Raw genomic sequence first — 113,165 nt, forward strand, 5'->3', positions numbered from 1 at the left:
TTGGCAGCAGGTGAAGCGGCTCCGGTTGCACTCTCTGCTCCTGCAATCAACGGTTAGTCTCTAGCGGTTTGAGCAAGATGAAGCCCTCCGAGATTCGGAGGGCTTTTTCACGCCTAAATGGATTTCTATTGGGGCAGGTCAATCGAGGAACTTTGGCTTATCCTGGAAATCAGTGATCTGCAAAATGTATTAAGAATGTCTATTTCGTGGCAGCGATCGTTAGTTTTCGGCGGAATTGGCGCGGCCCTCTCGCTCTGGATTCTAGAAAATTTGACGCATACTCTGGGAGACTGGCTTCCTGCGATCGTGATTGGAAGCGGAGTGGCTTGGGCAGCGCTGAAATTTCAGAAAGACGATACTCCAAAAATTCGAGTTGAGCCAGTCTCTCTGAATCGAGTGCAGAATGAATTAGCTCAGGCAAAGGGCTTATTGGACTTGCTGGCGATCGAGACTCAGGATTTAACGATCGATGGCAGCGCTCAGCAACTCTCAGATCTGCGATCGCAGATCCATCAGATCACTTCAGATTTAAATCGTGAAGAAATTCGCTTTGCGGTTATGGGCGGAAAATCCGTCGGTAAAACGATGCTTGTTAATCTGCTAGAGCATCGTTGGACGAGTGAAGTTTCACAAAAGCTGGTAATTCAAGACACGCCAGAATTATTTGCGGCTACCGATAGTGGGATTATTGCGGAAAGAGATGCTTGGAAGCTTGCACGCTCGGCGGATGTCGTCTTATTCGTGACTAACGGCGATTTAACCTCAACTGAATTTCAAGCCATTCAACAAATTACTGCTGTCGGCAAACGATTAATTCTTTTATTTAATAAGCAAGATCAGTATCTGCCCGAAACGCAGCAAGTGATTCTGAATCATCTGCGCGATCGCATGTCTGGGATGCTTGCACCTCAAGATGTGATTGCGATCGCGACGAATCCAAAATCTCTAAAAATTCGGCAGCATCAATCAGATGGCACCTTCAAAGAATGGCTAGAAAAGCCAGAGCCACAAATTTTGCCACTGCTCGATCGCTTGAATCAGATTCTCTCGCAGGAAGGGCAGCAGCTTGTTCTAACAAGCTCACTCAGCAACGTTACTGCAGTTCAGGCTGAGGCGAAATCGGCCCTGAATCGGGTGCGACGCGATCGAGCCATGCCCCGGATTGATCAAGCTCAGTGGGTTGTGGCAGGAACAACGTTTGCCAATCCTTTTCCAGCATTAGATCTACTTGCAACTGCGGCAATTAATGGGCAGATGGTGATGGATTTGAGCAATTTGTATCAGCGTAAATTTACGCTAGAGCAGGCGAAAACGGTTGCGACCACGATGGCGAGCGTGATGGTGAAGTTAGGATTGGTTGAAGTTTCCACGCAAGCGATCGCCAGCATTCTTAAAACAAACGCCATTACCTTTGTTGCGGGTGGACTCATTCAAGGAGTAAGTGCGGCTTACTTAACTCGAATGGCTGGATTAACCCTAATTGAGTATTTTGAGAACGAGCCGGCTGGAGAAATTAAGCAGGATGTGCTGCAACGGATCATGCAAAAGGTGTTTGAGCAAAATCGCCGCCTACCGTTTCTACAAATGTTTGTGAAGCAGGCAGTCGATCAGCTAGTGAAACCGACTATTGCATCTTCTCCCCAAATGCCGAAACCTCTTGATGGATTACCGGCTCCTCAAGAAGCACCATTAGAAATTGGGGCAAAGCTAGAAGAGGATACAAAGCTTAAACCGCTTCAGCCTTTATCCATTCCTGAACCCGTAGCGGTTCTGAATCAGGAAGCTTAGCTTGAGGGCAAAACGCTATAGCTGCCAAAAACTTTCAGCGTTTCTGTGCAAGTTGTCAATTCATCGAGTGCAGCTTGAATGGCATCTTGGCGAGTATCAGCTTCTAAATCAACGAAGAACACATAATCTCCTAGCGATCGCTTCGTCGGACGCGATTCAATTCGGCTCAAATTAATTCCTCGCTCTGCAAAAATCTGGAGCGGTTTCATTAATACGCCAGGTTTGTTTGCACTTACACTAAAGGCGAGAGAAGTCCGGCTTCCACCGGGAGATTGATCAAGACTTAGAACCAAAAATCGGGTGCAATTTTCTGGATGATCATTAATTGGAGAGGCAAGAATCGGCAGGCTATAAAGCTGAGCAGCTCTTTGCGAGGAAATTGCGGCGATCGTCTGGTCTTCGCCTAAATGCTGTAATGCTTCGGTGGTTGAGTTCGCGGCAATGAGTTGAACATTGGGAAGATTGCGATCGAGCCAATTCTGACATTGGGCTAGAGCTTGGGGATGAGAGTAGACAGTTTGAATCTCATCTAGGCGCTCTGCGATCGAGAGGAGAGCATGATTGATGGGCAGCACGATCGCGTGTTGAATCTTGAGCGTATCGAGTCGCCAAAGGGCATCGAGCGTCATTGTCACGCTTCCTTCGATCGAATTTTCAACTGGAACGACTGCGAAATGCGCTTGCTCTTTTGCCACCGCTTCTAACGCCTGTGTAATGCTGGGATAGGGACAAAGAAACGCAGTTTCATTGCTTGTTTGAGTTAACCAGGTTAAATATTTCAGTGCAGCGGCTTCCGTATAGGTTCCGTGCGGCCCTAGATGCGCGATCGTCTGTGTCATCGCCTGTTTCCCAAATTCAAATTCATTTCTATATTCTGCTGAGTTTTGTAAAACCGTAATCTTTCGGCTAACTAAATAGGTTTATATTTCAAAAGATGAACATGGATTTCTGAAAAGGCTCTTAAAATTAGTTCATAATTAGAAAACTCCTTTGGATAATCATTCCCTGATGGATACTCGGTTCTCTGCTTCGCTCGGTGTCGAAATTGTTGTTCCAGACCAGCCTATTCATATTACAAATTATCTCCGGCAGCCTCAGCGAGTGGTGAATGCCTTGGCGGCATCGAGTCAGATTGAGCCACTGAATGAAGAAATCTATCGGCTGAAAATGCGTTCATTAAATTTTATGACGCTATCGATTCAACCTGTTGTTGATCTGCAAATTTGGGCAACTGAAACTGCGGCGATTAATTTACGATCAATTGCCTGCGAACTGCGCGGAATTGAGTACGACCAGTTTTTACTCAGCTTGCACGGGCAGCTTTCTCCTTATCAACAGCATGGCTTGACCTATTTAAAGGGACAAGCAGACTTAGCCGTTGAGGTTGAACTTCCACCGCCGTTTACCTTTATGCCTCGCCCCCTGCTGGAAACGGCTGGAAATAGTTTGCTGCTGAGCGTTTTGTCCACCATTAAGCAGCGCTTGCTCTACCAGTTGCTAGAAGACTACCGAAATTGGGTGGCGCTGCAAATGGAGACGAACACTCCAACTCATCCGATCGCAGCTAATCCTCTAAATTAAGCGCTAACTGCTGAATAGTTCGCTGAACTGGGGCATAAGTTCGACGATGATGCGGTGTGACTCCAAACTGGTCGAGCGCTTCTAAATGCTGCTTTGTTCCATAGCCTGCGTTGCGTTCCCAGCCGTATTGAGGAAACCGTTTTGCCAATTGCTGCATGAATCGATCGCGCCGCACTTTTGCAATGATCGAGGCGCAAGCAATCGCGTAACAGATAGCATCGCCATCGACGATCGCAGTGTGTGAACCAAGGTCAGCTTGCTTAATCGGACGACCATCAATTAACGCATGGTCGTAAGGTGCAATCCGAGAGAGCGCCCGTTGCATTGCAAGATAAGATGCCCGTAAAACATTGATTTGCTCAATTTCGTGAACCGTTGCGATTCCCACTCCAACGCCGACTGCGCTTGCTTTAATCTGATCAAATAAGCGCGATCGGGCGGATGCAGAGAGCAGTTTAGAATCTCGAACTCCCTCCAGCATTTTGCACTGAGGCGGGACGAGAACGGCAGCCGCAACGATCGGCCCTGCCAGACAGCCTAACCCCGCTTCGTCTACACCTGCAACACGAAGCAGTCCTTGCTTCCACAAAGACTGCTCCGTTTCTAAGGTCGGATTCTGCGGCACGTTATTCTGTCACTGTTGCCGACGATCGCCGCCGTCTGCGTCTGATGGGGGCATCCTCTTCGGGTTCGGGTGCTGCTTCCGGTTCGGGCGCTTCAACTTCTGCCGCTTCAATCTCTACTGCCTCTACTGCAATCTCAGATGCGTCTTCTTGAATCGGTGCTTCTACAAGCTGATCCACAGATTCCTTATCCTCTGGAATTTCCGTTGTAACGGCTTCCTCAGTTTGAACTGGGGCTTGAACCGCTTCAGGAGGAGGCGCTTCTCCGGGAAGTAGAACCGAAACGATCGCAGATTTCGGATTTTTGACCTCTTGACTTGACAGAATCAGGGGTGAAATTCCCATCCAGGCATAGACTTCCTGCTCGTCGGGAGTCATTTCGACATAGACGACTTCGGGCGGTTCAGCCGGGGTTTTGTTAAACCGATCGCGTCTCGAAGAACGATTGTTTCGCCGATCTTCGTAGCGATTTTCACGCGGCGCTTCTTCAGCAGGCGCATCAGCCACAGGTTCCGGCGTGTATTCGGTCGCTCGTGGAACTAGCGTCGGAGCAGGTGGCGAAAACCCATTCGGGCGTGTACCAGATTCTTCCCAACGGCTCGGCTTGGGTGGGGCTTCGCGCACTGGAGTCTCATTGCGTGTAAACTCGCGCGGAGAGTCTTCACCAATTCGAGGACGACGGCGACGACTTCTTGCCGATCGACCCCGTTCTTGATAGCTCGGATGATGTAGAAGCTCTAGATCCGGCTCACCCCCATCATTATCGAGATCGTCGCCTTCCCAAAAAGCCTCAGTTGCAGGCGGTGCAAGTTCTCGTCGGGGTTCAGTCCGTCCTGCAGGAGCGTATCGAGCAGCAGGGCGCTGTTCTAGGCTTTCACCTTCTTCAACCGCATCGACTTCTCCAGGAAGGTGAACGACGTGCCCTAAACCGCCACAAGTGGGACAAGGACGACCAAACAATTCATAGATGTTCTTTCCTTGCCGTTTCCGTGTCAGTTCGACGAGACCGAGTTCTGAGAGCTGAGAAATCTGCGGTTTCGCTTTGTCCGATCGTAGCGCTTTATTGAAGTGTTCTAAAACCTGCAATTGGTCACGTCGCGACTCCATATCGATGAAGTCTACGATGATCACGCCTGCGATATTTCTTAAGCGTAACTGCCGGGCAATTTCGGTTGCCGCTTCGCAGTTTGTCCAGAGTACGGTTTCTCTGGCGGTTGCCGATCGCGTAAACGAACCAGAGTTGACATCAATTACGGTCAGGGCTTCAGTCCGCTCAATGATGATATATCCGCCAGAGGGCAGATCCACTCTCGGCTTCAGCGCTTCTCGAATTGCGGCATTGACGCGGAAATAGTCGAGGATGGAAATGCGATCGCGATGATGATCGATCAGAATGCCTTGAGGCGCTTTCCCGCCCCCCCAGTTTAATAACTGCTGTTTAACGCGCTTTAATCCAGTGTGAGAATCGACAACGATCCGGTTGACATCAGAGCTATAGACATCCCGCAGAACTTTTTGAATAAAATCATCATCTCGGTTCAATAGGGCAGGCGCACGAGTGGAGCCTGCTTCTTGCAAAATGGCTTCCCACTGCCGCTGGAGCGTTTCCAAATCCTCCATAATGGCTTCTTCGGGCATTCCTTCGGCTTCGGTGCGAATGACGATTCCCATGCCGGCGGGCTTAATCAGAATCGCCAAGGCTCTGAGACGGTTACGTTCGTTCTCATTGCGAATCCGGCGGGACAAATTCACGCCACGACCATAAGGCATCAGAACCAGATAGCGACCGGGCATCGAGATGTTTCCGGTCAGGCGTGGGCCTTTATTTCCGGTCGGCTCTTTCATTACCTGGACGAGAACCTTTTGCTGCGGAGCAAGCAGTTCGGTGATTGATCCAGCCGATCGCTTAAGTCGCAACGGCCCTAGATCCGAAACGTGAATAAATCCGTTTCGTTCAGAGTCACCGATATTTACAAATGCAGCATCAATTCCAGGTAAAACGTTCTCGACAATTCCTAGGTAAATGTCGCTCACCTGATGGCTTCCGGTGGCAACGATTAATTCTTGAATTTGATCTTCTGAAAATACAGCAGCGATTCGATGCTGCTCAGCAATTACAATTTGCTTTGGCATTCAATTTCCTCAAATCTGGGGGGCGATCGAAGCTTTGAAGTTTCGCTTCTTTCGCAACGAAAAAACAGGAGTGTGACCTCTCAAATCGCGTATCTAAAACACGATCAGTCCGAGCAGTGTTCAGCGTGAGTGGTTCTGAAAAACCGACGACCTCAAACCGATCCTCACTCTGACGATAGACAGTCAACGAGTGAACTTCGATCAAACAGGCAGCGACCGTAATTGTCCGCCGCATCTGGATGAAGAATAGCGAAAATCTGGCAAACAGGCTGAGTAAGACTCTAAGACCAACACCCGACAGCATCTACGGGGATTCTTAGCTCACTACAGCCTGTGATGCAAAGCATTATAACGTGCGGATCTGCATCTGTACCAATTTTGACGATTTGAATTTGAGGAGTGAAGTAAAAGAAAGTTTGATTACGCCAAAAAGAGCTGGGAGCGGTGGATGGTTAAAAGAGATAATTCTTGTCCAGCTACTTGTTCAAGAATCTTAATCATCTGCTCCGGCTTCAATAGCGTTCCATCATTCTGGCAACTGCCGATGTATTGCAACGTAGCTTTTTCCGCAGCCGATTCAAGCAATTGCAGGTTAAATAAGCGATCGCGCACGTCTAACGGGTAGGTTTTTCCCGATTTTGTTGTTTGCTCTAGCCAAATCTCAGACTTTGTTAAGACCTGATCGATCCAGGCTTGCCAGTCTGCTTCCGTTTCGGCTGCCACTTCGAGCCGATATTCGGCTTTTTGCAGTAATACGGCTGCTGCGGGTTGCTGTGGATCGACTTCTTCAATCTCATAAATCGGAAGGTCTGCTGGAAGTTGTTCCGCAAGTTGATTGCGGAACTCTTCTACGTCCATCGATCGCGCTAATTCAAAATCGACGATTTCACCAGAGCTACTCACTCCGAGCGGTAGGGCACTGGCGGGGACAATTCGGGGCGAGGGGTGAAATCCGCCTGTAAATGTAACCGGGATCGAAGCGCGACGGACTACACGATCGAACAATCGCATCATGTCCAGATGGCTCAGTAACGCCATTTCGCCTTGTTTGCCCATCCGAACCCGTAATCGTTGCGCTCGTGTTTGATTGGGCTGGAAGTGTCCTGAAAATTCAGGAACCTCAAGGGGCGGAATCACAATATTGTGTCCAAAATCGACTCCACAAACGCCGCAATGAGAACAGCCCTCAAACGAGCAATCGGGAACGATCGCAGCTTCCAGCGCTCTTTGTAGATCCTCTTTCAGCCACTTCTTATCAATTCCCGTATCTAGGTGATCCCAGGGCAGAGGGGCATCGAGCGAAATCGCCTCATTCGCTTCAAAAATATTCCATTCACCACTTTCGACTTGGCGATATTTCCAGCTTACGCCTGCTTCGTCGATCGCTTGTGTCCACGCGCCAAACGCTTTTTCCAGGCTCTCCCACCAAGAGTCCATGCCTGCACCCAGTTCCCAAGCGCGTTGTACCACTGGCGCGAGTCGGCGATCGCCTCTACCGACAAAATCTTCCATTGCCGAAATCCGGGTGTCGGTGAAATTGATTTTTACGCCTTTGATCGATCGAAAGGCATCTTTTAATAAGGCTTGTTTGCGCTTAAATTCAGCCGTTGAAACCGAATGCCATTGAAATGGAGTATGCGGCTTTGGCGTGAAGTTAGAAATGGTGACGTTGAAATCTAACCGTCTGCGTCCTTGCTTGGTGCATTCTCGCCGCAGCCACCGAATCGTGTCCGCAATGCCTAAAACGTCTGCATCCGTTTCGCCGGGAAGCCCAATCATAAAGTACAGCTTGACTTTGTCCCAGCCTTGCTCAAAAGCCGTTTTCACGCCGCGCAGTAGCTCTTCATTGGTCAGCCCTTTGTTGATAATGTCGCGCATTCGTTGAGTTCCGGCTTCTGGCGCGAAGGTAATTCCCATTTGACGAGTGCCGCCGATGATGTTTGCAATGTTTTCATCGAAGCGATCGACCCGTTGACTCGGCAACGACAGCGAGATGTTTTCTCCTTTTAATCGATTCTTGATTTCGACTCCGACTGCGGGCAGCGCTAAATAATCGGAGCAACTGAGCGACAGCAGCGAGAATTCGTTATATCCGGTCGCTCTCATCCCCGTCTCGATCGCGTCTACCACCTGCTCAGGTTCGACATCCCGCGCTGGACGAGTCAGCATTCCCGGCTGGCAGAATCGGCAACCTCTGGTACAACCGCGCCGAATTTCGATCGTTAAACGATCGTGGACGGTTTGCACATAGGGAACCAGCCCGATCGAATAGGCTGGAATCGGTGTGGCGACCCGTCGCAGAATTCGTTTCGGGACATCTGGACGATTCGGATGCACGGAACCATCTGGAGCCATTTCGTAAAATCGCGGCACGTAAACCCCAGGAATTTGAGCCAAATCCAGCAGCAGTGCCTCGCGGCTTAATCCTGCGGCTTTGCCTTCTTCGACCACTAACCCGATTTCCGGTAAAAGTTCTTCCCCATCGCCCAGCGCCACAAAATCGAAGAAATCAGCGTAAGGTTCAGGGTTTGAAGTCGCCGTTTGTCCGCCTGCAAAAATTAGGGGATCAGTCTCCGATCGTGCCTTCCAAGTCAGGGGAATTCCTGCAAGGTCGAGCATTTCAAGAATGTTTGTCGCGCCGAGTTCGTAACTGAGGCTAAATCCAAGAATGTCGAAATTTGTTAATGGACGGCGCGATTCCACCGCAAACAAAGGCGTTTCCGTTTCGCGTAGTTTAGCGGCGAGGTCGGGAGCAGGAAGATAGGCTCGATCGCACAACTGACGCGGCTGAGTGTTTAGAATGCTGTAAAGAATAATATGACCGAGATTCGATGCCCCAACTTCATAAATCTCTGGGTAAGTCAGCACCCATCGCACCGTCGCCTCATTCCAGGGCTTGTGAACGGCTCCTAGCTCATTGCCAAGATATCGAGCCGGACGCAGAATATCTGTTGTCAAAAGAGCTTCTACTGCAACTGCCACAATTCACCTTGCCTTTGTTGAACGTCGGGTCGATTCCTTAGTATATCGACGATCGTTCGATGCCTGTCCAAAAGCAAGGCAATCAAGCCTATCTAAGCGGTTGCCTCAAATGCAGCAACGTTCTCGAAGATCTCGAAGACGCGATCGAGCTGGGTGAGTTCAAACACAATTCGGACTGGCACGCTGACAGCGCAGAGGCTGAACCGCTTCCGACTCTCTTGCGCCAAATTTAGCGCCGAAACCAATGCCATCAATCCAGCACTGTCGAGCGACTCTATCTGACTCATATCGATCAACAGAGCATTATTTTTCTCAGACAACACGGCTGTCTGGAGTTGCTGTCGCAATTCTGCGGCATTTGCAGCGTTAAGGGAGCCGCAAGGACGAATGATGGCAGCTTGGGAATGGACGAGCAAACTCTGCATAACTCTAATTACCCTTCGATCTCAAACACGATTTTCCTGTGAACGCTCTGACGATAACTGGACTCTCTTTACAACCGCCAGAAAAGCTTTGAAAATTTGCAGAAACTTTATTCGATCGCAATGATTGTTTAAGTTTCCCGGTAGAGGGTTATGTTAGTAAAGTGTAGAAATTTATACCTTTTCTAAGTTAGATTGATCCTTTCACTACTCTAGAGAATAGCAATTTGTAGAAGCTAAAAAATTAGGATTCTTTCCCAAATAGCTCTGGGCGCGCCTGCCAGATGTCGTGAATAAATTGATGCAGATAACGATGAGAGAGCGGATTTTTACCTTTAACCTCTGCGCCAAGCCGAGCCAGTAAGGGCAATACTTCGACATCTAATGCTTCTTGAAATAAAGTGGCAGGACACATTAAATCAGAGCCATCCTGAAGGTTTTGCACGGTTAAGTGATCGTACTCTGTCCAACTAACGAACTCCGGAGCCGTGACTAGCGCGATCGGTCGTACCCAGCACAAATGTCTCGTCTTTACATACTGCACCACCTCAGCATACAGGCGCGAGTGGGCATGTTCGAGAAAAACGATTTGGTAAGGTTGAAAATTGAATTGCTGCAAACCATCAACCATAAGAGAAGATCTGATCGAGCTAGCTTCAATTCTAAAATTTTGATTCAATAATCCGCTACTCCAGTTCTGATCGATCGATTCGGGGTGATATGGCTAGAATAAAAGCGATGCACATCGTGAAGAATCGCTAAGCTAGAGACGATCGTGCACATTACTTTTCTACCCGAATGGCGTGTTGAACTGTTGTCTCAGTTCGCCCTTGAAATCATGACGCTCAGCTGGGTGGGAATCTTCTGTCCATTAACTTGACCCCTAATCGCTAACGGAGAGGATAGAACTGTGTCTGTTGAGACCATTGAAAAGCGTTCAACAACTCGAAAACTTGCGCCGCGCTACCGTGTTTTATTACATAACGACGATTACAACACGATGGAATATGTAGTACAGGCGTTGATGGAAACGGTTCCAAGCCTGACTCAGCCGCAAGCCGTCAATATCATGATGGAAACTCATAACAGCGGTGTGGGCTTGGTGATTACTTGCGCTCAGGAACACGCAGAGTTTTACAGCGAGACGCTGAAAATGAAAGGGTTGGATAGTACGATCGAGCCTGACGAATAACCCCAACGCTGCTTGAAAATTAATTTTGCTGTTATTTCTCACCGCCCAACTCCGATTCGGATTGGGCTATTTTTGTTGATGCTGTTGGTGCTGTGGCTACCGCTGAAATCTCTGATCGAATGGTCGATCAGCGTGTTTTATGGCACAACCGATGCGGCTCGAAATCTCGCTTCAATTTTGACGCTTGTTGTTCTGTATCTAGAATTTATTGTTTTAGTCAAATTTTGGGGGCGGTTTGTCTATCGTGAGCCTTTGTTTATAACTTACGGATTGAGACAGCCGCGCCAGAATTTCAGAAATCTTTTGCAGGGATTAGCAATCGGCTTTGGCAGCCTGTTTCTCCTGTTTGTGCTTACAGGAATCTTGGGTTGGGTGCAGTGGCAAACTCCTTCGAGTACCTTCCTGCGAATCGCTCTGGAAGGTGGCGTGATGGCGATCGCGATCGGGTTTGCCGAAGAATTACTATTTCGGGGTTGGTTATTGAATGAACTCGAACGGGGATATTCTGCTAACGTCTCACTTTGCACGAGTAGCATCCTCTTTGCGCTGGTACATGGAATTCGCCCTCAATTTCCGGCGCTGCTGATTCTGGGACTGATTTTGGTGTGGGGGAAGCGAGCCACACAGGGACGGTTAGGATGGTCGATCGGGTTTCATGCAGGTTTAGTTTGGGGCTATTACCTGGTGAACGTGGGACAGTTGATTACCGTCTCGCATCGGGTTCCAGCCTGGGTAACGGGGATCGATCGCAATCCGTTAGCCGGAATCATGGGAATTTTGGCATTGGGTGCGATCGCGATTGGAGTGCGATCGGCAGCGTTGAAAGCAAGATTTTGATGAAGAATAAAAGAGGCAAGTTAGGTAAAAAGAATGGGACAGTACGATCGCTTGATCCTGATGGCAGAAGATGAACTGACGCAATACAGCACCGATGCCCGCAAAATCGAAAAGCTACGCCAAAAAATTGGTTTATCCGTGTCGGCAGCAGAGCAAAAACAGGTTAAAGAGCAACTTCTAGCGGACATACCAACCGATCCAATCAACAAACTGATTGAGGAGCAGCGTCAGACCGTTGCCCTTCCGTTCTGGGGAATTGCGGGATTGGGCTTGCTGCTCGGAATTTCGATGTCACAACCGCTCGATTTTATTGCCACGATCGCGGGAGGTGCGATCGCGTTTCAAGTTCAGAAAATCGGCTGGAGACTGCAAGCAAAACGCCTTGTTCTAAAGACGCTGGAAGATATCGAAGAACGAGTTCGGAAGCCCGATTCGGTCTAATTTTCGCTGAGAACTTCAAATCGATTGGAGTTCTCAGATTTAAAGACTAGACAATTTCTCAGCAGTTTGATATTGTATTTAATCACGGGCGATTAACTCAGTGGTAGAGTGCATCCTTGACAGGGATGAAGCCACAAGTTCGAATCTTGTATCGCCCATTTTGCGTTTTACAGGCCCTCGAGCCAAGTCACGAGTGCGAACACGAAGAACAGAATTCCACCGACGAGCGTTACGGTGCGCTCTGAAATGTGCGAAGCGATCAAACGACCTCCAAAAACCGCGATCGCACAGCAAATTGCGTGACCCAAAATTGATCCAATCGTAACGCCGATCGCATTATTCGACGCGGCAAGCACCATTGTGTTGATCTGAGTCCGATCACCCCATTCTGCAATAAATGTCAAGGTAAACGCCTCTAGCGTGATAGCAAACGGCGTTTTTTTGCGAAGATTGGCTTCAGCTTGCGAAACCGCTTCTAGGGCTTCTCGCTCAGCCTCAGAAGCACAGTCTACGCTGGCAACTAACGACTTCTCACGGCACTCAACACGCATTTTGCTGGCATCGTAGAGCATCTTAAAGCCGAACCCGACAAACAGAACGATCGTGCCCCAATAAATGAATTGCTTGGGTAGAAGTGCGGCGAAATTACCCAAGAGCACCGAGAGCAGCGTCATTGCCGCCAACGCTAGAACTGCTCCGGCAAACACATATCGGCGGGAATGACGCATCGCTAAACACATCGCGATGAAAAACGTCTTATCACCCAGTTCCGAAACGGTAATGAGCAACAAACCTGCTGTAAATGCCGTTAACATAAGCTCCTCTCAGATCGTGCGTAGTGATGAACTGAGTGAGCTTGATGCGAGGAAAAAACGACTCCACCAAGCTCACAGCAGTCTGTGAACTTCGTGAAAGTCTCGCTTACAAAGGTACTGAGGATTCAGTGTCGCTTTGTCGCTTGAACCAGGCTCGTCGCCAGTATGTTGATTCAAGCGGGCTGAATAAATCAGCAGCTACTCCCCTTCAAACTTCAATGATTGTACCTGAGAAAGAAGTAGATTTTACATTTGTTTTACGATCGCTCCTGAGCAAGTTTTGCTTTCGCCTGTTGCCAAAACCGCTCTAGCTCTTCAAGCGAATACTCGGAAAGGGGTCGATCGACCACGTTTTCCATCTGAACTAAGCGCTGGATGAAGCGATCGTTTGTGCCCTGAAGCGCTTCATCCGGATCAAGGTCTGCCCATCTTGCCAGATTGATGATCGTAAATAGTAAATCCCCAAGTTCTGCTTGCTGGTTCGCTTTACTTTCGTGCTGAAGCGCGTGCTGGAATTCGGCTAATTCTTCGTGAAACTTGTCCCAAACGCCGTCGATCGAGTCCCATTCAAATCCAGCTTTCGCAGCTTTTTGGGAAATTTTCATTCCTGCCATCAAAGGAGGCAGCGATCGGGCGTATTTTCTCAGCTTGTCGCTTAATGTTGGCTCTTCGTGGCTTTCTGTGGCTTTGATCTTTTCCCAATTCTGATGCACTTCGTCGATGCTTTGAACTTCGAGGTTATCAAAGACGTGGGGATGACGACGAATCAGTTTTGCGGTGATGTTTTTGGTGACGGTTGTGAGATCAAATTGCTGCTGATCTTTTGCCACCTGCGCTTGAAGAACCACTTGCAGCAACAGATCACCAAGTTCGTCTGCGATCGCAGCTTCGTCCGCGCTCCGGAGCGCATCCACTACTTCATAAGCTTCTTCAATCACGTAGGGAATTAAGCTCTGTGGAGTTTGCGCCAAATCCCAAGGACAGCCTTTTACTGGATCTCGCAGTTGGGCAACGACTTCGATTAACTGTTGCAGCGCTTCTAGCGTTTCAGACATTGAAGAATTCATAAGACATCCCGGATTTTCACTCAATACTTTAGCGCTTTCGTCGCTTGTTCCATCGTTTGATCGTAGACCCAATCCAATCGCTCAAACTGTGACTCATGGCACCGAGTTCTAAGCCGATCGTCAAGGCTAGACACTCGATCGATGCCCGCTGGATGAACTGAATCGCTTGTCCGAAAGTGGCTATCACTGACGATTGTGCAGTTGTTTGCCAATCAACGGTGTTGCCGAGAAGCTGTTGAGCGATCGCGCCGCTGACGATTGCTACGATCGCAAATAAAGCAATCCAAATGCCGAGGTAAAAAATTCGTCCGATCGTGCCGATGATTGCGCCGTGGGAGAAAATCGATCGGTGCTTTAAATTCCGACGATAAGGAAGCCAAATCCACCGCAAAACGCCCCAGCGCTTGTACTGCTGCGAGTAGATATCTAAATCGGGTCCAAACATTAATCCAGCAAATAAAAAACCACCTGAAACGAGCAGGGTGAGATTGCCACTCTGAGTCAGTCCGAACGTTGTCGCGGCGACGATCGGTAAAGTCCAGAGGGTGATGCTGTCATGGGTACGACCAGAGGGCATTAGGTAGAGTTAAAAAAGAAATCTAGATCAAATCGTAATCAATTCTGAATTATCTGGTATATTAATTAAACGGTCATCGGGCGATTAGCTCAGTTGGTAGAGCGCCTCCCTTACAAGGAGGATGTCGGGGGTTCGAGCCCCTCATCGCCCATATAAAATCAATTCAAATCAACCAACGGCATCAAGCATCATCTGGCAGTACTTGTGCAATTGCCTCTACTAATTGCTCTGGCTCAACCGGCTTGACTAGATGGAGCTGAAATCCGGCAGCTAACACTTGTTGCTGATTGATCTCACCCGCGTAAGCAGTTAATGCAATTGCTGGAATTTGTTTACCTTCGGGGAGCTGTGATCGGATCTGGCTAATCAAGGTATAGCCATCCATTTGCGGCATACCGATATCTGAAACCAAGACATCCGGCTGCGCTTGCTCAAACTGTTGAAGCGCATTAGCGGCAGAGACCGCAGGAATGACGATCGCGCCTGCTGTCTCCAGTATGAATTGACTAAGTTCTAGAGTATCAGCCTCATCATCGACAACCAACACCCGAAGTCCTGCTAAAGCCGGAGCAGCTTGCGGGGCTGTCTTTGTCTCAGTTAGGGGAGACGCTTCAGGCAGCAGAGGAAGCTGAACAGTAAAGGTTGCGCCTTGATCTTCTCCCAGGCTTTCTGCTTTGACACTTCCTCCATGCAGTTCAACAATATGTCGGACGATCGCAAGCCCTAACCCCAACCCCCCGAAGGTTCTCGTAGTACTGCTATCTGCTTGGCGAAATGTGTCAAAAACATAGGGTAAGAACTCAGGTTTGATGCCTTTACCTGTATCCCTGACTTGAATTTGAGCCTGTGAACCAATCTTGGTTAATTGGATTTCGACTTGCCCTCCTGTTGGCGTAAACTTGAGTGCATTCGATAGTAAGTTCCAGACCACTTGCTGTAAGCGACCTGCATCTCCTAACACGGAACCCATATTCGCTTCAAATTCGGCTTGGATCTGAATGTTCTTTGATTCAGCAGCTAGACGAACAGTTTCGATCGCAGCCTCAATAGTTGATGCCAAGTTCACAGGGTAGGGGTTCAAGCTAAACTTACCCTGCAAAATGCGAGCGATATCTAGTAAATCTTCAATCAGTTGGACTTGTAGCTGGGCATTTCGTTCGATCGTGGCAAGCGCAGTTGCAGTTCTTTCTGCATCGAGTGTTCCTTTCTGCAACAATCTTGCCCAACCTAGGATTGGGTTCATTGGAGTGCGAAGTTCGTGTGAGAGAACGGCTAGGAATTCATCTTTCATTCGGTTCGCTGCTTCAGCTTGGAGTTGCGCCTGCTGAGCTTCTAGATATAAGTAGGCATTGTCTAGAGCAAGCGCTGCGCGTCGAGCCAATTCCTCAGCAAGCGACAAGTCAGCCAGACTGTAAGAATGACCAGATTCTGCCGAGATAAACGAAATTACTCCTAAAGTTCTTCCACGAACAATCAACGGCACTATCATGACGGATTTTAACCCTAGTGCCCGTAGAATCTGTAAATGTTCAGCATCACGTGCCCCAGCAATAAGCTGCTCCTCGGAAATCTCTGGATAGTACTCCGGTTGTCCAGTACGAAGCACCTGTGCTATCCCATGAGGAGCATTTAGATCGGTGGATAGCGACGATGAAGCTCTATGCCCCACTCTACCTTAGCTGAATCAATGTGAGCAGTTGCAAGCCGCTCTAGGGAACCTCCGGCATTGAGAATATCAACGGCACACCAATCTGCCAGTGTTGGAACAACTAACTGAGCGACGCTGCTTAGCGTAGACTGATACTCTAACGAAGAGTTCAGCACTGTCCCTGCTTCTGCTATAAACTGTGCACGGCGTTCGGCACTCTCAGCCGCTAAACGAGCAGACTGCTCACAGCGCAATAAGTATTCGCGTTCAGCTTCAACTTGTTTGCGCTCAGAAATATCTCGAATGATACTCAAAATCACAGCTTCAGTTTCAGTGACTGTACTTTGAGCACTGACCTCAACCGGAAAGGAGCTACCATCCTGACGACGGTGGACTGTTTCAAACAAAATCCCACGTTGGTATGCTTGGCTAAACTGGGCGTTGAGCGACGAGTAAGTTTCGGGCGATCGTAGATCAGAGATAGTTCGGGATAATAGTTCTGCACGGCTATAGCCGTAGGCATTGACTGCGGCTTGGTTGGCTTCTAGAATTTGCCCATCTCTCCGGATATATAGCACAATGTCACGGCTATGTTCAGAGAGTAACTGATACCGTTTTAATGCTTTCTCTGTCTGTTTGCGCTCAGTAATATCCAAAAGCGAAACAATCACTCGTTCATAGGATTCTGAAGGAGGCGGAAAAGTGATACTAAACCAGACCTGCAACTGTTGACCCTGTAAGGTTTGCAATACGGTTTCTGTAGCAAATTGGGTTCTCCCTGTAGCAATCGCCAATAGTTCCTCAATAAACGCTTCACGGGTTTCGGGGGTGAAGATTTGGGGCAATGAGTGCAATAACTCTGCTTTTGTTTGAGCACCAAATAGAAGTAGAGATGCTTGATTGACATCGCGCAGGCGCACCATCTCAACTGCTCGTTGCACAAATTCAGGATGCTCAGTGAAGTACTGTCGAAAATCTTGAACTCCTGATGTTTTGAGTTGGTCGATCGCGGCTTTTACCTCCGAGAAATCTTCTTCCCAAATTGAAACGCCCACTGCTTCAAAAATATAGCGATAACGCTGTTCTTGAGCAATCAGTGCCGTTTCCATCTGTTTACGATCCGTGATGTCAAGCGCAGTGCCGAAGAAATTAACCGTGCGTCGAGACCCACCTTCTCCCTCAAACTGGGCTTGTCCGTTTGCTAACACCCACCGTTCGGTGCCGTCCTTCCAAACAAGCCGATACTCAATCTCGTAGGTTCCTGACGATTGAGGATCAATCGCAGCATTCACCGCAGCCGCGACTCGTTCTCGATCGTCGGGGTGTATGCGCTCTAATACTTTTGGTAATGGGATTAAGACGGTATCTTCTGGTTCACCCCAGATTTCCCGCATTCGCTGATCTATCTCGACGCAATTGGTATCCAGACAGAGTCGCCAGCCGCCAAGCCGACCGACCTGAATCGCAAGCCGTGCCCACTCTTCCCTTTCTCGCAACGCTTGTTCTTGCTGCCTGTACTGTTTCTCGCGTTGTTCCAATTCTTGAAACCGTTGGCGTAACTGGGCCAACTCATCAAGCAATTCTTCTTTTGTTGTTTCCCGATCTACCATGTGAATGAGCCTGAAAAATAGGAACTGGATAGGAACGACGGAGTTCAGGTGCGAACTAATCCTAAAACTGCCTGTAATAATGCTTCTGGCTCAACAGGTTTAGGCAAATGACATTGAAATCCTGCTGCTCGTGCTTGCTGCTGATCGGCTTCACTCGCATAGGCAGTTAAAGCAATGGCTGAAGTTGGACGATCGCCCTGTTCTGCCTCTAAGGCTCGGATATACCGCAACAACAGATACCCATCCATTTCGGGCATTCCAATATCAGCAAGGAGAACATCCGGTTTTGTTTGACGGAAACACTCAAGCGCTGCTTGAGCGGAAGATACAGCAACAACAGAAGCCCCTGCCTCCTCTAGAATGAAGGTTGCTAGCTCCAAGTTATCAATCTCATCATCCACGACAAGAACCTGAATTTCCTGTAAAGCTAGTTCATTGTTTGCTAAAGTCTTCTCCTGTTCAGGAAGCGCTGGTATAGATAGAAGCGGTAGTCTGACCGTGAAGGTGGAGCCTTGTCCCTCTCCAGAACTTTCTGCCTGAATTGTCCCGCCGTGTAATTCAACAATTTGACGTGCGATCGCCAATCCCAATCCCAATCCCCCAAACGTTCTAGTACTACTGCTATCAGCTTGACGAAAATATTCAAACACGTAAGGGAGGAAGTCAGGCTGAATGCCTTTACCTGTATCTTGCACTTGAATCTGAGCTTGGGCATGGACAATGGTTAATCGAACTTCGATTTGACCTTGCTCTGGCGTAAATTTTACCGCGTTGGAAAGCAAATTCCACAGGACTTGCTGTAAACGACCTGCATCGCCTAGAACGTTAGCAACTTCTGTACCGATATTCGTTTGAATTTGAATATCTTTTGCTTCAGCAGCTAAACGAACGGTTTGAAGTGCAGCATCGATCGTTGCAGCAAGGTTCACTGGACAGGGGTTAACACTGAGCTTGCCTTGCAGAATGCGGGAAATATCGAGCAAATCTTCAATCAGTTGAACCTGAAGCTTTGCGTTGCGCTCGATCGTGGCTAAGGCAGTTGCGGCTCGCTGGGGGTCTAGCTTGCCTTGTCGGAGAATTCTCGCCCAACCCAAAATCGGATTCATGGGAGTTCGCAATTCATGAGACAGCACCGCCAGAAATTCGTCTTTGGTTCGGTTTGCGGCTTCTGCTTGGGATCTCGCTCGTTGTTCTGCTTCATAAAGCTGGGCACGAGCGATCGCTTGAGCACACTGTTGCACGAGCGAAAGCATGAACGCTCGATCCTCTAGTCGAAGCTGAGGTTGGTGCGTAAAAGTGATAGCAATGCCTCCGATAGATCGCCCTTCAACGATGAGCGGCAGAGAAATCCAGACCGGATAACTTGCTTGAGCATATTGTTCTGCTAAATGCGGATAGCGAGCGATGCGTTCTTCCAGTGGTTCTTCCCACATGGGTTGCCCGGTGCGGACAGCATCGGTTAAAGGTGTCCTTAGTGCCAGCGAAAAGCGTCTCCATTCGGAAGGAATCTCTGCTTTCTCGCCCAATGAGTGAATAATCTCCAACTCATTACCCTGCGGCGTGATCAGCGCGACTAAAACTGAGGCGGCGTTGACCACTCCAACGGTTTGTTGAGCAATGACTTCTGCCACTTGAACTGGAGTTAGTGATTCTGAGAGAGCAGCCGTCACGGATTGAAGCCGAGCGGTGCGATCGGCATTTCGTTCCGCTCGCTGACGGGCTTGTTCTGCCTGTTGATACAGCCTTGCATTGGCGATCGCCATCGCTGCTCGATCTGCCAAATCCTGAAACAGACTTAAATCATCTTGTGTGTGAGGATCAGCAGGAGAATGACGGGTGAGGCTCAACACCCCGATAGTTCCTCCTTGTACCTTTAAAGGCACCAGCAAAACACTGCAAACCTGAAAGCGCTCTAGGTAAAGGCGATACTCTGGTTGAATCGCAGCACTCAATTCTTCTTGCGAAGTCACAGCCATTAACAAAGGTTCTCCTGTTCGCGCCACGCGTCCCCCAATTCCTTCGGTGATGCGGCGCGGATATTGCTCTAGTAATTCTCCAACAAACGATCGAACCTCCAAATCAGGATGATAAAACGAGGCGTGTTCAAGGAATTGCCCATCATCGGCAAGCAGATTTAGAACGCAGACATCCTGAGTGAATTCACTGACCAGCCGAGTCACCGTGTCCAAAACAGCTTGCAAGTCCAAATTTGCTTCTGCAAAGGTTTGGGAAGCTTGAGCAAGAAACCGTTGGGTTTGCTCTATTCGCTTCCAATTATCAATATCGGTGCAAGAGCCAAACCATTTCACAATTTCACCGGTTTCATCCAACATCGGATATGCCCGTGATAGATGCCAGCGATAGATGCCATCCGCTCGTTTGATTCGCTGCTCGGCTTGAAAAATCTCCTTGTTGGTCACGGCTTTGATCCAGGCTTGGATAAAGCGATCGTGATCATCCGGATGACGAAAGCTGCCATTCGCATTTTGGCTTTCTTCTAAGGTCAAGCCTGTGTACTCAAACCACCGCTGATTGTAGTATTCGGTAAAACCATTCGCTTGAGCAACCCAAACCATCTGCGGAATTGCTTCTGCCATAAACCGGAGACGGCTCTCGCTCGCTTCTGCGCTGGCTCGCGCTTCTTGTTCTGCTTGATAAAGCTGCGATCGCCGAATCGCTTGAGCACATTGGCGAGCTAATGCGAGCATAAATGCCCGATCCTCTTCGCAAATGGGATGTGCCTCCGTAAATCCAATTCCCAGCACACCGAGCACCTGATCCTCAGCGATGAGTGGAATTGCCGCGATCGCGCCTGATGAAATCTTGTTCTGCAAAGCCGCAACTTGAGGATATGTGGTAGTTGCTTCAGCGATAGATTGCAGGAAAACAGGAGTTCGAGTGTGAATCACATGAGCAAGCGGTACAGCTGCCGTGACAGGAAATCGTCGCCATTCTGACAAAGCATCAGGAGAATATCCAATCGATCGAATTAGTTCCAGTTCTTTTTGATCGGTGCTGAGCAGCATGACCAAGCCGCGACAAGCTCCCAGCGCAGCTAATGCTTGTTTAACAATCACAGTTGCCACATCACAGGGAGTCAATGCTTCAGAAAGAGCGGCGGTAATACTTTGCAGACGAGCTGTGCGATCGGCAGATCGAGCCGCTGCGATTTCAGCTTGCTTGCGTTCATTCTCAACCCGAATGCGTTCTGCTTCGCGGTGCTTCGCATCGTTAATATCCGTCGTGACCCCGACCATTCGGATTGCTTGACCCGCGTGGTCGAAATAAACTCGTCCCTGGCTGCTCAACCAGCGAACGGTTTGATCGGGACTCAGCACTCGGTATTCATGAAAGTAGTCTTCTTTTCCAGCGATCGCTTGCGCTAATGCTTGAATTAAACTGTCCTGATCGTCTGGGTGAACATTGCGGAAAAAGTCTTCTGCCGTCCCTGCTTGCACTCCCCAAACTTCAAGGGCGTTTGGAGAGCAAACCACCTGATGGGTTTGCAAATCCATATCCCAAGCAACAACCCCTGCAGAAGTCAGAGCAAGCTGAAGGCTTTCCTCGGCTTGTTTCAGCTTCAATTCAGCTTGTTTGCTATCTGTAATATCGTGCGAGATTCCTAGAACTTGATGCGGTGCGCCAGCTTGAGTGCGAGAAAAGACCTGATCACGGCTCCACAACCAGCGCCATTCTCCATTTGCATGACGCATTCGGTATTCTCGTTCTATTACATCTCCATCTTGTGCCTGATTGAAGCGTTCCAGATGAGCAGGCAACGTTGCAAGATCATCGGGGTGCATCAGCAATGGAAACAATTGATTGCCCATTGCCTGAACCTGCTCGATCGTGTATCCCAAAATTTCACCGACTTGGCGATTGGCATAGACATTGCGCTGCTCAATCAAGTCGTAGATATAGAGAACTCCGGGTATCGCGTCGGCAACTTGCTGAATAAAACGCTGGCTTTCTTTGAGTTGTGCCTCGATCTGCTTCCGTTCGCGAATATCCTGAAAGACAACCACACTTGTTGGGGGTCGATCGTACATCGCAGGCAATGTATCTGCGTAGACTAGGAGCGGAAAAACGCCAACGGGAGTGTGCCAGTTGATTTCAGTTCCAGCGATTTTCTCGCCCCGCGCAGCTCGAATAGCTGGTATCTGCTCAGGCGGGAGAAACCTCCCTAACTCATCGGTGCAATGATAGTCTGCGTTGTAGACTGCTCCGACCTCCTCGGCAATATTCACGCCTGCGATTGCATTTGCTGCCTGATTCGAGAAAGTGACTCGCATTTGTTGTGGATCAACCATCATCAGCGGAGTCGGCAGCAAATTGAGCGCTGCTTCTAGCCACTTCCGTTCATTGATTTGAGCATCTGCCTGTTGCTGTTGCGATCGAAGTTTCTCGACGGTTTGCTGAAGTTTAACAATCTGTTCTTGTAACCGTATATTTCTTTCTTGTAGTGCAAATATACGTCCTATGAGCAACTGATCAGAACCTGGATCAACGCTTTGCATTGCTACAGTGGGTAGGCGACTTGCCTCATTGTTGCAATCATCTACTGTATTACTTCCGGCAAAACAATAGTGCGAGTGACGTGCATAATGCTCTACCAATTCAGAACGAGAAATGCCTAATTCTCCTGCCTGCTGCTGCAATCGTTGCCAAGCAGTTCTCGTCAGAGATAGCTTGACTGCGTGTTTTTGTTCTCCATCCCAAGCTTGAATAAATTTGCCTGTCTTATCACGCTTCATTGAGATGCTGCCGTATGCCCATATGGATGTTTTATTAAATCTGATTGACTCTAACCCTGCCTATCCCTCTCAGGGTAGATACAGCGGTAAGCATAGCTCATAGTAAAGACCCGACCATCGTACTTGTGAAATCACAACGGCTGACCTATTGGCACAATCTGATGGCACAACTTAACTTATTTAAAAGGCTCTAGAACCCAGTTCTAGAGCTTGAAATTCTTGAAGGCGGCACCCAGATTCGAACTGGGGGTGGAGGTTTTGCAGACCTCTGCCTTACCACTTGGCGATGCCCTGGTGGGTTGCTCTAAAGCCTCGCAACCAAGGAATTTCTAGAGGCTCTAACTACACCAAAATATAGGAATTTATGCCAGTCAATTTCGAGTTTCTTGCTCATATCATGCTCACGGGGGGCAAAGGTCGGTTGGGATTGCGAAGAACGCGATCGTGTTCCCGTTGATGAACGTCATCGCCTATCCAGTGATGGTACGTTTGGCAATGCTCACGTTCGCTATGACCCATTTGCTCGGCTGCAAGCGTTGTTGACACTCCATACTCAACAGTCCTTACCGCCCAGCAATGCCGCAAATTGTAAGGCTTACGGAATCCATAGCGCGCAAAGGCATTGATTACGCGATTCCCTAATGCCGCATTGGTTTTTCCCGTGACTTGTGGAACAAGCGAGATATTCCATAAATGCCACTGGTCGTACCATTCTGGATGATATGGGTACACCTTACGCCTACCCGTCTTCCCGCCCCCGTGAAGGTTGTCTGTGAGTATGAGGATGGGTGACTCTCTGAGCGATTCAAGATCGACATGGAAGATCTCGTGATCTCTTAGTCCGTAGGTTGCCATAAGTCCGAAAGCCCATTGCCAACGCTCGTTATTAATGAGATCTCGCCACTCACTGATCTCTTTGTCCGTTGGCAAGTCTCGTGGAGTAAGTCGTTTTGGGGAGTAATCCCCTCGCAATGCCCTAGTGTCCAAATCAACCCCTGCGAACTTTGCTAACCGTCGTAACGCATCAGTTCGGCGCTTCCGATTGCGAGTGTCTGGTTCCGTATCAAGGATTGACTGACGCAAAACCTCAGCCGTTAGCGGCTCATCTGGGGGAAGCTGTCCAAAAGGTTGCTTGTAGTCAGTTTTCCATGTGGTTTCGCTTTTAGGAGTGCGCGATCGACGGTTGAAATACTCGATTTCATACCGCTCGATCCATGCTGCAATCGTCTCTGGCTGATCTTGCTCAGGCTCCACCCAATCCGACCATTGGAACTCTCTTAAGCCGATCTGAACAGATAGCTTTTTGGCTTCTAATTCCGCCCGTTTTAAGCCTGCGGGGTTGTTTTGTAGTCCTAATGAGATGTACTGCCATTTAGGGCTTCCATCACCGTTCTTAGGCGGAACTTTCGCACGTAGGGACAGCAGAGACCCCTTTCCCCTAGCATGAATCGTCACGCCAAGATTAGCCGCCTTCAGACGGTCGTTTACCTTCTCTAATGTCATTTGCTTATCAGGTATGATTTGCGGCGTTCAGGAGGTGTACAAAGCTGCTCCTGGCAGCGATCTATGTGAAATTGCAGCGTTGCTCTCCTGGAACCATTCGGAGCCACATCGCGGACGTGGTAGCCCATTTTGAACATTCCCGATCGGTATAACTCTCTCAGTTTTTCGGCAGGCAAATCAAGAGAGATCGCGGCATCACTCGTAAATAACCAAGTCTTCATTTGTGGGGAATTCTGTAGGGGTCTGAGGGAGAGCGGTAGCAACTGCCTCCGCTCTCAATGAAGGGTGCTTAGACTGTTAGGGATGGCTGATTCCCGCGATCGCCTTGCTTGTGATCATCTGCAACCGTGACGGCTGCGACATTGATAGTTACTGCGATCTGTGAGGAGATCTCGCGCTCCGGTTGATCGACCGATACAGCATGAGACTCAATCACCGGAATCTCGCAAGGAACCTTCGCCTGAAGCCGCGCCCTAGCTGCCTCTAATGCTTTTTCTCGGTATGCCCAAGCAATGTCCTGATCCTCTCGTTTGATGCGGTCTAAGCAGGTTTCATAGACGCGCGTTTGATTCCCGCGTGCACCAACCTTTCGGTCAACAACCATCGATAGACCGATCTTCTTAAGCAACTTCCCGACAATCTCAGAGGGAGTATGGCGCTTGCGACCTCTAGAATCCTCGTATTCCTTGGCAATGCTCAACCCGAAGTAGTATCGAAGATCTTTCGCAAAACGTACCGCCCAAGCCTGAATCTTGAGGCAAATTTCATCGGAGTTTTGGAACTGGCTCTCACGGGCAGATAAAGCAAGGATTCCGCTTTGCTGCAATAACAACGCTTTCATGTACCGCTTAGGCAATCTATGGGTCAGTCCCAATTCATCGCCACAAACCTGAGAAACCAAGTCTAAGTCGAGTTCTTTGGATGCCTCTAGATTCTCGATCGCTGCCTGCATTTCAGCACCCCGTCCTAATTTGCCTTTGGATTTCGTTAAAAGCCAGAAGCAATCTTGAGTGTCGTCAAAAGCGATGCCAGGGTAAGCTTCCCGATAAATCGTTTTACGTGCCCGAAACTCGTCTTCAAGGCTGCATTCCGAAGCGAGAATCTTTTGGGCATCTTCGATCGACTCGCAAGCCTCAACATTGGCGATCTTCACTGCATCCTCAAGATCGATCTGTTCTTGGATTTGGGATAGGTTAGACGCTTCGTTTTTGTCTGTTCCCCACTCAACAGGTAAGACCGTGTGACCAGCTTCACGAAGCACAGAAGTTAGATACTCTTGAGAGATTGCCTTTTGCGCCCCCCGTAAGGCGACCATTTCGGAGTAATAATCTTGCGCTGCCAAACGTACCGCCATCTTGCGATCGTCGGTTTCGTCTAGTGCCTCGATCGCGAAATGTTGCGAGATAAACGCCCGTTCCTTGTCGAGCCGTTCCTTGACATTTGCAGGACGCAATAACGACTCATCGCCACGGGTTAGCACAAACTTGGGAACACAAACGAAGCGCTCGACGGTGGGACGGTAGCGACCTAGCATCTGCATCCACCCGTCCGGATCAATGGCTCCCACAAAGAAACCATAAACCCCGTCAAACGCCCCCTCTAGGGTGATCGAGACTCCAGTTTTCACGCTTGGAGAGCAGATCAAAACGTCCGGTTGATTTGCCTTCAACCACTCATCAGGACTATCGAAAAAGTCAGCAAACGCACCGCCCCGGTTGGTCTCGGAGTCGATTCTGGCGATCTTCTTTCCTGGAAACTGAAGTGCGATTCTGCGCTCGATTTTTTTACTAGCAGCTTGCGAGTCGGTAAGGATTAACTGTTTCTTGAATTCCGCATCGCACAGAAGTTTGAGCATGAAGCCGTCTAAGCGCCCGACCCCAAGATCGACATTCCACGCTGCATTATGGCGATGATGCTTGAAGTATCGGATATTGTCAGATCCAGAGAACTGCTTGAGTAGTTCTACAGAACGCGGGTGAATCTCAGCCTCAGCCGCAACGATCGCGCCACCAAAACCCGCAATAAAGCAGATTTCCGAGAACCGATCAAGAATTTCCGGCTGCTTGCTTCCGAGTGTGTTGCCTTGGATCAGGTAATCAAGCCCCTGGTTTAGTTCATCCAGAACAATCATCAGTGGTCGATCCGTGAGAAACCATTGAGGAATTCTCAGTAGCGAGTTAAAACAGATTGCCGCTCCGTGGCGTGCTGAAATGTCTCGGCAGAACATCGCGTAGCCCTCAGCACTAGTCAAGTCGTAATCAGAGCTATGGGGAATGTTCGAGAGCTTCGCGCCTTGTGCCCCAAGCGACAGTAACGGATCGAGCCGTAGGACGTTCCCACCGTTGGCGATCCATTGTCGAGTAAGCGGATTAATACCTGTATGGGACTTACCCGCCCCCATGTTCGCCTCGATCAGTGTGATTGAGCCGATGGGAATTTCGGAGGGTAGCTCCGGTAAGTAATTGCCTTCAGTGTCTCGATCTGGTGTGATTGAGAGCGTCTTTAATCTAATGATGATATTTCGGTATTGCTGAGAGATGCCCGTTACTTTCCACTCGGTAGGCGTTAGGGCAATTCTCATGGTTTGATCGAGCCAATCAAGCCCCATCTTCACCGCCGCATCATCGATCCCCTTGCCGCATGATTCATGCCACACAGCAATACGGACTTTGCAGCTAAGCGCTCCTAGTGCTACTGAGAGTTTGCGAATCTCGCGAGAAACATTCTTCACCGTCTTAGGTTTGGAGTCCTGGTCAAAGACGATCGTGATCTTCCGTCCCTCTGTAGCGAATTCCTTGAGTAACGGGAAAAGCTCGGTAGTGCCTTTGTAATGCCACATCGATACGCCACGAAGCGCAATCGCGGGATAACCTTCCTGAGTGAGCTTGACTGCTTTTTTCCAGCCCTCAGTGATGACAATAGGAATGTTGCAACGTCTCACACAAAACCAGAAAGTCTCACCTTCCAAGGGACGGGAGCCGTATTTCTCGTAGGTCTTCTCTGCAACTTCATCAGTAACGGAGGGTAAGAGTGGGTGTCCTTCCGCGCCCTTGGGTGTTTCGTACTTGACTGGCTTTTTCTGCTCAAAGTCAAGCCTTGGGAACTGCGGCTTGAAGTAGGCAATATCACCCGAATCGCCGTCCAATGTGCAGCCAAAGGTGATCCAACCGCCTAACTTTGCGAAGTCGTAAACCTTGAGCAAATATCGCGCGGTGGCATCAACGCGACTCACTACGTTATGTCGCTTTGTTTGGGCGTGTTCGATCAACGGCTCGATCGCTTCATCCCCTTGGGTAGTCCTAAAGTTGAGCGCTGTCATCTCATCAGAGATGCCAGAAGACTTGATATCAGAGATCGCCCATTCTTGCGTTGTTTGAACCTTGCCACCGATGTCGGGTTGGGTATAGCGTGAAGCGTTGCGCCCAAAACCCCGAAACACGGTAGAATTGTTCGGGTTAGAACAGTCTGAAAGATTGACAGCTTGATTAGCGCCGTATAACATCGAAGAAGCGAGCCATGAACTCGCGTTACGTTTGCCGGAATCGACATCGGTAGCCTGGTAAGCTTTGAACCGAGTGTCGAGAAGAAATTGAACCGCCTTGAAGGATTGCACTCCTCTAAGGCGGTTTTCAATTATAGGTATGAGAATTGTTCGCTATTGGGTGGTTGTGAGAGGATTTCCATCTCCTCCGCCAGTGCTGCGTTAGTCGCTTCGGTTAGCGAGATCCCCTTGTACAGCAAAGGCACGATGATGTTTTTGCCTCGGTTGTAAGGGAACATATCCAGCATTTGCTTGACGATCGGGGACTTCATCCGCTCATCCATGAATCTTTGAAAGTCGATACGTGCTTCTTGGTTTTCCTCGGTCAGCACTTCTGAAACTAGCAGCCAATACATTGAGTCCATAAGTTAAAATCTCCGTAACAACATTTTTTGAACGTCCTTCGATTGCCTAATGGCTTTCGGGGGCTTTTGCTTGGGTTAGTCCTGTCGAGCGACGCTCTAAGAATTCTTGAAGCGCCAGTCCGATCAGTCTGTTGCGTGGAATGCCCGCTTCCTGTGCGTATACCGTCGCTTGCTCCAACAGAGGGCGTTGGAATCTGACGGCGGTTGGCGGGTACTTATGTCTAAATCGATCCATCTGGGTTCCTCGCTTGCGGTCATACCGCTACGTTGTTTTCTCTGCAAAATCGGTCTTTTTCTCGGTCTTTTGGTATCGATGGATACCGTTCTAGAGAAAACCTTGGAAAAGATACGCCAAATTGCTTAAAAGTTCAGCCAAATGGCGTAGGCGGTGCTTAAGGTTTCGTTACGATTAGTGGATGTAATACCCTCGATCTCGCAACGGTGAGATTGTGATTTTGTGTAAGTTCCAAAGTCTCCGCTTCACAGTTCGCATGAGATGACGCTTCTCTCGGACATCGAAGCCAACGTACTCTTGCATCAATTGATAGTCGATCAGCGTACTGCTGTTGCTGTTGATGAAAAGATCTTCTAGTACCAAAGTCTCTGGGTTTGCCTGCTGTGCCATTGTTCACCCTCAGTAAATGGTTGTCTGTTGAACCCATAACAATAGAACACTATTTCTCGGATTCCGACCAGTATGTACTTAAGAACAGTCTTGTGTTTCGGTTCGGAGGCGATAGTTATACGCACCCTAAATCTAGGGTCACGACACGAAAAAGAAGCCCTCTAGAGCGATCTAGGGGGCTGCAGCTTTGGTTAGTCCGTCCACTCCTCCTCGTCGTCGCCACTATCATCTGGTACTGATTCAGGCGTGACAGTAGCTTCCTGCACTGGCTTGATGGTTGTTCCTGTTAGAAGCTCACTCGCTTTGAGTGTCAGCACAAAAGCAATAGTCTCGATCGCGTTGTCCCTGAGATTCGGGTAAGCGTTCCAAACAATGTCTAAGTCGCGCTCAATCTGTCCCGTAACCGTAATGGTGATCCGTCGCTTAGCGGTGGGCATTTGTCTAGCGTCCTCCAACTGACACGGGAGATTTTACATCCCACAATTCGCCCAGCGTCTGAACAGAAGCAAAGTCTGAACTATCGGCAAGGATGCACCCGCGCTCAAAAGCCCAATCTCCCGCCCTGTCGCCTAACGCCAGCTTGAGAAGCTCGGAGCCGCCGCCAATTAATAGAACATTGCCCGATAGTCCCTCTTCTCTAGCAATCCGTCGCAACTTAGGCAGAAGCGCGATCGCGTTCTCATCAAACCAAGATGGGACTACATCAGCCAGCAGCGGGAGCAGATCAACGCCTCTGAGTGATGTCTCTCCCTTAGCTAAGCAAAGCGCTAGTAGTTCAACTACGGGCATTGATTTGCCTCCTTGAGCGTCGATACCTGCTGCAAACTTGGGATGATTCAGAACTTTGGTTAGCAACTGTTCAGCGCCATTCTCAAGCAAAGATGAGTACCCATCAACGCCACGGACAGAACCAAGCACAGTACCGTAGCCAATATCGAGAACGATATCCGCATCGCTTTTCTTAAGTACGATCGATGCTTCTGGGAATACCTCAACGTTTTTAACCCTGAGTTTCAACTGCTTGCCCTTGATGACAATCTTGCGACCTTTCACCGCCGCTTCATAAGTTGCCTTAAGGCTTGGGCTGCACACGGGGGAGACAATCGAAAGGTTTTCAATCTCGATATCATTTCCGATACTTACTCTAGCCATTAGCTCCGACAGAATACCCGCCAAAACTACGGGGAAGTGATCTACCTTGCCTTGTGCCCCTGCTTCGCTTGGTCGGATAGCAACGCCTAAACCAACCTTGGCAACCGCAGCGCCATAAAGCCACTCAACGCCATCCACCACAACCGGATCAGCTTTGCCGCGATTCTGCACAATCATCGAAGCAAACTTGCCGAGATAGTTGCGCCCGTCCTCTAAGTGAGCCATCCATTTAACGCTGCCGTTTCCCCGGTCGATCGCTAGAGATAGTTTCATTTTTGATTGTCTCCTGATTTTTCTTGATTTCTGTGAGTGCATTAAGTGTCGTTAGGTGCTGCACTTGTCTACACTTATTGTAACCTTGTCACGATTCTGTACAAGCACGTACTTGCGAACACAATCCCTCGTTATACCCGCTCACCTGTGACATTTCCTAACGCTATCCACTGGAAAATAAGCGGTATAACTTAACATTAATTAAGGATGTTTGTAGAGAGATAAATCTGCATCGGATAAATCGGATGATTTCATCGGATAACCCCATCGGATACGTAGGATGCCTATCCGATGGTTAATTATTGCCACCCATCCGACATCCGACGCATCCGATCATGCGGGTTAAATGTTCCCTGAAAGCTCTAACATCCGGCTAAACATTTGCATTTCATTCTCGTAGCTCTCGACATATTCGCAAATTACAAATGGCGTATCCTTGCGCCCTCTGCTACGGTATCGGGCTGGAAATTGCACGACTTCCCCTTTTACCCGCCAGATGTGCCCCTCGTAAGGGAAATGCTCACCTTTGACGGGCTTGGCATTAAATCCAACCAGGAATTGCCCTCGCACTTTTACAAGATCGATCGCGCTCATCTGCTCCGCTAGGCGATCCGGTAGATAGAACGCGCACAAAATCCAAAGGCGAGGTTGTTTTACTGTGATGTGATTTTCGATCCGTGTTGCCGCGATCGCTTCTGAGAATTCCATTTGCAAAAGTCCTTAAGGGTTAGAAGTCGTAATCGTCCGTGTCGGGCTGTGCGATTGCAGCCGAGTATTTACCCTCGGATTCTTGGAGAAATCCTTGAGTCACCAATAGATCGAGCAAGCTCTTAAGCCTGTCCGATGGGATGCTTGGATCGTTCTTCAATCTGTGGATATTGCTTCTGATGTCTGAGGGTCGGTAAGACTCATCGGACTTCTTCTTGAGCCAATCAATTACGAGCGCTGCAACCTCTAGTGACTTCGCTTTCCAACTTGGGAATGCAGCCTTAAGCTCTCCCTGAGATGATGCAATCTCGATCGCGCTTTCCTCAACCTCGTGTTCTGCGCTAGGAGCGTTATAAAGTCGCTCTAAGTCCTGCGCTGTCGCTGTGGGCTTATGTTCAACAATCTCGACGGGCGTTGCTTCTGATGCTAGAGAAACCAGTTGCGAGATGTCTGCAACCTTGCCGTCAATCAAACAGGGACGATCGTATTTGGAGATATCAAGCTTCAATTCTTTTGCTTGCGCCTCAGCAAAGCCCTTGAGATAGACATAACTCAAGTTATCTCTTAGGGAGCCTTCGCCCTCAATCCCTAACGTCTTCACCTCTTGCCCTTGAGCAAGCAGAATCAGCCTAACTTTGCTTGTCCGTCCTGCTCGGATGATGAATTTCAAATCTTTGACGACATCCAAACCCAAATCCTTGCAGCCAGCAACGAAAGTCGGCACTTCATCCAAAATCACGTTGATCGGTAGAAAGTTATCGTCGCCCGTTGTGTTCATCTGGGCTTCGCGTTGTTTAACAAGTTCGCTCAGTCCTGCGATGTTTGCGGCGATCGTGGGGAAGTCATAAGGCAGTCCGATCACCTGCATTCCTTGAAAGTCTTTTGGTTTCCGCTTGGGAGTAATAACCAATGTAGAGCCGTTCAAGAACCGCCCCAACTTCTCAGCTAGATAGGTTTTTCCGCTGCCCGTCTTTCCCAGAATAAGCAAATGGGGAAAATCATCATAGGCAGAGTTTAGTAAGCTCCAATCGAACAGCTTTGATTCTGCGGTCGCGATCGGGAGAGTGAAGCTTTGGTTCTCCTGGGGTGCATTCGTCCGACTCTCGACAGGCGCGATCGCTTTAGCAGGTTGCTCGATAGGTTGGTTCTGAGTCCGCGGGTCATTCTCAACCGTGAAGCACAACCCATCTAGAATCCGTAGGTACTCACGCGCCATCAAATTTGCATCAGCACTTCCCGCGTCTGCATAGGAATCTAAAAAGATATCCCAAGCGGCGATCAGGTTCTTTGCTTCGATGCCCTTGAGATGACATCCAAACATCAGATCCAACATCGTCGGGCATTGCTTCAGCGCTCTTAATTCTATTTCTCGTCGGGGGATGCACTGATTCGCTTCCTTATATGCAAAGAACGCGAGTGCAGCCGCACCGATTGGCAAAGCTCCCACAAGTCCCAGAGTCCCGCCGCCAATCAACCCAATCACGCCGCCTGCAGCCGCTAGCCATTTTGATGAACTGGCGACGGATACCGTTTGTGAGTAAGTCTGTTTTGCGATCGGTGCGAGGTTTTCTAAAGCTTCCTTGACTGTCCAGCCCTGCTCCTCTACGAGATGACCAAACAAAGATTCATCGGGGGCGGCGGCGTGTCGGTCGGTTGTACTTTGGTTGTACCGCGTTAGATTAGACATGGTTGATTACTCCTGAAACTTGATCAACTGAGAAAACCCTAGAGACAGCCATCTCTAGGGTTCTGATTTACTTCTGTAGGTCTTGCGCTGCGGTTGCTTTCAACCTGCGCTGATGCTCGCGATAGTGCCGAGACTGGCGCGCCGTGAGTCGTAACTGCTTCATCCAGGACGAGAACTTGAGGCAAATTTCAAAACCTACGATCGCGATGATTGCTCCAATGATGCCGGGGACATTCAGAACGCCACCCGTAAAGATTTGGAACGCCCACAACGCGCCGATCGTTTCAATGCCGTAGGCAATAGCGCTTGCCCCTTGCATATCCTGGAACAGCTTTTCAGATGAACGCTTTGCCATATCAACCGCTTGGGGGAGCAGGCTAGGACTGTTCTGATCTGCTTTGGGTTGTGCGACTGGGGAGAGTTTCAGCTTCACCGCTAACTTTTCAGCCATACCGGGGAAGTAGGAATCCAATCTGGGGAAGATTTCGAGCAGTTGTAAGCCAGTTCCTAAGACGATCGATAGAGTCATGCCAGCGAAGTAATCAAGGGGAATCGGTAGGCTCCCCGCTAGTGCTGGAACTAGCAAACGACTGTAGGCGTGGATTCCGATAGTTAGGCAGATCCCCGCGCCGACATAACCCGCAGTCATCAGCACTGAGGGGCTGAGCAAACGAGTAACAATATCCTCGATCGCGTCTCCTAGATGTGCGCCTGCATCGATGCCGACTCCCTTCTCTGGCTTGTGCTTCGTTGTCTTAGGGTTGAAGCGCTGCGCGTCGAAATCGCTGTTTCCGCTATGGGATTGAGGTGTAGATTTGCCAGTCGTTTTCATCGAATTAATCCTCGTTGTTGTAGTGCTTGGTTTAACTGCTCGATCGGTGCTTGTTTGATGCCCTTAACCGTCCCCAAATAATCAACTTCAGCCGTATAGCCTGATCGACTGCATAGGGTTGTGCCCTTGGGTAAACGCCGTTTACTGATTCGCCCAGTTGGGTCATAGTAAGCGTTTGCGCCTTCCACCAATGGGTAGCGCTCGTTAATCAGGATGCAGCGCTTAGCTCGGTCTAACGCGATTCTGATATCCTCCGATTGCTTTGATTGCTGCTGTTCTTGGCTGGTCTTCTGCTGTAGCTCTGATTCCGATTGGCGGTAGAGCGTGATTGCACTAGGCGCGATCGTGAGTACGAGAATAAAACCCAGTGCTGGAACTTGCCATCGGAGCGGTAGGTTTAGGCTCATTGGCGCGCCTCCTGAAACTCATGCCAGAACTGCTCTGAAGCCTTAACCGTTGCATAGCCAATTAAGGGGACTCTTGGAGCCATCCAGAGAAGCGCTAGAGCGATTAATACCCACCCGATGAAGTTTGATCGTTGCTCTGGGTTCATCTCGCGTACACTCCATCTCGCAACTGCTCAGTGAGTGCAGCAATTAAACTCAAGGCATCACCTGGATCGATTTCCTCAACAATTGATGCTGCCCTAGCGAGGTTGGGGGACATTGGGATCTCATTCCAGTGGGCTGTATCAGGGATCGTCAGGTTATTACTGTCATCTGCTAGCCAGAGCGAGAGGGTTGTAATCAGCGCCAATTTATCGTTAGCGGCGAGCCTTTCGAGTGAGTCTCCAAAAGCGTGGATCAGGTGGTGGGATTCTGTGCAATTCGTGTAGTAACCAACGGCTTTAGGCATAATTGAAAAATCCTCAAATGATTTGCGTTGTTTGTTGGGTGAGCCGTCCTGGTAGTGGGTAGCTGTAGGACGGCTTCAGACTGTTCTATCGTTTAGCGTTGAAATCTTTGATCATCGGGCGATTCTTGACTTCCCGATAGACCCTGCTTCCCGGTGCGACTTGGGTAAAGACTGTCCCAGGCGCGATCGTGGGTTTTGCGTTTTGGGAGCAGGCAGATAATGTCGCGGTGATTGCGAAGCCTGTTAGCAGTGAAATTGAGAGTCGAGTAAGTAAGCGTTCCATCTTAGAAATAATCCTCATTTGGTAGTGGGTGATTGCCTACCGGAGTCGTGAAAGGTTTCCGGTAGGCATTAGAATTTCGCCTGTGTATTACGCCTCAGTGCTTCCGGTAGCTTTCGTTTTTTCGTTGCTCGATCTCGGTAGGTTCTACCAGTGACATCTCAGTCATCAAATGGAAACTTGCGAACCATCGGAGCCGCGCTTTGTCGCCTTGGATTTCCTGGATCTGACCTCGAGCAAATGCCGATAAATGCCCTGGGCACTCGCGCCAGCAGACAAAATCGCCAACCTTAAACATTGGTCATCCCCTCCACTTGAGCTAGAGATCTCTGCATCCGGTCTAGTACCTCAATCTCCGACGGGGGCGCATCCTTCAGCTTTGTCTCTAGGAGTGAGGCAAGCCTCCCCAGACAAACGATCGTGTCTAGTCGCGAGACTTGGGGGATCTGCTTGCGTCTGGAGACAAACCCATCGAAGCTTCTAACCTCGATCGACGCTCCCGAAACAATGGACTGCGAAACGCTCGAAGCAAGGAAGCAAACATCGGTGAAGCTTGCCTTGAGAAAAGAATCGCCGCCGTAGAAATTGGCGATCTGGGTAAACAGTTCAGACATTGATTAGCCCCTCCGATTGGGTGAATAGTGCTGATTCCGTTTGTCGTCTCCAGCCCGATACCGCCGCAGAGATCAACAGTCTCCGAGCATTGGCATCGCCTGATTGAGCCGCCTTAAGTAGTTCATTAGGTCGTGCCCCGCTTGCGCTTGCGTAAAGGTTGAGCGAGTCTTGAAACAGCTTGCGGTTAACTCCCCGCTTGCGTGGGACTGACTTCTCCCCAAGGACGATCGCGAGGTAGTTTGAGAAAATCTGATCCATTCCGGTTGCGTTGATCTCTGTAGTGGTCATTGCTCTTAGTTCTTAGTGATTGAGTATGTAGTGAGTCAATCTGAGTATCGAGGGAGCCTTAATACAGTTCCGTGTTGATAACGGAACTGTATTAGCCCGTCTTTAGAACGGCAAAATCGATGCAAAGTGGCAAGCCTTACGCTTTGGGTGAGTCTTGGCATCGTCGCCAAAATCAGCCCTAGCCTTGAGCAAACAAAGATTTGAACTAGAGCAATACTCTCTGCACTGGGCGCAGGTTGGAACCGTTGCCATTTGTACTATCATTGTGAAAACCTCTGTCATACATGGGGTTAAGCCGTCCCAAATGTTTATCAGGCAGCAGGGGCGGCTTTTACATTTCTGGAAGAATCCAGAGGATCGCCATCTACAGGTGATGGACAATCTCTGAAATCTTTTGAACTTTGCCCCTGGACTTATCGGAGTGATCCGCCTCATCTCGCTTAACGGGGTCATTGGGTTTACTTGGTTCTGTGTTCCCTTATGGGTTCCGGTGTCTCTGGCAGGCTCATCGCCGCCCCCTGTTTCCGGGGTGTCTTGGGGTTGGCTCTCCCCTCGCTTAATTCAATAGTACATCAAGTGACATCACTTATGCATCACTTAGACATCATTTGATTTTATTGATGAATGGTAGATCTATAGGATCAAGTGATGTCACTTATTAACACTTAGACATCTTTACGCTGTAAAGTAGTGAGGATGATCAATAATTGATGAGGAAAAGACAATGACTGCCTGTAGAGAAGGGTCGCCAACGCTAGAGATGCCAAAGGGACAGAGGTTTACATTTACGATCGAGCCTGACTTATACGAACCGTTACGGGCGCAGGCAAAGAAGGAGCGGAGATCTATTGGATCTCTGCTTAACTTTCTGGCGGCTAAGTATTTAGAAGATCAGCAAGGTTTAGAGATTGAACCAACGCTTCAGCATGGAGGAGATCGCAAGTCCACCCAGAACCAAGAGGACACCGAAGCATGAGCGAGATCAACGAAGTTAGCTATTTGCACGAATTAGCTTCTCACATTGGAGAGGATGCACTATCGCTTGCGAGATATGTGCTTGACCTCAACAATGGAGACCCACGAAAGAGTTCTGAAGTAATCAAAGCTCAGTTAAAGCTTTTGACGAATGCTTATGAAGCAAGATCTGAACTGCTCACCTACCTCAACTACGGAATCAAAAATCAGGTTCCTCCTTTCAACTCGGATACGCCTGATATAGCGGCTTATACTGCGGAAATGCTTTCAAAGTATGGCAATGATCTTCTCGCAGTTCTTGAAGCAGTCAGAAGTGAGATGGAAATGCTTGACCATCAGATAAGCAAGCTTATAAAAGCTAAGGGGTGGATCGAAAGGTCTTTAGTTCCCTTAGACCGGGAAGATGATCCAGAGGAGTGGGAAGAGATCTGTACTGAGGATACCGAAGCATGAGCAAGACCCTAAGCACCGCCCAAAGTTTTATCGTTGATCTCGCGATCGCTTCCCAAGCTTTTCTGAAGGAATGCGCCCAAGCCAACCGATGCGCGATCGATGAGTTGGATGAAGAGATGATCCGAGAGTACGCAGCAACGCAGGTGAAAAGAAAAAAGTAGGGTTTTTACCGCTACGGGTAAAAAGCAAATCCCCCGACAGGCAAAAGTACGTATCGGGGGATTAATTTGTGGAACAGATAGGAGGCTTGTAAGTTATTCTTTGCAGAATAAACCGACCCAGGGCAGGGCTTCCCTCCCTCTCAAGGTGGTGTGTCTGCGAGCACGACCTCGGTACAAATAAAGGCTCTAGATAATTAGGAGAGCAGCTTATGAAGAAATACACTTGTACAGTCTGTGGCTACACTTACGACCCCACTGTAGGAGATCCAGATAGTGGGATTGCGCCAGGTACAGCTTTTGAGGATATTGCTGAGGATTGGGTCTGCCCGGTTTGTGGTGCGGCAAAAGAGGATTTTGAGTTGGAGGAGGGCTAGATAGATCTTGCGGTCGGGCAGCAGTTCCGGCTGAAGTCCAAACCTAACAGTGGCAGAAGAACGAATGATCGCGTTATCCTTGGGTCGCACTGATGGAGCGGTGACAAATGGAAAGCGGCGATCCTAAAGCTGAATCAGCAAGACAACTTTCAAATCTAGAGGAAGGCGATATCGTTGTACTAACGCTTGATCCTGGGTTCCATACAGAGCAGCCAAAGCTTGGGTCACTCAACAGACCTGCTGTAGAAAGAACTGCAAGGATCACTCTCAAACTTGCCAACTCATTCACGGTCGAGAACAGACGCTTCTCGACTTCAAGCGGGAAAGAGATGATGAACGTTGGGAACGGTTGGCGCATTGATGCTGACAGTAAAGCTTTTATTTCAGTGCCGACTCCAGAACAACTTGAAAGACTCCCAGATCCCGATGGCAACTACACGGAAGCTCAGATACGTCGAAGAAACGAGAAGACAGTAGCAGAGATTCTAGAGGAGATTAAGCAGTATTTAGATGTAGATTCAAACGAGTTGAGAGAGAGAGTAAGAAACATTAAATATTTTCTTAAAGATGATACTCAGAAAGAAATCACCAGAGAAATCAGCAGTGATGTGATTATCGATCTTGCTGATGAAAATCGAGATTTGAAAAAGAGACTTGCTCAACTCGTACCGTTAATAGAGGATGCCTTAAAGGTGGCGGTATATCACGGTGTAAAAACTGGAGCAATCAAATAACCGCGCTTGCGGAAACTAAAGAACCTTCTCAGCACAACATTTTGATTTGATGAAGCGAGCGATCGTTCTCCCTGAGAATTCCGCTTTAGGCTGCATCATGAGTGCGTTGCGTTGGGAAAACACATGAGCGGCAGAACATTGTTTATCGTAGCCGTACTGATTGGCTCAACTTGGGCGGGTAGCCTTGTGGGTCGTCAGATTGGTAATAAATTCTTAGGGACGGTCTTTGGGTTCTCCGTTGGGTGTTATGCCCTCGGAGCCACTAAGAAGCAGACTTTTCTCTAGGTCTTCCATTATCAAAATGAGAATCCCCTATAGGAGATCGTTCTCGAAGGGCGAAATTATAGGGTGATTCTGATTCAGGAGTCTAAACCTAGTAGAATCATCGGTAGCAGACGGTGATTGCTAAAATCGCTTTTTCATCTCAAAAAAGTTTACTAGGACGTGGAGGTCTTTGAAAAGCGGGTGCAACAGGTGCAACAGTTGGAGGACTCAAGAGTAGATTTACTAAACTCTGAACGATTTCGTCAACTTTCTCATCCTTAAGTGTGCCGTATTTCTTCTGTATGGTTGAAGTAGCGGCAGTATAAATAATATCAGGTCTGACATAAGAAGGATTGAAACTATCGATGTACCCCTCTTTGAAATCTTTCACCTGAATCTTAATTAGGTTCTGCCGATGTGATTTAGATGTGATATAGGCACAAACGAACCCACCTGAATCAGAAGGGGCAAGAAGCAAAACAGGTCTTAATTTTTCTTGCTCAAAATCTTGTTGATACGGAAAGGGAGCGCATACAACATCGCCCTTCTTGTAGAAAATAGCTGGATCAGACAAGGCGATAGCTCCTCAGCCGCAAATCAATCCTCAAAGAAGGCAGGATGATTGGCTACAGAAATCGCCTGTATGATCTCCTGATCCTCTGCTTCTGACTCCTCTCTCAAAGACTCGATCAATCTTGTAAGAAAACCAGCAGCGCTCCGGATTCTAACCCTAAAACTCTCTTTTCGGTTCTCGATTGTCTTAACTGTGCCTGATTTTTTACGTGCCTGTTTTATGACATCGTAAAGCAGGGGTAACAGTGCCTCCAAAGTCTCAAAATCGAAAAAGGGAATATTGTCTTCAAGAGCATCACCGAAGCGCTCTAGACCTTCTGCCCACTCACCTAACTGATTTGTTTGGGTGAAGTCATCATACTGGCTAATTTCTTCTAGGGTTTTAACGCCTTCACGTAGTCCAGCTAAACTTCTTTTATGTACTGAAAGGAACAAGCGAAGAGAGTCATAAACTTCATCAGGCAGAAAAAATCTTCTCCTATGGTGAAGATCATGAAACTTTCTAATCTCGATTAATGCAACTTCAGTGACTTGATTAAGTTGATAGAACAAATGATTTTCAGTGAACTGCTTCGCTCTATCTACTAATACTTGTATACTAGCAGCATCATCAGCCGCCAAAGCCTCATCGGATTCTATGTCATAACACTGCTCTAGAGAAGCTACAGACGAGGAAAGACTTTGAAGCTGGCTTTCGATCCCGTTAACCTTCTCTATGAATTCACAGATTTGCACTACTGTCTCAGTTTTCACAAATTTGCCTCAAGGAGAAAAAACTAACGCTATAGAAAGCTTCACGATTCCATGATAGACACATCGAGCGCAAGAGTCACGAAAGTTTAAGAAAGCACTACATTCGATAAAGCTGATGACCTCCTATTACTCAGGCTTATGAATCGGCTTAAGGCAAATCCCAAGTAAGACGGTTAGACCTTATTTAGTGAACACCCCTCGACGGCTGCAATCGAGTAGTCCTAAGTCTCCTGGCTGAAGATTACGCGCTCCCTTAAACAGATCGACGTGCAGGTGTGGACCCGTCCCGATTCCCGTCTCTCCACTCTTCCCGATCTCTACCCCTCGCTGGACTTGTTGCCCTACCCTAACCGCCATTGAATCTAAATGTGCATAGCGACTTACGACATCTCCCTGATGCTTGATGTCGATCCGGTTCCCATAGCCGCCTGCGTAAGCTGCATGAGACACAACCCCGTTTGCCATTGCGTAGATAGGTGTCCCAATGGGTGTAGCGAAATCTGTGCCTGAGTGCTTCCCGTAAGGTCTAGGATCGCCCACAACAGATGAAACCTCGAAACCTGCGCCTAATGGCATTTGCCAGCCGTTGAGACTTGGGACATTCCCCACGGGCATCCCAGTAGAAAGGCTCATCGACTCATCCTTGACTGATACCGCCGTGTAAAGTTGCAGGGTTGTCGTTGCAGCGCTATAGGAATGATCAACCTTATCGACTACCCAAACACGATTAAGGAAGGGCGTAAATCCCCTAGTTCTTACTGCCTGCATCGGTTGGATACTTAAAGACTCGTTGCTTAAGGGAATCACGACGACCGTAGGTAATCCCCTTACCCGCTTCCATTTAGCTTGTGCCTTGTCGATCGCTTGCTCCGTTCCCGCCTGTAGTTTTCCCGTGGGTTGTTTGGCGGCCGCTCCGGTAACGTCCTTAGATTTAGTTGGATCGATGTCGGGCTTGCTCTGTACCATCTTCCCGGTGATTGCGTCGATATCAACCTTAGATCCAACCGTTTGCGCCGTCCACGTCCCAAAATCCTGGGAGGTACTATCGACGGCTTGATCCTTTGTCACTAGCGAGATTACATTCTGTCGATACTCAAGAACGAGCGTTGTATCTTGCAGGTTCTGGAGTGACTTCACTACGAGAGTCGTAGAGGTTTCCGATAGGACTAGCCCCGCTCTTTCCGCTTCCCGCTTGAGGAGTTGATAGTCGCTGATGCCATCTTGGGAGACAAACTCGTAATAAACATCATAGGTCGCCTGATAGTCCAGCTTAAGCCCTTGATTCTTGGCGACTTGCTCGGCTATCTGGCGAAAGGTTTTGCCCTGAAATGTTTTATTACGGGGTCTACGGTTCAGAATCCATCTGATGCCTACGCCTGACAGCGTTGTCCTGCCTGCGTTGAAATCGTAGTCCGTAGATTGGTGGAAGAACTCGAACATTGAGTCCCCCCACTGGATGATCAATCGATTGCCCTTAACTGGCTCGGTTTCGTTGCTTCCGGTCGTTGGTGTCGATGGAGCTTGTTTAAGGTCTGACTTTTGAGTAGGGGTAATGCTTCCCCCTTGGTAAAGCTTGAGACGATCGTTATAGTACGCCACGCATTCCGCCGTTGTCTTCGTACCTTGCCCCGGATAGCGATAAGGGGGGAGCGATGCCCACTCGTAGGAGACTTTATCTAACGCCGCCTCAACCCTTCCAGCGTCAACATCTCCTAGAGCGTTCCTTTGCTGGAGGAGATAGACCGCAGCTTTATCTTGATTGATCGGGGAGAAATCAGAAAGGCTTAACGCCCGTTTACAGTTCTCCCAAGTGGGGGGATCGATCGCCATAAACTGATAGCGACCGGACGCATTACTCACGCCGCCATACTTTAGCTCTCCTGTTAGATCGGGGTGATCCTTGTAACTGTTGAACAATCCCCCACCAAAGGTTGTCCGGTATCCGTTCTCTCCGGCTGTTCCTTCTGCCCAAGCAATCATATCCAGGAACGCCGCACGATTAGGCGGGAGGCTAGTATCTGCAACTCGTGATCCACCCGTCGCGCTACTTCCAACCGATGAGCCTTGAGAAGTTGCGATGGGCTGCGACTGGCTTGGATCTCTTAAGATCGGAATCCCGCCGTTTACTAAAGAATGGGTGATTAGCTTGTCCGAGATCGCGCCTTCTGGATCTGCAATTGAAACCGCGCAAGTTGAGCTTAGGTTTTGCTGCCCGATCGTGATCGACACATCCAACAGGCTTGTAGACTTGTCGAAAAACTGCATAATCCCTTCGATACGGGCACTTAGCGGCATCTCATCAAATTCCATTAGTATCCTCCCCAAATTCAATCGATACGCCTTCCTGGTACTCATAGGGCTTGATCGAGATAGTGCCGCGGGGGACTAGATAGAACTTCCCGCCCCAATAGATAAAGGCTTTTTGCTCGCTTAAGTTGATCTCGGAGCCATCGGGCAAAGGGAATCGCGTGGGGTCAATGTTCAAAAGCATTACTTTTCTCCAGATAAGTTAGGAACGCCCCGCTAGGAGCGCTCTAGGTGGTTATTGCATCAACGCCCGGATAATCTCGCGATCTCGCCGTTCTTGTTTGGTCTTCTGCTTGCGTTGCTCGGCTTTGGCAAGCTCCCCCAATGAGCGCGTTATGGACTCGGCAAGTGAGGCTTGGAAATCGTCAAGTGAGGCTTGGAAATCAGAAACTTGAAGGTCGGACATATGCTTGAGATTCCTCGATTGTTGCGTCTTCAACGGGTTCGGGCTGGCGAATCGTGTCTAGCTGTGGATCGCTGTAGTGGGCGGCGATTTCCTCCGGCGTTCTCGGAGCCGAGATCATGCAATCAGCGATCGCGTAATATCTGCCTTCAAGCCGTACAAAAGCGGTTGCTTTGGTCAAGTCCATCCATTGCCCACCGGGGAGCAGGTATCGTTTCGGGTCGGGTAATTTGGCTTTAGCCATTGGGATTTTCTCCTAGTTTTCGATTGGGTATGAGATGCCACGTTGATGGGCTGAGACTGCGATCCGGTTCAGCATTGCCTTCTCACGAATCAGCAGCATCAAGCCACGACGAGTCAGGCTCGACATATCGGTAGACTCTTGACGAGCGATCGACTTCAGCAATGCCGCATCTTTTTTGGTGAGCCGGATCGTGAGTCGTTCCGGGTATTTGGGGTCATCCATTGGAGAAATCAAGGGGTACACTCTTCTAGGGTGTCAGCCACAGTCGGACAAGATTAGGGACTCCCCACGGTCTCCTAGTGGGAGAGGCACAAAGGAACTGAAATATGTCTAGTAATAAAATTAAGACTGACAAAAAAGCGGATGCTGACAAAAAAGCGGATGCTGACAAAAACGTCAAAACTATTAAGACAAAAGTATTGCTGACTCCAGAGCAGCTTAGGATCTTCGATCGCTTGTGTGCTGAAGCAGATTGGATCTGGAATGAGGGATTAAAAGTCGCCTTTCAACTGCATAACCGTAGATACTACGACTGGCTTGACAAGCAGCTAGAGAAGCAGGGAATTGACACTGAAGGCATTATCAAAACTCCCATCTACTTGTCAGAATCTAATGCGTTCTCTGGGGCTTCATGCCGTATTGCAACCTGTGATCGTACCTGGGCTAGAGATCCTGATAATCCCATTACATACGTAAACAAAGCAGGTAAGACGTGCAAGAAGAACGGATACAAATTACTGAACGGCGGTAACAACTGGCAACGCATTCCCCCAGAGCCGTTTGAACCTGTAATCATCGCAGGCAAGGAACTCACGAAGCTACAGAACCTAGACAACGTAGGGCTACTCAATACTTTGAGAGAAGCTCAAGAACTGCCAAAATTAACGCCTAAATCTTCTGATTGGATCGGGGGAATAGTGGGAGTACAAGGGAAGCTGACAAAGGCATGGAAAGCTTATCTAGACGTGAAACAGAAAAAATTCTCTAAACCCAAATGGAGGGGACGGGATATTAAAACGGATTCCCTCATGCAGTCGCAAAAGCTGAAGTACGACCCAGAAATAAATGCGATCGGGGTTCAAACATTTGGAAAAATCCAGATTGCTGAAAAAGATTTTGTGAAGCGTCTCAAAGGTGAGGTAGGAAACTCCATCACGCTCATCAAGGAGCCGAGCGGATTTTACGCCTGTATCGCCATTAGCGAGAGCGTAGCAGAGAAGGCTAAGAAACCTACTGGCAGAATTGCGGGGATCGACCCTGGAGTTAAGAATATTGTCGTTTCTAGTAATGATTTGTTTGTAAAACCTGAACAGACGAGGGAGCGGCTAGAGCGGCATATTCTGAAGCATCAAAAGGAACTCTCAAGACTATACGAGAAGCGCCGTCAACGGTTGGAACTGCCTTCAACAAAGGGGTTTAAGCCTGAGTCACTGAAGGAAAAGTATCACGCGAAGCGTATTGCTCGACTACAAGAGCAAATGAGAAACTCTATCTCAGCTTTCAACCATAAGCTATCGACTCGTTTGACCAGAACGCACGACGAGTTGGCATGGGAGGATACAAACCTCCAGAATATGCTTCAGCAGCTTAAAGATGCTCCGATCGACGATCGTGGAAATTATGCGAAGAATGGACGATCCGCCAAGCGGGGTCTAAACAAGTCCCTAAAGCGTAGAAGCATTGGACAGCTTCGGGAGTTAACTAAACAGAAGATGGAGGCATCAGGGAAGCGCTTTGAACTATCTCCGGCTCCCTCATCTTCACAGCTCTGTCATTGTTGTGGACAGAAGGGCGATCGTAGGACGCAATCAGCATTCTATTGCTTGAACGAGGGATGTCAGTTGTTCTCTGTGGAGCAACACGCCGATCTGAACGCAGCGAAAAATCACCAGTCGTATTTGTGAGATCGATGAGGTAAACGGGTTAACATAGGTGTACCGTAGTTTGGACGGGATTCAGATATTTTTTCTGAAAAAGCATTCTTCGGAGTGCGATGGCTCGAAGCATGGCTAGAGCAAGGTGAGACCGTGAGGTTGAAAAGAATCTTGAAGGCTAAGATTCAAGATTTCCGCAGATATCCCGCAACATGGGAACAGCTCAGACTTAGCGCCCCAGAAAAAGCCGAACCATCGAAAATCTGACAAACCGAAGCGAGGATTCTCCGAAAGCCTTGATTTTTCGTTGGCAATTTTGCTCAAAAAACGACCTTTGCCAAAGTACGCTCTAGAAACCTTGCTACTCAAGGTTTTGCGAGGACGGAGTTGCAGTCGGCGCAATCTGGGCGGTAGGGCTGAAACAAGTGGAGTATCCCAAATTGTGACGGGCAGCCAGGGGGTTGCAGTCGGCGCAATCTGGGCGGTAGGGCTGAAACTTCAGGGTGAGAAAGGCGACAAGGGAGATAAGGGAGACCAGGTTGCAGTCGGCGCAATCTGGGCGGTAGGGCTGAAACACTATAGTGCTGCTATAGTTCCTCAGTCTCAATCATTGGTTGCAGTCGGCGCAATCTGGGCGGTAGGGCTGAAACTCCTGAGAATAGGTGTCTAACCCTGAGACCACAATGGTTGCAGTCGGCGCAATCTGGGCGGTAGGGCTGAAACATCAAAATGGTATTTGCTTTTTTAGACGATGAAGAAGTTGCAGTCGGCGCAATCTGGGCGGTAGGGCTGAAACGACTGTCTGATCTAGAAGAAGAGGAGGCAGATTTAGTTGCAGTCGGCGCAATCTGGGCGGTAGGGCTGAAACTAGATTCGACTCGATTTGTTTGCCGATCCCTTGAGCGTTGCAGTCGGCGCAATCTGGGCGGTAGGGCTGAAACTTCCGAAAAGACTGAAGAGATAAGCTATCTGGATGCGTTGCAGTCGGCGCAATCTGGGCGGTAGGGCTGAAACATTCAATTGGAGAAGATAGCGATCGCGCTCAAGTTGCAGTCGGCGCAATCTGGGCGGTAGGGCTGAAACACGGGATCGCAACGTTGTCAGGGAATTGAAAGCTATAGTTGCAGTCGGCGCAATCTCGGCGGTAGGGCTGAAACTATGGCAAACAGAGGGCAACGGACTTTCCCAGATCCGGGATTAGCGAGGGCACTGATATTGAGCGGCAGACCCCATGAAGACTGAGGCAATTTTACTGATTTCATCCTCGCTTCTCGATACCGACACGCCTTGCTCAGCAATTCCCATTTCAAGCTGTTTCTGGTAAAGATAGGGTGCGCTGTGGGGATTCTGTCCACCATCCGAGTACCCACAGAAAGATTTGAACGAGTTCTCGACAAAGCTTAAGTCTTTTCCTAGTGAGCGGATCAGTACGTGGGTGTCCGTGTTGATTCCGCCTAACCATCCAGGAGCGCCCGCTAACTTTGCTGCATTGTCCAAAACGTCCTTGCTCATCGCCTCCGGTGAAAAGACGGGCTTGGGGGACGGGGTTGGGGTTGGAGATGCTTGTTCAACAGAAGCAGTCTTAGGTGCTGTCGGTTTTACTGCATTCTGGACGATAGCGATCGGGGAATAATACAGACTCAGCACTAGCCACCATCGAAACAGCTTGCCTTTACCCGTCTTGGCTCCAAGTGCCCAAATTGCGGGAAGTGCCAACACAGCCAAAACGGTCTTGATCTTGCCTTGCATCAATATTTCTCCATTTGCCTTGCTTCTATCTGCGCTTTAGGTCTCCGCAGAAAGAGATGTGAGCATAATCCTGGATATTGAGGATGCCCCCGCACATGGAGAGTGATCTTTGGGCTTTCTTGTCTCAGTGCGACCTTCCGGACACTAAAGCTTTATGCCATAGCCCATGAGAAATTGATAGCAGGCTTGGAGCCGTAGAGAATTGCTCTTGTGCCATCTGGGGAAAATCGAGCGCGCCAGACCCCATCGGACATCCAGACGCGGATCGGGTGATAAGCAAGACAGCCCGCCACGATTAACGCAGCCGATACCGGAATCGAGAGCAGCAAGACTTTAGGGCGGATCGTCCAAGGGGATAAGCTCATGAAAATCAGTAACGATAGGACTTCTCAAGCATAAAAAAACCGTCAAGCTCGACAGATGTAACGAGACAAAATTAACCAGGCTTAATATACCCAAACGAGAGATCGACCGCCGTCTATAACCCTTCCGCCATCCCGATGAGATAGCGTTACGAATTCCGATCAAGGAGCGAGATCTCGCTTTCCACCGTCCATATTGGGGTTTTACCCACGGAGATACTCGATGAGAAGACTCAATTTAATCGCGCTTACGCTCAGTTTTATTACCGCTGCAACCCCTGCCCTGGCCAAAACCTGCCCTCTTAGTCAAAGTGTTTACCGCGACGCAAATGGCAAAGGGTTCGAGTTGATGTTTGGCAAACCTGTTTCAGGCAGTTCCTTTTTTCATATCAGTGCCGTGATTAAGCGGGTTAAACAGGGCGAGTTATATCGGTTTGGGATGGGACAAGGGAATGGATATGGCTCGATTTTTCTGTCAGACCTCAAACAGAAGGAAGCTGGACAGGATAAAAGTTTTATCGTCAACTTCTTCAACAGCGATTTCACGTCTGCTTCCAGAAGCATCGGACGGGAGGTGCCCGCGCCCAAGTACGCTTTCATCAATGACTTAGGCAGTTACGACTACTACAGTCGAAGAGCTTCACTGTCTCAGAACAACCCGCCGTTAGGCGATACGATGTGGGTGTTCAATCGTTGTCAGAAGTGAACAGCGGGAAAGCGATTGACGATCTGATGAAGGGTGAGACCGTCAATCGCGCCGCTCCGACAGAATCCCCAAGTCGCTAGCCCAAGCATCAGCAGTAGGATAAGCCAAGCCTCGATCGTTCTGGGAGAGATCTAGAAAACATGAAAATTTGGCATTCTGTATCATAGCTCTATACCGTAGTCACGGCTTTCTTAAGGGATCTGAAACCCCATTGAAAAGCTGTGACTACCGTATTGTAGGATACAAAACGCCAGCCTGCCTCTTTATTCAGTTTTCGGTTCCTTGCTCACATCCTGCTCACAGCTTCAATGAGAGTGTTGGAACCCAAGGCGGCACCCAGATTCGAACTGGGGGTGGAGGTTTTGCAGACCTCTGCCTTACCACTTGGCGATGCCGCCAGATTGCATCTCTATTATTATATCACTTTGTACCGAATAAACGATCGCCCGCATCTCCTAATCCCGGAATAATATACCCGTGCTCATCTAATCCCTGATCGATCGCGGCTGCAAAGATCGGCACGTCTGGATGCTGCTCTTGAAAATGAGTAATGCCTTCAGGAGCCGCCAGAATACAGAGGAACTTAATTGATCGCGGATTCGTTTGCTTGAGACGATCGACTGCCGCGATCGCAGAATTACCCGTTGCCATCATCGGATCAACGACGAGCATATCGCGCTCTTCAGTATCGTCCGGGACTTTGAAATAGTATTCGATCGGCACTAGCGAATTGGGTTCCCGGTAAATACCCACGTGACCAACTCTAGCAGAGGGAATCAACTGCAAGATTCCATCAAGGATGCCTTGCCCGGCACGCATAATTGATACAACAACGAGCTTTTTGTCTGGGGCTAAAACTGGAGCCTCCATTTCTGCCATCGGAGTTTGAATGGTTTCGTAGCGCAAGGGTAGATCCCGCGTGACTTCATAGGCGAGTAACAGACTCAGTTCGGTCATCAGCGATCGGAACTTTGCTGTACTGGTCGATTCTCGCCGCATCAAACTGAGTTTGTGCTGAATCAAAGGATGCTCGATGAGGGTGAGGTTTGCAGCCATAGTTAAAAAACGGTTCCGTCGCTAGAAATTTGAATCGGGGGAGTTCCGCCGGGGCGGAGCGATGCGGCGATTTTGCGTCCGGCTGTCCAGGTTCCGCCTTGAAGAACTTTGACGAGAGGAAGCGCATCAGAGGTGAGATCAAGCTTCGTGCGAATGGTGTCGGCGATGCGATCGAGCAAACAAACGGTCAGCGCCCGCCATTCCACGATCAATTCTGAGTCTGGAGAATGCGGAATTTCTGCAAGCTGTAGATTTTTCAGTTGCAGCAGTCCGAGATCAACGCACAAACCACCATTGCGATATTCGGGGAGTCCGGTCATTTGGTCAAGATCAGTAATTGTGATTCCTAGATCTTGCAAGGGTTCAAGCAGGGAGTAGGTGAGCCACTGCGAGAGCTTGTGAAACGGGATTAGTTGGTCTGTGTCTTCACCGGGTAAAGCGGAATGATGCCAGACATCGCCTAAATTTGTGCCGTCGATCGACAATCTCCCTGACCAGATGTCACCGAAACCGAGCAGAACCGCATTTAATACCGTCACAGCCGAAAGCTCGCCTTGATGCGTCTGATGCCTCAAATAATCCACTAGATTGCCAGGGCGAGGAGAATCACCAAAGAGATCCGGGAATTGCTTGATCGTATGTCCCAGTTTTCGCAGCAGGTGCGATCGTCCTTCGAGTCCCACTAAAGGATTTTCAGGAGTCACCTGGAAAAAAGCGGCAATCTTTTCCGGGGTAATCTGCTTGAGTCCCTCGGCATCGGTTCGATAGGGTTGGGTCGAGAACGCACCTTGGCAAAAGGCATCGAATGACGCGATCGCTAATCCCTCGGATCTTGTCCAAGTTTGTTCCGTAGAAGATTCAAGGTATTGCCAGCGATCGCCCGCCCCGGCATCCAGCAAGACACTCGGAACGACTAGATCGAATTTGGCTTTCGCTTGATCGACTGGAGATAAGTTCTTTAACGCCTGTTCAAGCTGCTGCACACGCGGAAAATTGCCGACTTCAAAGTGTCGCCAGCGACTGTGAAATGGAACCTGCAAATCGGGGTATTGCTGACGCATCACAGCGATCACATAGTCTGCAACTGCATCAAGCTGCGTCAGATCTAGCCGAAAGTAGGCGAGTTTATCCGCCTGTGCAAGCTCAAACAACTGAGAAGCACGATCGCGGATAGCTTTGGGCGATCGCAAATAGTCCACGAGATTAGTCACTCAGTCCTCGTCCTTTAATCTCAGCTAAGGCTTCTTCGGTGAGAATTTCGCTTTCGGTGTAATATCCGGCGGCTTTTTTCGCCTCGATTTCGACCATTGCATCAGCCGGAATCAGTTCTTCGGGAATCGGAACTCGCGTGACGATCTCGATTCCCGATCGCGTCACCGCATCGTGTTTCATGTCGCTCATAGAAATAAAGCGATCGATGCGAGTAATTCCCAACCAGTGCAGCACATCGGGCATGAGTTCCTGGAAACGCATATCCTGGACACCCGCTACACATTCGGTTCGGGCGAAGTAGGCATCGGCACGATCGCCGCCCTCTTGACGTTTACGCGCGTTGTAAACGAGAAATTTTGTCACTTCACCCAGGGCGCGTCCTTCTTTGCGGAGATAGACGATTACGCCCGCACCGCCTTGCTGAGCGGTTTGTACACACTCTTCAATCCCGTGAACCAGGTAGGGACGACAGGTGCAAATGTCAGAACCAAAGACATCTGAACCGTTGCACTCGTCGTGAACGCGCACCGTTAAGGCACGATTTGGATCAGCGATCGCCTCAGGATCACCGACGATATAAACGGTAATGCCACCGATCGGAGGCAGAAACACTTTGACATCTGGGCGAGTGACGAGTTCGGGGAACATGCCGCCAGTTTGCTCGAATAACGTGCGGCGGAGAAGACCTTCTTCAACGTTAAGCCGTTTTGCTATTCCGGGCAGATACCACACCGGCTCGATCGCGGCTTTCGTCACGACTAAATCGCCGCCTTTTTTCATAATTTCGCCATCTTCGCGCAACCGACCCTTGGCGATCGCGTCTTGCAGTTCTGGCATATTGATGTGGGCTTTGGTAATCGCGATCGTCGGTTTGATGTCATACCCCTGATCGTACAAATCGCGATACACCTCGCCAACGATCGCACCAAAAGGGTCGATCGACACGATCTTATCTGGATCAGACCAAGCGGGATGAGGATGGAGCAGCGCGGCAGGAGCAGTATTGGTTAGATCAGCGCGATGGTTGGCATCGAGTTTGCCACTGGCAACCGCAAGCGCACGATAAACCGCATAAGAACCGGAATGCGTCCCGATCACGTTCCGATGAGCCGGGGTGGTAAGCGTTCCGATGATGGCACCGCGTTTAATCGGATCAGCTTCGCCCCAGTGAATCGCGATCGACTTCGAGAACTTAGCAGGATGGGAGGTGAGAACGATCGGCTGTGAACGTTTAATCGGTTGTGAACGGTTGGGCTGACTCACCATAGACACTCTCTCGCACCGAATCAGGATTTGAAACCCCGATCGTAGCAAGAGTGTTGATGGATGCATAGTGTCTTAGGTGGCAAACCTCGAAAATTTCTTGTAGATAAATCTTTTAGAAACGACTGAGAAACTTCTGTTGTATAAATTTCAGGTCTTGGTGGGTTAACCACAAGCCGGGTGGCGGCATTTTCAGCACAACAGGGTAGCAAATCCAAACGGAGACGAGCCGAATCATTGTTGAACCCAGCAGCGCTAAACCCATTCCTAACAATCCAAACATCGGAGTGAGGATCAAAATCAAGGGAGCGCCCAACATCAAGCCAATGCCTTGAATCAGGGTGACGATTCCCGGCCGATCGGTTGCCATGAATGCTTGTGAAAGAATGATTGCGGTGCCACCGAGAACCGTTTCGATCGCTAACACCCGAAAGATGGGAATCGCTGCCAGATAAGCCTCTCCGTACAGTAAGTGCAGCACACCTGGAGCCAAAGCCATCATCGAAATTGCCATCAAAATCGCCAACATTCCGCTAATTCTGGCGGCTCTACTTGTCAGTTCAACCACTTCTGAAACGGGACGGGCTGCCGCTTTGGGAAATAGCACCGTTACAAAAGAACTTTGCACCACATACAGCAATTGACACAGACTAAACGCGATCGCATACAGCCCCATTGCGGCAGGAGCCAGGACACTAATCGCTAGCACTTGCTGAATTTGTCCTGCCAACGCGCTGATCAAATCAATCCCATACGCCCGAAAACCATAGTGCACTAATCGCTGAATCGAGTGCTGAATCTGCGTAAAGCGAATCGTAAAAAATCGCTTCGCACAGGCAATCATCCAAACCAGCATTGGGATTCCGGGGAGCCAGTAGGACAGAACAGCGGTGAAGGGCGTGAGTTGTTTTGTCACCGCCAAAACAATCAGCAGTGCCAAGGTACTCAGCGGGGGAAGATAGCGAATTTGATTGGCGATCACAAATTCATCGCTAGCTTCCATTGCCGATCGCAGCACTTCCGTAAATACTACCAGCGGCACCGCTACCATAAGTCCTTGGGACAAGTGAATCGCTTCGGATGGATATTTTTGCATCAAAAACGGAATCGTGATGACTCCAATGACACCGCTAAAAACGCTAATAAACATGCCCAAGAAAACCGCAGCAGAAAAGGTTTGCGATCGCTCTTGAGGATATCGCTTCAAGGTATATAACAATGCACTGGGTAATCCAAGCGACAATGAATAAGCAAAGAACTGGGGCCAAATCGCCATTGCCGCTTGCTCTCCCCGTCCCGCAGGGCCTAAGATGCGGGCAGTAATGGTTCCTGTTGCAATATTCACGACAATGATCAATGCACGAGCCGCCAGCGTTTGAACGATCGCGGCTGTACCATCCCGTCCGCGCAGAGACCTAGTTCCACGCTGTACCCAAGTCGAAATTAAGTTTCTCATGCACTCGCTTTTTGTCGGGACGCACCGATCATCTTAGCGTTGTTCCAACAAGGCGAAAAAGCCATCGTCTAATTCATATCCGAGCGTTTTGGTCATCGACTTGAGGCGCGATCGCGATTCAATCTGCTGCTGTTCGAGCCAGTTCATCAGCACAAAAGTTTTGCTCATGACGAAGATTTCCAGCGCTTCGGGGTTGTACTCGATGCCATCGGGCCGCATTTCGTGGGGAACTAACATTGCCGCATATCGCCCTAGCTCTTTCTGCGACCAGTCGAGCAGAAACGGCAACCATGGATACATGGCATCCAGTCCAATGAACCACAGTCGCACTTCTGGCACCTCGGATAATTCGCGAGGATCTCCGGGTTCAAGGGGGTAATCAATTTTGAATTGCAGTTTTTGTTCGTATTGCCGGATGTCGGATTTGAGCGGTTCGATCGCCGCGATCGCGGGTGTGAGATCGACCGCGTTGATCTGGTCTGCATGGAGATGAATCACAATTGACATAAAAATTTCTGCCGCTACACGCCTTTTATCTTCTAATGATTTGCGATCGTTTGTGCTAAATGATGATCGATCAATTGTACTGATTGCGCTTCAAGGCATTGAAGCGAGGCACAGAAGTTGCGCTGTGAGAATTACGATCGCGCTTGTAAAACGTTTTATCCATTGTGTTTAATTCAACTGGGTACATGGAATCTCAATCACAAACTCTGTACCTCGACCAAGCTGAGAATTGCAGAAAAGCGATCCTTGATGCCGTTCAGTGATCACCTGATAACTAATTGCAAGTCCCATTCCTGTTCCAACTCCGACAGGCTTAGTTGTAAAAAAGGGATCGAAAATGCGCTTCGAGGTTTCTTGAGACATCCCCGCTCCGGTGTCTGCCACGCGAATTCTGACCGAGTGAGCCTCTATAGCTTCTGTTGTAACGGTTAAAGTGATCGGATTGGTGCTATCTTGCTGAAAAGCTTCCTCGATCGCGTCGATCGCATTCGTAAACAAATTCATAAACACCTGATTGAGCTGACCTGCATAGCATTCCACCAGAGGCAAGACGCCGTATTGCTTCACAACATTAATCGCAGGGCGGCGATTATCTGCTCTTAACCGATGCTGCAAAATCATCAATGTACTTTCGATGCCAAAATGCAGATCGACCTGTTTGAACTCCGCTTCATCCAGCCGCGAGAAGGTGCGGAGTGATAAAACAATCCCTCGAATCCGCTCTGCTCCGTTTTCCATCGAGGTTAGGAGCTTCGGTAAATCGGTGGTGAGAAAGTCTAAATCGATCGCCTCGATCTCAGCTTGAATTACAGAGGGTGGTTGGGGATAGCATTGTTGATACAGTTCAATCAGGTGTAGTAAATCGTGGATGTACTCTTGGGCAGGTTTAAGATTGCTATAGATAAAGCTGACTGGATTGTTAATTTCATGCGCCACACCTGCGACCAGTTGACCTAGCGATGACATCTTTTCACTCTGAATTAACTGGGTCTGCGCCCGTTGTAGATCATGTAACGCACGTTCAAGAGACTCTGTTTTGTAGCGAAGCTGTTCTTCGGCTTGCTTACGCTCTGTAATGTCTTCATAGGTTCCCAAAATCCCGATGACTTCACCTGCATCATTTCGCAATGGGATTTTACTGGTGTCTGTCCAAAATGATTCCCCATCAATTTGAGGATGTGCTTCGATCAGGTGCAATTGTGGCATTCCACTACTGAGCACTTCAGCATCACAAGCTCGAAATAGCTCAATCTGCTCCAGTGCCCAGGGCAAATCATAGTCCGTTTTGCCAACAATCTCGCTAGGGTCATGGAGTCCGGCGACGATCGCAAACGATTTATTACACCCCAAGTAAACTGAGTTTAAGTCTTTCCAAAAGATTAACTGTGGCGTATTGTTAATCACAGTTTGTAGGAGTTGTGTCGCTTCTTGATGTTTCTGCTCTAAGCGCTGTCGCTCCGTCTCTAGATAGATGCGCTCAGTAATATCATTCTGTATGCCAATGAATTGTATTACCTGTCCTTCTGCATCAAAGATTGGAGAAATTGTGAGTTCGTTACAGAACAGTGTGCCGTCTTTGCGGTAATTCCGTAGGATGACTGTGCAGCTTGTACAGTTGCGTAAAGCTTGCTTAATCTCGTTCAGTGCAGGTTGTTTACGATCGTGTCCCTGCAAAAAACGACAATTTCGTCCAATAGCCTCAGCAGCAGTGTATCCAGTCATGCGTTCAAACGCTGCATTGACAAAAATTGTAGGATAATCAGGCTGGTGTGCATCTACAATTACAATGCCGACCGGAGTTGCTGCGATTGCTTGCTGCCAGTTGATAGAGGCTAGAGACGCAAAAGACTGAGAAGCGATCGGAAGATCCATAACAAGAGATGCAGATGGGGTCTAAAATATTTTGCCCTTCGCCTGGAAGTAAAGATACAAAGCTTTTTCACCATAAGGAAAAAATTAGGGCTTAGATTTAGTCTATCCGGCGCGAGAGTCAACTTTAAGTCAGAGATTTAGTCTTCATTAGATCGTTACAATGGAATCTGTCTTCTTTTTTAAACGATCGAGATTTTGAGCGCTACTCATTCCCCCAAAATTGTTCTTGTAGACGGTCATTCGCTGGCATTTCGCGCCTACTTTGCTTTTGCCAAAGGTCGCGATGGTGGTTTACGCACCTCGACTGGAATTCCAACCAGCGTTTCTTACGGTTTTCTCAAAGCGCTGCTTGAAACTGTAGAAGCTGAGAAACCAGATTATCTGGCGATCGCGTTTGATCTCGGTGGTGCAACTTACCGCCACGAAGCCGATGAAACCTACAAAGCAGGTCGCCCTGAAACGCCAGAAGATTTCATGCCTGACTTGAATAATCTTCAGGAGCTTCTCAAGGCGATGAATTTGCCGATTGTGGTCGCTCAGGGTTATGAAGCGGATGATGTGATTGGGACGCTGGCGCGAAAAGCTAGTCAAGAAGGCTTTGCGGTACGAATTTTGAGCGGCGATCGTGATTTATTTCAATTAGTAGATGCAGACGGGAAGATTAAAGTGCTGTACATGAGTACAACCTACGGCAGAGGTGCGCCACCGCCTAAAGAATTTGGTGTAGAGCAGGTTAAAGAAAAGCTAGGAGTGCTGCCGTCTCAAGTGGTTGATTTCAAAGCGCTGTGCGGCGACCCATCTGATAATATTCCAGGCGTGAAAGGGATTGGTGAGAAAACAGCAGTTCAGTTATTAAGCGCGTATGGATCGCTAGAAAAGGTCTATGAATCGATCGACGAGATCAAAGGTGCAGTTAAAAAGAAACTAGAAACAGGAATCGAAGATGCACGCCATTCACAATGGATGGCACAAATTCATTTAGACGTTCCATTAGCGGTCGATCTACAGTCTTGTAAACTCCAAGGATTCGACGAAGATACGCTGAAACCCATGATCGAGCGATTAGAGTTTAAATCGTTCTACAACAAAATCCAGAAGTGGAAAGACCAACTGAGCGGTGAGACAGAACTAACAGAAACCGAAGGCTCAAAACAAGCCGCGCTCGAATCAGGAACACCGATCGTTCCTCAATATGCAGATGATGACCTATGGTTCTTCAGCGCCGAAGAAACCGAAAGTGCGGAAAAATTCGAGGTCGTGTCGATCGCACCACAAATTATTGATACCCAAGCTAAGCTCGATGCACTGGTCAAACGCCTCAAAACTCATACGAGTGAGAAGTTTCCGGTCGCGTGGGACACTGAAACTAGCGACCTTGATCCGATCAAAGCTGATTTAGTGGGAATTGGTTGTTGTTGGGGTTCGGAATCTGATGCAATGGCTTACATTCCGATCGGTCATACTTCGGGAACGAATCTCGATCGTGCGATCGCGCTTGAAACCCTGCGCCCGATTCTCGAAGATGTTAAATATCCAAAAGCGTTTCAGAATGCGAAGTTCGATCGCTTAGTCTTCCGCTTCCAAGGCGTTGAGTTAGCAGGCGTTGTGTTCGATACAATGCTGGCAAGCTATGTTCTCAACCCTGAGGCCAGTCATAAACTCAGCGATATGAGCTATCGCTACTTAGGCATTCAGGCTCAAGAGTATGGAGATCTAGTTCCCAGAGGAAAGCATATTGGTGAAGTTGACATCTCTGCAGTTGCTCATTACTGCGGAATGGATGTTTATGGAACATACAATTTAGTTCCAAAACTACGATCGGAACTTCATGAACTCCCGAAACTTCATGATCTGCTGATTGAGATCGAACAACCGCTTGAACCTGTGTTAGCTGAGATGGAAGCAACCGGGGTGAGAATCGATCGCAACTATCTCGAAGCATTCTCGAAAACGCTGAAAGAAGACTTAGACCGCATCGAACTAGAAGCTTACGAAGCAGCAGGCGAAAAGTTTAGTCTGGGTTCTCCTAAACAATTGAGTGAACTATTGTTTGAGAAATTGGGACTCGATAAGAAGAAATCCCGCAAGATTAAAACTGGATATTCAACAGATGCAGCTACTTTAGAGAAACTGCAAGGCGACCATCCGGTGGTTGATGTGATCGTGGAACATCGAACCTTGACGAAGTTGAAATCAACCTATGTTGATGCGCTACCAACTCTAATCAATCCGAAGACCGATCGTGTGCATACCGACTTTAACCAAGCAGTTACTTCTACAGGTCGGCTCTCTTCGTCTAACCCCAACCTCCAAAACATTCCAATTCGGACTGCCTTTAGCCGCCAAATCCGTAAAGCCTTTATTCCCGAAGAAGGGTGGCTCATGGTTGCGGCTGACTATTCGCAAATTGAACTGCGAATCTTAGCACACTTGAGTCAAGAACCTGTTCTACTCGAAACCTACCGTAACAACGAGGATGTTCACTCGCTCACGGCTCGATTGTTGTTGGAAAAAGATGACATCTCCTCTGAAGAACGACGACTGGGAAAAATCATTAACTTCGGTGTGATTTATGGCATGGGCGCACAGCGATTTGCGCGAGAATCGGGAGTTACTTCGGCTCAGGCACGCACCTTTATCGATCGCTTTAACAGTCGATATGCTCGCGTTTTCGAGTACCTCCAGCAAATGCAGCGAGAAGCAATCGCCAATGGTTATGTCGAAACCATCAAAGGACGACGACGCTACTTCAATTTCTCATCCGATTCGGTGCGAAAACTTCGAGGCAAATCACCCGATGACATTCAACTCGATAAACTGAAGCTGCGCGACCAGTTCGAGGCGCAAGCTCTTCGAGCCGCAGCTAACGCGCCGATTCAGGGTTCTAGTGCAGACATCATCAAGATTGCAATGTCTCAGTTGCACGAAGTTCTGAAAGCTTATCCTGCAAATCTGTTGCTGCAAGTGCATGATGAATTGGTGTTTGAAGTTGAGCCTGATGCTTGGGAAGAGTTGCAGCCCAAGATTAAGCGAGTTATGGAGAACGCCGTTTCTCTGAGTGTGCCGCTAGTTGTAGATATTCGTGCTGGCAACAATTGGATGGATACAAAATAATTCAGACGTTGAGGGATCAGTCCTTACCGCTATGCAAACTCAAACTACCGCAAGCACCGCTCAAAGTCGTATCATCTCAATTCCCGATCGTACTTGGAATCAATTCAAACTGCTGCAACAAGCATTTGAAGTTTCTCACGCTAAACTGACTTACTTTGCAAATACGATCGAAATTTTCATGCCTTCTGAACCTCATGATTTATTCAGCCGCATCATTCTTTTCTTAATGGGTCATTACTGTTTAGAGCGGCGCGTTCAATTCATTCCTACAGGCTCAGCCGATCGAGAGCGAGAAGGCATCGTGTCGCTTCAACCGGATGAGAGCTTTTACGTGGGTCGCAAAGCAATTCCAGATTTAGCGATTGAGGTCGTTTTTACCTCTGGAAATGAATCCAAGCTGCCTCGATATCAAGTCTTAGAAATTCCTGAAGTTTGGTTTTGGGAAGATGGCGTTTTCGCACTTTATCGATTGTTTGAAGGCAACTATAGAAAGATTCAGCGCAGTGAGATTCCAGGCTTACAAGACCTCAATATTCAGCTTTTGAGCCGCTGTATCCTAACTGCTGAAACGGATATGCTTGGTGCGATCGATGAACTCAGGAAAGCAATTTAGTGTAAAGTTCATCGCTTGGATGTAATGGGCGGAGAGAGAATCGAACTCTCATACCTTTCGGTGCCACATTTTGAGTGTGGTGCGTCTACCAGTTTCGCCATCCGCCCTGGATGTCTCCTTACTATACAGGATCGATCGCATTTCAATCAAGAATTATTTTAATCTGGCAAATCATGGGACGATCGATCTGCGAGTTGCCGATCTCCCATGTTGCCTAAGTATTCTTTGGTTATTCCGGTGTACAACGAAGAAGCCACGATTCCCGCCCTGTACGATCGCGTGAGTGCCGTGATGAATCAGCTTGATGATGTAGTGGAATTAATTTTGATTAACGACGGCAGCAAGGATCGATCGCTTCACCTCATTCGAGAACTGCACAATCAGGATTCGCGGGTGTGTTATCTCAGTTTGGCGCGGAATTTCGGGCATCAAATCGCTGTGACTGCCGGATTAAATTATGCACGAGGTCGCGTCGTGGTGATATTAGATGCAGATTTGCAAGATCCACCCGAACTGATTCCAGAACTGATCAATCAGTGGCGACAGGGATATCAGGTCGTTTATGCTCAGCGAACCCAACGCCACAAAGAAAGCTGGTTTAAGCGATTCACGGCATATCTGTTTTATCGATTGCTCAAACAGCTTGCAGATGTAGAGATTCCAATCGATACCGGAGACTTTTGTTTAATCGATCGTCAGGTCGTAGATTTGTTAAATGCAATGCCAGAGCGCAATCGCTATATTCGGGGATTACGATCGTGGGTCGGATTTCGTCAAACTGCGGTGAAATTTGAGCGCGATCCAAGATTTGCCGGTGAAGTGAAGTATTCCTTTCATAAATCACTAGGATTAGCGATTAACGGTTTAGTTTCATTCTCAAAAGTTCCGCTTCGCATTTCTACTTATGTAGGTTTATTCGCTGCATTTGTTGCAATTGTGATGATGATTTTAGTGTTTTACTGGAGGATCGCTTATCCTGCCTCACCGCTAACCGGATTAACCACGATCGTCGTCGCCATCTTTTTTCTCGGTGCAGTGCAACTTCTCAGTATTGGCATCTTAGGCGAGTATATTGGACGAATTTACGAAGAAGTGAAAAACCGTCCGCTCTATACGCTATCTGAGGTTGCGGGGTTTGAGCGAGGCAGTTCTCAACATCAGGAAGCGGATTACTCTAGCTGAAAAATGATACGATCGAGATCATCAAGTACAGGAGCATCGGGCGTAAACTTACGTGCAAAATGAGCGGAAGAAGCTTGTAATTTTGGCAAATCAGATTGATCGAGCGTTTTCGGGTGTGGTCCACCCATAGACCAATCCTTGTAGCGCCAATCGTTCGTATTGATTTTGAGATCAAGCGCATTGGCAACAATCGTTTGGAAATATGTTTCTTCGGAAAACATCACCCAGCGCAAATGATTGGCAAGCTGTGGACGAGTATAGTGAAAGTTCACAATGTAGTCGATCGCACGTTGGTTCGCTGCAAACCACTGTGAACCTGCATAACATTGTAACTTCGAGTTATACGGCACAAAGGGGCGCATTAAAATCTCTGGCTTCAACCGCAAGCGTTGCCAATTGAGCTTCAGCGCATCTGCGATCGATTTCGGCATGGGTATCCAGCGCGTATAGTAGCGGTTGTGCATTTCTCGATGCCAAACACTTTTCAGGTTCGACGGCTGAATTAGTTCAGCACTCATGTGAGCATCTGCCTCAGTCGCATTCAGATCCGCCAGAATTTGATCGGCAGATTTGATCGGGTAGTCTGAACCACTGAGCAAGATTGTCCATTGGGGCCGATCGACCCGGTGCTGCATTTGTACCATTGCTCGAACGGTGGCTTCGACGGCTGAAAATTCAGCCCAGCGCGTTCGCATTGGTGGATCAACAAACGAGACATTGCTGGAGAAAGACTTGATCGACAACGGACACTGAAGAAAATCGTGATGACAGACGATCGGCGGCTGATCAAACAGGCGATTTAAGCGATCGACCAATCGCCGGATCTGATTTGGATGAGCATGAGTCAGCAAAATAAATCCAACGACTGGAGTCATAGCCTTCTAGAGATTAAAGATTGGCACAGGCTCGATTTTATCCGCAGGCTCGAACCCAAACACCCGTGAATAGAAATAGAATTCTCCATCTAAAGCACGTTTGATGTTTTCTGCTTTACGGAATCCATGTTGTTCGCCTTCAAACAACACATATGCTACAGGTAATCCTTTTTGTTTCAAAGCATCAACCATCATTTCGGCTTGATTCGGCGGTACGATTTTATCCTCGTCACCCTGAAAGAAGATCACCGGACAAGATAAGCGATCGACCGCACTAATCGGAGAGCGCTCCTCGTACAAATCGGCTCTTTCTGGATAAGCACCAATCAAACCATCAAGATAGCGTGATTCAAACTTATGAGTATCTTCTGCCAACGCTTTGAGGTCGCTCACGCCATAGTAACTTGCGCCTGCTTTGAATGTATTTCTAAATGTGAGAGCGCAGAGCGTTGTATATCCGCCTGCACTTCCGCCTGCAATCACTAAGCGATCTCCATCCACCTTGCCTTGCTCGGCGAGATATTTTGCTCCATTTGCACAGTCATCGACATCGACAATGCCCCAAGTTCCTTTCAAACGTTCGCGATAAGCGCGTCCATATCCGGTACTGCCGCCATAATTCACGTCGAGAACTGCAAAGCCGCGACTTGTCCAATACTGAATGCCTAAGTTAAATGCAGCAGAAGTCGAAGCGGTCGGGCCTCCGTGACTCTTGACTAGCATCGGTGGACGTTCGCCTTCAGAAGCGGTGTAATCTTTATTTTTGGGCGCATAGTACAAAGCAAAAGCCGTGAGATTATTCTCAGTCGGGAACTCGATCGCTTCTGGCACTGAAAGATAACCGGGATCAATCCGCAGTTCGCTGGCGCGTCTCAGCACTTCAAATTGTTGAGTCTGTAAATCGTATTTGACGATCGCGCTCGGCTCCGTTGATGATCCGCCCAGAAATACCGCATGATCTGCACAAGCTTGGAGCCCTGCAATGCTGGTGTAAGGCGTTGCGATTGGAGTGAGTTCGCGAGTGTCTAAATCTAAACTGGCAAAGCGGCTCAATCCATTTTCGGTATAGCTACAAATGATTTGATTTCCAGCAAAGCCATAGGTAGACATTCCAAACACCCAGAGCGGTAAACCAAATTCTGCGGCTTTCTCACAGAGGGATTCAGTTTTTCCGGTTGTAGGATTCCAGCGGTAGAAATTCCACCAGCCCGTACGATCGCCAATAAAAATCAAACTGCCATCCGGCGACCATTCCGGCTGAAAAATCGATTCCTCTAATCCACCTGCAATCTTTTCCGGTGTGTCTAGCGTTCCGTCTGCTCTAATGTTTGCTGTCCAGAGTTCGGTTCCATCCCAAGGCATATTCGGATGATTCCAACAAATCCAACTGAGGCGAGAACCATCAGGACTCAGACGCGGAAACGCATAGGAATCTGAACCTGAAACCAGAACGGTTTGACTTTGATCCGTGAGCGAAATTGCCGCGATCGTATTCTCAACGCTTTGATCTTGATGTTCTTCGCGTACACAAACGAGGCGATTTCGAGCACTATCGAATAGGGCATCGGCATATCGTAACGATGCTTCAGGAGTCAGCGCGATCGGCTCAGCTCCATCGGTCTGCTGATAAAGTCGCTGATCGGCAAAATTCGAGAAATAAACGGTTCCATTCGCAATCATAAATGCCCCTCCCCCGTATTCATGCACCCGTGTACGGGCGTTGAATGGGGCAGGTGTCAGATCGATCGTCTCGCCATTCGCTGAACGTTGCACAATCACATTCCGTCCTGCCTCAGTCGGACGTGACTCGCTCCAGTAAATTGTTTTGCCGTCCAGCTTAATTTGTCCGAGTCCGATCGTCCCTGCCACAATCAGATCCGAGCTAATCGGCGACTTCCAAGTGCCATAAGATGCCACAGCCATAAGATCCTCCAAATCACCGTTTCCCAGACTCTAAACTATCGCGATCGTTCAAACATTGCGATATATCTCAAATTGTTGAAATCTGTCCGCTCTAGAGATTCGTGTTACAGTAAATGAGAAGAGGTATTGATTCGGTTGAATCGTTTGTTTTTTCTGACAGTGACTCGTTCGTTTTCATTGAAACTAGCAAGTTTGTTTGGGCTAAAGCAGGCACACTCCGATACGACTGCCTCGGTTATTTCTGGTTCTGGAGATCTTTTTCAATGTCGATTTATGTAGGTAACCTATCTTACGAGGTTACGCGGGAAGATTTGACCGAAATCTTCGCAGAATACGGATCTGTTAAGCGCGTTCAGCTTCCGGTTGATCGTGAAACTGGACGGATGCGTGGGTTCGGATTTGTGGAAATGGAAACGGATGCCGAAGAAGATAAAGCGATCGAAGCCCTAGACGGTGCGGAATGGATGGGTCGCGATATGCGTGTCAACAAGGCAAAGCCCCGTGAAGAATCGGGCGGTGGCCGCAGTGGCGGTGGCGGTGGTCGCAATGGTGGCGATCGTCGAGGCGGATTCTCGCGCGGCGGCTATTAATTTAATTCGCTAGAATTGAATCCCCTGTAGCGTATGGCTATGGGGGATTTCTTTTAGGTTGGAAAAATGAGAGCGAGAATCGAAAGCGATATTCTGTATCTGCATCACGAAGATGTGCCGCCGTTTAAAAAAGGGGGGTCTGTGGTGCGAAATAGTTATTTTTGGGCGCTGAAGTCGATTTCTGGTCGGGCAAGTCGGGGGCGCGATTGGGAATATGAACCGGAAGTGTGGTTTGCGCTGCAACGGATGTTGTTATCATTTGCAGAATCGGGATATCTGGGACTGTCAGAAACGATTCTGGAGTTTTCGGATGCGGACGTAATTCCAGATGAGCTGCGATCAATTTCGACACGAATTTAATGTAGGTTCGATCGACGTTCTACAAGTCCTGTTCGGCGTTGCGTTAGTGCTACTCGGCTGAACATTTAGAACCTGAGCAGCAGTCGAAAATAAAGCTGAGCTAAAAAGAGCACGATCGCTTAACTCGGTACGAATTGCAAGTGCCTTTAATATCTATCTTGGACTCGACGAACGCTTTGATCCGGCACAATATGGAATTGGCAACTGGAATATTTGGTACTATCCAACAGGCGATTTGAATGCTGAATATCAGAAGCAGCTTGCTGGAGATCTGAGCCATTCTTGAATCTTCAATATCATAAAAATGAGTTGAGGTTGTAATCCTCAACTCATCTCCTGATTCACAATTCAAGCTAGAAATGTTTTTCCTTAGCGGGTTCTCCTTCAAAGGGTTGAACTCCGGTTGCTGGATAGTTATCATCGTTGAGTCCAAAGATGCGACTGATTGCTCCAGCGATAAATTGTCCAACTTCGTTTGGAATTGCCTTCACAGTTTCCCAACTCGATCGCATTCGAGTAAACATATTTTCTCCTCAAACAGTACGTAGGTTGCTTTTACTGGTTGGCTCGCAGATGAGCAGATTCTTGCCGCTGCTCGTTTTGGTGTCGCTCTTGGGTTAGCGTTTCCCGTGTCGCTTGATCAAGATCACCCATTTGCATCGTTTCTAAAGCATCTTCAGCCCGGCGGTGGACGGTTTGTTCCTGGTGTTCTTTGGCTTGCCGGTGTTGAGTCGTTGCCTCGCGCAATTTTTCTTCCAGGTTCACCTTCACTACAGGCTTACGTGCCGATTCAATTTTAGGCAAGGTTAGTGTCAGAATGCCGTTCTTGAAGTCTGCTTTCACTTGGTCGTATTGCACCGCCGTTGGGAGCGGAATCAAGCGTTGAAACTGTCCATACCGCAGCTCAGAGCGAAATACGCCTTTTTCTTCGGTTCGTGTTTCCTCTTGGTGATGACCAGAGATCGATATCGTATGTTCAGAAACTTGCACATCCAGATCTTTTGCTTCTATCCCCGGAACTTCTGCTTTGAGAACGACATCGGTATCGGTTTCGTGAAGTTCGATCGCAGGTGTCCAAGCCATACCGTCGATTGGTGACAGCGATCGGGCTTCTGGATCTGGGTGCAGCCACGCATCGAAAACCTGATTCATCTGATGCCGTAATGCTTCCAATTCTTTAAGAGGTTGCCAGTGAATCAGCGACATAACATTCCTCCTGGTCTTCTTTGAACATAGAGCGAGAACTAAATCGCTCTATGTTCAAGATACGCAAAGACTGTGAGGAACTTGTGAGGACGTTGATAGACTCGCACAACTCGCTTCGCGGAATTTTAAGCTCAGAGCGCGATCGCAGGCGAGACCTGCTAACTATCGCCTTAACTTAGCTGTTAATGCTTTAACTGCAAAAATATTCCTAGTTTCACTACAGTTTAGGGGCAGTAGTAGACTGCGGCGGCATGGCAACTTTGTGCGCTAATCCAACGGCTTTCAGCAGCCAAATTGCCCACCCTTTGAAGGCTAGCTTTGCCTCTACAGTCGGGAGCTGCTCAAACTCATAGAATTCTGTGCCCTGAACGGTTTGTAGTTTTAATGCCGATCGCACAATACGTTTCAATGCTTGACCACCTGACAAATTGCCCAAGTAGCGTGTATAAGCATGAGCAATCAACAAAACCGGGCTTGTGTTATACCAGATTGATTTGTGGATGCGACAGATTCTCGCCCCCTAAATCCCCCATTCTGGGGGACTTTGAGTATGATCTGTCGCATTCTATGTTTAATTCGGTATTAGAAATCTCGCGCAGTCGATCAACATAGATTTGACCCGTGGGCAGGGGTGCGATTTCTTCTCGCCAGTTGTCACCGTAGAAGAAGGCTAAGTCGTGCTCTAAATTCGCAGCGCGGTGAAGTTCGGGAAATACAATCGCTTCAACGATCGGATGACTTGCGTGGCTTGGAGAGTGCTTGAAGCAGACAGTAAGTTTTACCTGTATCGCGACAGAGACAATGGCTCAAACAGTTTGCGATACAGCGCCGTTCCAGCGATCAAACAGAATTGATTTTTCAAAGTTTATGTTCTGTAAGCCTGCTAGAACACGGAGGTTTTGCTGCGTAAAGCCTTTAAACTTGCTGCTTGTTGTTCCGCTCGTTCAGCCACGCGATCGCAAGCTAACTCACAGAACTCAAAAATCATTGGGTCGGCAATTTCGTAGTAGGCGCTCGTTCCCTTTGCTTCACGCGAGAGTATGCCAGCTTGGTATAAAACCTTTAGGTGCTTAGACAAATTTGCTTGTCCTAATCCCGTTGCCTCTGAAATTTCCATGACGTTCTTTGCCCCCGATTTCAGGCAAGTCAGAATCTGGAGCCGACTCACTTCTGACAGCACCTTGAAATAGTCAGCGACTGCCGCAAGAATCGCTGGATCAACCTTTGAGGGTTTCACTTTGGGCATAGGGAAACTTGGCAATCAGAGTGAGTTCGATTATATAACTAATTAAGATTATAGCTACACGTTAAGCATTCAGGAAATTACGATCAAGCAGGGAGCCTATCGTCTCACAATTCCAGAGAATCTAGCGCTTTTGGGAGTTTGATTCACTCGCTTTTCCGCGCCAGTTTAAGCTGTTTTGATTGAGTTGCTGTAAGTATGAGTCAGGCTGAGCGATGATGCTGTTTGCTAGTGCGATCGCGCTTTCTAACTGGGCTTCGGTTAATTGCTGATAGGCAGGAATGCGCTTACGTTCTAAGACTTCATACCAGCAGCGATCGAATAGATTATCTAGAATAATGCGCTGAAAGCAATGATTGTAGCGAACGGGGAAATGGCGCGATCGGGCTAAGTCTGGCAAAACGTGATTTGTTAGGTCAAGGTACTGATTGCGGAGTTGCGTCAGGCGATCCATGAGGTGCAGGGGTAGAAGGAAGGGGATATTCGGTCTGTCGATGTTCGGTTCTCCACTGTTCTGCTTCGGCGCGAATTAGCTGAAGTTCCTCGGCTGAGATGCGCTCTAAGTTGCGATAGATCTGTGTCATGCGTGGATTGTGCTTAAGCTTGTCGTAATGTCGGGCAAGAAAGTCCCAGTACATGAAGTTAAACGGGCAAGCCGTTTCTCCAGTGCGACTGCGGGGATTGTATGTACAGTGTTTGCAATAGTCACTCATGGTATTGATGTAATTTGCTGAAGCGGCATAAGGCTTTGATGCCATCATGCCACCATCTGCATACTGTCCCATGCCAATCACATTCGCTTGCATCACCCAGTCATACCCATCAATAAAGGCAGTATGAAACCAGTCCTGCAATTCTTGCGGAGAGATCCCTGCAATCAATGCAAAGTTGTTCAGAACCATCAATCGCTGAATGTGGTGGGCGTATCCCGTCGCTTTGACTTGAGTCAGAACATGGTGCAAACAGTTCATCTTTGTTTCGCCTGTCCAGTAAAAGTCTGGAAGCGGTTGCGTGTGATTAAACCAGTTGCGATCGGGATAGTCTTCGCCCATGTACACATAGATACCGTGCATATACTCACGCCAGCCGATGATTTGTCTGACAAAGCCTTCAACGCTATTGAGTTCCCAGGTATCCCGATTAGCGTAATAAGCCTGCTCTGCGGCTTGTACCACTTCTAAAGGGTGCAATAGTCCAATGTTCAGATAAGGCGATAACATTGCGTGCCATAGGGTCTGTTCACCCGTGACCATTGCATCCTGATAAGGGCCAAAGTTAGACAGTCGAGTTTTAATAAAAAAGTCTAGTACCTGTAATGCTTGTGTGCGGGTGACTCCCCATTGAAAGGGTTCAATTTGCCAATAGGCTTGACTATCTTTAAGATTTGGGGACTGCTTTACCCAGTCAATCACGTCTTGGGTGATCTGGTCTGGCTCAAACCAAAGTGCTTCGGGCAGAGTCAATTTACCTTTGGGGGGCTTGCGATTGTCCCGATCGAAGTTCCAGCGCCCTCCAAGCGGATGCTTCCCATCCATCAAAACATTAAATCGCTGCCGTCCTTCACGATAAAAGTCTTCCATCAATAGGCGTTTGCGCGATCGTGCCCAATCGACAAACTCTTGATCCTGCCAAATGAAGCGATTGTTCGGAGTAAAAGTTACAGAGCAAGGAAGATTGAGTGACTGAATCAGCCTCATAAACGGACGATCGGCCGGAGCCATCACCCGCAGTTCCGTAATTCCGTATTGCTCAATCCACTTGATCAGCGGCGTTTGAAAGTCAATCGATTGTGTATAGCTAACAATCCAGCCTTCTTGCTTCAGTTCTTCAGCAAAGTGGCGCATTGCTGACCAAACTAGCACCAACTTTTGCAGATGATACGGCAACTGTTGAGCATGGTGTAGCGACTCAATAAAAAAGACGTGCGTTTGCTTAGGGTTATCTTTGCAGCTTTGCAATGCAGTTTGCCCTGTCCAAAGCTGATCGCCCAGTACCCATACTCCGATGCTCATGCTCTAATCTCAATGATTCCACGCAACTCGATTACAGCAAATTCTAGACGAGCGATCGTCCGTCTTTGGTTGCAAACAATCTGAATTTTACTGCGAGGCTGTCACGATTGGAACTGCGGGGGCCACTTCAAAGTTAGGCAACATTCCTAACTTGCGAATTGAAACATTCACATCCATTCCCAAATAGTCATCCGTCTCACCAAACCAAGACCCAGAAAGCGGAATCACCTGTCCAGGATGACGAGCGATCGCGACTCGAATCAGATCAAATCCGGCTGTAATTCGATTGGTCGGATCATAAGCTCTCCAGCCTGCACCCGGTAAATAAACCTGCGCCCAAGCATGAGTTGCACCGGAACCTGTCATGCCAACCTCACCGCCATCTAAGGCTGAATCGTAAATATAGCCGCTGACAAAGCGACAAGCCAGCCCTAAGCGTCGAAGTGCTTCAATCATTAACCAAGCATAGTCTCGACAAGTCCCCGACTGTAACCGGAGTGTCTCAGCCGGATTCTGAGTCCCTTCTGCATCTCGTGACTGATAGCTCAATGTGGTGTTAATACTATCCATCATGCGTTGCAAGACATCTAAGGTACTATCTTGGTCGCCTGCCACAAATTGTTTTGTCCAAGCTGCAAGCCGACCTTCGGAATCTTCGGTATGTGGACGAATGAACACAGAGAGATCATTCCATTCATCCGGAGTGTACTGTACGGGAATTTCTTCAGCACGGGCATCCAGCGGAAAATCAGCGATCGTCGGAATGCCAAAATGCTCAGCTCTCACTCGATAGGTCACACTCAGTTCTTTTGCAGGTTCACTGAAGCTCAGGAGTGCAACATTATTCGAGAGCGTATCCATCATCCAGCGAGTTTTGCAGGGAACGTTGCTGTCGATCGCATAGCTCAAGATGCGCCCACTATAGCCAATACTGGGTAAGAAAATCGCTCGGTGTTCTCCGAAAGTAACAGGATTGCGATAGCGATAGCTTGTAGTGTGTTCTAAATCGTAAATAATACTCATAGTACGCATGAACAAGTTGCAGATGCGGAATCACTTCAAGCATATCGTTATCTTATGTGGATAGAGTTTGAGGCATTTATCAGCTATTTCCTCAAAAGAAGATAGAATGAGCCACTGACAATGTAAGTGCATAACCTCGTTACGCTGAGAATCTGATGGGACGTATCTTTATTTCTGCCGGACATGGCAATCGCGTTAACGGTGTCACCGATCCGGGGGCAGTCGTCGCAGGCACAACCGAAGCAAGAGAAATGATTCTGACTCGCGATCTAGTCGTGACAGAATTGCGATCGCGGGGTGTCGAAGTCCTGTCTGTGCCCGATGCGCTGAGTGCGGCTCAAGCGATCGACTGGATCAACGCTCGCGATCGTCCGGATGATGTGGCGCTTGAAATCCGCGCCGATGCGTTTAGTAATCCAGCCGTGCGAGGGGCAACCGTTTACTACATTGCCAATAATGATCAGCGTCGCCGTAATGCCGAACAGCTATTGCTAGCGCTGATTCGCCGCGTTCCTCAACTGCCGAGCCGAGGAGCCAGACCCGATACCGACACAGGACTCGGTAGCCTGCCGTTTACTCGTCAGATCACCTGCGGATCGCTTTTGATGACGGTTGGATTTCTCACCAATCCAGACGATCGCTTCATTATTCAAAATCAGCGTCGCGATTTGGCAAGTGGGATTGCAGATGGTTTGGTAGCTTGGGCGCGGGGCACGGCTCTACCACCCGATTCCACGACCTATCCTGAAATTCGCATTAGCATTAACGGGCAGATTTACGGCGAGAAGGGAATTCTGGTCAATGGCAATGCCTACATTCCGATCGATTTAACCGATCGTCTGGGAATCGATTTAACTCAAGATCCGAACATTCGTCGCTTGAATTATCGTCAAGTCGTTTTTGTCAAAGCGGTAGACCTGCGAAACTATACGATCTCCGTGGGTTGGGATGCTCAAGCGCGAACCGTGCTGTTGCGATCGATTCTAAAAATCTGTCCGGGAACGCTCGATCGCATCATGAGCAACGGTAACACCACTTCGGCACAGTTAATTGCATTTCTCCGCAGCAACAACGATGCCGCACCCGTACAGTATCCTCAGCTTGCAGACCTCTACCGCAGTGAAGCTGCGATCGAAGGAGTCAATTACGATATTGCCTTCAGTCAAATGCTGCTCGAAACAAACTACTTGCGCTTCGGAGGTGAGATTAAACCCTCGCAAAACAACTTTGCCGGACTGGGAGATGTGGGCGGCGGCCCTGAAGGCGCAAGTTTTCCGAATGCTCAAACTGGCGTGAGAGCACATATTCAGCTACTCAAAGCTTATGCCAGTACAGAGCCGCTAGTGCAAGAAGTGGTTGCGCCTCGGTTTCGGTTTGTCACCCGTGGGATTGCGCCCCTAGTGGATCAACTGAGTGGGCGATGGTCAGCCGATCCGCAATACGGTGCAAAGATTACGGCAATTCTGAGGCGGCTGTATGAAGCGGCGCAGCTTTTGTAAGGTAGCCTGAGGTCGATCGAGGGTGTTCGTGAGGATTGCGATCGATTAAATGCCTCTTGGGATTGTTTCAGACTGTGATTTTTCCTTGCTACAGTTAATGTGTCGTCGGCATCACACCAAATTTCTGAATGCTCTCTAAAGACCTTTGTAGAGACGTGAGGCATCGCGTCTTCGCAGAGGGACTGGTGTGGCGCAGGATTTTTGGGAACTGGTAGCGCTCTTTAATAATCCCGAAGTCATGCAACCTATTAGAGTTTTAATCGTAGATGATGCAGTGATGGTACGGAGCCGTCTGAGCAAAATTCTCGCAGCAGAGCCCCAGATTGAAGTTGTGGGAGTCGCTTCTTCAGGAAGAATTGCACTCGCAAGACTGTCTCAACTGAATCCGGATGTGATCATTCTCGATATCGAAATGCCTGACTTAGACGGGCTGCAAACGTTGGCGCAGATTCGTCAACTCAATCCACGACTGCCCGTGATTATGTTTAGTGCGATGACCACGATCGGAGCAATTGCAACGCTGGATGCTCTTTCTTTAGGAGCTTCGGACTATGCGACAAAACCGAGTCAGATGGACAACGTAGATCATTTAACCGACTATCTTCGAGCGACGCTGATTCCTAAGATTAAAGCACTGAGCCAGAAAATTACACAGAACCGATCGGCACCAATCTCCGACATTAGCCCAAAAGCCACCCCCACAACCGCTGCTTTCTCAAGTTCTCAACTCCATCGATCGTCTGCTGAGATCGTTGCGATCGGTGTTTCCACCGGAGGGCCAAATGCCCTCGCCGCGTTGCTCTCAGAATTACCCGCCGATTTTCCTGTCCCGATCGTCATTGTGCAGCATATGCCGCCCATGTTCACCAAGCTGCTCGCAGAACGTTTATCGACAAAATGCGCCTTGCCCGTTTGGGAAGCAACGCTAGGAGCAAAACTTCGCCCCGGTACGGTTTGGATTGCGCCAGGCGATTATCATTTGAGAGTGAAAGACACGGACTCAACTGTGCAACTTGTGATCGACCAGTCTCCAGCCCGAAATTTTTGTCGTCCTTCAGCGGATGTCTTGCTTGAATCTGTTGCCGAAGTGTACGGGGATCGCGCTCTGGGGGTGATTCTGACCGGGATGGGGCAAGATGGACTCCGGGGCTGTCAGAAGATTCACGATCGCAATGGGCAAATTCTGGCGCAAGATGAGGCGAGTAGCGTGGTTTGGGGAATGCCGGGATTTGTGGTGAATGCAGGATTAGCCGATGCCGTTTTGCCGCTCGATCAAATCATGCCAGAGATTCTGCGTCGGGTGAATCGATCGTCTACGCTGGCGCGGAGGATGGACTGATGGCGATTCCTGCTTTTGATTTTGAGTATCTCCGTCAGTTAGTGCGGCAGCAGTCTGGAGTAGTGTTAGAGCCACACAAAGACTATCTCGCAGCGCTGCATCTGGATCAGATAGCTGCGAATGCTGGGTTTGCTTCAATTGCAGAATTAGTCGAACACCTAAAACACACTCCCTTAAGCGAACTGCATCTTCAAGCCCTTGAAGCTTTAGTGATTAAGGAAACGTCTTTTTTTCGTGATCGCTCTCCCTTCGAAGCGCTAAAAGCTTCGGTGTTACCCGCGTTGATTCAGTCCCGTTCTAGTCAGCGAACCATCAATATCTGGTGTGCCGCTTGCTCAACCGGTCAAGAACCTTACAGCATTGCGATGCTGATCCGGGAAGCCTTTCCAGAACTGTCCGCTTGGACAATTCGCTTAATCGCGACTGACTTTTCTAAGCAGGTGCTCGATCGCGCTCAGCAAGGACAGTATACAGACTTGGAAATCAGCCGGGGTCTGGCCCCTGAACTGCGCGATCGGTATTTCCGCAAAGCTGGGGATGCTTGGCAGATCGTTGATGAAATTCGTCAGAGGGTTGAGTTTCGGCAGTTGAACCTAATTCACTCTTGGAGCGCTCTACCAAAGATGGACATTATTTTTCTGAGAAATGTTCTAATTTACTTTGATATCGACACCAAGCGATCGATTCTGAACAAGGTACAGCACTACTTGCAAGCAGATGGCTGTTTATTCCTTGGCAGTGGTGAGACAACGTTTCACCTTGATCCTAGATTTGAAGCGATTCAAAGCAAGACGAGCTTTTATCACCGTCTACGAAGTGCGTAAACAAACGTAAGTTTGACAGGGAGAATTCCCGTTAAACCAGCGTCAGTTTGATGCTTGCTGCTCTGAAGTTCGATCGCGCCACAGCGTAATCGAACTGTTAAATGGTTGCAGTTGCGTATCGGGGAAGTAGAAGCGAAGAATACGATCGCTTGTCCAGCCCAATCTGCCAAGGTTATAAGACCCAAATTGGCTCATTCCGACCCCATGACCAAATCCACCCCCGACAAACACGAAGCCTTTCAGCACTTTATTTTCCATTATTGGATCGAGGTAAAATAGCGTGCTCGCTGGCGCATCAAATACAGTTTGGATATCATCCTTTTCAAGCTTAATCGTGCCTGCGTCGGTGACGATTGCCGATTTCAAAATGCGTCCCCCTTCCGATCGCTGCTGGATTTGAATGTTCCGAATCGTTTTGAAGTTCGCGAACGGATGCCGGACTGCTTTCAGATAGTCGCGCAATTCCTGATTTAGCTGCGCTAAGGGCACAGGGTAGCGCCATCGGAACATATTGGTTCCATCTTCGTTAAAGCCTTTCTTTTGATTGATAAAGGCGCGGAAATTGCCCTCATCGGATAAACTGCGCGATCGCAAATCCCACACTGGATTCGCTGAGTCGATCACTGCTCTAAGATAAGGGCGCTCCCAACCGTGCCAGATATCATCAAAGCTTGCAGTCACGCCTCCGCTCGTTGAAGAATAGAGCGCATCTACCAGTTCATTTTGGTGGGTCAGGACTAAGCCACGAGTTGCCGCGATCGCGCGATCGGTTGAAGGTGCTGCGCCGTCTAGACCGCGATAAACCTGGCATTGTGTCGTCGCGCAGAGTTGATAGTTATCGATCACAAATCGACGCAAATTCCGCAGAGCATAGGTGCGGGCGAGAACGGCTTGAGCCTCTAACACCGGTTGGGGTGCCCAAGTTCCAATCTCATGCGGCACAACGCCTCTGAGATATGTTTCAATCCCAACGAAGTTGACGAGCGTATAGTTACCGTAAGCATTCGGTTGAATTCGTAATGCCCCACCAAAAGGACGGTTTGGATGATCATCAGTGGCACGATCGACCTGAACGACTCCTGAACCCGATGAAATATCAATCACATCTCGCGTATACCGGAATCCATCCAGTACCCACGTCGGACGCGGTACTTCTCGAACGACTTTAGTTTCAATCCGTGCGGTTTGAATGCCCTTTGCCTGCAAGCTTCTCAGCAACAAACGCCGTAAGAGTGGCGTGTTGTAGACATCGCGCTTTGCCCAAACTTGCCAGCGCTCTGGCTGAGCGATTTCGACCTCGATCCCTTGTGATTTCCAGTCTTGAGCCTGATCCTCTGCGGTTTCAAAACTGCGGTGTGTACTGAAAACAACGCGCTCCTCGACCACGGGCTGCGGAAGTTTCTGCATCGCCGTTTCGAGCTTGAGTTCTTGAGCGGTTAGGGTTTGGAGCTTGTTGTTTGTGTTGAAGCGCACGGTTAAGCGATCGCCCGGATTGGCTTTCAGAGTGAGCGTATCGGCAGAACGATCACCAAATCGCTGTACGATGCCCACTTGAATCCCGATATCTTGTGGAGGGTTGGCAGTGGCGGGGGCAGCTAGTGCAGTGAAGCAACTGAAGCCAAGCGCGATCGGGGTGAGAAGATTGAGTTTCATCAATGTTGAAGCCAAGGGAGTCGAGCCTCTTTCTATTCAGAAGGGGACGTGCGGCGGGTAAAAACCTGTGTTCGATTGTAATGGGAATTTTATGAATCGGAGTGCGTGGAGCAATTAGATTTTTCAGCTTGGATTTATTGATTCCGGATCGATCCTGAATCGATCTGCGTTCAGATTTTGCAGTTCGGCTATCACGAATCACAAGTAATTTGCAGTCTTTGTAAATATCTGTTACATTTATTTACATAAAGAAACATAAGTTCACAGGAGGTTCCGATGGTCATCCTCGTTAGTCTGTTAGTTGTGGGCTGGGTAGCAGTTGCCTTGCTGGGTTCCTTGGCTTACTTCTTGGGAGAACAAACGAAACCGATTCACGAGCGCAACTGGCGATCGACCTCGTTTGAAACGCTATCTAAATCGATCACGGGCAACTCGATCGACTACAGCACCCGCGTTCCTGCTTTCGCCGTAGCCGATGCCTACGCTAGCAGGAACTTACCGAGCGCCTAATTGAATTGTTACGACTACTCTCTCTTCTCAACCCTTTGCTGTCGCGGTGAAGGGTTTTCTATTGGCAAGCAATCCGCCTTTTAGCCTGCAATCCCAAGCCATTAATCCGAGCCACAATATTGCTGAATGACGCGCATTAGCTCCACCGGATCGATCGGCTTTGTTAAGTAATCATTGAAGCCTGCATTAATCGCTTGTAAACGATCCTCCTCGCGGGCGTATGCGGTCAATGCGATCGCGGGTAGTTCTGCGCCTTGCGGTAACTCGCGGACAAGTCCGATTAGTTGAAATCCGTCCATTTCGGGCATCGCTACATCACTTACCAAAATTGTAGGAAGTTCTTTTTCCAAAAGTGAGAGTGCTTCCTTGGCATTGGTTGCAACAGTGACGTTTGCTCCTTCGTCCTCCAGCATAAATCGCAGCAGATCTCGTGTATCGGGATCGTCATCTACGACAAAGATGTTAATCTGCTCTAGCGATTCCATTTTTAAGTATTACCAGCGAAGAAGGAACTTGAGGAGTTTTTTGACTTGAGTGAAATCTAGGCTAAGCCCCACGGTAGAGGCCGTCTTCTACCCAAAGATGGAGACGTATAGATTAAACGACTGTCATCTTAATCCTATTCAATCGGCAGGGTTTTTGCTGCTGTTATTGAGCAGCAAGATATATTCAGCGAGAGTTTCATCAGAATCAGTCGGGGGCAGTAGCCAGTCTGGAAAATTATTCTAACTTTTGTTGGGGTATGTTTCTTCTCTAGGGCGTGGGACGGCATCAGGTGATTCTTTATAAACTGTAATCATTACAAGCTTAACTCTCCTCTCTCTAGTAAAGTTTGGTTCAGAAGCCTGCCCTGTGTCGTTTTCGGCTCAGGGCTTTTGCATTTGGCTCAAAAAAGCATCGAATGTTGATCGCTCTGCTAGTGAGGCTTGCGCCCCGGATTTTGTTGTAGAAAGCGCCCCTGCTGCTGCACCCCAAGTAATTGCCTTGCGCATCGATAACCCTTCAGATAACGCCACAGCTAATCCTGCATTAAACGCATCCCCGGCTGCCACCGTATCGATCGCATTGACTGAAAAAGCTGGGACAAAAAAGCGATCGTCTTCGGTCGCGCAGAATGCGCCTTGAGCGCCTAGCTTGATCACGATCGTTGGTATGCCTTTTTGCTGCAAAATTGCGGCTGCACGATCGGCATCTGCTTGATCCCGAATTGGAAATCCGACCAGTTGGGCTGTCTCAGTTGCGTTGGGAGTCAGAATATCAATCTGTGAATAAAGCATCCCTGAAAAGTCTTTAGGAGCGGGAGCAGGATCGAGAATGACCATTGCACCGATTTGTTTTGCAATCGTCGCGGCCGATTGAACGATCGATAAAGGAATCTCAAGCTGCAATAACAAGATCGATGAATCAGTCAATGCGACCCTGAGACGATCAACATCAAAATTACCCACATTGCCATTAGCACCTGGAATGACAATAATATGATTCTCAGCCCGATCGTCCACTGCGATCATCGCAACGCCTGACGCGATTGTACGATCGACGGTAATTAAATCGGTTTGTACTCCCGCAGTTTGCAAGCTTTCTAGCAATTCTGCACCAAACGCATCCCCTCCAACTCGCCCAATCATGCGGCTTGATCCCCCCAATTTGGCAACGCCGACCGCTTGATTTGCTCCCTTTCCCCCCGGAAGCGTCGAAAAAGTGTATCCAGATAGCGTTTCCCCAGGTTGAGGTAATCGTGGAACTTGCGCCACAAGATCCATATTGATACTACCGAGCGTGATGATCGATCGCGTCATGGCGTGATTCATCCATTTGTAAGGTGCAAGAGAGACAGAACACTAATGCGATCGCCCAACCGAATTGGCAGGGCTTCTACGTTGCATCGAATTGATGTCGAACCCAAATCAATCGTTTCTGCTCCAGAGTAAGGTTGACCACTGATATAAGCTTGCGAGATTAATGAATCGTGAGGAATCGATTTATCTTTGGGAATAAAACCGCCTGTCCAGTCTTGCGTCTGAAGTTTCCAGCATACTCGAAGCTTTCTCTTAGCTTTGATCGGGGCACTTTGTTTCATCTCAGAAGGTTTGAGAACACAATGCCACAGGACTAGCGCATAATTGCCGGTTCCATATTGCAACATTCGCGCAAGCGTCGCGAGCAGTGAAGTTTGATAGAGAGCTGCAAGCGATCGTCCCGTCTTGAAAGAAATGCCTAACCGATTCAACTTTGGCACAAATGAGGATTGCGGCATCAACAAATCGGCGGCTCCTTGATCGCAGAGTCGCTCTTTACGCTGTTCGCTCCAGTTTGGCAAAGCGCTCTCAAACCTCGCTTCTTGTTGAGCATCAAACAGCAATTCCATCAGTTCGTGTCCCTCAGTGAAGCGCTGCCGGACGATCGGATCATCTTCTTTAATCAGAATAATCCCGGTGTTGCTGTCTACTAAAATGCCTTGTTGCTCCTCAAGCGGGGCGCGTAGCGGCTCAGGCATTCCAAAGTGTTGATAAATGCAAGTCAGAGCGATCGGAGGTTCATCACCTAACCCGGATTCTTGCCGCAGGAAATTGACATAGCGAAAGACATCATCTTCACATTGAAGCCTTCCATGTTGAGACAGGAAGGCTCGTCCGGGATGTCGATAGGGCTGTGGCAGGCTCACAGGGTTCCTCACATTTTTCGCGCTAGAGTGCCCAAACTTAAAAGATTGGTCGATCGATTAGCAGTTCACTCAACAAACGGTGAACTTTCTATTTTCCTACTGTCATCTTAATGACGTTATACAGTAGCTCCCATTTCTCCGGCGAGGTCGGCTGCTGTCCTCGATACTTCAATCGCGACAGCATCAACACATCGTCGGGCGGTAGATTCGCGTTTTGAGCGAACTCCACCAAACTCGGAGGCAGATCGACTGACTCTAATGCGGAACTTGGTGCAGGTTCCGCCTTTAGCCCTAACACCGCAGACAACCGCTCCCGCACCTGCCAAGAGAGATTCGTTGCCTGCCCCCGCTCAATTTGAGACAGGTAATTACGGGAAATTCCAATCTGCTCAGCTAATTCTTGCTGGCTTAACCCTTCTTGAATCCGACGATCGCGGACTCGTTTTGCAAATTCATCCATTCTCATTTTGACAACTACAGTTTGCAATTTTTGTCGTTGGGTATTGCATAGGCGGAGGAAAAGTGATAAAGTAGTACACATGGATTGTAAACTGTAGTTTGCAATCTACTCCCACTATAGCAGCACTGCCCCCGATCGTATAGCAGTCCTGCTTCCGAGCAGCAGAAATTCACTCTTTTCCCACCTCCGCTATGACACAAGTTGCAAACGACAGCAAAACCAGGATTCTCGATGCCTTTCAAACCATCCTTACCGAGCAGCGATCGGTCTCGTCACGAGTTGCCACCCGCAGCGAAGAAGCTGCCAAAGGGCAAGACAGAACAGTGCTGGAAACAGTGTCGCAATACACAGCAGACGGAATTGTGCGCGGGCTGGCTGATTTGCAATTGGATTTTGGCACGACGATCACCGCTCTTGCCAATCGCCTAACCACTGAAACCAAGAAGCTCGATGACCTTAAACGAGCGCTTGCAGTCGAAAGTAAGAATCTCAAAGATCTTCAGCAGACCCGCATCGTTGCTGATGCCCTCTACTTGATCACACAAGAACATCAAGAAGCTCTGCGCCAACTTGAACAACAAGCAACACACGATCGTGAAACCCTCGATCGCGATACTACCGAAACTCGCAAAATTTGGCAGCAAGAGCAAGAAGAGTTTGACGCTCAGATCAACGAGAGCAGCGAACTTCTGAACCAGCAACGGCAGCGTCAGGAAGAAGATTACCAGTACGACAGTGCGCGATCGCGCCGCATTGCAACCGATGAGTATGAAGAAACGAAACGGCAAATCGAGCGGGAAATTAGGGAAACGATCGAAGCCAAAGAAAAAGACTGGACGGAGCGAGAACGCATTCTGGCAGCCGATCAGAGACTATATGAGGAGTATCAGCAAAAGGTCACGGCGTTCCCAGGCGAACTGGAAGAAGCGGTCAAAAAAGCACGGGAAGAAGGAATTCGCGATGCTCATCAGGATGCCAAAATCAAGGCAGATCTGCTGGAAAAAGAATGGGAATCCACCAAGCAAGGCTATGAATTGCAGATCCGATCGCTAGAAACCAAGATCCAGAGCCAGACTGAGCAGATTAGCGAGATTTCGACTCAACTGCAAACCGCTCTGCGCCAAGCTCAAGAACTTGCAATGCGAGCATTCGATAGTTCTTCTAATCGCCTCGCTACGAGAAGCGAATGATAGCACCACCTGAGCTGTTTACTGTGATCTTGAGGATTGGCAATGGTAACGAAACGTCCCACTGAGAAAAACACAAAGACTGAGATTCTTTCTGCATTTGATGAATTGCTCAAACAGAAGAAAGCGCTAGAAGCACAACAGGCTTTGCAAGCAGTTGTGCCTGCACTACAACCCTCACAACCAAATGAGACAACAAACGGTAAAGCTACACCAGAACTAACGATCGCGCCTCAACAAAAGATGGAAACCATCATCACCGGGCTGAATCAGCTACAGCTTGGTTTTGGTGGGGCAATCAGTGACCTATCTGAAAAGCTAACTTTGGAAGTGCTGAAGCTGCAAGAACTACGGCAGGCAGTTGTAGAAGAAGCCCAACAGCTAGAAACATTGCACAATCTACAGGCAGAAGATTGTACTGTAGAGGCATTAATTCAACAGTACGAAGATAGTTCCAAGACATTCAGCGAAGAACGGCGACAGCGACAAGAAACACTCAGCCAGGAGATCACTCAAGCCAGAAAAGCCTGGGCAAAAGAACAAGAGGAACACCGCCGCAGCATCAAGGAACGCAATGAAACTCTCACCAAGACTCAACGGCGAGATGGAGAAGAGTACACCTACACGCTCAACTTAGAACGCAAACTCTCAAATGATGAGTATGAGCAGGAAAAAACTCGCTTGTACCGTGAATTAGAAGAGTTGCAGCAGACGCAGCAAAAGCAGTGGGCAGAACGAGAAAAAACGGTTCGCGATCGTGAAACTCAGTTTGCCGAGTTGAAAGCCAAAGTCGAAGCCATACCAAAGGAGCTTGAAGCTGCGGTTAAACGCGCCCAAGAAGAAGGCAAAGGCATTGCAAACCAGCAAGCAAAAGTCAAAGCCGATCTGATGGCAAAAGAGATTGAAGGACAAAAACGTACCTATGAATTGCGAATTCAATCTCTACTGGAAACAATCCAAGCCCAAGAAACCCGAATTCAAGCCCTCTCAAATCAGTTAGATGGAGCGCTGAAGCAAGTCCAAGACTTAGCAGTGAAAGCGATCGAAGGTTCAGCCAGCGTGAGTTCATTCAATGCTGTTAAGGAAATTGCACTAGAACAAGCTAAAACCCAAAACAAAGTGAAATAAAGGAGATAATGAAGCTTTCTAAAGTCGATCTGAGCAGCGTTGTAGCGATTAGCCATGATGATGAATGCCTGGGATTGGTGATTGATCGTGGTGCTGATTTGGAATTTGTTGAAGTTCTCGCACCGTTAGCTGCCTACGAAGGATTGCGACTGCTGGATGCGATCGTATCCTCAGATGCTGTGCCTGCTGATTTCAATCAACTTCCAGGTGTGAATCAGGATCTACCCATGTTGCCTGTGCAATCATCAATGGCAAATGCAGTTGGATATGATCCAGATCAACATCTTTTGCAAGTTCAGTTCAAGAATGGTGCTGTGTATCAATACGAAGATGTTGATGTCGAAACCTGGCACGAACTTCAAGACACAGATTCCCCCGGTCGATTCTTTAACCGTGAAATCAAAGGAAGCTATCGCTCTCGTCGCCTGAATTCTTAGTTTGTTCTTGCCAGTCTTCCATCCAAGCAAGACTGGCATTGCATTTAAGGCAACCAAAGTGGCGGTACAAAGCTGCTTGTTAAGTCTCTTAAGGTGCGGTTAGCACTACGAAGTGCTGCGATATGTGGCTCATCCGGCTCGATCGGAATAATTTCAGCAGGCTTACCCACACCCAACTGATTAATCACTTGGTTAGCCGCTTCAAGTCCAGTCACATAAGCCTTTTCCTGCGACCAAGAACCATGACGAGTAATAATCCAATCCCCACTCATAAAGAGATTACCGATGCTCGTTGTTCCAGAAAGCATCGACTGATAGCTTCCAGGAGAGAAGTGCGTCACGGCTCTTGGCAATCGCACCACACTGCTATCAATTACTTTGGCATTCCGAAATTCAGGCACACAAACCGCAAGATCGCGCTGAACTTTCGCAATGACCTGTGCATCATCTAGCGGTAGCAATTGATTCGCATGATAAAAATCTGCCTCAATCACGCTGCCAGGTTCATCTTTCCATTCATCATGCAGTGCATTCAGATCAAAGAATGTCCAACCGGTTGTGGCATCAAACCCAAAGCAAGCATTCGACGGCAACGGCACGGGAACTTTACGATCGAACCACAACCGCGTCGCCATCGCATCAATCGCATTCAAATTCATCAAATTACAGAATTCAGGAAACTGGCGCAATGTCGAACTGCTACTGACAATTTTCTGCATTCCAGCCACACCTACCGCAAAAATCACGGCATCTGCTTCAAAGACTTCCTCACCGCACACAACCCCACTTACTGCGGGAACTCCCCCCGAAGCCTGAACCCTCAAATCACTCACACGCCGCTGAGTCAGCACCCGTCCCCCTGCCTGCTCGATTTGCTCAACCCAAGGACGAAAAATGTACTCTCCCACCGTGCCGCGACACCACACCACATCAAAATCCGGTTGATGCGCCAAGATGAAGTAATACAACATTCCTAACGCTGCTGCGGCTGAACATTGTTCTCCCGGCGCAAACAATCCCACCAGTAACATCGGCTCAAATGACTCTTTGTAGAGCCGCGCAGAAACTCCAAACTGCTTAAACAATTCGCGAGCAGTTACCGGATCGTATCGCCTCCAGGCTTCATCCGAGTTATCAAAATCCACCACTGCATAGAGTAACGGTAGCGCAGACAGTCGATCGCTGAGCGGCAATCGCTTAAATCGCGTGTATAAAAATGTTCCAAGCGGGGTAGGCAAGCGGGGTTCTTGCTGAAAGATTGGCGACTCGACTTCCAGCCCTGCTAGAGAATACTGAGAAGAGCGCGTCCAATCGGTAAAGGGCGAGATGCCCAATTTTTTAACTAAGGAGAAAATATTGCTGTAGGGATACCAAAACCCATGAATTCCAGCTTCCACCGATCGTCCCTGCGCGGTTTTCCATCCTGCTACCAGTCCGCCCGGATAGCCCCCGGCTTCGAGCAGTGTGACTGCATATCCTTGCTGAGCAAGATGGTAAGCTGCGCCTAAGCCTGCCCACCCTGCTCCAACCACGACAACTTTAGGATGCTCTTGAGTTTGGTTCATTCGATCGATCTCAGCTTCAACTGCTCACAGGATAAGTCGCTCCCCCCAAATCAACAAGTCTATTGTTGGTTAAACTTACACCGATGTAGGTTGAAAGAATTGATTCTTAGGACGCGCCAAACCCAGATTCTCGCGCAGCGTTTTGCCCTCGTATTCTGTGCGAAAAATTCCACGCCGTTGAAGTTCTGGAACCACTTGATCCACAAAATCATTTAAGCCTTCAGGCAGAAAAGGAAACATGATGTTAAAGCCATCTGCGGCTTCCTCGAAGAGCCATTGTTCCATTTCATCTGCGATCGTCTGAGGTGTACCGACAAAGATTAACCCACCATAGCTAGCCGCCCGTTGCGCTAACTGACGAATGGTTAAATCCTCACGTCGGGCAAGCGCGACGATGCGATCGCGTCCGGTATGACTCCCATTTGACTCTGGAATCTCCGGTAATAGACTATCTGGATCAAAGCCTGACACATCGTAGCCCAGCGCCAGATTCAAGCTACTAATGCCGCTATCATAATGAATCAGACTATCAAGATGTGCCTGTTTAGCTTTTGCCGCCTCAACCGTTTCGCCAACAATCACCAGCGCACCGGGCAAGATTTTAATGCTATCGGGAGTGCGTCCGATCGCCTGAGATCGACGCTTGATATCTGCAAACAATGCCTTTCCTGCTTCTAGCGTATTGACCCCTGAAAACACAACCTCGGCAGTTTCCGCAGCCAATTGTCGTCCCGCTTCAGAAGCTCCCGCCTGCACAATCACCGGATAACCCTGAACAGGTCTAGCAATGTTCAAAGGCCCCCGCACTGAGAAATACTTTCCCTTGTAATTCAGCGTGTGCATTTTTTCGGGATCGAGATACACTCCTGCTTCTACATTGCGAATAAAAGCATCATCCGCGAAAGAATCCCACAGCCCAATCACTACCTCGTAGAATTCGCGGGCACGCCTGTAGCGTTCGTCATGTTCGATCTCTTGCTCCAGTCCAAAGTTAAGCGCTGCATCTGGGTTATAGGTCGTCACAATGTTCCAGCCCGCGCGACCTTCACTGATATGGTCGAGAGAGGCGAAGCGGCGAGCAATGTGATAGGGCTGATCGTAAGTTGTTGAAGCGGTCGCAATTAATCCGATATGTTCAGTCACCGCAGCGAGCGCAGAAAGAAGCGTCAACGGCTCGAATGATGTAACTGTGTGACTGCGCTTTAGGGCATCGATCGGCATATTCAGAACAGCTAAATGATCTGCCATAAAAAAGGCATCAAATTTGCTTTGCTCTAGTTTCTGAATAAATTGTTTTAATGCTGAGAAATTAAAGTTGGCATCTGGAATTGCGCCAGGATAACGCCAAGCTGCTGTATGAATGCTGACGGGACGCATAAAAGCGCCCAGTTTTAACTGCTTTGTCCTACTCATCTTTCGTCCTTAACGGAGCACTGCTAAAACTCTCAATCTTACTCAGAATGTAATTCAAATCATTCCGAATAAAAAAACTGACCCAACTCAAGGCGTTCAGCCCCAAGTCGGGTCAGTTGAAGATTGAAAGTTAAGCGCAAACTTGATTTAATGCTGTTGCGACTTCTTCCATCGTTTGATCGCCGTTGATGGTCACTAGCTTTTCTCGTGATTCGTAGTAGTTGATCAACGGTGCAGTCTGCTCTCGATAGACTTCCAGACGACGGCGAATCGTTTCCTCGTTATCGTCCTTTCGTCCCCGACTAAGCATTCGAGTCACCAGCACTTCGTCCGGCACATCGAAATTGATCACACGATCGCACCCCTGATTCAGTTCATCCAGCAGCACATCGAGGAATTCTGCCTGTGCCACATTGCGCGGAAACCCATCGAGAATCCAGCCCGATTGGGCATCCGGTTTTCCCAATCGTTCGCGAATCAAATCAATCACCAGTTGATCGGGCACCAGTTCACCCCGATCCATGTATCCTTGAGCCTTCACCCCCAGCGACGTTTTCTCAGCCACCGCCTCCCGGAGAATATCCCCGGTCGAAATGTGCGGAATTTGGTGGGAGTCAGCCAAAAATTTCGATTGAGTCCCTTTCCCGGCTCCGGGAGGTCCGACAAAAATCAGTCGCGCCACTATTGTTTCACCATTCCTTCGTAACGTTGAGAAATTACATACGTTTGAATCTGTTTCGCCGTGTCGATCGCCACACCTACCAGAATTAGGATAGAGGTCGCCCCAAAGCCTTGGAAGACTTTCACTGGAGTTGCATTTTCGATAATCGAAGGTACGATCGCGACGATCCCTAAGAAGATAGCACCTAAGAAGGTCAATCGATTCAAAACGCGCTCAACATACTCGGTGGTCGCCTTTCCAGGACGAATACCGGGAATGCTTGATCCCATTTTCTTCAAGTTCTTCGACATATCATCGGGCTGCATAATCAGCGAAGCGTAGAAGAAACTAAAGAATAGAATCAACACAAAGTAGAGAAGGTTGTGCCAAATCGAAGCAGGGCCAAGATAAGTGCTGACAAAGTTTGCCAATGCTGCATTATTAAACGATTGCGCCACAATTACCGGAATCGTTAACACAGTGGAAGCAAAAATAATCGGCATCACGCCGCCTTGATTTAGGCGCAGCGGGAGATAGCTGCTGCGCTCCAGCATCATCCGTCGTCCCACTTGCCGACGAGCGGAAATAATCGGAATCCGCCGCGTTCCTTCTTGTACGAACACAATTCCGACCACCATTGCCAGGAAGACCAGCAGCAGAATGACGACGCTGCTGACCACGGCTCGATCGCCGGTTTGCGCCAAGTCGAACGCTTTTCCTAAGGTCTGCGGCAGCGTTGCCACGATATTAAGAAAAATCAATAGCGATGCGCCGTTACCCACGCCACGCTCTGTGATCAGTTCTCCTGCCCACATGACGAACATCGATCCAGCCGTCAGCGCGAGAACCGTTTCGACGACAAACACCGGACTCCAAGATTCGGCAAACGGACGCAATAATCCAACCGTGAGCAAGGTACTTTGAACAACTGCCCAACCTGCCGAAACATAGCGGGTAATCTGTGAAATCTTGCGTCTTCCCGCTTCGCCTTCATTCTTCTGCAAATCTTCGAGCGAGGGAATCGCCGCAGTGAGCAATTGAATAATGATCGAAGCGTTAATAAAGGGCAGAATTCCGAGGGCGAATAGACCCAGCGTTCTCAAACCGCCACCTGCGAATAAGTCCACAAAGCTCAAGGCGCTATTGCCTTGAATCGCTTGTGAAAATGCGGCTCGATCGATGCCCGGAATCGGGATAAAAATCCCTAATCGAACGAAGATCAAAAGCCCGATCGTTAAAAGTAAGCGTCCCCGCAGTCCAGCCGCCTGTGCCATTTGGACAAAGGTTTCCTGAGCGGTGGGCGTTCTATCTCGACTCTCGACCATATAAGGAATTCCTCGTGACAGCAATACGGACTTGCGCATCGGCACAAATCCGATTGAAATAAAGTTGGTTTTAAGCGTTCTGGCAGCACAAAATCGCACCGCAAAACGACGAACACCCTATATTTTAGCGGCTCCGGTGTGAAGCCTGACAGAATTCAAGCGACCAGTGAACCTTGTAGGGGCATTGTATATACAATTGTCTTATACAGGTTTGGCAATGAGTCATGGATCAAGCGCGTGATGTCACGATTAATATTCGCGCCACACAGAGCCAGCGCGATCTGATTGATTATGCGGCTGAGGTTCAAGGCAAAAGTCGATCGGAATTTATGCTGGAATCGGCGTATCAGAAGGCGCAGGATGTATTGCTCGATCGCAGTTTTTTCGCGTTAGATACACAGAAATTCGATCAATTTGAAGCTCTTCTAGATGCGCCACCTGCATTAAACGATCGACTTCGTGCTCTTCTAACCACAAAAGCGCCGTGGGAATAGATCAGCTTCGTCCGCCTGAAAGGATTAATTCATCTCATCAGCTTGAAGGCTTCGATTCAGGAAATACTCAACTAGACGATTGGCTCAAACGCCGCGCTTTGAAAAACGAAGCAGAAGGAGCGTCTCGAACTTACGTCTTGTGTGAAGGCGATCAGGTCATTGGATATTACTGCCTTGCAAATGGAGCCGTAGCGCAGACGGAGGCAACAGGGCGAATTCGACGGAATATGCCTGATCCAATTCCGGTAATGGTGATTGGACGATTGGCAGTCGAGCGCCAATGGCAAGGTCAAGGGATCGGACGAGCATTGCTTCGGGATGCAATCTTACGAACGCTCCAGGCTGCTGAGATTGCTGGAATTCAAGCGATTTTGGTTCATGTCATTTCAGATGAGGCGAAGCAGTTTTATGAGAAATGTGGGTTTGCTGCTTCAGCGATCGATGCAATGACGCTGATGATTCGGGTGAAAGATGCGATCGCTTCACTTAGCGGATGGGCTAAATAGACTTGCAATAGCTGGTGAGATATCGCTGTGACTTCATCTATTCGTTTTCGGATTGCAACTTGGAACCTAGAACGTCCCAGGCAAAACGGTTGGATTAAAAATCAGCGTCGGCTCGATCGAATCGATCGAATTCGTGAAATTGATGCAGATATTTGGGTGCTGACCGAGACTAATGTAGCGATCGATCTCAATCCCGATTATGAGTTTGTTGCATCTGTTCCCTACGAAGGGCATCAAGCAGGTGAAAACCTCACAACGCTTTGGTCACGATGGAAGATTCTTCGCTGTATTCCCACTTTTGATCCGACTTATGCGGTTTGTGCTGAAGTAGAGTCGCCCTTCGGATTAATAATTGTTTATGGAACTGTGATTCCTTGGGCGAATGACAAAGGGATGAGTGGAACTGCGAAGAAATGGGAGGAACATCGTCGATCGATTCAACAGCATCACGAAGATTGGCTACGGATTCAGAAACAATATCCGTCACCTCTCATGTGTATCGCAGGTGATTTTAATCAAAGTCGCGATAAGTCGGGCTGGTACGAAGAGAAGCAGTCAGTTGAGATGTTGAGTGCTGCTTTGCATGATCTTTCACTGGTTTGTGTGACCGAGCAAAAGTTTCAAGGACTTTCACGATCGACCATTGACCATATCTGCTTATCTGAATGTCTAGTTCCTTACAAGATGTCAGTGAACGCATGGGAGGGCGAAACACCAGAGCGCGGCAGGATGAGCGATCATAACGGTGTGTTCGTTGACTTGCGACAAGAAGTTTGTTAGTCCGTTTCTTTCCAGCGATCGATCCCTACACAATCAATCTCAAACTGATCTAACGCCCGCGCTACGACAAAATCAACCAGGTCTTCGATCGTCTGCGGATTGTGATACCAAGCCGGAATTGCCGGAACAATCCGCGCTCCTGCTTCTGCTAAAGTCGTCAAATTGCGGAGGTGAATTAAACTAAACGGAGTCTCACGCGGCACAATCACCAATTTACGACCTTCTTTAAGCTGCACATCTGCCGATCGTTCCAGCAAATCTGAGCTTAATCCTGCTGCAAGTTTGCCGACGGTACTCATGCTGCAAGGGATTACCAACATTCCCAAAGTGCGGAAGGAGCCGCTTGCGATGTTCGCGCCGACATCACCCCAGGGATGACAGGTGAGCTTACCGCTAAATTCGACTCCAGCTTGAGTGCGCCAGAATTGCTCTTGTTGCACGGGTTCTGGGGGCATTCGGATACCGAGTTCTGCTTGCCAAACCATATAGGTTGCTTTGGATGCCACAAGCTCGATCGCGTAATCTGCTGATAAAAGATGCTTCAACGCCCGAACTGCATAAATCAAGCCCGAAGCCCCAGAAACCCCAATAATCAAAGGACGTTTAATCACAGCGCAATCCCGAATAAAAAATGCGGGTGTATTTTCCCGCACTTTCTATTATTCCTCACCAAATTCGTCATCGGAGAGAGCCGTGTCAGACTGGAATTCTGATGGGTCTTCGGTATCAAAGATTTCATCGGTGGCTTCACTGCCGCCGCCAACTGCGATTAAGTCAATCTGCTGACGGTAGTAATCGACGCTCTTGACTTGAACTTCGATGCGATCGCCTAATCGATACTGTTTGCGATTTTTCCGACCGACGAGGGTTTGCTGGCGCGATCGGAATTCGTACCAGTCGTCTTTGAGTGAACTGACGTGAACCAAACCTTCCACCAAGAGTTCTTCAAGCTCCACGAATAAGCCGTAAGACTGGACTCCGGTGATCAAGCCGTGGAATACTTCACCCGTGCGCTCTTTCATTAATTCGGCTTTTTTCAAGCCTTCAAGATCGTTTTCGGCATCTTGAGCGATTTTCTCGCGTTCGGTGAGATGAACGACGATCGCGCCGAAATGACCTTCGAGTTCTTGATGCAGATCGGTTGGAAGAACATTCCAGTTGATTTGACCGTGACAGGAACTATGGCGCAAATCTACGCTGTCCTTGACGCGAGAAGAACGTCGATCGCGTCCTTCTTCAAACACCGCATGAAGCGCTCGATGCACCAGCAAGTCAGGATAACGACGCACCGGAGAGGTGAAATGCGTATAGCCTTGCTCTAACGCCAAGCCGAAATGCGGTTTCGGTTGAGTGCTGTAAAAGGCAGGCTTCATGGTCGAAAGCAGCAGGTAAGTCAAAACGCGCTCAGCGTTCGATTCTGCAAACGCATGGGTAAAGTTCTGATAATCCTGTGGACGAACTTCCTCTTCCTGCTCAAGCTTCAGTTCGATGCCCATGCTGACGGCAAGTTTAACCAGTTCTTGCACCTCTTCGAGATCGGGTGTGGGATGAACTCGATACACTCCCGGAATTCCTAACGCCTGTAGATGAGATGCAACGGTTTGATTTGCAAGTAACATCAACTCGACGATCATTGAGTGAATCGGCAGCAAGGAAGAAACGACAACCGCACCGAGAACGCCTTCATCATCGTAGTGGAACTTGCTGAAGGTAAATTTACCCGCTTCTTCAGGCGATTCTGAGCCATCGGGACGAGCGTAGATTTTCTCAGGCAGGTTTAGTTCAAACGCGCCTCGCTTGCGTCGCTGATCTTTAATCGCGTGGCTAAGGCGATCGAGCTGCGCCAACAGTTCAAAAATTGGCTCGAATTCTCTCAGCTCTTCGGTGTGCTGATCCGCCAAAATTGCTTCAGCTTGCTCATAGCTCAGTTTGTAATCCACCTGAATCACCGTCGGCTGAATCTCGAATTCCATCACTTGCCCGGATTCATCCAACGTGATCAACACTGAAATGGCAAGGCGATCTTTTCCAGGTTGCAGCGAACAGAGATTGTCGGTGAGTTGCTCCGGCAGCATTGGGATTACCAATTCACCGAGATAAGCAGAAGTTCCGCGTCGTTGGGCTTCGCGATCGAGCGATGATCCCGCTTCCACATACCGCGCTACATCCGCAATGTGAATGCCTAAGCGCCAGTTCCCCGCTTTGGTTCGCTCTAACGTAATCGCATCATCCGCGCTGTCTTCGCTTTTCGCTTTGATCGTGAGGGTCGTCAATCCCCGTAAATCAACCCGTAAGTCAATTTCTGGCTTTGTCACCTTGTTCGGTAACTCCCTCGCGGCAGCTAAAACCGTTTCCGAAAACTCTCGCGGTAAGTCATGCTTGCAGCACACAATGTCAATATCTGCCGCATCATCATCTGCACCCAAAACTTTCGCCACTTTACCGAGTGGCGCGTGCTGCCCGATCGGATAGCGTTTCACCTGAACGTGCGCTAAATGATCGATCGCTTCATCCAGCGCCAGTCCGTTTTCATTCACCTGCAACTCAAACAACAAGCGATCGTCGAGAGGAACTGCCCGAAATTCACCCGCCTCGGTCTTTTTAATTCGGGCTAACACCGATGGATTTGACCGTTCTAAAATCAGGCGAACTTCGCCTTCAGGACTGCGGCGACGACTGCCTTCTTTGGTGACGCGGACTAACACCCGATCGCCATTCCAAGCGTGATTCAGTTGGCTTTCGCGAATGTAGATATCCTCCGAACCTTCGACATCTTGAATCGCAAAACAGAAGCCTTTACTCGAACAGCGCAATTTGCCTTCAACCACACCGTCTTCGGTCACTCGGCGGTACTTGCCGCGTTCTTTGACCAGAACCCCGATTTTTTCCAGTGCATCAAGTGCAATCTGTAAGCGGCGCAAACTGGCTTCGTCGTTGCACTCTAGCTTTTTCTCTAAAGCTTTGGGCGCAACCAATTTATCATCTGTGAAGTTAGCAAGTAACTCAGCGATCGAGAATTCCATGAAGCGATATGTCCTCGTGTGTTCAACGGGGTGGTCAGGCTCAGCGGCTTTGAATTCGTCACTTATCACAAGATGCGATCGTTTAAAGCAGTTCTCGTACTGGCATCAAGCGATCGCATCTGGGTAAATCAACAAGCCGATGAGCTTCCCAGTTTTAGCAGGTGGGAAGGCTGCGAACGGTGTGCAGGTGATCGATCGGAAGCGGGTTGAAGCTCCGAAGTTGACCAAAATCAACGGTTGCGGAAGTTCTGTTTCCAACTCAAAACACACTGCTGGGACTGCTGAATCCTGTAAAGTTGCTGTTCATCCCTGCAATCCGGATGGAGTAGCGAACTTTTGCGCGACTGCTCGACAGTCTTACGTCACCCAGTAAAGCGATCCCCTTTCTATTCTTACTCAGGTTGGGCGCGATGACACATCGATTCTGCGAGAAATGTAGAAGGTGGGTGGAGAGTGGGGAAAGCATTGCTTTTGCACAAGAGCGATCGGGTAGTTCCTTCAACGCTTGTCCCTCGCTCCCCGCTTCTTTACCCTCGATCGCTAACATAAGCTATAGTGCGAGGGCAGATTTTAGAGCTAAGACGCAATGAGAAGGCTAAAACACTTCGCAAGCTGGTTATTGGTCAGCTTGATTTTATTTGGCTGTTCTGCTCCGGTGCAGGCAGATTCCACCAAAATTGATCCAAATTTTGAAGCCCAAGTTTTACAAGTCCTTCAGAAAAATCCACAGGCGATTTTAGACTCGGTGCAAGCTTACCAGCGTGAGCAACAAGAAACTCAGCGCAAAGCACAGCAGTCCTTTATTCAGGAATTGCAGCAAAAGCCAAAAGCGGTGATCGCCCAATCACCGACTAAAGGAGCCGGAAAAACCGTTCTTGTTGAGTTTTCTGATTTTCAGTGCCCCTATTGTCAGGCGGCAGCCGGAACAGTGCGCGAGTTTGTGACAAAGAACCGCGATCGCGTCACACTAGTTTATAAGCATTTACCGTTAACTAGCATTCATGCTCAGGCACTCCCAGCCGCAAAAGCCGCTTGGGCTGCCGGACAGCAGGGGAAATTCTGGGAGTTTCACGATGGCTTGTTCGCACAGCAGCAACAGTTAGGTGAGCCGCTGTATGCGAACTTGGCGAAAAGCTTAGGGTTAGACGTGACGCGCTTTGATCGCGATCGCAACTCTCAAGCTGCCGAGGCGGCGATCACAGCGGATGTACAACTCGCAGAAAAGCTAGGCATTAATGGCACACCATTCTTTGTGATGAATGGTCGCGTGTTTTCAGGGGATGTTGAAATCGCTGCCCTAGAGCAGGTTTTAAGTCAAGCGCAGTAAAGCAAGGTGAGGAGTGAAGATGAAACGATGGATGGTTTGGGTTTGTGCGATGCCGGTCACGCTCGCGTGTGCCGCAGGCAGCGTACTTTCAACTCGTGCCATGGCACAAACGCCCAGTCGCACGTATGCCCCGATTCCGCTGACTCCGGGGCGGGAAGTCAACGATCGCTTAGCCGATACGGATATTCCAACCGGAGACGGCAACTTTGCGCGGGATTACCTTGTGCAATTGCAGGCAGGGGATCAGATTGCGATCGATTTGTCTTCGGATAACTTCGATACGATCGTGGCGCTGATGTCTACGCGAGGAGCGACGATCGCAGAAAACGACGATGGTTCTGATGGCACGACCAATTCGCTGCTGTTTACGCGGATTGCGCGGGCAGGAAACTACATTGTGCGCGTGAAAGCGTTTGGAGAGACAGCAGGAGGCCCGTTTAAGCTGAAACTGACCCGATTAAGACCTACCCCCTAAACAAAAGAGGCAACCGATATCAGTTGCCTCTTTTGTTTAGCTGAAGAAAAAATGGTTGTCGTTAAACCGCTTCAAAGTTTTTCTCACCTGTGCGAATCCGAACCACTTGGTCAACGGGAGTAATGAAGATCTTACCGTCTCCAATTTCTCCGGTTCTGGCTGCCACGATGATTTTGTCAACCACCATGTCCACCTGATCGTCTTCGACCACGATTTCGATTTTGAGCTTTTGCAGAAACTCTACCGTGTATTCAGATCCCCGGTAGCGCTCAGTTTGGCCTTTCTGCCGTCCAAAGCCTCGGACTTCAGAAACAGTCATACCGACAATTCCAGCATTCACTAATGCAATTTTGACTTCATCGAGTTTAAATGGGCGAACAATCGCTTCTACTTTTTTCAAGCCTTACACTCCTTAATCCTAATTTCTATCGTTCGGGCATGACACTATCTATCATTGTTCACAAAGTAGATTTTGCAACATTTGATACAGATTCATAACTGAGTCTGCCCGATCGTAGTGCTGTTTCCGAGTTTCGCACGGAGCGATAAAAATCGGAATTCCCTGGTTGCAATTCGTAATTTCAGAATCGCAATGCGTTACGAATCAAGAAATTACTTCGCCGAAGGATTGAGTAAGGGACGCACCAGCAGGAAGCCTGCACCAAAAGCACTCACAACGATGAGCAAAATCACAGCGCCGAGCATCCAGCCGTTTAGCTCGATGCCTGATTCTTTTTCGAGTTTGAGTTTGCGCCGGGGTTGGCTGTCTTGCTCGATGACCAGCTTGTCGTCGTCCAGTGGTTTTAGCTCAAGGTGCGGCGGGATCACTTCAGCTTCCGGCTCTACGAGCATTCTCGGCGGCATCACCGGGATTTGAAATGAAACGGGTTCGCTGTCGAGGGTCAAATCGATCCGGGGCGGTGCCACAGGCTTGACCGGTGCGATCGAGTTAGAGAACTGGCGTAGATTGAGTGCCGATTGAACGGCTTTTTCAATTTCCTGACGCAGTTGCTGATTTTGCTTGGTTAACTGCTGGTTTTGAGTTTTGATCGACTCCATTTCCGTTTTAGCTGCCTGGAGTTCGGCAACCACTTCTCGATAGACAGAGATGGGCACGGAGGGGGAATAACCAACCGACGGGGGCTGCGGGGGCAGGTTCACCGATCGGGAAGGCGTTTTTTGCGGCATTGGATTCATAGCAATAAAGTATTTCGGTCGAAGCGTAATGGAATGCCCTGAGAATAGCCGCAATTAAAGCAATCAAAGCGATTTTCGTCAAGATTCTTCTAGGAAAATTCCGATTTGGGGATCAATTTCAGGGATTGTACGGAGAAGTTCCTCATGCAGATGGCGATCGTCGTGTAAATCGGGTTGCTAAGATCAGTCAGGTTATTTTTTCAGATTCAACATGACACAAGCGCAAGAACGCCCAGAAGTGAAGTATGGGGAACGCCTGATCGAAGAAGGCAAGCTGATTACTTTTCCAAATCCGCGACCGGGGCGACGCTACACGGTTTCGATTACGCTGCCGGAATTTACCTGTAAATGTCCGTTTTCGGGCTATCCCGATTTCGGCACAATTTATGTGAACTATGTGCCGGATCAGCGCGTGGTTGAACTCAAAGCGATCAAGCTGTATATCAATAGCTACCGCGATCGCTACATTTCTCACGAAGAAGCCGCGAATCAAATTCTCGATGATATCGTCACTGCCTGCGATCCGCTAGAGATCTCTGTCAAAGCAGATTACACCCCTCGCGGGAATGTGCATACGGTGGTCGAAGTTAGCCATACGAAGCCCGTTTAAGCTGGCGCATTCCAAGCCATCCGACTGTGCTGCCGATCGCATAGGGCGGAAAGTCTGACCACAAAAAGGTATTTCCGAGAATCAATCGTCCTGGAAGTGTAGCGCGGATGGCTTGGAGAAAAGGAGGCTGCCAGAGTTGCAAGAATTCGATCACGCACGCAAAAATAAAAACGCCGATCGCGGTTTTAGCGATCGATATTTTCGGAAAACAGAATTGAACCAGTGAAGCAAAGAAGATTTGATAAGCAATACTTCCGAACACATCGCTAAACCAATCTGGAAATAGCGGCGAGAATCGCACGAAGTAACCGAGTGGAATGATGAGTGCGATCGTCAGCAGCAAAGAGACGCGATAAGGCATCTATACTCCATGTCCATCGCGACAAAATTCTGTTGAAAGAAGCTTGATATTGGATTGATGAAGCTGGGCAGTTTGCAAAAGTGCTTCAGTCGCTGCTCTCAATTCAGCGATTTCTTGACGCTGGGATTCGACCGTATTGTTGAGAAGTTCGATCGAAGTTCTTAGCGAAGCGTTGAGAGTATGTTGGCTTCCGATCTCAGCTTCAAGCCGATCAAGTCGAGGCCTATCTTGTATCACAGCGATTTACTCCTTAAGTTTGTGCAAGTTGGCTAGTTGGAGTCGATTCTGTTTGATTTTGGTCGATCGCGTCCAGGATTCCCAGAAATTCCCGTTCAAACGTGACTTGGGCGCGGTTGGTTCTGCCGCCAATGTAAATCGCGCCATCTTTCTCTAAGCCCCAAACTTGCGAGTGGGAAATATAGCTCATAATTACGCCTAGCATCAGTAGCCCGAAGCCGAGATAGACGATCGGAATACCCGGATCGGCTTTGATTTGTAATCCAGTGCTACCGATGAGATCCACGATCGCTAAGCGTACTCCTTTCACCTCGACTGCCATTCCTTTACGCACCGTAGCAATCAGCTTACCGTCCATGTCGTAAATTAACAGCAAGCCTTGTAAGTCTTTTGCCACTAGAGAAACACCATCGCTCATGTCTGGTTTTAACGGGAGCCAAGTCCCCCAAACTCGACCACCAACAGCATTCAGTTTTGCCATTGGAGATTGCAGCACCGGACTGTTATTCAGTCGGACTTGAATCGCTGCGATCGACCAGTCCGCCTGATACATCGTTACACCGTTATGCTTCATCGGCTCATTGACGTGAATGGTTTTGCGATCGATTTCCTTTCCATCTTTGTCCAGCACAGACAGATCCGAATAGAACTGATCAATCTCACCCGTGGGCAGATAGTCAATCCAAAATCGATTCACTTTTACTGACCAATCCTGGGGAATTTGCGGAGCCGCCCAAACTCCCGCATCGACTACGTGATTGATTTTGAACGTGCCGCCACTGGGAACCATTTCTTGAGCCATAAAGCCCGTGGTTGCCCCGATTACGCCACCCACCAAAACCAGAATCATGGCAGCGTGAACGACGATCGGCCCGACTCGCCCGATTAGTCCTTTGTGCGCATACAGCTTTTCGCCGTCCCGGAAAACCTTATAGTTGCGTTGTGCTAGCAGTTTTGAAACTTGATCTAAGTCACCCTTGGGGAACTCTGCGCTCAAGGCAAATTTACGAAATTGCCGCGACTCGCTGTAGAAGTTCCAAGTGCGGGAAAACCAGCGCAGCGCAGGTAGTTGGCGCGTAAAGGTACAAGCCGTTAAGCTTGCGCCAAACAGAATCAGTAAAGCTAAATACCACCACGTTCGATAGACATGATCCAACCCTGCGGTTAATAACACTTTCCAAGTTAGAAAGCCAAACAGCGCAGGATGTTCAGGATAATTAGATTGGTAATATGCGATCGACTGCCCTTGTTCGATCACAGTTCCAGTAATGCTGAACACGGCGATCGCCAATAGCAGTACGATCGCCAACTTTAAATCTGCTAAAACCGGAAGTAATTCTTTTTTGAAATACCGTTTTGGAACGTTCACAAATTCTGCAAGAGTCATAATCTAAAGCGCAAACCGCGACATTAACGAAAACACACCAAATCCAACCAATAAAGCACCGCTCACAGGCGTAATCCAACCCGACCAGCGCCGCAACTCTAACAGTTTTTTAATCGCTGCCGTGAACGTTCCCGCTAAGATTAGCGGTGCAACATATCCAGCCGTGTAACACAACAGAAGTGAACCCCCCAACACGGGATCTTTCGTCGTGGCAATCCAGGTCAAAATCGTCGCTAAAACCGGAGTGCTACAAGGCGAAGCTACTAACCCAAAGGTCACGCCTAAAAGATATGATCGCACCCCCGCAGGCAGTTCCTGAGAAATCCATTCCGTACCTCCAATCGACGGCATCGCAAAGGGTAACGCTTCAAGCAAATTCAAGCCCATCAAGATCGCGACGATACTGACCACGATCGGCAATCCCACGCCCACCTGCCCGTAAACTTTGCCGAGCAGCGTCGCTCCGATTCCCAATGCTGCTAAGGTGGTCGCCAATCCCAACGAAAACCAGGTGGATTGCGCTGCCGCTTGCCAGCGAGACTTTGCCTCATACCCGCCGATATAGCCAATCGTAATCGGTAGCATCGACAACGTGCAGGGAGTCAAACTGGTCAGCAATCCTGCCGCAAAAATCACACCAATGCTCACGGGAGTCAGATGTGCAAGCTGGGTTGAAACCAAGCGATCGGCGAACTGCGACAGTTCGTAGAGTTGAGTTTGGAGCGTCTCGAACATAGGGCAAATCTAAGAATATGAAGCGATTTGAAGCGCTTCTAATATTCTAGGATTTAACGAGACGGTCTGGGCTTGGTTCGTCGGGTTCGCGCTTCAGCAAACGAAACCACCTTAGAATTTTCGCCGATCGACATCACACTCGCTTCGCTACTTTCACGCGCCACCCGAATGAGCAACGCTGCACACACTAAACTCGAAATCATCGAATTCATCCCATAGCTGAAGAACGGTAACGGTAATCCCGTGGTTGGCAGTACCCCCGTCGCAACCCCGATGTTTAAGAGCGACTGACCCACCAGCATCACCATCACCCCGATCGCCACTAGCCGATGAATTGCATTCTTCGCACCCCGCGCCACAATTAATGCCAGCGTTGCATATGCAGCCAACATCAGCATCAATAACAGACCGCCGATTAAACCAAACTCCTCCGCAAACACCGCAAAGATAAAATCGGTGTACTGAATCGGCAAGTAAAACAGTTTTTGCTGCGATGAACCAAAGCCCGATCCGGTAATTCCCCCCGATCCAACCGCTAACAAACTTTGAATCAATTGATAGCCATCTTGCAGGGGATCAGCCCAAGGATTGAGAAAGGACATCACCCGCCGTCGCTGGTACTCTCGGATACTAATACTAAGCACTGCCAGAGTCAGACCTGCTGCTGCGGTTCCCCCCAGATAAAGGTAAGGCAATCCTGCCGCAAGTGCGACCAACCATAGCGTCATGCCGCAAAGCGCGGTGGTGCTTAAGTTCGGCTGAAGCAAAATTCCGACTAGCAGCAAACAAAATAGCCCGATCCAAGTCAGCCGCACTCGCCAAGTCAGCCGCTCCCATTGTCCAAAAATCCGCGCACTCTGTAACACCAGAAATGGTTTAATCCACTCTGACGGCTGAAACAAAAACGTGCCGACCTCAAACCAGCGCTGACCGCCATTCACTTCTCGCCCAATTATCGTAGTCAGCAGAATTCCGCCGAGTAATCCAATAAACGCAAAACTCGAAATGCCCTGGATATACCGAAGTGGGGAATGAATCAGGATATTGAACAAAATCATGCCGATCGCGATCGCGACCAGTTGCCGCTTAAAGTAGTGCAACCCATCACCGATCGCATCTCCGACAGGAAATGAGGCACTATACATCACCGCAAGCCCGACAAACAACCAGACGAACGTGAGCCAGCGCAACAATCGGGGAGTCACTGCCCAATCCATCGCGGTTGTGTCAAAAAACGGAATGTAGTGCCGCCAGTTCATCGATTTGTTAACTCCGATCGCAATTTTTCTAGATCATCCAGCAGAAACACCGTCAATTGTCCTGAGTAGGCTCTGCCGTTCTCGGTTTGGGCAATCTCAAGCCAGTAGGCAAAGCGTTCTCCCTGTCTTAACTCTCCTTGCAGCGCCGCAATTTGGGAATTTTGCTGAGTCACTGCTTCTTGGATGCGTGCCTCGGTTGGGTAAGATTTGACGCTCGTGCTTGCCGCAAAATCTTGAGCAATCTCCAATCCGTAAATCAATCGCACCGAGTCCCGGAGCCGATTCAAAGTCACGCCGTTTCGCATATCGAATAGCGACAGCGTTTCACTGCGAATAATTCGCCCTCCGGGTGCAAGTCGAGTTATTTTACCAGGTGGATACAACGACGCATCAAATGTTAGCTGTTGTGCGGCGGTATTGACGCGGCGAACTAAAAACTTTTCGTTTTGACTGGGGCGAATGGTGGAATTCGACTGCATCCACACAGCAGCTTCGTCGATCGTTTGTCCGGGGATCGCTTGTGCCGGGGTCGCCATCAGCATCAGTCCACCCATGATTAAGCCAATCTTTTTCATTGCTCCTACTCCAAACAAGACAGGCTTATGATTCACCCGTTTGGCTCAATTGCAACTTTGATTACTTTTCGTTGTTTCATGTCCTGAAAGACTTGCTCTAGGTTTTGCAAGGGTTGGCGATCGCTGATCAATAGCTCAAACGGAATTGTTTCACTTGCAAGCAGATCGAGCGCTGAGCGGACAAACTCCGGCGTGTTATGAAACACTCCTTTGAGCGTCAGTTCATTGTAGTGGAGTTGGTCAGTATTGACGGAAATTGTTGTATCACGTGGACAGCCTCCGAATAGGTTGACGGTCGCGCCCGGACGAGCGCAGGCGATCGCGGTTTCCCAGACGCTCGGAATTCCGGTGGCTTCGATTACAATATCTGCACCCCATCCGTCTGTTAGTTCTTTTACCAATTGCGGCAAATCCGGAATTTGCCGGTAGTTAAAGGCTTCTACCGCACCGAATTTTTTCGCGATTTCTAATCGTTGCTGGTTGCCTCCAAACACATAAAATTCTGTGTTTGAAGCCATAGCCGCGACGAACATTAAGCCGATCGCGCCATCACCCAGTAAAACAACGCGATCGCCGGATTTATAGTTTGATCTCGAAACGCCATGCAGCACACAAGCTAGGGGTTCTGTCATCGCGGCGATCGCATCTGGAAGATGATCGGGAATGGATAAAAGATTGCGCTGAACGATCGCGCTTGGAATTTTCAAATACTGGGCGAATGTACCGTTGTTGAAGCTGAGATCGGTACAGAGTGAGAATTCTTGGCGGTTGCAGAAAAAACAGGTCAGGCAAGGCGCGGAATTGTTGGCAACGACGCGATCGCCAATTTTCCAGTTTGTTACAGAGTTGTCGATCGCAACAATTTCTCCAGCAGCTTCATGTCCAAACAACGTCGGCAAGTTCAGCATTTTGGCGTGTCCGCCGCGTCGCCAGACTTTCAAATCTGTGCCGCAAGTTGTCGCGGCTCCGACCTTGATCACGACTTCCCCGGCTGCGGGTGTGGGGTCTTCTACCGTTTCTAATCGCAGATCTTCCTGTCCATAGAGTAATGCAGCTAACACAACGCTCCTCGGTTATTTGAACAAATTTATTGAACTGCGATCGCCAAACTAAAAAATCCGAAGCGGCGATGCAGCGCCCCAAATCTAATGCCCTCCAGCGCAGCCAGTAGCTTTTCACCAAGCGTCAAACAAAGATAAAGCAAACTGGCAAACAACGCAATGCTGATTAAACCGCCAACTACTCGTCGATTTGAAAATGCGGGAATTCCAAGCGAATAACGCAACGAGTCGGTTTACAAAAAGTCCGATCGTGCTACTATCAAGCGTATTAAATACGGTAAATCAATCGGATTATTGTATTTTAAATGAAGCCATCTCTGTAGATCGCTTCATTTAGCGATGCAGAACTTCCGTTAAATTACGAGGTTTGCTCATGCACTCCATTCTTCCGTCTGTTGTTTCGCGATCCCAATCTGCAACGCGAACGTTTAAGCGGCGATCGATTATTCCGCTTCAACCAGTGGCGCTTTGGCGAATTAAATCGGGAGTCGTCCGAACACTCAGTTGGCTAGAAGATGGCTCAACAATCACCCTGGGATTGTGTGGAGCAGGTGATGTTGTGGGGAAATTGCTCTGCGCGATCGACCCCTATCAAATCGAGTGTTTAACCGAAGTAGAGGTAACACCCCTTTCTCCCAATGAGTGGTGTCCTGATCCTGCTTTTCTTTTAGCGCGAGTCCAACAGGCTGAAGAGTTTATGCTGATTCGCAGCCATCGTCGAGTTGAAGAAATGCTATTAAAGCTGCTCACTTGGCTATCAAAGAAATTTGGGCGCGAAGTGCAACACGGTCATCTGATTGAGTTGCGCCTGACCCATCAAGACCTAGCAGAAATGTTAGGAACAACTCGCGTCACGATTACTCGTGTCCTTAAACAATTCGAGCAACAAGGTATTGTTCAACGACTACCCAATCAGGTGACATTACTACAACCGGAAGCAACTTGGCACTATGAAATTTAAAGCGCTAAGAATCAACTTGCTCAGATCGCGTAGCATCTAGGTTAATAGATGGTTCTGGAGTAAAAACAGCGACTACGGTGGCGAAACCAAGCGCCAAGAGAAACAGAACCGCGATCGTTTCTAAGTCTGACTTCAGCAGCTTTAACCAGGATTGTTTCTGCCCACCATCGAGCAGCGACAACAGTCGAGTAAGCATTAGAGATCACCGATGAATGATGTAATTGGACTTTTGCAGCTTGATACGAAGAGGCTCTACAAGATGTGACATACAATTTCCTGAAGCGCTACCACAGAACTTAGCCCGAATAGTTGTGTGGAACTCTAAAAATTGTTGTCTGCAATATCCGGTTCCAGGAGCGATTAGCAAATTGCGGTACAAGCCCATTGCAGTGTAAGTCCATTGAAAGTGGTTAGTTATTGATAATATTCAGCTTCCTGGTAGTTGAACACTCTCGACCAAGCGGAGCAACTCTTGCGGCAAGTGAAGCATTTCCTGCCACAACTGAGCGGGACTAATTCCAAACAAATACTGCAACCCAAGAACGATCGCAATGATTGTTAGGAGCAATCCTCCGGCCCCGCTTAAAATTCTTAATAGGAGTCGGAGCAGTAGAAATGCTACAACGATCGCTGAGATAACTAACACAGTTTGTGAATCGACAGATGCCAGCAAATTATCCATAGCTTTAGAGCAAGCTTTAGAGCAAAGAAGTCCGCAACATTATTCTATTATCGTTAAAGCACTGGATGAGTTTAGGAGTAGCACTTACTTGATCGCTGCTATTGACTGACATAGCGGAAAGCAAACGGTAAACGTTGTTCCTTGATTCTCACCTGCACTTTCTACCGTGACTGATCCTTGGTGCAGTTCCACCAGTTGACGCACGATCGCTAAGCCCAAACCTAATCCTTTCTCAGAAGCTGCATTGGCTGCATCCTGACGAAAACGATCAAATACATAAGGCAGAAACTCCGAGTGAATCCCGATTCCAGTATCAATCACTTTGATTTGAGCCGTGGATTGATTGCTAGTCAGTTGCACGGTGATATTTCCACCTTCAGGCGTGAACTTAATCGAGTTGGTCAGCAGATTCAGCACGATTTGCTGCAAACGTTTGGGATCGCCAGAAATTGTTGCATCGAGATCCACTGCATTAAAGTCAATGTAAAGCTGCTTTGCTTCTGCTGCAAGCCTCACACCCTCAATTGCTGCTGAAATTACACTATATAAACTAACCGCCATGAGTTTGAGCGTCAGTCGCCCATGCACCATTCGAGACATATCCAGCAGATCTTCGATCAGTTGAGATTGAACTTCGGCGTTGCGCTCGATCGTTTCTAAAGCACGCTCAATTGAATCGGGATCGAGCCTGCGGGTACGGAGAATTTTCGCCCAACCTAAGATTGCGTTGAGCGGGGTTTTCAGTTCGTGCGTCACGATCGCAAGAAATTCATCTTTATCTTGGTTTGCGGTTTCTGCTTTGACCCGCGCTGCTTTTTCCAGCGTTAACAATTGAGAACGATGTAACTCTTGATGCTTTATCTGCGTGATATCTTGTGTAATTCCTAGCATTCGCACAGGTTTACCTTGTTCGTTCCGGTAAATTTGTCCTTTGCAGCTTAACCAGCGAATTTCTCCAGTTGGCTTGATGATGCGATATTCATTCTGTAGTTCTGTTGCAGACTGCAAGGCATGAGACAACCTTGCTTGTGCTGCGGCACGATCGCTAGGATGAACCATCGTTTCCCAGTCTTGAAGCATGGTCGGGCAGTTATTGGAGTCAAGTCCAACTAGCTCGATATAATTCGGCGACCAGGACAACCGATCCGTCACTAAATCCCATTCCCAAGCCCCCATTTGTGCCGATTCGAGCGCTAAGCGTAGGCGATCTTCCCTTTGTTTTAGCGCGATTTGGCTGTAGTGCAGTTGTTGTCTTAGGTGCTGCTCGTTGTCGAATGCAGTTCGGTGACGCAGGATGGCGCTTTGTAGCGTATGTCGTAGCACTTCCGGCGTAAGACTGCGATCGAGAATATAGTCTTTTGCGCCTGCTTGCAGAAACTCGTAGGCAATTGCAGTTGAAGAAACAATCACTACGATCGGCAAGACTGCCTCGTATTGTTCAAACTCTGTCAGGTCAGCAAGCTCTGAGTTGAATAAGATTACTTGAGGAATTGTGTGCTGCAAAATTTTCAGCGCAGAGCAGCTAGAATCAGCCTGAAGAACTTGGTAATTGATCTCATCGCTCTGAGATAAATACCGCTCGTAGGCTTGTCGATCGTCGGGGGAGCGATCGACAATCAAAATAGTACAGTGCTGCTCCATGATCGCTCTGCCGGGGTGAAACTTCCGAGAAGACGCAGACAAGATTTCGGAGTAAAGGAACGCATAAACGTGAAAAGCACCTCTATCCTAAGTGATAAAGATGATCTTTAGATTAAGAGAAAGTATGAATATTCTTTAAGATATCTCAGTTGACTTTGCGATCGCAAGCAGAGCATCGAGCAAACTTGCTGAAAAATAGTTAGGTCGTGCTTAAGTTTAAGAATTTAGAGATAAGTTTTTTACACGCAGTTAGGGATCTCCGACTGCTTGAAAGAAACGGAGATCCCTGTGTTTATCCTTAGTGTCCTGCTTTCGTTGTGTCGTCGTCTCCCTGAGTCGTTGAACCGGTTTCAGTCTGAGAAATCACAGTTTTCCCAGCATTGTTGCCGCTATAGTATTGCCATTTCCAATCCTCTACTTCCGGCATATCTTTCCCGTGCTGCACGATGTAGCGATTGTGTTCCGTTAGTTTATCCCGTGCGATTTGTTTGACATATGCGCCAACAGTGAGCAACTTCGGAACTCGATCGATCACATCCTGCACCAGATGAAAGCGATCCAAATCATTCAGCACAACCATATCAAACGGAGTTGTCGTTGTGCCTTCTTCCTTGTAACCGCGCACATGCAGATTAGGGTGATTGGTGCGGCGGTAAGTGAGACGGTGAATTAGCCACGGATAGCCATGAAACGCGAAGATTACAGGCTTATTGGTCGTGAAGATTGAGTCAAAGTCACGATCGGACAATCCATGTGGATGTTCTGATTGCGGTTGTAGCGTCATCAAGTCCACCACATTGACGACGCGAATTTTCAGATCCGGGAAGTAATGCCGCAGAAAATCAACAGCAGCCAACGTTTCTAAAGTGGGAACATCCCCTGCACAAGCCATTACGACATCTGGTTCAGATCCTCGATCGTTGCTTGCCCAGTCCCAGATTCCAATCCCTGCGGTGCAATGATTAATGGCACTGTTCATATCCAGCCACTGCAATTGGGGCTGCTTTCCAGCAATGATCACATTAACATAGTGACGGCTCCGCAAACAGTGATCTGCAACAGATAACAAAGTGTTTGCATCCGGTGGCAAATATACACGAGTTACACTCGGTTTTTTGTTCAGCACCACATCAATGAAGCCGGGATCTTGGTGCGTGAATCCGTTATGGTCTTGTCGCCAAACATGAGAGGTCAATAGATAGTTGAGCGATGCGATCGGTCGTCTCCAGGGAATGTGACGACAGGCTTCTAACCATTTAGCGTGTTGATTGAACATTGAATCAACAATGTGGATAAAAGCTTCATAACAAGAGAAGAATCCATGCCGTCCGGTAAGCAAATAGCCCTCTAGCCAGCCTTGACAAAGGTGTTCACTCAGCACTTCCATCACGCGCCCATCGAGTGAGATGTGATCGTCGCCTGGAAGAATTTCGCCTGTGAAAATGCGATCGGTAGCTTCTAAAACCGCGTTTAAGCGGTTGGAATTGTTCTCATCCGGGGACATCACGCGGAAATTTTGAGTGTCCTCGTTGAGCCGCATCACATCGCGTAGATATTTACCCAATACCCGCGTAGACTCGGTTTCGACTTGCCCCGGAGATTCAACCGGAACCGCAAAGCTCTCGAATTCCGGTAGTTTGAGCGCTTTGAGTAAAGCACCACCGTTGGCGTGAGGATTTGCTCCCATTCTGCGATCGCCCTTGGGTGCGAGTTCCGCTAATTCAGGAATCAGCCTTCCGGTTTGATCAAACAATTCTTCTGGTTTGTAGCTCCGCATCCATTCTTCGAGCATTCGCAGGTGATCCGGCTTGCTTGCCATTTCAGACAGCGGAACTTGGTGAGCGCGGAACGTATTTTCGATCTGAATGCCGTCAACGATTTTGGGGCCTGTCCATCCTTTCGGTGTTCTCAGGATCAGCATGGGAAACTGCGGACGTTCTTTAAATCCGTGAGTCCTCGCCTCTCGCTGAATGCCCTGAATTTCCTGAACAATCTTATCCAGCGTTCCTGCCATCAATTGGTGCATGGTTGCCGGATCATCCCCTTCCACAAAGTAAGGCTTATATCCGTAACCCACAAAGAGATGTTCTAGTTCTCGATCGCTCAATCGCGCCAAAACGGTTGGATTCGCAATCTTATATCCATTGAGATGCAGGATTGGTAGCACTGCTCCATCCCGCGCTGGATTAATGAACTTATTTGAGTGCCAACTGGTCGCCAAGGCTCCGGTTTCTGCCTCTCCATCACCCACCACGCAGCAGACGAACAAATCTGGATTATCAAACGCGGCTCCGTAGGCATGAGCGATCGAGTAACCCAACTCGCCCCCTTCATGGATTGATCCCGGAGTTTCCGGTGCAGCGTGGCTCGGAATTCCACCCGGATAAGAAAATTGCGTAAACAGGTTGTCTAATCCCGCTTCATCTTGGGTGATGTGCGGATAAAGCTCAGTGTACGTCCCTTCTAGATAAGTATTCGCAACCATCCCAGGCCCACCATGTCCAGGCCCAGCAATGTAAATCACATTCAGATCGTAGCGGCGGATCAACCGATTGAAATGGACGTAGATAAAATTCAAGCCTGGTGTCGTTCCCCAATGTCCCAGCAGACGGGGTTTGATATGTTCAACTTTTAAGGGCTGCTTGAGTAGAGGATTGTCTCTAAGATAAATTTGTCCAACCGAAAGATAGTTCGCAGCACACCAGTAAGCATTTATTTTCTGTAGTTCGTCTGGACTTAGTGGTGTAGAAATTGGGGCGGAATTTGCGACTGTCATGAGGATGATTGCATAAGGAAACCGCGCTCCAGTATCGAAAATGTTAATTAGTTTTATCTCTTCCAAAAGAAGGAATCTCAGTCAGGAAGGGTTCGTTGGGCGGGATTTGCAAGTAGGAAAGATAGATTTATGCGGACGCATTGGGAACACTAATCAAAAAGTTTGCAACTGCCGACGAACAAAGGGTGAAGTCTGATGGATCGAGAGCAACTGGATCATGCCCCCCAATCAAGCCAACTGAATGGAAAACTCGCTCCATCTCAGCAAAATCTGGATTTGCAGGAAATCGAAGACTTGCAAGCCACAAAAGCGCAACTGCAAAAAGATGTGGCGGAGTTACGATCGCAGCGCGAGTCCCTGCAAACCGTTGGCAAACCCAAACTATCGAAAGCAAAATTAGGACTCTGGTTAATCTTAGTCTCGACCCTTGCGCTTTCGATTCATAACGTGATTGTGCGAATTACGATCGGGCAGCGTGTGAATGTCCTCGGTTTGTTCTCGGCAGGCGGATTCATCCAACCGACGATCGGAAACTCGCTCTTAATTCTCTGGATGCGGATGCTGATCGTAGTGCCATTAATGATGGGCATTGCAGCATGGCTTTATCCTCCTGCATGGCAAGATTTACAGCGATTGATTTTGAGCCGCGATCGTCGCCCTTTGTGGCACATCGTCGCCAGTGGCACGTTTTTATTTCTGTCACAAGTGCTGATCTACATTGCGATCGCTCAGATCGGGCCCAGCGTGGCAGTGACGATTTTATTTATGTACCCCTTGTTCACGGTTCCTTTAGCTTGGTGGTTGTTCCACGATCGACCAACGCGCCTGCGGATTGCCGTCATGGTTCTGATCCTGATGGGCGTGATTCTTGCGGCGGCTCCCAGACTAATTGCCGCGAAAATTGGCGGGGGCATCATTGTGGCGGTGCTGTCCGGGATTGCATTCGCGCTGTATCTGATTTTGATGCAGCTTGGCTTTCGGAAAGCGCATCCCATCCCTGTGAGCGTGGTGCAATTTCTGACGGTTCTCGTATTGTCGAGCGTGAGTTTATCGCTGCCGATCTCGCTGGGAGTTTCGGTGCTGCCGGATGCCAGAATGGGCTTCTTCGGAGGCGGCTTGATTTTGGGAGCGTTTACGCTGGTGGGTTACTTGGCGAATAACTTTGGGGTGCGATATATGGGAGCGGCACAGGCATCGATCGTCGCCTCTAGTGGGCCGGTGATGACCGCACTTTTAGCCGCGCTGATGATTGGAGCAACGCTGGAAGGAGTGCAGATTCTCGGTATTTTGCTGGTGACGATCGGGGTGACTGCATTAAGTTTTGAGCGCATGAGAAAAACGACAAAATCCGCTTGATCCTGACTCGGTAGAATGAGAACGGCGTTGATTGAGAGAAACGATGCGATTTTCGGTGTCGAGTGGATCGGGACAAGTGTTGGCAAACGGTAGATTAATTATTCAAACGGATGAGTCAGGAGTGCAGCGATTGTGTTTTGAAAGCGATCGCGGCACTTTCATCGAAGGCGGCGAAATTTCTCTAGAGGGTGATCTCACTGAAGCTGCACAGGAACTCTACCGCCAGTTTTTCCGTGCTTGGGGCGTAATGGGGATTACGATGACTTCGATCGCGCCCTAGAACCCCCAGTTGTAGTTCAGGTTGTGATCACAGAAAGACGTAGCAAATACGCTTCAAAAGCCAGTTAAAGTCAATGGATTGCAGCGTTGCAAACAAAACTCAACGCTGCACAAGAACCTACGAAACTGGCTTGTTGCAAGTCGGCTCTCTGTATGCCCTAGAAATTAAGAAAGAACCTGAAATCGGCTAACAAGGCTAGACGATCGCATAAAAAAATTGCTCATAGCGAATTCGCAAGAACTCACTATGAGCAGATCAGAAACTTCGGCTTAGTTCTTCACTACGATTCGATCTTTCGTTTGAATCGCTTGTGTTTCCCTTTCCCAGCGACCGAAGTCCCATGCGTCGTTTGAACGCAAAGAGATTTCCCAGATTTCTCTAAATCTTAGAGTAACGGCTTAGAGTGGAAATTTTGGGTAGAAATCGGGTAGAAATCGGGTAGTTTATTTTGCTTGCTTGAGGCGATATCCGACTCCGTGTACGGTTTCAATGAAATCTTCTGGAGCACCTGCGATCTTTAATTTCTGCCGCAAGCCCTTGACGTGCGACTTAACCGTTTCTTCCGTCGGCGGATCTTGCAGCGACCAGAGCCGATCGATAATGTTTGATCGACTCAAGATTCGTCGTCCGCTTGTTGCTAATAACTCTAATAATGCGTATTCTTTCGGAGTGAGCTGCACGAACTCACCCGCATAAGTGACTTCATGGGTTCCGGGATCAATCTGCAATTCGCCCCAAGTGATCAAGGTTGGAGTGTTTAGCGTGCCTCGTCGCAGTAGAGCACGGATTCGCGCCATTAGTTCTTCTAGATCGAAAGGCTTTACCATGTAGTCATCTGCACCCGCATCGAGTCCGAGAATTTTGTCGGCGATCGTATCTCGCGCAGTTAGCATTAGAACGGGTGTAGTCGAATTGTTTGCCGCAGTTCGGAGGCGCTTACATAAGCTAATTCCATCGAGTTTCGGCAGCGTCACATCTAGCACGATGAGATCGTAAGACAGCGATGAAATCCAATTCCAGGCAGACTCGCCATCTTTAACAACATCCACTGAATAGGCGCGATCGCTTAAAGCTTCCGTCAGAATTTCTGCCAAATGCAGATCATCTTCAACAACTAGAACTCGCATATCAGGATAAAGGCTAAATCGATCGATACTTTAATACGAATGCAAGAGGCAGTTATTTTTTGCTTCTAAACTCTTTATTTTTTTCTTGGTTTTTGACAATAAAAGAATGGCTTTCTTAAACACTCCAGAACGAAATTGGTTGATTGCAGGATTTGGATTTTTGATTGCAATACTCTGCTTTAGTAGCGTCATTTCCTATCAAAATACCTATCAGATAACACAGAGTAGTTATAAATCCCAGCAGATTTATGAAACGATTAAGGGTTTAGACGATGTTCTCGTGGAAGTTACGATCGCAGAGTCTGCAAGACGCGGATATGTCTATTTGGGAAATCAAGATGAGCTAATTCAGTATCAATCAGCAATTCAGAAAATTCCTCATAAATTCGTTCAACTACAGAAACAGTTTGATCCGAGTTCTCAGGAATCGCAAAAGCTAGGAAAAATCTACGAGCTAGTATCACAAAGAATTAAGCTATTGCAGGAGTCGATCGCGCTTTACCAAAGAAATACTGAGGCGGTGCTTTACCAAAGAATGATAACTAATCAAAGTATTGGATTACGGGCACAAATTGTAACCGCGATCGCAGGTCTAGAGCAGCAACAGCAAGCGGAACTCAATCAATCAGTCGAAACAACAAGAAGAAGTATTCATGACCGGAAATTCATTGAGCTTTGGATTACGTTTTCTGGCTTTATTGCAATATTCACCTGTTTTATCGCACTTTATAGCCAAATCATACAAAGGCAGCAAGCAGAAACACTTCAGCATAAACTTGCCCAACAAAAAGAAGTCAGTGAGCTTAAATTGCGGTTTTTCTCAATGGTTTCGCATGAGTTTCGGACTCCGTTAAGCGTCATTCTAGGTTCGGTTCAACTGTTAATTGAGGGTAATTCAAAGTGGGGAGAAGAACGTAGACTGAAAAATCTTGATCGTATTCAAACGGCTGCACAAACGATGAAGCAGCTTTTTACAGATGTGTTAACGCTGACTAGGGCTGAAAGTGGAAAGCTAGAATGCAATCCAGAGGCGATCGATTTAGAGTCTTTTTGCCTGAATTTAGTTGAAGATTTTGAGATTTCTACTGCGGGAAGTCACATTATTGAATTTCAAACAGAACAGAAAGTGACTCATGCAAATTTAGATGAGAGATTGCTTTATCTAACATTAAGCAATTTGCTCTCAAACGCAATCAAGTATTCTGATTCAGGAAGCAAAGTCTTATTGAGATTAGATAGCACAACCGAATACACTCGATTTCAGGTACAAGATGAAGGAATTGGAATTCCAGTGGACGATCAACCCAAGTTATTTGAACCGTTCTATCGGGGACAAAATTCAAATTATGCAGCAGGTACAGGATTAGGACTATCTGTAGTTAAAAAATGCGTTGATTTGCAAAATGGTTTGATCTCCATTCAAAGCCAGAAAGAACGGGGAACGGTTGTAACAGTTGAATTTATGCGGTGTGGATTTGAGCGATCGCTATCCAAAAACAACCGTTCGATTTCCATACACTAAAACACGATTTTGTAGATGTAATCTTACCGCTCTTGCAAGTACAATTCGCTCTAAGTCTTTGCCCTTGCGAATCAAATCTTTTACATCATCTCGATGGCTGACTCGTACCACATCTTGTTCGATGATTGGGCCTTCATCTAAATCTTCTGTAACGTAATGCGCGGTTGCACCAATGATTTTGACCCCGCGTTCAAAGGCTCTTTGATAAGGATTTGCACCCGCAAATGCAGGCAAAAACGAGTGGTGAATATTGATCACGTTTGGAAATTTAGCGATGAAATTCGCGCTTAGAACCTGCATATATTTCGCTAATATCACCAAATCAATTTGATATTTCTTCAAAATCTCTAACTGATTTGCTTCTTGCTGTAGCTTTGTTTCTTTTGTAATGGGAATGTGGTGGAAGTCAATATCAAACTGCTGCGCGATCGCTCCTAGCTCTGCATGATTGCTGATAATGACGGGAATCTCTGCTTTGAATTCTCCCGATCGCTGTCGCCAAATCAAGTCATATAAACAATGGTCTTGTTTACTCACCCAAACCGCAATTCGAGGCACCGTATCTGAGAAGTGTAATTGCCAGCGAGCATTCAGCGGTGTTGCAATGGCTCTAAACGCTGGCTCAATCACTTCGCGAGGTAAATGAAATCCTTCAAGCTGCCATTCAATGCGATTAAGAAATAAACCCGCAGAAAAATCAGTGTGTTGATCTGCGTGAATAATGTTTCCACCGTTTGAGTAAATGAAGTTTGCAATCTTTGCGACCAAACCTTTTTGGTCGGGGCAAGAAATTAAGAGTGTTGCAGTTGGAGTATTCATTGAGGAGAAGCAGTTGGAGTCACTGAAGGAGAAGGTTTTGGTTGGTCGCGTTTCCATTCACTTAAAGGTCGATCAACCGCATTTTGAAAATTAATTGGAACTAGCAATACCGAAAGATCTTGATTTATATCCGCAGGTGGATCAACTAAAGCATAAAGAAAATTGCGATTAAAATTTGGCTTGCCAATTACTAAACGATGATTTTTCTGATTGCTGAGTTTAACATCAACCGTCGCCGATGGCTGATCTAAACCAAATTCAGATTTTCTGGCAGCAGGAACGTTAAAGGTACGATCGCTTTTCCCCGCCGTGAGGAGATTGAGGAGAAAAGCGATCGAGCTTTCATTTGCGGGCGCAACTTCTGGCTTTCTCAATGTCCAGATCGGTGCTTTTTCAAATTCCAATGTTTGTTTTGGAGTTTTCACGGTGAAGGCTTGAATCTCTTGTTCTTTAAAATTGAAAAGCGGTTTCTCGTCTGCCTTTGCTTCATCAATTTGAGCCGGTTTTTTTGACTCGGTGTAGTAAACAAAACCACCAAGCGCCAAAGCCGCAAGTACAAGAGCTAACGAAGTGCGCTGAAATTTCATAAGCGATATCAAATCACCGCAGCTATTTTAGAAGATTTCGCTGTCCGATGGCTCAATTAGGAGGAAAACAGCCCAAGCTATTTCAGAGAACTCAAGACATGAGTAAAAGCCTCTCGAAGTTGTGGTAAATATCGAGCCGCAAAGATTCCGCCTAGAAATCCAAATAAATGTTCTTCCCAGGAGATCCGTCGATGAATCGGTAACAAACCCCAAAGAAATTTACCGTGAAAAAATGCAGTAAAAACTAGTAGCAGAACATTGAGAGCATTACGATCGAAAAATGCCAAAGACATCAAAAATCCCAAATACCCAAACGTCACGCCGCTTGCACCAATATGAACGGTACGATCGCGCCCCAACAACCATGTCCCTAGTCCGCTCGTTAATGCAACGGTTGCCGTGATTGCACCAAAGTTTTCAGGATTTTGCAGCACAATTAGTCCGCCATAGGTAAGAAATGCGAACGAATTGCTGTACAGATGCCCCCAGCCTCCATGCAAAAATGGTGCAAACGCTACACCCCACAATCCCATCCATTCACGCGGACGTACCCCAAACCGATTTAGCGACCTACGTAAAATTAGAAGATTGACGATCGACACAACCCAAGCCAACAGCAGCAGATATCCTAGAATTTTGGCTTGACTCAACCCATTCATCAGCGCAGTTTGGCTAAGATCGTTCATAAATAAAAAATTCGGAATTCAGAAACTTAATCTCTCACATTTTCTACATGGAAACGCCAACTCTTCTGGAAACCGCAGATATCTATTTGTGGAATACGATCGCCCCCATTGCTAATCAGCTTGATGAAGATGTGGAGCTTCTACGATCGGCGCTACGAGGATTAGGAGATCGGCATCTTCTCGCGCTCCGAGTTCCTAAAATCTACAACGGTGCAGAATTGGAGAATCACTTGTTCCACTCGTTTCAAGAGCAAGTTGCGCGATTTTCAGGAGCATTAGCATTTCTGCAAACTCAGCATCAGAGTGCGGGCGCGATTTTATCCAAAAGCAACAATGAAGACCTGAAACAGGCTTATCTACCTTACCTGGCGACGGGTGAAGCATTAGTGGGAATTGGATTTTCGCATCTGCGACGACATGACAATCCACCTTTAAAGGCGGTACCTTTGGCAGGCGCAAGCGCCAACGAAACCAACAGCGGCTATCAACTCCACGGTCACATTCCCTGGATTACTGGATTCGGCTTTTTTGAAACCGTTCTAGTTGCAGCACTGCTTCCCAACGGTCAAGCGGTCTATGGCATGATTCCCTTTACCGATGCGGCGCAAAATTCCGGTGGTTCAATTCGCTTTAGTAAGCCGATGCAGCTTGCCGCCATGAGTGCTACGAATACCGTCACCGCAGAAGTGACTGAATGGAATTTAGAGGCTTCAGAAGTGGCGTTTGTGGCTGATGCAGGATCAATTTTTAAGAACGATCGCATCAATGTTCTCAATCACAGCTTCTTTGCGCTCGGTTGCGCTCAGGCTGGTCTCGATATTGTCAGCCACGCTCAAGAAACGAAGCCTTATTTGTCGATCGCGCCTGCCTATGAAACGCTTCTAGAAGAATTAAAACTCTGTCGTGATTTTATTTATTCAGCTCAGGAGCAGAGTTTTGAGGAGCGATTGAAATTGCGAGTTTGGGCGATCGATCTAGCGATGCGATGTGCTCATGCAGCAGTAGTCGTGTCAAGCGGTGCGGCAAATTCTAAGCAGCATCCCGCGCAGCGAGTGTATCGAGAAGCGCTCGTATTCTCGGTGGCAGGTCAGACAACCGCGGTATTGGAAGGGACGCTCGATCGCATCTCTGCAACCTCACGCCGCCATCGGTAGAGTCAATTAACAAAAAACTCCCGAATCTACGATTCGGGAGTCAATCAAACTACAGATAGTTATCGAGCAAGCGTTCGGCGCTTCGTGACCATCTTGTAAGCTTCAAGAATATCGCCTTCAGCCCAATCCTTAAAGTCATCAAGACCGATACCACACTCGTAACCCGAATTCACTTCTCGCGCATCTTCCTTCATCCGCTTCAGCGAATCCAAGTTGCCAGAGTAGATCAACTTACCGCCGCGATGAAT

The 113,165-nt window shown here is 48.4% G+C and carries 119 protein-coding genes, 4 tRNA genes, 2 pseudogenes and 1 CRISPR repeat array (1 of these 126 running past the window's edge); of the genes and pseudogenes, 40 read left to right on the plus strand and 85 right to left on the minus strand.

What is annotated here, in order from left to right:
- The first annotated feature begins 195 nt into the window (after window positions 1-195).
- On the plus strand, window positions 196-1,788 hold the full coding sequence (locus tag NC981_RS21465; protein WP_348244779.1) for a DUF697 domain-containing protein: 1,593 nt from the start codon (window positions 196-198) through the stop codon (window positions 1,786-1,788).
- On the opposite strand, the gene pheA is transcribed toward NC981_RS21465, so the two are convergent.
- Window positions 1,785-2,627: a prephenate dehydratase gene (gene pheA, locus NC981_RS21470; RefSeq protein WP_348244780.1), complete on the minus strand. Its 843-nt coding sequence runs from the start codon at window positions 2,625-2,627 to the stop codon at window positions 1,785-1,787. The two genes, NC981_RS21465 and pheA, sit on opposite strands and share 4 nt — an antisense overlap.
- Before the next feature lie 169 nt (window positions 2,628-2,796).
- On the opposite strand from pheA, the gene NC981_RS21475 reads away from it, so the two are divergent.
- A complete protein-coding gene (locus tag NC981_RS21475) occupies window positions 2,797-3,369 on the plus strand; it encodes a DUF1997 domain-containing protein (RefSeq protein WP_348244781.1) in 573 nt (190 codons plus the stop codon).
- Here NC981_RS21475 and NC981_RS21480 read toward each other — a convergent pair.
- From NC981_RS21480 to NC981_RS21500, 5 genes are all read right to left on the minus strand, one after another.
- Window positions 3,353-3,994 (minus strand): ribonuclease HII, encoded by a 642-nt coding sequence (locus NC981_RS21480; RefSeq protein WP_348244782.1) that lies wholly within the window; start codon window positions 3,992-3,994, stop codon window positions 3,353-3,355. The two genes, NC981_RS21475 and NC981_RS21480, sit on opposite strands and share 17 nt — an antisense overlap.
- 1 nt (window position 3,995) lies before the next feature.
- Entirely contained in the window at window positions 3,996-6,125 is a 2,130-nt protein-coding gene (locus NC981_RS21485; RefSeq protein WP_348244783.1) for an Rne/Rng family ribonuclease, read from the minus strand.
- 420 nt (window positions 6,126-6,545) lie between these two features.
- Entirely contained in the window at window positions 6,546-9,107 is a 2,562-nt protein-coding gene (locus tag NC981_RS21490) for a TIGR03960 family B12-binding radical SAM protein (RefSeq protein WP_348244784.1), read from the minus strand.
- A 92-nt stretch (window positions 9,108-9,199) separates the two neighbouring features.
- Window positions 9,200-9,532 carry an STAS domain-containing protein gene (locus NC981_RS21495; RefSeq protein ID WP_348244785.1) on the minus strand — a complete coding sequence of 111 codons (333 nt, stop codon included), beginning with the start codon at window positions 9,530-9,532 and terminating at the stop codon, window positions 9,200-9,202.
- Between the two features lie 241 nt (window positions 9,533-9,773).
- Window positions 9,774-10,160 carry a hypothetical protein gene (locus NC981_RS21500; protein WP_190375694.1) on the minus strand — a complete coding sequence of 129 codons (387 nt, stop codon included), beginning with the start codon at window positions 10,158-10,160 and terminating at the stop codon, window positions 9,774-9,776.
- 279 nt (window positions 10,161-10,439) lie between these two features.
- Between NC981_RS21500 and clpS the strand changes: the two genes are divergently transcribed.
- From clpS to NC981_RS21520, 4 genes are all read left to right on the plus strand, one after another.
- Window positions 10,440-10,721 carry an ATP-dependent Clp protease adapter ClpS gene (clpS, locus tag NC981_RS21505; RefSeq protein ID WP_190375695.1) on the plus strand — a complete coding sequence of 94 codons (282 nt, stop codon included), beginning with the start codon at window positions 10,440-10,442 and terminating at the stop codon, window positions 10,719-10,721.
- 12 nt (window positions 10,722-10,733) lie between these two features.
- A complete protein-coding gene (locus NC981_RS21510; RefSeq protein WP_348244786.1) occupies window positions 10,734-11,558 on the plus strand; it encodes a CPBP family intramembrane glutamic endopeptidase in 825 nt (274 codons plus the stop codon).
- 33 nt (window positions 11,559-11,591) lie between these two features.
- Window positions 11,592-11,999, plus strand: coding sequence for a hypothetical protein (locus tag NC981_RS21515; protein WP_190375696.1), 408 nt, complete (start codon window positions 11,592-11,594; stop codon window positions 11,997-11,999).
- An 86-nt stretch (window positions 12,000-12,085) separates the two neighbouring features.
- Window positions 12,086-12,157 (plus strand) — tRNA-Val (locus tag NC981_RS21520).
- Between the two features lie 9 nt (window positions 12,158-12,166).
- Here NC981_RS21520 and NC981_RS21525 read toward each other — a convergent pair.
- The 3 genes from NC981_RS21525 to NC981_RS21535 all read right to left on the minus strand — a co-directional run bounded on the left by NC981_RS21525 (window position 12,167) and on the right by NC981_RS21535 (window position 14,458).
- The gene (locus NC981_RS21525; RefSeq protein WP_190375697.1) at window positions 12,167-12,814 is read right to left on the minus strand and encodes a TMEM165/GDT1 family protein; all 648 of its coding nucleotides are present in this window, start codon (window positions 12,812-12,814) and stop codon (window positions 12,167-12,169) included.
- A gap of 257 nt (window positions 12,815-13,071) precedes the next feature.
- The gene (mazG, locus tag NC981_RS21530; protein WP_242026572.1) at window positions 13,072-13,881 is read right to left on the minus strand and encodes a nucleoside triphosphate pyrophosphohydrolase; all 810 of its coding nucleotides are present in this window, start codon (window positions 13,879-13,881) and stop codon (window positions 13,072-13,074) included.
- A gap of 28 nt (window positions 13,882-13,909) precedes the next feature.
- A complete protein-coding gene (locus NC981_RS21535; protein ID WP_190375698.1) occupies window positions 13,910-14,458 on the minus strand; it encodes a metal-binding protein in 549 nt (182 codons plus the stop codon).
- Between the two features lie 78 nt (window positions 14,459-14,536).
- On the opposite strand from NC981_RS21535, the gene NC981_RS21540 reads away from it, so the two are divergent.
- Window positions 14,537-14,609, plus strand: a tRNA-Val gene (locus NC981_RS21540).
- Window positions 14,610-14,639: 30 nt separating this feature from the next.
- Here NC981_RS21540 and NC981_RS21545 read toward each other — a convergent pair.
- The 20 genes from NC981_RS21545 to NC981_RS21640 all read right to left on the minus strand — a co-directional run bounded on the left by NC981_RS21545 (window position 14,640) and on the right by NC981_RS21640 (window position 35,194).
- Entirely contained in the window at window positions 14,640-16,127 is a 1,488-nt protein-coding gene (locus NC981_RS21545) for an ATP-binding protein (RefSeq protein WP_348244787.1), read from the minus strand.
- Window positions 16,088-17,716 (minus strand): PAS domain S-box protein, encoded by a 1,629-nt coding sequence (locus tag NC981_RS21550; RefSeq protein ID WP_348244788.1) that lies wholly within the window; start codon window positions 17,714-17,716, stop codon window positions 16,088-16,090. Before NC981_RS21550 ends, NC981_RS21545 begins: the two co-directional genes overlap by 40 nt.
- A 44-nt stretch (window positions 17,717-17,760) precedes the next feature.
- Entirely contained in the window at window positions 17,761-22,470 is a 4,710-nt protein-coding gene (locus tag NC981_RS21555) for a PAS domain-containing protein (protein WP_348244789.1), read from the minus strand.
- Window positions 22,471-22,860: 390 nt separating this feature from the next.
- On the minus strand, window positions 22,861-23,973 hold the full coding sequence (locus NC981_RS21560; RefSeq protein ID WP_348244790.1) for a site-specific integrase: 1,113 nt from the start codon (window positions 23,971-23,973) through the stop codon (window positions 22,861-22,863).
- Entirely contained in the window at window positions 23,970-24,194 is a 225-nt protein-coding gene (locus tag NC981_RS21565; RefSeq protein WP_348244791.1) for a hypothetical protein, read from the minus strand. The genes NC981_RS21560 and NC981_RS21565 overlap by 4 nt, the downstream gene beginning before the upstream one ends.
- Window positions 24,195-24,262: 68 nt before the next feature.
- A complete protein-coding gene (locus NC981_RS21570) occupies window positions 24,263-27,586 on the minus strand; it encodes a DUF3854 domain-containing protein (protein WP_348244792.1) in 3,324 nt (1,107 codons plus the stop codon).
- A 20-nt stretch (window positions 27,587-27,606) separates the two neighbouring features.
- Window positions 27,607-27,879: a hypothetical protein gene (locus NC981_RS21575; protein ID WP_348244793.1), complete on the minus strand. Its 273-nt coding sequence runs from the start codon at window positions 27,877-27,879 to the stop codon at window positions 27,607-27,609.
- Between the two features lie 46 nt (window positions 27,880-27,925).
- Window positions 27,926-28,114 (minus strand): hypothetical protein, encoded by a 189-nt coding sequence (locus NC981_RS21580; protein WP_348244794.1) that lies wholly within the window; start codon window positions 28,112-28,114, stop codon window positions 27,926-27,928.
- A gap of 174 nt (window positions 28,115-28,288) precedes the next feature.
- Complete coding sequence (locus NC981_RS21585) at window positions 28,289-28,504, minus strand: hypothetical protein (protein WP_348244795.1); 216 nt, start codon at window positions 28,502-28,504, stop codon at window positions 28,289-28,291.
- A 191-nt stretch (window positions 28,505-28,695) separates the two neighbouring features.
- Entirely contained in the window at window positions 28,696-28,941 is a 246-nt protein-coding gene (locus NC981_RS21590) for a hypothetical protein (protein ID WP_348244796.1), read from the minus strand.
- 4 nt (window positions 28,942-28,945) lie between these two features.
- Window positions 28,946-29,929 (minus strand): hypothetical protein, encoded by a 984-nt coding sequence (locus NC981_RS21595; protein WP_348244797.1) that lies wholly within the window; start codon window positions 29,927-29,929, stop codon window positions 28,946-28,948.
- 342 nt (window positions 29,930-30,271) lie between these two features.
- Window positions 30,272-30,637, minus strand: coding sequence for a hypothetical protein (locus tag NC981_RS21600; protein WP_348244798.1), 366 nt, complete (start codon window positions 30,635-30,637; stop codon window positions 30,272-30,274).
- A gap of 19 nt (window positions 30,638-30,656) precedes the next feature.
- Entirely contained in the window at window positions 30,657-32,324 is a 1,668-nt protein-coding gene (locus NC981_RS21605) for a type IV secretory system conjugative DNA transfer family protein (RefSeq protein WP_348244799.1), read from the minus strand.
- 67 nt (window positions 32,325-32,391) lie between these two features.
- Entirely contained in the window at window positions 32,392-33,156 is a 765-nt protein-coding gene (locus NC981_RS21610) for a hypothetical protein (RefSeq protein WP_348244800.1), read from the minus strand.
- Window positions 33,153-33,563, minus strand: a complete 411-nt coding sequence (locus NC981_RS21615; RefSeq protein ID WP_348244801.1) for a hypothetical protein — start codon at window positions 33,561-33,563, stop codon at window positions 33,153-33,155. Before NC981_RS21615 ends, NC981_RS21610 begins: the two co-directional genes overlap by 4 nt.
- Complete coding sequence (locus tag NC981_RS21620; protein ID WP_348244802.1) at window positions 33,560-33,709, minus strand: hypothetical protein; 150 nt, start codon at window positions 33,707-33,709, stop codon at window positions 33,560-33,562. Before NC981_RS21620 ends, NC981_RS21615 begins: the two co-directional genes overlap by 4 nt.
- Complete coding sequence (locus tag NC981_RS21625; RefSeq protein WP_348244803.1) at window positions 33,706-34,011, minus strand: hypothetical protein; 306 nt, start codon at window positions 34,009-34,011, stop codon at window positions 33,706-33,708. Before NC981_RS21625 ends, NC981_RS21620 begins: the two co-directional genes overlap by 4 nt.
- 85 nt (window positions 34,012-34,096) lie before the next feature.
- Window positions 34,097-34,294, minus strand: a complete 198-nt coding sequence (locus NC981_RS21630; protein WP_348244804.1) for a hypothetical protein — start codon at window positions 34,292-34,294, stop codon at window positions 34,097-34,099.
- A 287-nt stretch (window positions 34,295-34,581) separates the two neighbouring features.
- Window positions 34,582-34,905, minus strand: a complete 324-nt coding sequence (locus NC981_RS21635; RefSeq protein WP_348244805.1) for a hypothetical protein — start codon at window positions 34,903-34,905, stop codon at window positions 34,582-34,584.
- On the minus strand, window positions 34,898-35,194 hold the full coding sequence (locus NC981_RS21640) for a hypothetical protein (protein WP_348244806.1): 297 nt from the start codon (window positions 35,192-35,194) through the stop codon (window positions 34,898-34,900). The genes NC981_RS21635 and NC981_RS21640 overlap by 8 nt, the downstream gene beginning before the upstream one ends.
- Before the next feature lie 724 nt (window positions 35,195-35,918).
- Here NC981_RS21640 and NC981_RS21645 point away from each other — a divergent pair.
- The 6 genes from NC981_RS21645 to NC981_RS21670 all read left to right on the plus strand — a co-directional run bounded on the left by NC981_RS21645 (window position 35,919) and on the right by NC981_RS21670 (window position 38,176).
- A complete protein-coding gene (locus NC981_RS21645) occupies window positions 35,919-36,170 on the plus strand; it encodes a hypothetical protein (RefSeq protein WP_348244807.1) in 252 nt (83 codons plus the stop codon).
- On the plus strand, window positions 36,167-36,622 hold the full coding sequence (locus NC981_RS21650; protein ID WP_348244808.1) for a hypothetical protein: 456 nt from the start codon (window positions 36,167-36,169) through the stop codon (window positions 36,620-36,622). The genes NC981_RS21645 and NC981_RS21650 overlap by 4 nt, the downstream gene beginning before the upstream one ends.
- Window positions 36,619-36,783: a hypothetical protein gene (locus tag NC981_RS21655; RefSeq protein WP_348244809.1), complete on the plus strand. Its 165-nt coding sequence runs from the start codon at window positions 36,619-36,621 to the stop codon at window positions 36,781-36,783. Before NC981_RS21650 ends, NC981_RS21655 begins: the two co-directional genes overlap by 4 nt.
- Before the next feature lie 209 nt (window positions 36,784-36,992).
- Window positions 36,993-37,157 carry a rubredoxin gene (rd, locus tag NC981_RS21660; RefSeq protein WP_348244810.1) on the plus strand — a complete coding sequence of 55 codons (165 nt, stop codon included), beginning with the start codon at window positions 36,993-36,995 and terminating at the stop codon, window positions 37,155-37,157.
- A gap of 107 nt (window positions 37,158-37,264) precedes the next feature.
- Window positions 37,265-37,891 carry a hypothetical protein gene (locus NC981_RS21665; protein WP_348244811.1) on the plus strand — a complete coding sequence of 209 codons (627 nt, stop codon included), beginning with the start codon at window positions 37,265-37,267 and terminating at the stop codon, window positions 37,889-37,891.
- A gap of 123 nt (window positions 37,892-38,014) precedes the next feature.
- A complete protein-coding gene (locus NC981_RS21670; protein ID WP_348244812.1) occupies window positions 38,015-38,176 on the plus strand; it encodes a hypothetical protein in 162 nt (53 codons plus the stop codon).
- Between the two features lie 139 nt (window positions 38,177-38,315).
- Here NC981_RS21670 and NC981_RS21675 read toward each other — a convergent pair whose 3' ends face one another.
- The 7 genes from NC981_RS21675 to NC981_RS21705 all read right to left on the minus strand — a co-directional run bounded on the left by NC981_RS21675 (window position 38,316) and on the right by NC981_RS21705 (window position 42,657).
- Window positions 38,316-38,729 (minus strand): type II toxin-antitoxin system PemK/MazF family toxin, encoded by a 414-nt coding sequence (locus tag NC981_RS21675; protein ID WP_348244813.1) that lies wholly within the window; start codon window positions 38,727-38,729, stop codon window positions 38,316-38,318.
- 23 nt (window positions 38,730-38,752) lie between these two features.
- Window positions 38,753-39,481: a hypothetical protein gene (locus tag NC981_RS21680; protein ID WP_348244814.1), complete on the minus strand. Its 729-nt coding sequence runs from the start codon at window positions 39,479-39,481 to the stop codon at window positions 38,753-38,755.
- 180 nt (window positions 39,482-39,661) lie between these two features.
- Window positions 39,662-41,791 carry a peptidoglycan DD-metalloendopeptidase family protein gene (locus NC981_RS21685; RefSeq protein ID WP_348244815.1) on the minus strand — a complete coding sequence of 710 codons (2,130 nt, stop codon included), beginning with the start codon at window positions 41,789-41,791 and terminating at the stop codon, window positions 39,662-39,664.
- The gene (locus NC981_RS21690; RefSeq protein ID WP_348244816.1) at window positions 41,781-41,972 is read right to left on the minus strand and encodes a hypothetical protein; all 192 of its coding nucleotides are present in this window, start codon (window positions 41,970-41,972) and stop codon (window positions 41,781-41,783) included. The genes NC981_RS21685 and NC981_RS21690 overlap by 11 nt, the downstream gene beginning before the upstream one ends.
- A gap of 51 nt (window positions 41,973-42,023) precedes the next feature.
- A complete protein-coding gene (locus NC981_RS21695; RefSeq protein ID WP_348244817.1) occupies window positions 42,024-42,194 on the minus strand; it encodes a hypothetical protein in 171 nt (56 codons plus the stop codon).
- Window positions 42,172-42,435, minus strand: a complete 264-nt coding sequence (locus NC981_RS21700; protein ID WP_348244818.1) for a hypothetical protein — start codon at window positions 42,433-42,435, stop codon at window positions 42,172-42,174. Before NC981_RS21700 ends, NC981_RS21695 begins: the two co-directional genes overlap by 23 nt.
- Window positions 42,436-42,447: 12 nt before the next feature.
- Window positions 42,448-42,657 carry a hypothetical protein gene (locus NC981_RS21705; protein ID WP_348244819.1) on the minus strand — a complete coding sequence of 70 codons (210 nt, stop codon included), beginning with the start codon at window positions 42,655-42,657 and terminating at the stop codon, window positions 42,448-42,450.
- Window positions 42,658-42,761: 104 nt separating this feature from the next.
- Between NC981_RS21705 and NC981_RS21710 the strand changes: the two genes are divergently transcribed.
- Window positions 42,762-44,339, plus strand: a complete 1,578-nt coding sequence (locus tag NC981_RS21710) for a transposase (protein ID WP_348244820.1) — start codon at window positions 42,762-42,764, stop codon at window positions 44,337-44,339.
- A 356-nt stretch (window positions 44,340-44,695) separates the two neighbouring features.
- Window positions 44,696-45,466: a CRISPR direct-repeat array (repeat unit 37 nt; unit sequence GTTGCAGTCGGCGCAATCTGGGCGGTAGGGCTGAAAC).
- Between the two features lie 40 nt (window positions 45,467-45,506).
- Here the strand turns inward: NC981_RS21710 and NC981_RS21715 are convergent.
- The gene (locus tag NC981_RS21715; RefSeq protein ID WP_348244821.1) at window positions 45,507-46,058 is read right to left on the minus strand and encodes a hypothetical protein; all 552 of its coding nucleotides are present in this window, start codon (window positions 46,056-46,058) and stop codon (window positions 45,507-45,509) included.
- Window positions 46,059-46,210: 152 nt separating this feature from the next.
- Window positions 46,211-46,423: a hypothetical protein gene (locus NC981_RS21720; RefSeq protein WP_348244822.1), complete on the minus strand. Its 213-nt coding sequence runs from the start codon at window positions 46,421-46,423 to the stop codon at window positions 46,211-46,213.
- Between the two features lie 220 nt (window positions 46,424-46,643).
- Between NC981_RS21720 and NC981_RS21725 the strand changes: the two genes are divergently transcribed.
- Window positions 46,644-47,126 (plus strand): hypothetical protein, encoded by a 483-nt coding sequence (locus tag NC981_RS21725; RefSeq protein ID WP_348244823.1) that lies wholly within the window; start codon window positions 46,644-46,646, stop codon window positions 47,124-47,126.
- 327 nt (window positions 47,127-47,453) lie between these two features.
- Here the strand turns inward: NC981_RS21725 and NC981_RS21730 are convergent.
- The 7 genes from NC981_RS21730 to NC981_RS21760 all read right to left on the minus strand — a co-directional run bounded on the left by NC981_RS21730 (window position 47,454) and on the right by NC981_RS21760 (window position 54,492).
- Window positions 47,454-47,524: transfer RNA gene (locus NC981_RS21730), tRNA-Cys, on the minus strand.
- Window positions 47,525-47,546: 22 nt separating this feature from the next.
- Complete coding sequence (gene upp, locus NC981_RS21735) at window positions 47,547-48,182, minus strand: uracil phosphoribosyltransferase (RefSeq protein WP_190375108.1); 636 nt, start codon at window positions 48,180-48,182, stop codon at window positions 47,547-47,549.
- 2 nt (window positions 48,183-48,184) lie between these two features.
- Complete coding sequence (locus NC981_RS21740; RefSeq protein WP_348244824.1) at window positions 48,185-49,393, minus strand: URC4/urg3 family protein; 1,209 nt, start codon at window positions 49,391-49,393, stop codon at window positions 48,185-48,187.
- Window positions 49,386-50,660: a GTP cyclohydrolase II gene (locus NC981_RS21745; protein ID WP_348244825.1), complete on the minus strand. Its 1,275-nt coding sequence runs from the start codon at window positions 50,658-50,660 to the stop codon at window positions 49,386-49,388. The genes NC981_RS21740 and NC981_RS21745 overlap by 8 nt, the downstream gene beginning before the upstream one ends.
- Window positions 50,661-50,772: 112 nt before the next feature.
- The gene (locus NC981_RS21750) at window positions 50,773-52,113 is read right to left on the minus strand and encodes an oligosaccharide flippase family protein (protein WP_348244826.1); all 1,341 of its coding nucleotides are present in this window, start codon (window positions 52,111-52,113) and stop codon (window positions 50,773-50,775) included.
- 33 nt (window positions 52,114-52,146) lie between these two features.
- On the minus strand, window positions 52,147-52,620 hold the full coding sequence (locus tag NC981_RS21755) for a CRR6 family NdhI maturation factor (protein WP_190375104.1): 474 nt from the start codon (window positions 52,618-52,620) through the stop codon (window positions 52,147-52,149).
- A gap of 168 nt (window positions 52,621-52,788) precedes the next feature.
- Complete coding sequence (locus NC981_RS21760; RefSeq protein WP_348244827.1) at window positions 52,789-54,492, minus strand: PAS domain S-box protein; 1,704 nt, start codon at window positions 54,490-54,492, stop codon at window positions 52,789-52,791.
- Window positions 54,493-54,687: 195 nt separating this feature from the next.
- Between NC981_RS21760 and polA the strand changes: the two genes are divergently transcribed.
- Together polA and NC981_RS21770 are read left to right on the plus strand one after the other, a co-directional pair.
- A complete protein-coding gene (gene polA / locus NC981_RS21765; protein WP_348244828.1) occupies window positions 54,688-57,606 on the plus strand; it encodes a DNA polymerase I in 2,919 nt (972 codons plus the stop codon).
- Window positions 57,607-57,637: 31 nt separating this feature from the next.
- Entirely contained in the window at window positions 57,638-58,219 is a 582-nt protein-coding gene (locus NC981_RS21770; RefSeq protein ID WP_348244829.1) for a Uma2 family endonuclease, read from the plus strand.
- 25 nt (window positions 58,220-58,244) lie between these two features.
- On the opposite strand, the gene NC981_RS21775 is transcribed toward NC981_RS21770, so the two are convergent.
- Window positions 58,245-58,326 (minus strand) — tRNA-Leu (locus NC981_RS21775).
- Window positions 58,327-58,429: 103 nt separating this feature from the next.
- Here NC981_RS21775 and NC981_RS21780 point away from each other — a divergent pair.
- On the plus strand, window positions 58,430-59,401 hold the full coding sequence (locus NC981_RS21780) for a glycosyltransferase family 2 protein (RefSeq protein ID WP_348244895.1): 972 nt from the start codon (window positions 58,430-58,432) through the stop codon (window positions 59,399-59,401).
- On the opposite strand, the gene NC981_RS21785 is transcribed toward NC981_RS21780, so the two are convergent.
- A complete protein-coding gene (locus NC981_RS21785) occupies window positions 59,389-60,276 on the minus strand; it encodes a beta-1,6-N-acetylglucosaminyltransferase (protein ID WP_348244830.1) in 888 nt (295 codons plus the stop codon). The two genes, NC981_RS21780 and NC981_RS21785, sit on opposite strands and share 13 nt — an antisense overlap.
- 6 nt (window positions 60,277-60,282) lie before the next feature.
- Window positions 60,283-62,199: a S9 family peptidase gene (locus NC981_RS21790; protein WP_348244831.1), complete on the minus strand. Its 1,917-nt coding sequence runs from the start codon at window positions 62,197-62,199 to the stop codon at window positions 60,283-60,285.
- A 263-nt stretch (window positions 62,200-62,462) separates the two neighbouring features.
- On the opposite strand from NC981_RS21790, the gene NC981_RS21795 reads away from it, so the two are divergent.
- The 3 genes and pseudogenes from NC981_RS21795 to NC981_RS21805 form a co-directional block, all read left to right on the plus strand.
- The gene (locus NC981_RS21795) at window positions 62,463-62,789 is read left to right on the plus strand and encodes an RNA-binding protein (protein ID WP_190375087.1); all 327 of its coding nucleotides are present in this window, start codon (window positions 62,463-62,465) and stop codon (window positions 62,787-62,789) included.
- 66 nt (window positions 62,790-62,855) lie between these two features.
- Window positions 62,856-63,149, plus strand: a complete 294-nt coding sequence (locus NC981_RS21800; RefSeq protein ID WP_190375086.1) for a hypothetical protein — start codon at window positions 62,856-62,858, stop codon at window positions 63,147-63,149.
- A 95-nt stretch (window positions 63,150-63,244) separates the two neighbouring features.
- A pseudogene (locus NC981_RS21805) lies at window positions 63,245-63,432 on the plus strand (NAD(P)/FAD-dependent oxidoreductase); the annotation flags it as partial.
- Between the two features lie 70 nt (window positions 63,433-63,502).
- On the opposite strand, the gene NC981_RS21810 reads toward NC981_RS21805, so the two are convergent.
- The 7 genes and pseudogenes from NC981_RS21810 to NC981_RS21840 all read right to left on the minus strand — a co-directional run bounded on the left by NC981_RS21810 (window position 63,503) and on the right by NC981_RS21840 (window position 68,633).
- Window positions 63,503-63,673 (minus strand): hypothetical protein, encoded by a 171-nt coding sequence (locus NC981_RS21810; protein WP_190375085.1) that lies wholly within the window; start codon window positions 63,671-63,673, stop codon window positions 63,503-63,505.
- A 31-nt stretch (window positions 63,674-63,704) separates the two neighbouring features.
- Entirely contained in the window at window positions 63,705-64,355 is a 651-nt protein-coding gene (locus NC981_RS21815) for an Hsp20/alpha crystallin family protein (RefSeq protein WP_348244832.1), read from the minus strand.
- A gap of 304 nt (window positions 64,356-64,659) precedes the next feature.
- Window positions 64,660-64,836 (minus strand): annotated as a pseudogene (locus NC981_RS21820) (biliverdin-producing heme oxygenase); the annotation flags it as partial.
- A 402-nt stretch (window positions 64,837-65,238) separates the two neighbouring features.
- Window positions 65,239-65,601 (minus strand): metalloregulator ArsR/SmtB family transcription factor, encoded by a 363-nt coding sequence (locus NC981_RS21825; RefSeq protein WP_348244833.1) that lies wholly within the window; start codon window positions 65,599-65,601, stop codon window positions 65,239-65,241.
- A 121-nt stretch (window positions 65,602-65,722) separates the two neighbouring features.
- On the minus strand, window positions 65,723-66,052 hold the full coding sequence (locus NC981_RS21830; protein WP_348244834.1) for a hypothetical protein: 330 nt from the start codon (window positions 66,050-66,052) through the stop codon (window positions 65,723-65,725).
- On the minus strand, window positions 66,015-67,610 hold the full coding sequence (locus NC981_RS21835) for a cryptochrome/photolyase family protein (RefSeq protein WP_348244835.1): 1,596 nt from the start codon (window positions 67,608-67,610) through the stop codon (window positions 66,015-66,017). The genes NC981_RS21830 and NC981_RS21835 overlap by 38 nt, the downstream gene beginning before the upstream one ends.
- Before the next feature lie 87 nt (window positions 67,611-67,697).
- The gene (locus NC981_RS21840; protein ID WP_348244836.1) at window positions 67,698-68,633 is read right to left on the minus strand and encodes a transglutaminase family protein; all 936 of its coding nucleotides are present in this window, start codon (window positions 68,631-68,633) and stop codon (window positions 67,698-67,700) included.
- Between the two features lie 155 nt (window positions 68,634-68,788).
- Between NC981_RS21840 and NC981_RS21845 the strand changes: the two genes are divergently transcribed.
- The 3 genes from NC981_RS21845 (at window position 68,789) to NC981_RS21855 (ending at window position 72,295) form a co-directional block, all read left to right on the plus strand.
- Window positions 68,789-70,132: an N-acetylmuramoyl-L-alanine amidase gene (locus NC981_RS21845; protein WP_190376105.1), complete on the plus strand. Its 1,344-nt coding sequence runs from the start codon at window positions 68,789-68,791 to the stop codon at window positions 70,130-70,132.
- Window positions 70,133-70,319: 187 nt separating this feature from the next.
- Window positions 70,320-71,471, plus strand: a complete 1,152-nt coding sequence (locus NC981_RS21850; protein ID WP_348244837.1) for a chemotaxis response regulator protein-glutamate methylesterase — start codon at window positions 70,320-70,322, stop codon at window positions 71,469-71,471.
- Window positions 71,471-72,295, plus strand: a complete 825-nt coding sequence (locus NC981_RS21855; protein WP_348244838.1) for a protein-glutamate O-methyltransferase CheR — start codon at window positions 71,471-71,473, stop codon at window positions 72,293-72,295. Before NC981_RS21850 ends, NC981_RS21855 begins: the two co-directional genes overlap by 1 nt.
- 42 nt (window positions 72,296-72,337) lie before the next feature.
- Here NC981_RS21855 and NC981_RS21860 read toward each other — a convergent pair whose 3' ends face one another.
- Entirely contained in the window at window positions 72,338-73,948 is a 1,611-nt protein-coding gene (locus NC981_RS21860) for a SpoIID/LytB domain-containing protein (protein ID WP_348244839.1), read from the minus strand.
- Window positions 73,949-74,224: 276 nt separating this feature from the next.
- On the opposite strand from NC981_RS21860, the gene NC981_RS21865 reads away from it, so the two are divergent.
- Window positions 74,225-74,458, plus strand: a complete 234-nt coding sequence (locus tag NC981_RS21865) for a hypothetical protein (RefSeq protein ID WP_348244840.1) — start codon at window positions 74,225-74,227, stop codon at window positions 74,456-74,458.
- A gap of 101 nt (window positions 74,459-74,559) precedes the next feature.
- Here the strand turns inward: NC981_RS21865 and NC981_RS21870 are convergent, their stop codons facing one another.
- The 4 genes from NC981_RS21870 to NC981_RS21885 all read right to left on the minus strand — a co-directional run bounded on the left by NC981_RS21870 (window position 74,560) and on the right by NC981_RS21885 (window position 77,583).
- A complete protein-coding gene (locus tag NC981_RS21870) occupies window positions 74,560-74,943 on the minus strand; it encodes a response regulator (RefSeq protein WP_190376110.1) in 384 nt (127 codons plus the stop codon).
- 381 nt (window positions 74,944-75,324) lie between these two features.
- On the minus strand, window positions 75,325-76,257 hold the full coding sequence (gene rbsK, locus NC981_RS21875) for a ribokinase (RefSeq protein WP_348244841.1): 933 nt from the start codon (window positions 76,255-76,257) through the stop codon (window positions 75,325-75,327).
- Window positions 76,258-76,265: 8 nt separating this feature from the next.
- A complete protein-coding gene (locus NC981_RS21880; protein ID WP_348244842.1) occupies window positions 76,266-77,123 on the minus strand; it encodes an ImmA/IrrE family metallo-endopeptidase in 858 nt (285 codons plus the stop codon).
- 88 nt (window positions 77,124-77,211) lie between these two features.
- Entirely contained in the window at window positions 77,212-77,583 is a 372-nt protein-coding gene (locus NC981_RS21885; RefSeq protein ID WP_190376113.1) for a helix-turn-helix transcriptional regulator, read from the minus strand.
- Between the two features lie 191 nt (window positions 77,584-77,774).
- Here NC981_RS21885 and NC981_RS21890 point away from each other — a divergent pair, with 191 nt between their 5' ends.
- From NC981_RS21890 to NC981_RS21900, 3 genes are read left to right on the plus strand one after another with little or no spacing between them, the layout of a single operon-like run.
- Window positions 77,775-78,773: a hypothetical protein gene (locus tag NC981_RS21890; protein WP_348244843.1), complete on the plus strand. Its 999-nt coding sequence runs from the start codon at window positions 77,775-77,777 to the stop codon at window positions 78,771-78,773.
- A 42-nt stretch (window positions 78,774-78,815) separates the two neighbouring features.
- Complete coding sequence (locus tag NC981_RS21895; RefSeq protein WP_348244844.1) at window positions 78,816-79,898, plus strand: hypothetical protein; 1,083 nt, start codon at window positions 78,816-78,818, stop codon at window positions 79,896-79,898.
- Between the two features lie 8 nt (window positions 79,899-79,906).
- Window positions 79,907-80,335 (plus strand): KTSC domain-containing protein, encoded by a 429-nt coding sequence (locus tag NC981_RS21900; protein ID WP_348244845.1) that lies wholly within the window; start codon window positions 79,907-79,909, stop codon window positions 80,333-80,335.
- 44 nt (window positions 80,336-80,379) lie between these two features.
- Here the strand turns inward: NC981_RS21900 and NC981_RS21905 are convergent, their stop codons facing one another.
- The 4 genes from NC981_RS21905 to secY all read right to left on the minus strand — a co-directional run bounded on the left by NC981_RS21905 (window position 80,380) and on the right by secY (window position 85,299).
- Window positions 80,380-81,900: an FAD-dependent oxidoreductase gene (locus tag NC981_RS21905; RefSeq protein WP_348244846.1), complete on the minus strand. Its 1,521-nt coding sequence runs from the start codon at window positions 81,898-81,900 to the stop codon at window positions 80,380-80,382.
- Window positions 81,901-81,975: 75 nt separating this feature from the next.
- Entirely contained in the window at window positions 81,976-83,313 is a 1,338-nt protein-coding gene (locus NC981_RS21910; protein ID WP_348244847.1) for an LLM class flavin-dependent oxidoreductase, read from the minus strand.
- A 130-nt stretch (window positions 83,314-83,443) separates the two neighbouring features.
- Complete coding sequence (locus tag NC981_RS21915; protein ID WP_348244848.1) at window positions 83,444-83,995, minus strand: adenylate kinase; 552 nt, start codon at window positions 83,993-83,995, stop codon at window positions 83,444-83,446.
- Window positions 83,995-85,299: a preprotein translocase subunit SecY gene (secY, locus tag NC981_RS21920; protein WP_348244896.1), complete on the minus strand. Its 1,305-nt coding sequence runs from the start codon at window positions 85,297-85,299 to the stop codon at window positions 83,995-83,997. The genes NC981_RS21915 and secY overlap by 1 nt, the downstream gene beginning before the upstream one ends.
- 224 nt (window positions 85,300-85,523) lie before the next feature.
- Between secY and NC981_RS21925 the strand changes: the two genes are divergently transcribed.
- From NC981_RS21925 to NC981_RS21935, 3 genes are read left to right on the plus strand one after another with little or no spacing between them, the layout of a single operon-like run.
- Entirely contained in the window at window positions 85,524-85,793 is a 270-nt protein-coding gene (locus NC981_RS21925) for a DUF1778 domain-containing protein (RefSeq protein ID WP_348244849.1), read from the plus strand.
- On the plus strand, window positions 85,784-86,299 hold the full coding sequence (locus tag NC981_RS21930) for a GNAT family N-acetyltransferase (RefSeq protein WP_348244850.1): 516 nt from the start codon (window positions 85,784-85,786) through the stop codon (window positions 86,297-86,299). Before NC981_RS21925 ends, NC981_RS21930 begins: the two co-directional genes overlap by 10 nt.
- A 27-nt stretch (window positions 86,300-86,326) precedes the next feature.
- A complete protein-coding gene (locus NC981_RS21935) occupies window positions 86,327-87,079 on the plus strand; it encodes an endonuclease/exonuclease/phosphatase family protein (protein WP_348244851.1) in 753 nt (250 codons plus the stop codon).
- Here NC981_RS21935 and NC981_RS21940 read toward each other — a convergent pair.
- Window positions 87,076-87,690 (minus strand): flavin prenyltransferase UbiX, encoded by a 615-nt coding sequence (locus NC981_RS21940; RefSeq protein WP_348244852.1) that lies wholly within the window; start codon window positions 87,688-87,690, stop codon window positions 87,076-87,078. The two genes, NC981_RS21935 and NC981_RS21940, sit on opposite strands and share 4 nt — an antisense overlap.
- Window positions 87,691-87,738: 48 nt before the next feature.
- A complete protein-coding gene (locus NC981_RS21945) occupies window positions 87,739-90,102 on the minus strand; it encodes a ribonuclease R family protein (protein WP_348244853.1) in 2,364 nt (787 codons plus the stop codon).
- A gap of 18 nt (window positions 90,103-90,120) precedes the next feature.
- Between NC981_RS21945 and NC981_RS21950 the strand changes: the two genes are divergently transcribed.
- The 3 genes from NC981_RS21950 (at window position 90,121) to NC981_RS21960 (ending at window position 91,904) form a co-directional block, all read left to right on the plus strand.
- Window positions 90,121-90,312, plus strand: coding sequence for a hypothetical protein (locus NC981_RS21950; protein ID WP_348244854.1), 192 nt, complete (start codon window positions 90,121-90,123; stop codon window positions 90,310-90,312).
- A gap of 376 nt (window positions 90,313-90,688) precedes the next feature.
- Window positions 90,689-91,429, plus strand: a complete 741-nt coding sequence (locus NC981_RS21955) for a thioredoxin domain-containing protein (RefSeq protein WP_348244855.1) — start codon at window positions 90,689-90,691, stop codon at window positions 91,427-91,429.
- A gap of 19 nt (window positions 91,430-91,448) precedes the next feature.
- The gene (locus NC981_RS21960) at window positions 91,449-91,904 is read left to right on the plus strand and encodes a DVUA0089 family protein (RefSeq protein WP_348244856.1); all 456 of its coding nucleotides are present in this window, start codon (window positions 91,449-91,451) and stop codon (window positions 91,902-91,904) included.
- Window positions 91,905-91,965: 61 nt separating this feature from the next.
- On the opposite strand, the gene NC981_RS21965 is transcribed toward NC981_RS21960, so the two are convergent.
- Together NC981_RS21965 and NC981_RS21970 are read right to left on the minus strand one after the other, a co-directional pair.
- Window positions 91,966-92,304 (minus strand): P-II family nitrogen regulator, encoded by a 339-nt coding sequence (locus NC981_RS21965; protein WP_059000501.1) that lies wholly within the window; start codon window positions 92,302-92,304, stop codon window positions 91,966-91,968.
- Between the two features lie 212 nt (window positions 92,305-92,516).
- Window positions 92,517-93,101 carry a hypothetical protein gene (locus NC981_RS21970; RefSeq protein WP_348244857.1) on the minus strand — a complete coding sequence of 195 codons (585 nt, stop codon included), beginning with the start codon at window positions 93,099-93,101 and terminating at the stop codon, window positions 92,517-92,519.
- A 211-nt stretch (window positions 93,102-93,312) separates the two neighbouring features.
- Between NC981_RS21970 and queF the strand changes: the two genes are divergently transcribed.
- Window positions 93,313-93,711, plus strand: a complete 399-nt coding sequence (queF, locus tag NC981_RS21975; protein WP_348244858.1) for a preQ(1) synthase — start codon at window positions 93,313-93,315, stop codon at window positions 93,709-93,711.
- On the opposite strand, the gene NC981_RS21980 is transcribed toward queF, so the two are convergent.
- Genes NC981_RS21980 through NC981_RS22015 form a run of 8 tightly spaced genes read right to left on the minus strand, consistent with a single transcriptional unit; the run spans window position 93,689 to window position 99,550 of the window.
- Window positions 93,689-94,072: a DUF2809 domain-containing protein gene (locus NC981_RS21980; RefSeq protein ID WP_348244859.1), complete on the minus strand. Its 384-nt coding sequence runs from the start codon at window positions 94,070-94,072 to the stop codon at window positions 93,689-93,691. The genes queF and NC981_RS21980 overlap by 23 nt on opposite strands.
- Complete coding sequence (locus NC981_RS21985; protein ID WP_348244860.1) at window positions 94,073-94,309, minus strand: hypothetical protein; 237 nt, start codon at window positions 94,307-94,309, stop codon at window positions 94,073-94,075. It lies immediately after the preceding gene.
- A 13-nt stretch (window positions 94,310-94,322) separates the two neighbouring features.
- A complete protein-coding gene (locus NC981_RS21990) occupies window positions 94,323-95,696 on the minus strand; it encodes a cytochrome c biogenesis protein (RefSeq protein WP_348244861.1) in 1,374 nt (457 codons plus the stop codon).
- Between the two features lie 3 nt (window positions 95,697-95,699).
- The gene (locus NC981_RS21995) at window positions 95,700-96,431 is read right to left on the minus strand and encodes a cytochrome c biogenesis protein CcdA (protein WP_190376135.1); all 732 of its coding nucleotides are present in this window, start codon (window positions 96,429-96,431) and stop codon (window positions 95,700-95,702) included.
- A 53-nt stretch (window positions 96,432-96,484) separates the two neighbouring features.
- Entirely contained in the window at window positions 96,485-97,690 is a 1,206-nt protein-coding gene (locus NC981_RS22000; protein WP_190376136.1) for an FtsW/RodA/SpoVE family cell cycle protein, read from the minus strand.
- Window positions 97,687-98,265 carry a hypothetical protein gene (locus NC981_RS22005; RefSeq protein ID WP_348244862.1) on the minus strand — a complete coding sequence of 193 codons (579 nt, stop codon included), beginning with the start codon at window positions 98,263-98,265 and terminating at the stop codon, window positions 97,687-97,689. The genes NC981_RS22000 and NC981_RS22005 overlap by 4 nt, the downstream gene beginning before the upstream one ends.
- A 32-nt stretch (window positions 98,266-98,297) precedes the next feature.
- A complete protein-coding gene (locus NC981_RS22010; RefSeq protein ID WP_348244863.1) occupies window positions 98,298-99,326 on the minus strand; it encodes an alcohol dehydrogenase catalytic domain-containing protein in 1,029 nt (342 codons plus the stop codon).
- A 26-nt stretch (window positions 99,327-99,352) separates the two neighbouring features.
- Entirely contained in the window at window positions 99,353-99,550 is a 198-nt protein-coding gene (locus tag NC981_RS22015) for a hypothetical protein (RefSeq protein ID WP_348244864.1), read from the minus strand.
- A gap of 149 nt (window positions 99,551-99,699) precedes the next feature.
- Here NC981_RS22015 and NC981_RS22020 point away from each other — a divergent pair, with 149 nt between their 5' ends.
- Window positions 99,700-100,287 (plus strand): Crp/Fnr family transcriptional regulator, encoded by a 588-nt coding sequence (locus NC981_RS22020; RefSeq protein ID WP_348244865.1) that lies wholly within the window; start codon window positions 99,700-99,702, stop codon window positions 100,285-100,287.
- 4 nt (window positions 100,288-100,291) lie between these two features.
- On the opposite strand, the gene NC981_RS22025 is transcribed toward NC981_RS22020, so the two are convergent.
- The 4 genes from NC981_RS22025 to NC981_RS22040 all read right to left on the minus strand — a co-directional run bounded on the left by NC981_RS22025 (window position 100,292) and on the right by NC981_RS22040 (window position 105,386).
- Window positions 100,292-100,483 carry a hypothetical protein gene (locus tag NC981_RS22025; RefSeq protein ID WP_190376140.1) on the minus strand — a complete coding sequence of 64 codons (192 nt, stop codon included), beginning with the start codon at window positions 100,481-100,483 and terminating at the stop codon, window positions 100,292-100,294.
- Between the two features lie 231 nt (window positions 100,484-100,714).
- On the minus strand, window positions 100,715-100,969 hold the full coding sequence (locus NC981_RS22030) for a hypothetical protein (RefSeq protein WP_348244866.1): 255 nt from the start codon (window positions 100,967-100,969) through the stop codon (window positions 100,715-100,717).
- A gap of 84 nt (window positions 100,970-101,053) precedes the next feature.
- Window positions 101,054-102,610: an ATP-binding protein gene (locus NC981_RS22035; RefSeq protein WP_348244867.1), complete on the minus strand. Its 1,557-nt coding sequence runs from the start codon at window positions 102,608-102,610 to the stop codon at window positions 101,054-101,056.
- A gap of 298 nt (window positions 102,611-102,908) precedes the next feature.
- Entirely contained in the window at window positions 102,909-105,386 is a 2,478-nt protein-coding gene (locus tag NC981_RS22040) for a phosphoketolase family protein (protein ID WP_348244868.1), read from the minus strand.
- A gap of 195 nt (window positions 105,387-105,581) precedes the next feature.
- Between NC981_RS22040 and NC981_RS22045 the strand changes: the two genes are divergently transcribed.
- Both NC981_RS22045 and NC981_RS22050 read left to right on the plus strand, forming a co-directional pair.
- Entirely contained in the window at window positions 105,582-106,742 is a 1,161-nt protein-coding gene (locus NC981_RS22045) for a DMT family transporter (RefSeq protein ID WP_348244869.1), read from the plus strand.
- A gap of 43 nt (window positions 106,743-106,785) precedes the next feature.
- Window positions 106,786-107,022, plus strand: coding sequence for a hypothetical protein (locus tag NC981_RS22050; protein WP_348244870.1), 237 nt, complete (start codon window positions 106,786-106,788; stop codon window positions 107,020-107,022).
- 443 nt (window positions 107,023-107,465) lie between these two features.
- Here the strand turns inward: NC981_RS22050 and NC981_RS22055 are convergent, their stop codons facing one another.
- On the minus strand, window positions 107,466-108,149 hold the full coding sequence (locus NC981_RS22055) for a response regulator transcription factor (protein WP_190376146.1): 684 nt from the start codon (window positions 108,147-108,149) through the stop codon (window positions 107,466-107,468).
- 106 nt (window positions 108,150-108,255) lie between these two features.
- Between NC981_RS22055 and NC981_RS22060 the strand changes: the two genes are divergently transcribed.
- Entirely contained in the window at window positions 108,256-109,671 is a 1,416-nt protein-coding gene (locus NC981_RS22060) for an ATP-binding protein (protein WP_348244871.1), read from the plus strand.
- On the opposite strand, the gene purU is transcribed toward NC981_RS22060, so the two are convergent.
- From purU to NC981_RS22075, 3 genes are all read right to left on the minus strand, one after another.
- Window positions 109,636-110,490, minus strand: a complete 855-nt coding sequence (purU, locus tag NC981_RS22065; protein WP_190376148.1) for a formyltetrahydrofolate deformylase — start codon at window positions 110,488-110,490, stop codon at window positions 109,636-109,638. The genes NC981_RS22060 and purU overlap by 36 nt on opposite strands.
- Window positions 110,487-111,077 (minus strand): DUF4340 domain-containing protein, encoded by a 591-nt coding sequence (locus NC981_RS22070; RefSeq protein WP_190376149.1) that lies wholly within the window; start codon window positions 111,075-111,077, stop codon window positions 110,487-110,489. Before NC981_RS22070 ends, purU begins: the two co-directional genes overlap by 4 nt.
- Before the next feature lie 77 nt (window positions 111,078-111,154).
- Window positions 111,155-111,763, minus strand: a complete 609-nt coding sequence (locus NC981_RS22075; protein ID WP_190376150.1) for a rhomboid family intramembrane serine protease — start codon at window positions 111,761-111,763, stop codon at window positions 111,155-111,157.
- A gap of 47 nt (window positions 111,764-111,810) precedes the next feature.
- Between NC981_RS22075 and NC981_RS22080 the strand changes: the two genes are divergently transcribed.
- On the plus strand, window positions 111,811-112,917 hold the full coding sequence (locus NC981_RS22080) for an acyl-CoA dehydrogenase family protein (RefSeq protein WP_348244872.1): 1,107 nt from the start codon (window positions 111,811-111,813) through the stop codon (window positions 112,915-112,917).
- 59 nt (window positions 112,918-112,976) lie between these two features.
- Here NC981_RS22080 and infB read toward each other — a convergent pair whose 3' ends face one another.
- Window positions 112,977-113,165, minus strand: the end of a protein-coding gene (infB, locus tag NC981_RS22085; RefSeq protein ID WP_348244873.1) for a translation initiation factor IF-2. The gene runs 2,859 nt beyond the window's last position; the window shows 189 of its 3,048 coding nt (coding positions 2,860-3,048); the start codon falls outside the window, past its right edge; it ends in the stop codon at window positions 112,977-112,979.

This window comes from Leptolyngbya sp. DQ-M1, from assembly GCF_039962505.1.
Classification (GTDB): Bacteria; Cyanobacteriota; Cyanobacteriia; order Leptolyngbyales; family Leptolyngbyaceae; genus Leptolyngbya.

Bases quoted from the DNA above. Each gene is read 5' to 3' on its own strand.
- NC981_RS21995 (WP_190376135.1), bottom strand. From the start codon at position 96,431: ATGTTCGAGACGCTCCAAACTCAACTCTACGAACTGTCGCAGTTCGCC.
- NC981_RS22020 (WP_348244865.1), top strand. From the start codon at position 99,700: ATGCACTCCATTCTTCCGTCTGTTGTTTCGCGATCCCAATCTGCAACG.
- NC981_RS21710 (WP_348244820.1), top strand. From the start codon at position 42,762: ATGTCTAGTAATAAAATTAAGACTGACAAAAAAGCGGATGCTGACAAA.
- NC981_RS21895 (WP_348244844.1), top strand. From the start codon at position 78,816: ATGGTAACGAAACGTCCCACTGAGAAAAACACAAAGACTGAGATTCTT.
- NC981_RS21770 (WP_348244829.1), top strand. From the start codon at position 57,638: ATGCAAACTCAAACTACCGCAAGCACCGCTCAAAGTCGTATCATCTCA.
- NC981_RS21715 (WP_348244821.1), bottom strand. From the start codon at position 46,058: ATGCAAGGCAAGATCAAGACCGTTTTGGCTGTGTTGGCACTTCCCGCA.
- NC981_RS21630 (WP_348244804.1), bottom strand. From the start codon at position 34,294: ATGGAACGCTTACTTACTCGACTCTCAATTTCACTGCTAACAGGCTTC.
- NC981_RS21790 (WP_348244831.1), bottom strand. From the start codon at position 62,199: ATGGCTGTGGCATCTTATGGCACTTGGAAGTCGCCGATTAGCTCGGAT.
- NC981_RS21650 (WP_348244808.1), top strand. From the start codon at position 36,167: ATGAGCGAGATCAACGAAGTTAGCTATTTGCACGAATTAGCTTCTCAC.
- NC981_RS21550 (WP_348244788.1), bottom strand. From the start codon at position 17,716: ATGGTAGATCGGGAAACAACAAAAGAAGAATTGCTTGATGAGTTGGCC.
- pheA (WP_348244780.1), bottom strand. From the start codon at position 2,627: ATGACACAGACGATCGCGCATCTAGGGCCGCACGGAACCTATACGGAA.
- NC981_RS21475 (WP_348244781.1), top strand. From the start codon at position 2,797: ATGGATACTCGGTTCTCTGCTTCGCTCGGTGTCGAAATTGTTGTTCCA.
- NC981_RS22050 (WP_348244870.1), top strand. From the start codon at position 106,786: ATGCGATTTTCGGTGTCGAGTGGATCGGGACAAGTGTTGGCAAACGGT.
- NC981_RS21745 (WP_348244825.1), bottom strand. From the start codon at position 50,660: ATGGTGAGTCAGCCCAACCGTTCACAACCGATTAAACGTTCACAGCCG.
- NC981_RS21700 (WP_348244818.1), bottom strand. From the start codon at position 42,435: ATGGCTAAAGCCAAATTACCCGACCCGAAACGATACCTGCTCCCCGGT.
- NC981_RS21575 (WP_348244793.1), bottom strand. From the start codon at position 27,879: ATGGACTCAATGTATTGGCTGCTAGTTTCAGAAGTGCTGACCGAGGAA.
- rbsK (WP_348244841.1), bottom strand. From the start codon at position 76,257: ATGACGCGATCGATCATCACGCTCGGTAGTATCAATATGGATCTTGTG.
- NC981_RS22040 (WP_348244868.1), bottom strand. From the start codon at position 105,386: ATGACAGTCGCAAATTCCGCCCCAATTTCTACACCACTAAGTCCAGAC.
- NC981_RS21955 (WP_348244855.1), top strand. From the start codon at position 90,689: ATGAGAAGGCTAAAACACTTCGCAAGCTGGTTATTGGTCAGCTTGATT.
- queF (WP_348244858.1), top strand. From the start codon at position 93,313: ATGACACAAGCGCAAGAACGCCCAGAAGTGAAGTATGGGGAACGCCTG.
- NC981_RS21865 (WP_348244840.1), top strand. From the start codon at position 74,225: ATGGTCATCCTCGTTAGTCTGTTAGTTGTGGGCTGGGTAGCAGTTGCC.
- NC981_RS22075 (WP_190376150.1), bottom strand. From the start codon at position 111,763: ATGAACGATCTTAGCCAAACTGCGCTGATGAATGGGTTGAGTCAAGCC.
- upp (WP_190375108.1), bottom strand. From the start codon at position 48,182: ATGGCTGCAAACCTCACCCTCATCGAGCATCCTTTGATTCAGCACAAA.
- NC981_RS21500 (WP_190375694.1), bottom strand. From the start codon at position 10,160: ATGGTTGATGGTTTGCAGCAATTCAATTTTCAACCTTACCAAATCGTT.
- NC981_RS22045 (WP_348244869.1), top strand. From the start codon at position 105,582: ATGGATCGAGAGCAACTGGATCATGCCCCCCAATCAAGCCAACTGAAT.
- NC981_RS21690 (WP_348244816.1), bottom strand. From the start codon at position 41,972: ATGCTTTTGAACATTGACCCCACGCGATTCCCTTTGCCCGATGGCTCC.
- NC981_RS21885 (WP_190376113.1), bottom strand. From the start codon at position 77,583: ATGGATGAATTTGCAAAACGAGTCCGCGATCGTCGGATTCAAGAAGGG.
- NC981_RS21705 (WP_348244819.1), bottom strand. From the start codon at position 42,657: ATGGATGACCCCAAATACCCGGAACGACTCACGATCCGGCTCACCAAA.
- NC981_RS21670 (WP_348244812.1), top strand. From the start codon at position 38,015: ATGAGCGGCAGAACATTGTTTATCGTAGCCGTACTGATTGGCTCAACT.
- NC981_RS21655 (WP_348244809.1), top strand. From the start codon at position 36,619: ATGAGCAAGACCCTAAGCACCGCCCAAAGTTTTATCGTTGATCTCGCG.
- NC981_RS21830 (WP_348244834.1), bottom strand. From the start codon at position 66,052: ATGGATCGCCTGACGCAACTCCGCAATCAGTACCTTGACCTAACAAAT.
- NC981_RS21725 (WP_348244823.1), top strand. From the start codon at position 46,644: ATGAGAAGACTCAATTTAATCGCGCTTACGCTCAGTTTTATTACCGCT.
- NC981_RS21900 (WP_348244845.1), top strand. From the start codon at position 79,907: ATGAAGCTTTCTAAAGTCGATCTGAGCAGCGTTGTAGCGATTAGCCAT.
- NC981_RS21600 (WP_348244798.1), bottom strand. From the start codon at position 30,637: ATGGAATTCTCAGAAGCGATCGCGGCAACACGGATCGAAAATCACATC.
- NC981_RS21525 (WP_190375697.1), bottom strand. From the start codon at position 12,814: ATGTTAACGGCATTTACAGCAGGTTTGTTGCTCATTACCGTTTCGGAA.
- NC981_RS21485 (WP_348244783.1), bottom strand. From the start codon at position 6,125: ATGCCAAAGCAAATTGTAATTGCTGAGCAGCATCGAATCGCTGCTGTA.
- NC981_RS21720 (WP_348244822.1), bottom strand. From the start codon at position 46,423: ATGAGCTTATCCCCTTGGACGATCCGCCCTAAAGTCTTGCTGCTCTCG.
- NC981_RS21610 (WP_348244800.1), bottom strand. From the start codon at position 33,156: ATGAAAACGACTGGCAAATCTACACCTCAATCCCATAGCGGAAACAGC.
- NC981_RS21590 (WP_348244796.1), bottom strand. From the start codon at position 28,941: ATGCCCACCGCTAAGCGACGGATCACCATTACGGTTACGGGACAGATT.
- NC981_RS21905 (WP_348244846.1), bottom strand. From the start codon at position 81,900: ATGAACCAAACTCAAGAGCATCCTAAAGTTGTCGTGGTTGGAGCAGGG.
- NC981_RS21560 (WP_348244790.1), bottom strand. From the start codon at position 23,973: ATGACATTAGAGAAGGTAAACGACCGTCTGAAGGCGGCTAATCTTGGC.
- NC981_RS22005 (WP_348244862.1), bottom strand. From the start codon at position 98,265: ATGAAAAAGATTGGCTTAATCATGGGTGGACTGATGCTGATGGCGACC.
- NC981_RS21685 (WP_348244815.1), bottom strand. From the start codon at position 41,791: ATGGAATTTGATGAGATGCCGCTAAGTGCCCGTATCGAAGGGATTATG.
- purU (WP_190376148.1), bottom strand. From the start codon at position 110,490: ATGAATACTCCAACTGCAACACTCTTAATTTCTTGCCCCGACCAAAAA.
- NC981_RS21990 (WP_348244861.1), bottom strand. From the start codon at position 95,696: ATGACTCTTGCAGAATTTGTGAACGTTCCAAAACGGTATTTCAAAAAA.
- NC981_RS21555 (WP_348244789.1), bottom strand. From the start codon at position 22,470: ATGAAGCGTGATAAGACAGGCAAATTTATTCAAGCTTGGGATGGAGAA.
- NC981_RS21825 (WP_348244833.1), bottom strand. From the start codon at position 65,601: ATGCCCAAAGTGAAACCCTCAAAGGTTGATCCAGCGATTCTTGCGGCA.
- NC981_RS21980 (WP_348244859.1), bottom strand. From the start codon at position 94,072: ATGCCTTATCGCGTCTCTTTGCTGCTGACGATCGCACTCATCATTCCA.
- NC981_RS21595 (WP_348244797.1), bottom strand. From the start codon at position 29,929: ATGAAACTATCTCTAGCGATCGACCGGGGAAACGGCAGCGTTAAATGG.
- NC981_RS22070 (WP_190376149.1), bottom strand. From the start codon at position 111,077: ATGAAATTTCAGCGCACTTCGTTAGCTCTTGTACTTGCGGCTTTGGCG.
- NC981_RS21760 (WP_348244827.1), bottom strand. From the start codon at position 54,492: ATGGATCTTCCGATCGCTTCTCAGTCTTTTGCGTCTCTAGCCTCTATC.
- NC981_RS22000 (WP_190376136.1), bottom strand. From the start codon at position 97,690: ATGAACTGGCGGCACTACATTCCGTTTTTTGACACAACCGCGATGGAT.
- NC981_RS21810 (WP_190375085.1), bottom strand. From the start codon at position 63,673: ATGTTTACTCGAATGCGATCGAGTTGGGAAACTGTGAAGGCAATTCCA.
- NC981_RS21845 (WP_190376105.1), top strand. From the start codon at position 68,789: ATGGGACGTATCTTTATTTCTGCCGGACATGGCAATCGCGTTAACGGT.
- NC981_RS22035 (WP_348244867.1), bottom strand. From the start codon at position 102,610: ATGGAGCAGCACTGTACTATTTTGATTGTCGATCGCTCCCCCGACGAT.
- NC981_RS21960 (WP_348244856.1), top strand. From the start codon at position 91,449: ATGAAACGATGGATGGTTTGGGTTTGTGCGATGCCGGTCACGCTCGCG.
- NC981_RS21640 (WP_348244806.1), bottom strand. From the start codon at position 35,194: ATGACCACTACAGAGATCAACGCAACCGGAATGGATCAGATTTTCTCA.
- NC981_RS21625 (WP_348244803.1), bottom strand. From the start codon at position 34,011: ATGCCTAAAGCCGTTGGTTACTACACGAATTGCACAGAATCCCACCAC.
- rd (WP_348244810.1), top strand. From the start codon at position 36,993: ATGAAGAAATACACTTGTACAGTCTGTGGCTACACTTACGACCCCACT.
- NC981_RS21695 (WP_348244817.1), bottom strand. From the start codon at position 42,194: ATGTCCGACCTTCAAGTTTCTGATTTCCAAGCCTCACTTGACGATTTC.
- NC981_RS21645 (WP_348244807.1), top strand. From the start codon at position 35,919: ATGACTGCCTGTAGAGAAGGGTCGCCAACGCTAGAGATGCCAAAGGGA.
- NC981_RS21535 (WP_190375698.1), bottom strand. From the start codon at position 14,458: ATGCCCTCTGGTCGTACCCATGACAGCATCACCCTCTGGACTTTACCG.
- NC981_RS21970 (WP_348244857.1), bottom strand. From the start codon at position 93,101: ATGAATCCAATGCCGCAAAAAACGCCTTCCCGATCGGTGAACCTGCCC.
- NC981_RS21565 (WP_348244791.1), bottom strand. From the start codon at position 24,194: ATGAAGACTTGGTTATTTACGAGTGATGCCGCGATCTCTCTTGATTTG.
- NC981_RS21840 (WP_348244836.1), bottom strand. From the start codon at position 68,633: ATGAGTATTATTTACGATTTAGAACACACTACAAGCTATCGCTATCGC.
- NC981_RS22080 (WP_348244872.1), top strand. From the start codon at position 111,811: ATGGAAACGCCAACTCTTCTGGAAACCGCAGATATCTATTTGTGGAAT.
- NC981_RS21835 (WP_348244835.1), bottom strand. From the start codon at position 67,610: ATGAGCATCGGAGTATGGGTACTGGGCGATCAGCTTTGGACAGGGCAA.
- NC981_RS21620 (WP_348244802.1), bottom strand. From the start codon at position 33,709: ATGAACCCAGAGCAACGATCAAACTTCATCGGGTGGGTATTAATCGCT.
- NC981_RS21750 (WP_348244826.1), bottom strand. From the start codon at position 52,113: ATGAGAAACTTAATTTCGACTTGGGTACAGCGTGGAACTAGGTCTCTG.
- NC981_RS21860 (WP_348244839.1), bottom strand. From the start codon at position 73,948: ATGAAACTCAATCTTCTCACCCCGATCGCGCTTGGCTTCAGTTGCTTC.
- NC981_RS22025 (WP_190376140.1), bottom strand. From the start codon at position 100,483: ATGCTTACTCGACTGTTGTCGCTGCTCGATGGTGGGCAGAAACAATCC.
- NC981_RS22060 (WP_348244871.1), top strand. From the start codon at position 108,256: ATGGCTTTCTTAAACACTCCAGAACGAAATTGGTTGATTGCAGGATTT.
- NC981_RS21855 (WP_348244838.1), top strand. From the start codon at position 71,471: ATGGCGATTCCTGCTTTTGATTTTGAGTATCTCCGTCAGTTAGTGCGG.
- NC981_RS21465 (WP_348244779.1), top strand. From the start codon at position 196: ATGTCTATTTCGTGGCAGCGATCGTTAGTTTTCGGCGGAATTGGCGCG.
- NC981_RS21755 (WP_190375104.1), bottom strand. From the start codon at position 52,620: ATGTCAATTGTGATTCATCTCCATGCAGACCAGATCAACGCGGTCGAT.
- NC981_RS21910 (WP_348244847.1), bottom strand. From the start codon at position 83,313: ATGAGTAGGACAAAGCAGTTAAAACTGGGCGCTTTTATGCGTCCCGTC.
- NC981_RS22030 (WP_348244866.1), bottom strand. From the start codon at position 100,969: ATGGATAATTTGCTGGCATCTGTCGATTCACAAACTGTGTTAGTTATC.
- NC981_RS21605 (WP_348244799.1), bottom strand. From the start codon at position 32,324: ATGTCTAATCTAACGCGGTACAACCAAAGTACAACCGACCGACACGCC.
- NC981_RS21800 (WP_190375086.1), top strand. From the start codon at position 62,856: ATGAGAGCGAGAATCGAAAGCGATATTCTGTATCTGCATCACGAAGAT.
- secY (WP_348244896.1), bottom strand. From the start codon at position 85,299: ATGGTCGAGAGTCGAGATAGAACGCCCACCGCTCAGGAAACCTTTGTC.
- NC981_RS21945 (WP_348244853.1), bottom strand. From the start codon at position 90,102: ATGGAATTCTCGATCGCTGAGTTACTTGCTAACTTCACAGATGATAAA.
- NC981_RS21585 (WP_348244795.1), bottom strand. From the start codon at position 28,504: ATGGCACAGCAGGCAAACCCAGAGACTTTGGTACTAGAAGATCTTTTC.
- NC981_RS21495 (WP_348244785.1), bottom strand. From the start codon at position 9,532: ATGCAGAGTTTGCTCGTCCATTCCCAAGCTGCCATCATTCGTCCTTGC.
- NC981_RS21870 (WP_190376110.1), bottom strand. From the start codon at position 74,943: ATGGAATCGCTAGAGCAGATTAACATCTTTGTCGTAGATGACGATCCC.
- NC981_RS22055 (WP_190376146.1), bottom strand. From the start codon at position 108,149: ATGCGAGTTCTAGTTGTTGAAGATGATCTGCATTTGGCAGAAATTCTG.
- NC981_RS21615 (WP_348244801.1), bottom strand. From the start codon at position 33,563: ATGAGCCTAAACCTACCGCTCCGATGGCAAGTTCCAGCACTGGGTTTT.
- NC981_RS21890 (WP_348244843.1), top strand. From the start codon at position 77,775: ATGACACAAGTTGCAAACGACAGCAAAACCAGGATTCTCGATGCCTTT.
- NC981_RS21795 (WP_190375087.1), top strand. From the start codon at position 62,463: ATGTCGATTTATGTAGGTAACCTATCTTACGAGGTTACGCGGGAAGAT.
- mazG (WP_242026572.1), bottom strand. From the start codon at position 13,881: ATGAATTCTTCAATGTCTGAAACGCTAGAAGCGCTGCAACAGTTAATC.
- NC981_RS21665 (WP_348244811.1), top strand. From the start codon at position 37,265: ATGGAAAGCGGCGATCCTAAAGCTGAATCAGCAAGACAACTTTCAAAT.
- NC981_RS21815 (WP_348244832.1), bottom strand. From the start codon at position 64,355: ATGTCGCTGATTCACTGGCAACCTCTTAAAGAATTGGAAGCATTACGG.
- NC981_RS21580 (WP_348244794.1), bottom strand. From the start codon at position 28,114: ATGGATCGATTTAGACATAAGTACCCGCCAACCGCCGTCAGATTCCAA.
- NC981_RS21635 (WP_348244805.1), bottom strand. From the start codon at position 34,905: ATGTCTGAACTGTTTACCCAGATCGCCAATTTCTACGGCGGCGATTCT.
- NC981_RS21925 (WP_348244849.1), top strand. From the start codon at position 85,524: ATGGATCAAGCGCGTGATGTCACGATTAATATTCGCGCCACACAGAGC.
- NC981_RS21785 (WP_348244830.1), bottom strand. From the start codon at position 60,276: ATGACTCCAGTCGTTGGATTTATTTTGCTGACTCATGCTCATCCAAAT.
- NC981_RS21515 (WP_190375696.1), top strand. From the start codon at position 11,592: ATGGGACAGTACGATCGCTTGATCCTGATGGCAGAAGATGAACTGACG.